This is a genomic window from Dethiosulfovibrio russensis (assembly GCF_021568855.1).
GTDB classification, from domain to species: domain Bacteria; phylum Synergistota; class Synergistia; order Synergistales; family Dethiosulfovibrionaceae; genus Dethiosulfovibrio; species Dethiosulfovibrio russensis.
On the sequence record NZ_JAKGUG010000007.1, the window covers coordinates 1 to 94,627 of the forward strand.

Here is a 94,627-nt window from a genome sequence, read left to right on the forward strand (position 1 = left end):
CGGGCCCCCGCGGCCGCTTTTCTATACGGCGGCTATCGGGAGACTATGGCTTTTTCCTCCCTCACCTTGAAACGGGCGATCCTGGCGGTCAGGTCCTCTCCCTGGAGGTCCAGCTCCTTCGCCATCTCGGCTACAGACTGGGCAACCTCCCTGGCCTCCCCGGCCGACTCGGTCATCTCCCTGACGGACTCGGCTATCTTCGTGGTCCCCATGGTTATCTGGTCCATGGCGGAGGCCATCTCCTGACTGGAGGCCGCCTGTTCCTGGGATATGGCCGCCACGTTGTCTATGGCCTCCACGAACGTGGAGATCTTTCCCAGAGAGTCCTTCAGGTCGGCCCCGGCCTCATTGGCCCTTGCCGCTATGTCGGTGATGACCTTGCCGGTCTCCTCCGTCACTGATATGGATTGTCTGGAGTTGGCCTCAAGGCCCTCCATAAGCTTGGCTACCTCTCCCGCGGCGGAATTGGACTCCTCCGCCAGCTTACGGACCTCCTCAGCCACGACGGCGAATCCCCTTCCGGCATCTCCCGCCCTGGCCGCCTCTATGGCAGCGTTCAGGGCCAGAAGGTTCGTCTGATCGGCTATGCCCGTTATAGTCTCGACGAATCCGGCGATGTCCCTGACGACCGCCCCAAGCTCCTCCATGGCCTCTACGCTCTCGGCCGATTGCCTCTCCACGTCCGAGAGATCCTTTACCACAGCCTCCACCTTGTCCACAGAGGACCTGGCCGTCTCGCCGGCCTCCCGTCCCGCAGCGGCTCCGTCCGCTGCGGACTTCGCCATGGTCTGGGCTCCGCTGGCGACCTCCTCTATCCCGGCGGTGGTCTCCTCTATGGAGGCACTGTTCGATTCGGAGAGCTCGGAGGTCTGATTCAGCCCGGTCTCAACCGTCTCCACCGACGAGTTGGTCCTGCCGGACAATTCCAGAAGCTCCTTCGATATACGGGACACCGCCCTGGCCGCCATATCGATCTGGGCCACCGATTCGGCCTGGGAGGCCACCATAGCGGACAGGCCATCCACGACGGTCCCGATCTCGTCCTCCGAGTCGACTCCGAAGTCCTCCCTGGTCATGGTGAGATCGCCCTCCTGAGCTCTAGCGGCCATCTCCGAGATTTTTCTGAGGGGACGGACGATCCTTCCCGCCACCAGCCACACGGCCAAAACGACTAAGGCGAGTCCCGCCGCCGCTATCACCAACGTAAGATAGAGCATCCGATCGGAGGCCGCCATAACCTCGCCCTTCCCGATGACGGCTCCGAAGCTCCAGGGCGTGCCGGTATCTCCTACGATCACCGGAGCGAACGCCTTATAGACCATGTCGTTCAATGAGACGGACAAGGCCTCGTCGAACCAGCTATCGCCGGAGGCGATTTTTTTCAGAAAATATGGTCCTCTCTCCCCTACCGTCTCGCCTATGGGCTTTCCTATCCTGTCGTGATCTGGATGGGCCACTACGATTCCCTTGGCGGACATAAGCCGTCCGAAGCCGGTGTCGTAGAGTCTCACCTCGTCGTTGATCCCGTTCAGAGAGTCTACCGAGATATCCACTCCTACCGCTCCTACCTTGGTCCCATCTATCTCCATAGGAACTACGAGGCTGGTCAAGGTCACGGTTCGGTCTCCCGTGTCGTACTGGAAGGGCTCCAGAATGGTCTCCCTTCCTCTCTCCATCGGCACCAGGTAGAAATCTCCCTCTCCGGGGATATCGTATCCCTCAAGAGGGACCAGTTTCGCCTCTCCTCCGTCCTTGAACCAATAGGGAATAAAGCGGCCGGTCTCGTCGTGTCCCTCTATGTAGGCGTAGGCGTAATCCTGGCCGTCGAATGCGTCCGGCTCCCAGCAGGTCCATACTCCAAAGAAATCGGGATTGGCCTTCAAGGTCTCGGAGAGGATGCTGTTAACCATCTCCCGGTTGCCCTCGTCGGTGCGAACCAGCCCCTCCAAAACGTGCCCCAGGGTCCGTGCCACCTCCAGCCCCGAGTCCAACCGGAGTTTCATCTGATTGGCGAACTCGGTCGAACGGCTCATGGCCAGCTCCCTGGCCTGCACCATGCTTTCCCTGCGATTCATGTAGGAGATGGTCCCGATCATTCCGGCGAACACCACGATCACCACCGTCAGTACCATCGCCACTATCTTGAGCTGTAGACTCCGCTTGAACCCCACTGGCAACACCTCTTCCAATCTATTAAGACTTTCTAATAAGGATCGAACCTTTACCATATGGTAACACATCGGGGCCTCTTAACGACCGTGGAGCGGATATAAGCCCGCTTCTTTATATATTAGAGCCACAAAAAGTAAAGGAATGTCAAGAGGATCGAGGGGAAAAACGTGTATAATACCCGGGATATCAAAATAAGAGGAGGGTTCTGCGATGAAGGACAGGACCGAGTTTTTAGGAAAAGAACCGGTCGGGAGACTCCTGGCCAAGCTGTCCATACCCGCCATGACGGGAATGCTGGTTATGGCGTCCTACAACGTGGCAGACACCATATTCGTGGGAAGAGGGGTAGGCCCTTTAGGCCTGGGGGCGATAGCTTCGGCCTTTCCAATACAGTTCATAGTCCACGCCCTGGCAATGATGGTCGGGGTCGGTGCGGCGTCGTTGGTATCCCGTTCCCTCGGAGCCGGAGACAGCGAACGAGCGGAGACCGCCCTGGGAAACGCCTTCTTCATGGCAATGGTGGCGGGGCTCTTCGTCTCCGCTGCAGGAAGGCTTTCTATGCCGACACTGGTGGCCCTGACCGGCGCTCCGTCGGAGCTGGCTCCGTTGATTCGAGACTACCTGGGAACCATATTTCTTGGGTCCTCCCTGTTGGTCTGCGGGATGACGATGAACTGCGTAATAAGATCCGAGGGCAGCGCCAAGGTCGCCATGATGTCACTGATCCTCTCGGCGGTCACGAACATCGCTCTGGACCCTATATTCATCTTCGTATTGAAAATGGGGGTGACGGGAGCGGCCATCGCCACGGTCATAGCCCAGGGGGTAACCTTCGTGTGGGCCATAGCCCACTATCTGGTTCCCGGCAGAAGCTCCGTCAGACTGCACACCTCCAATTTGAGACCTCGATGGTCCATACTGAAAGAGATCATGACAGTCGGGGGGTCCGAGTTCGCCAGGCTATCGGCCCAGTCTGTGGCGGGAGTTCTCATCCTGAACCGCCTCAGCTTCTACGGAGGCACCGACGCCATGGCGGCCCAGGGGATCGTCCAGAAGATGCTGAGCCTTAGCATAATGCCCATCTTCGGAATAGCCCAGGGCCTTCAGCCCATAGTCGGTTACGCCTACGGCGCGGGAGACAACTTGAGGGCCAAAAAAGCGGTGGAAATGGGGCTCATCTCGGCTTCGATAATATCCCTGGCAACCTCGGCTCTACTTCTGACCATACCGGGACCTCTGGTGAGGGTTTTCACCGACTCTCCCGCCCTGATAGACACCACTAAAAGTTTCATCAGGGTGGCTATATCGATGTACTTCGTCGTGGGCTTTCAGATAATAGGGACCGCCACCTTCCAGTCGCTGGGCTTCTCCAGACCGTCCATGGTGCTGTCCCTGAGTCGGCAGGTGCTCCTCCTGATCCCCCTTGCCCTGATACTGCCGCCCTATCTGGGGCTGTTGGGCGTATTCCTGGTTTACCCTACCGCCGACGTAGCCTCCGCAGCGTTGACCATGTGGCTTTTGGCCAGGTACAGAAAAAGATTGATCCCCTCGCAAGCAAATTGACGCGTATTTTATATACACGTTTGTTCGTTCACTATCCGGGTGTTATGATATCCTACATGCGTAGCACCTTTCTCGCGTCACCAGTTTTTCCGCAAACACGGAAGGGGAGGAAAGTTCATGGACAAATGCACTTGCACCACACACAAGGGATTCGACGAGCTTGGGGCGTTCGTAGATTCCCTGCCGAACAAGAAAGGCGAGCTGATAACGGTCCTTCACAAGGCTCAATCCATTTTCGGCTACCTGCCTAAGGAAGTTCAGGAATTCGTGGCTGACAGGCTGGACCTGCCTCTCGCCAAAGTCTACGGAGTTGTCAAATTCTACTCCTTCTTTTCGATGACCCCTAAGGGCAGATATCCCATATCGGTCTGTATGGGAACAGCCTGCTACGTCAGAGGAGCCGAGGAGGTCCTAACCGAACTCACCAGACAGCTGGGCATATCAGTAGGGGGAGTATCGGAGGACGGCAAGTTTTCTCTGGACACTCTCAGATGTGTAGGTGCCTGCGGGCTGGCCCCTGTTGTAATCGTAGGAGAAAAAGTCTACGGCAGAGTGGAGCCCGGCAAGATAGCCGGCATACTGGCGGAATACGCCGAGTAGGACGGGGGGGAACCGAATGAGCACCATAAAATCTCTGGACGAGCTCAAAAAAATCAGAGCACAGATGAAATCAGCCACGGAACTTAGAGAAAAGGGACAGGAGATAGAGAAACTCGTCCAGGTTAAGGTCAGCATGGGGACCTGCGGCATAGTCGCTGGAGCGAGAGAGACCCTCGACGGCCTCATGGAAGAGGTGACGTCCAGAGGAATAGATAACGTGGTATTCACCCAGACCGGATGCATGGGGTATTGCCACAGCGAGCCCACAGTGGAGATCACCCTCCCCGGACAGGATCCGGTTGTCTTCGGCGATGTCTCGGGGAACAGGATCTCCGAGATAGTCGAGCGCTACATAGTCGAGGGCGAACTGGTGGACGGGGTAATCCCCGTAGCATATAAGACGATTCACGAATAGCCGTTCCGGCGAGAGGGGGAGCATTTCATGACCGATGTCAAGATGCATGTCCTGGTCTGCGGAGGAACGGGCTGCATGTCGTCCAAGAGCCAGGAGATCATAGATAACTTTCGACGATGCCTCGAGGAACGCCGTATGGACCAGGAGGTCAAGGTAATCGTCTCCGGATGTTTCGGTTTCTGCGAAAAGGGACCTATCGTAAAGATAGCTCCGGACAACACTTTCTACGTGCAGGTGACGCCAGAAGACGTGGAGGAGATCGTGGAGGAACACATCGTCAAGGGACGCAAGGTTCCCAGGCTTCTATACGTAGATCCCAAAACGTCGGAGCACATCTCCGACTCTAAACACATGGACTTCTACAAAAAACAGATGAGGGTAGCCCTCAGAAACTGCGGTTTTATAGATCCGGAGAACATAGACGAATACATAGCCAGAGACGGATATATGGCACTCGGCACGATACTGGAGACGCTGACTCCCGCCGAGGTCATAGACAAGGTAAAAAGTTCGGGACTTCGGGGAAGAGGCGGCGGCGGTTTCCCGACGGGTCTTAAGTGGGAGTTCGCATCCCGATATTCTTCAGAACAGGGAAAGTACGTCATCTGCAACGCCGACGAGGGAGACCCAGGGGCCTTCATGGACCGATCAATACTGGAGGGAGACCCCCATTCGATAGTGGAGGCCATGTCCATATGCGGCTACGCCATAGGCGCCGACAAAGGACTTGTCTACATCAGAGCAGAGTATCCTCTGGCGGTAAAGAGACTTCGCGGGGCTATCGAGTCCGCCAGATCGACCGGACTGTTGGGCAAGAACATTTTGGGCAGCGAGTTCTCCTTCGACATCGACATTCGCTACGGAGCAGGTGCTTTCGTCTGCGGAGAGGAGACCGCCCTTATCCATTCCATGGAGGGAGAAAGAGGAGAACCAACCAGCAAGCCGCCGTTCCCCGCGGAAAAAGGCTTCTGGGGCAAACCTTCCAACGTGAACAACGTCGAAACCTTCGCCAACGTTCCGGCGATCTTCCTCAAGGGCCCCGATTGGTTCTCCTCCATAGGCACCGAGAAAAGCCCCGGGACCAAGGTCTTCGCGTTGGCCGGCAAGGTCAACAACGTCGGTCTCGTGGAGGTTCCCATGGGAACGACTCTGAGAGAGGTCATCTTCGACATAGGAGGAGGCATCAGGGGAGGCAAGAGATTCAAGGCCGTACAGACCGGAGGCCCCTCTGGCGGCTGCCTTACGGAGCAGGACCTGGACACGCCTATAGATTTCGACAACCTTCTGGCGGCGGGATCCATGATGGGCTCCGGAGGAATGATCGTCATGGACGAGACCGACTGCATGCCGGCTGTGGCCAAGTTTTATCTGGAATTCACAGTCGAGGAATCCTGTGGAAAGTGCACTCCCTGCCGTGTAGGTAATAAAAGGCTTCTCGAGATACTGGAGAAAATAACGGAGGGCAAGGGTACCCCCGAAGACCTCAAGACCTTGAAGGATCTTTCGGGAGTCATAAAGGACACGTCCCTTTGCGGCCTCGGGCAGACCGCCCCCAACCCCATTCTGTCCACGCTGGATAAGTTCTGGGACGAATACGTGGCTCACGTGGAGGAACGTCGCTGCCCGTCGGGGAAATGCCGCAAGCTGATCTCCTACCGGATAGACCCAGATCTCTGCAGGGGATGCACCATGTGCGCCAGGAAATGCCCCGCCGACGCCATCTCCGGGTCGATCAAGGAAATTCACGTTATAGACCAGGACAGATGCGTGAAATGCGGAGCCTGTATGGACACCTGCAAGTTCGGTGCCATCTCCAAGATATAACCGGGGGGAAGTGGACGATATGACCAAGATGATAGATCTCACCGTGGACGGACGTTCCGTTTCGGTCCCCGAGGGGAGCAACATACTGGACGCCGCCAAGAAACTGGACATAGACATACCTACTCTCTGCCATCTGGACCTGGAGGGAACACCTATGGTGAACAAGGGGGCCTCCTGCCGAATATGCGTGGTGGAGGTGGAAGGAAGACGGAACCTGGCCCCCTCGTGCGCGACGCCGGCCACCGACGGCATGGTGGTCCGCACCAACACAATCAGGGTCCTCCATGCCAGAAAGACCGTACTGGAGCTTCTTCTTTCCGATCATCCCAAGGACTGCCTGGTCTGTGCAAAAAGCGGAAACTGCGAGCTTCAAAAACTGGCCGAGCGGTTCGGACTCAGGGAGAACCGCTTCGAGGAAGGCTCCCAGAGCACCTACCGTAAGGACGTATCTCCCGCCATAGAGAGGGACATGAACAAGTGTATAATGTGCCGCCGCTGCGAGACCATGTGCAACGAGGTACAGACGGTCGGAGCCCTCTCGGGAATAAACAGGGGATTCGACGCCGTTGTGGCTCCGGCCTTCGAGATGCCTCTGGAAGAGTCGGTCTGCACCTTCTGCGGACAGTGCGTGGCCGTATGTCCCACAGGAGCCCTCGTGGAGAGAGACTATACCTGGAGGGTTATCGAAGCTCTGGCCGACCCGGAAAAAGTAGTGGTCGTCCAGACCGCTCCGGCGGTACGGGCCGCCCTCGGCGAGGAATTCGGATACGAACCGGGCACTCTGGTAACAGGCAAGATGGCAGCATCGCTTCGAAGGCTGGGATTCGACCACGTATTCGACACCGACTTCGCCGCGGATCTCACCATCATGGAGGAGGCCAGCGAGTTCCTGGACAGACTCACGAGACATCTTGAAGGCGACACATCCGTCCGGCTTCCCATACTGACATCCTGCTGCCCCGCGTGGGTCAAGTTCTTCGAGCATCAGTACCCCGATCTTCTGGACGTGCCTTCGACGGCTAAGTCGCCTCAGCAGATGTTCGGCGCAATAGCCAAGAGCTACTACGCCGAGAAGCTGGAGATCCCCAGGGAAAAGATGGTCGTGGTATCCATCATGCCCTGTCTAGCGAAAAAATACGAATGCGCCCGCGAGGAGTTCTCCGTAAACGGCAATCCCGACGTGGATATATCGATCACAACGAGGGAACTGGCACATCTCATAAAGAGGGCCAACATAGACTTCCGCAACCTGCCGGACGAGAACTTCGACGATCCGCTGGGAGCGTCCACGGGAGCCGCCGTAATCTTCGGCACCACCGGAGGCGTCATAGAGGCCGCGGTACGATCCGCCGCCGAATGGGCCACCGGGCATAGCCTGGACAGGGTCGAGTTCGAGGTCCTCAGAGGACTGGAAGGGTGCAGAGAGGCAAAAATCCCCGTGGGAGATCTGACCCTTCACATCGGTATAGCCCACGGACTCGGCAACGCTAGACGACTTCTGGACGCGGTGAAAAACAACGAGGTCGAACCGTTCCACGCCATAGAGATAATGGCATGCCCCGGAGGCTGCGTAGGCGGCGGAGGACAGCCCTACCATCACGGGAACATGGATATAATAGCTAAGAGGGCCGAGGCGCTCTACAGGGAGGACCAGGGCAAGCCGATACGTAAATCCCACGAAAATCCCTCCATCAAGGCGCTTTACGAGGAATATCTCGGCAAACCGCTGGGAGAGAAATCACATCACCTTCTCCACACGCACTACTTCAAACGTCATAAGATCTGACAAAATACACTCCGGCGGCCCAAAGGCCGCCGGATACATTATGCTCCTGCTCAACGAAAAGGAGGTATAAAGATGAACGCCACGGAAAAAACACTGCAAACCAGGACATCGCTGCGCCGTTATGCGGATCGTCCGATCTCCGAGGAGGAACGTCTCTCCATATTATCGGCGGCTATGGCGGCTCCCACGGCGGGAAACATGATGCTCTACTCCATAATCGAGATAACCGATCAAGCGCTAAAGGAAAGTCTGGTCGAGACCTGCGACGGTCAGTCCTTCATAGCCAAGGCGCCTCTGGTGCTGCTTTTTCTGGCCGATCAGCAGAGATGGCACGATTTCTTCGTCCACGGAGGGGTGCCGAAAATGTGCGACGAGCACGGACTGAACTGGCGGGAGCCCGAGGAGTCGGACCTTATGCTCGGCTGCTGCGACGCCCTTATAGCCGCACAGAACTCGGTAATAGCGGCCGAAAGCCTGGGAATAGGATCGTGCTATATAGGCGATATCATGGAAAACTACGAGAGACACAGGGACATCTTCGAGCTTCCCAGATGGACCTTTCCGATCGCTCTGGTATGTTACGGCCACTATCCCGACGGAGAACGGCCTGCACGAAGAGGGCGACTTCCGATGGAGATCGTCGTCCACAGAAACGTCTACCAAAAGGCGGACGAAAAAGTCTTCGACATAATGGAAGGGAACAGACAACTGTGGTCCATAACGAAGATCGGCGCCCCTGCGGAAAACGGAGCGCAGAAAATGTACCTTCGAAAAAACGGCGCACCCTTCTCCTTCGAGATGTCGAGATCGGTAAAGGCGGCCATCTCCCGGTGGCTCGGAGAGGAACCGAAGGGCCATGATTGACAACCTGATTATCGGGAGACGGAGCGTCAGAAAATACAGCCCCGACCCCGTCTCTGAGGAAATCCTCGAGGCCTGTCTGGACGCGGCCCGAATGGCCCCCAGCGCCTGCAACTCCCAGCCCTGGTTTTTTCACGTATGTCGATCGGAGAAGGCTAAAAACGCGGTTGCGGACGCCATGAATTCGGGGATATACGGCAGAGGGTTGAACCGTTTCGTCCAGGAGGCCCCGGTCATAGTGGCGGTGGAGACCCTGAAACGGGAGAAGACCGCCCCGTGGCTCGCCGGGATGGTCCGGAACGTGAGGTACGAGACCATGGACGTAGCCATAGCGGTGGACCACCTGACCCTCAAGGCGGCGGAGTTGGGACTCGGCACCTGCTGGATAGGCTGGTTCAACGAAAAGGCGGTCAAATCGGCCCTCGGACTTCCGAAAACCTCGCGGCTGGACGTCATGTTGACGGTCGGATGGCCCGACGACAGGCCGAGGCCGAAGAAGAGGAAGGACCGGGAAGATATCCGTCGCTACCTGTGAGAGGAGGGCTCCCATGCTGAACACCCCCAAGGCGGAGAGACTGACCCTGGTGATCTACGGACTTAGAAACAGCGGCAAGTCCTCCCTGACCAACAACCTGCTTCGCACCTCGGCGTCCATAGTGTCGGACCGGCCGGGAACCACCACCGATCCCGTGGTCCACGCCATGGAGATGGGGCCTCTGGGCCCGGTTTCGGTGGTCGACACCGCCGGATTCGACGACTTCGACGACGAGCTCGGATCCATGAGGGTCGAGAGAAGCGAACGCAAACTGGAAACGGCGGACATAGTCCTGTTCGTCACCAGGGGAGACGTCCCCCCTACGGCGAAAGAGGAGACCGCGGTCGAGAAATTGAGACGTCGGAACCTGCCCTGCCTGACGGTGCTTACCTTCGCCGACTCCGGCTTATGCGACGAAAAGCGGCGCTTCGCACCTGGTTTCAGGAGGATAGCCGTGGACAACCGATCGGGGTTCGGACTGGAGGACCTGGACAAGGCTCTTCAACGCTTTTCCGACCATATAGAGAGGGAGATAACCCCGTTGGAGGGACTGGTACAGGCGGGAGAGACCGTGCTGCTGGTCACCCCTATAGACGAATCCGCTCCGAAGGCCAGAATGATACTGCCTCAGGTGGAGACCATAAGGGATATTCTGGACAAGGACTGCACCATGGCGATCTGCACGGAGAAGAGACTGAACGATTGCTACTTGGGCCTCAAGGACCGCCCCGCCCTGGTGGTGACGGACAGTCAGGCATTCGCCGAGGTCGGAGCCACCCTTCCGAGCGACCAGCTGCTCACGTCGTTCTCAATAATTTTCGCCAGAAAAAAGGGAGACCTGGGTTTCTTCGTGGAGGGACTGACCAGGCTGGACGAGATACCTTCGGGAGGCAGGGTCCTGGTGTTGGAGGCCTGCAGACATCACAGGATGAACGACGACATAGGGACCGTGAAGATACCGAACATATTTAGAAAGAAGGTCCGCCCCGACGTATCCTTCGAGCTAAAACAGGACATCCCCTCCCCCCGGGAACTTAGCGGCTACGATTTCGTGATCAACTGCGCCGGCTGCATGGTCACCAGAAGAGACATGATGAGACGGATATCGCTGCTGAAGGAGGCGAACGTACCGGGGACGAACTACGGCCTGTTCCTCGCCTGGGGCAACGGACTCCTGCCGAGAGCACTCGAGCCTTTCCCGGTGGAACACGCTCTCTACAGAGGCGCGTCGTGCTGAAGAAAACGTACGAAACAACCCTGATAGGTCAGGCCGACCTCGTCAGGAAGAACCGCTACGGCGACGGAGTGTGGATCCGCGGTCTACTTGAATTCACAAACCGATGCCGCCAGAACTGTCTCTACTGCGGCCTCAGAAGGGACAACAGCCGGGTCCGTCGATACAGTTTGGACGAAGAGGAGATCTTCGCCTCGGTGAACCAGGGATACCGGGCCGGGATAAGGACCTTCGTCCTTCAGGGAGGAGAGGACCCGGCATGGCCCGCCTTGAGGCTCTGCCGTACCGTGGAGGACATAAAAAGACGGGCTCCGGAGGCGGCGGTAACTCTGAGCTGCGGCATCATGGAGAGAGAGGACTATCGAGCCCTCGCCTCCGCCGGAACGGACCGCTATCTTCTGCGGTTCGAGACCTGCGACGGCGAGCTCCACAGACTGCTCAGGGACGGGGTTTCCCTCTCGGAACGCCTAAAAGCCCTGATCGACCTGAGGGAGGCCGGTATCGAGCTGGGCTCGGGCTTCATGGTGGGACTGCCCGGCGAGACCGAGGAGATAAGCCGGGGGAATCTGACCCTGTGCAGGGACCTCGACCTGGACATGGTGGGGATAGGGCCCTTCATAGCCAACCCCGAGACCCCCTTGGCCCACTGTCCGTCCGGGTCCATGGAGGAGACGGTCAGGCTGACCGCTATGCTCAGGCTGATGCTGCCCGACACCAACATACCGGCAACCACCGCCGCCGGTTCCCTGTCTCCCGGAGGACGGGAGGCCATGCTTGCAGCCGGAGCTAACGTCCTCATGCCCAACATAACTCCGCCTCGCTATCGAGATCACTACAGGCTCTATCCGGGCAAGACCAGGTTGGAACTGGATCATCTTCCGGAGCTTGACTCCATATCCGAAGCCTTGATAAAAGCGGGAAGACGGATGGACATGGGCAAAGGGAACTCGATATCGTGGAAGAGGAGGGTGGAGTGGTCTAGACCGACTCCACCCTCCTCTTCACCGGCTTACTTGCCCGGTCCGAAGGCGGGAACGACCCCTCCTCCGTAGTTTTCGAGTATGAAATCCCGTACCTTGTCGCTCTGGAGAGCCTCCACCAGTGCCTTCACGTCTTTCCTGTCGGCATCGTCGGCCCTTACCGCCACTATATTGGCGTAGGGAGAATCGGCTCCCTCCAGCAAGAGAGCGTCCTCGGTGGGTTTAAGACCGGCCTCCATGGCGTAGTTTCCGTTTATGACCGCCCCGTCCACGTCGGGAAGGACCCGAGGAAGCTGAGCCGATTCGATGGGACGAAAACGGAGATTCTTGGGGTTGTCCTCCACGTCGAACTCGGTGGCCTCCAGCCCGGCGGAATCGGAGAGGGAGATCAACCCCTCGGACTGAAGCAGCAGCAGAGCGCGGCCTCCGTTGACGCTGTCGCTGGGGATCGCTATGACGGACCCGTCTGGAAGTTCGTTTACAGAGCCGTGCTTTTCCGAGTAGAGACCCAGAGGTTCCACGTGGACAGATCCGGCGGATACGAGATCCAGGCGGTGATCCCTGGCGAACCCCTCCAGATAGGGCAGATGCTGGAAGAAATTGGCGTCCAACGACCCTTCGTCCAGGGCCATGTTGGGCCTGACGTAATCGGTGAACTCAACTATTTTCAGATCGACGCCCTTTTCTGCGAGATCCCCCCTCACCAGCTCCAGAAGCTCCGAGTGCGGTAACGGAGTAGCCCCTACTACCAAGGTCCCGGCAACTGCCGGACCGGACAGGATCAGCCCGGCGATCAGGACCGAAGCCGCCAAAAACACGATTCTCTTCATGGTGAAAACGCCTCCTCAAGGATATTTTACGGTCCATGAAAAAAGGCCTTCCCGATGGGAAGGCCTTTTAAAGGACCGTCGCTCCTCATCGATGTCAGCAGGACCACCTTGCCGCAAAGCAGGTTGGTGCGGGATCTGCGAGCTGACTCTCTCCCCCGACTCTGGATAAACAGCTTATTTCATTGTTGGATGAGACGATACCACGGTTACCATTATACGACAAGGGGGGGATAAAAGACTCAAGATTCGAAACATTCGTCGCAGCTAGAGTCGATGACGGTCTATAAGGGCCTCCTGTCGTCCCGCCAGGTCGACGAGGGTTCGGTTTTCCCTGCCAAGCCCCGCCACTCCATCCAGGAGGGACGTCACGGAATCCTCCAGCTCTCCCGCTCTCAGAGCAGCCTTGGCGGCCATCTCGGAGAGACTGGACAGCATGGCGGAGACCTCGCCGTTGTGTCTCGTCTGGTTCTCCGACCGTTCCAGCACTCCTGCGGCCTTCTCGCTTACGTCCACCGCCTCCGCCTCTATGGCCTCCAACGCCAGATAGAGATTCTCCGACCTGCTCTGGTTCGCCTTAACCGCCTCGTCGCCCTCGGAGGCGATCCCTCCCAACTCCGTGACGTCGGAGACGACCGAATCGGAAAGAGCTCTTATTCTGGTCACAGCGGCTCGACTCTCCTCGGAGAGATCTCTGACCTCACGGGCGACCACGGCGAAACCTCTGCCGGACTCTCCGGCCCGGGCCGCCTCTATGGCCGCGTTCAGTGCCAGCAGGTTGGTCTGCTCCGCTATGTTCCCTATGGTGGTGACGAAGGACTCTATGCCGGAGGCTCCCTCTCTCAGCCTCCCCGCCACGGACGACACGGAGGCGAAATCCTCGGCCAGGGAGGCCATGCCTCCGCCGTTTTGGCGGGCCAGCTCCGTGGCCTTTCGGACCTCTCCCAGAGTCCTGTCCGAGCTTCTCTTTGCCTCCTCCACCAAAGAAGCCACATGGAGAGCTCCCTCGGTGACAGAGGCAGCCCCTTCCTCGGCGGCCTTGACCGCCTCGATGCTATCGTTCATGGCCTCGGTCAATATCGAGCTGGCCTCCTGCAACCCGGCGGAGACGTTCTCTATTCTGCCCGCCACCTGTCCCAACCCGGAAGAGCTGGACAGTATGCTGCCGTTTCCGTCCCTCAGGGTTTGGAGCACCGTCCTCTGAAAGTCCACCAGGCCATCCATAGCCATGCCGACCCGGGCCAGCTCGTCCCGTCCGGCCATGGCGCAGCAGACGGTGAGATCCCCTCCGATAGCCGCCTCGGCCACGGAAGTGAGCCTGGCGATGCGACTCATAAAGCTCCGACAGAACAGCCACATGACCAGAGACACCAGGACGAACGCTATGGCCACCAGAGCCGTCTGACCTCTCTCGATTCTCCTGAGAGGGGCCAGCAGAGAGGCCTCGTCCGAGGCCAGGGAGAGAAAGAGTCCCTTGGGAAGAGGGAAGGAGAGCACTCTGTAACGGCTATCTGCGATGTCCACGGTCCTGACCGGGACCTCGTCCAAACTTCCCTCCTCGATCGCGTCGAATACCGCCGCCATGGACTCCCTTTCGCCGTCGTCAAGGTTGTCCGCCAAGACCCCTCCGTCCAGCGCCGTCAGTATAACCGCCCCATCGGAGGAGAGAGAATCTATCTCCGAGACGAAGGAGGACACGGGAATATCCGCTCCCATCACCCCCAGCAGCCGCCCCTCCTGGTACAGAGAGTAGACCGGCAGAGAGAGCGTCATGACAGGCTCCTCCGATCTGGGGGAGATCCAGGGGGACGAGAGCACCATGGCTCCCTCTTCCTCGGCTCTTCTATACCACCCCTCCGCCCTGGGATCGTAATCGTCCTCCTCGGGGAACCACATGTTCCCGTCCATGAAACGACCGCTGGGAAGGGCCAGGTAGATGTCGGAAAGCCCCATGGAAAGAGAGGTCTCAGTCAGGTTTCTCATGTAGTTCCCGGCGGTTCCGGGAAGAAGCCCCAGGTCCTCTATCATGAAGGACAGGTTTCTGCTCCCGGTGGTCAGGACGTTCTCCATGGACCTCAGCCAGTTGGCCACCGCCGCGGCGGAGCTCCTGCTCTCCCTGTTCTGCCCTCCGTCCAGAAGGTCCGATACGGTCGCCCTGGCCCCTCTTGAGGAGAGCAGAGACAGACCGGCCATGGCGACGCATATGGCTATCACCAGAAAGACCAGCTTTTTTCTCAGGGACATATCGGAAAACCTACCCTTCGGAGGTGCTATAGGATCGCCTCTCCTGAACCCAGGCGCTCTTGCCCAGCTCGGAGGTGCGTCGTTTGGCCATGTGCTTCAGAGATGCGGCTATCTCGGCGATCCTCGCCGGATGGAGGGAGTCACCCAATCTGTCGCTGTCCAACACCGCCAGGCTGAGGGTTACCAGAGGGACCCGACAGACCTCCCCCTTTCTATCGGTGGAGCTATACCCTCCGGTCCGAACGTCCTCGTCCTTAAAGTGAACGAGTTTGCGGCGGTCGAACTCCCTGCAGATGGCATCGAGATAGTCCTCCGGCAGAGGCCCGGAGATAACCGCGACGAAATCGTCGCCTCCCACGTGCCCCACCATGGCCCGGCATCCCAGCTCCATAAGCCCCTCCTGAAGAACCGAGGCCGTGAGCTTTATCAGCTCGTCCCCCTCGACGAATCCGTAGGTATCGTTGTACTCCTTGAAGCGATCCAGGTCGGCGTAGATCAGAGAGAAGGCCCCTCCCCCCTGCTGGGCGCAGGATATCCAGCGCTGGATGTCCTGGTTTCCGGGAAGGCCGCTCAGGGGATTGCAGGTCAGGGCCTGACGAACCTCTATCTCGGCGGAACGGGCTATCACCTGCTTCATTGTGACCGTCCCGAGATAGCCGCCTCTGGCGTCCACCACTGCCACGGGATCGTAGATATCCTCGGGACACCTCTCCATGGCCAGCCGGGACAGAAGACGGACCGAACAACTGTGGCTCACCGACAAAAAGTTCCTCTTCGCCGCCTCCTCTATAGGTCGGTTCTGGAAGAGATGGAAACCGTAGGCCCCACCCATCTTTGCGGCGAAGTCGTTTCTAGTTATCAGTCCCACCGGCTTCGCCCCGTCCAGGACCACCACGTGGTCGAACTCGGCGGTGTTCTTCATCAGATACCAAAGTTCCTTGCAGGAACACTCGTTTTTCTGCATAGCCTTGGCCCTGGTGGTGAGAGAGAGCAGTCCGTCCAGGTTCTCTCCCTCCCTCTGCTGTAGCTCCTTCCATATGGACTGTACCCTTTCCCTGAATTCGTCGGACAGCTCCGCCGGTCCCTCCGAGGGCAAGGCGAACAGGAAGCCCTGGACGAACCTTATACCCAGTCTCATGAGAGTCTCCAGTTCCTCCCAGGTCTCCACCCCCTCGGCGACTATCCTAGACTCCACCTGTGATGCCAGGCCTATGAGGGAGCGGACTATATGCTGTTTTCTCGGCTCCTCGTGGATATCCCGGACCAGCCCCATGTCCAGCTTTATGTAGTCCGGTATGCAGGAGGCCAACATGAGAAGCCCGGAGTGACCCGACCCCATGTCGTCTATGGCTATCCGGAATCCCTGCTCCTTCATGCCCTCCACCCGACGGGAGAGTTTGCCGTAATCCGAGACCTCTTCCCGTTCGGTCAACTCTATTACCACTCTGGACGCGCTTATATCGCAACGCTCCACTACGAAACCGTTGAAGCTCTCGGGAAAACGATCGTCCAGAAACACCGTAGGGGTCACGTTTATGAAAAATCTCTTATCCTCCGAGTCTATCACGGAGGACATACGGTCCATCGCCCTGTCACGACACATCTGCTCCAGCTCCCAGAGCTTCCCGAACCGGTCGGCGGCATCGAAAAGCTCCGTCGGTGAATCCATCGGGGGAATACCCCTGGAAAGGGCCTCGTAGCCCCATATTTTGGCACCGAAAAGATCCACCACAGGCTGAAACACCGTCTTCACCCCGTCTCGACGGAGGATTTCCTCCAAAGCGTAAGACGGAAACACCTCCAATATAGTCGCTCCAGACACCGATACCACCTCCATTCAGAGGGTACAGGACTAGGATGTCGGGGATGTAACGACAAGATGACGGCAAAGTAAAAAAGGAGGCGGCTTTTCAGCCGTCTCCCTGGACAAAACTTTTACGAATCTTTTTAAGGATATCTCTAAGTGGAACTGCCGTCGTTGATCTCCTCGAGAATCTCCTCCAGAACCCTGTGGCGATCCTCGTAGGGAATCTGACAGGTGCCCACCCTGAAGTGACCTCCCCCTCCGAAACGGAGCATCAGTTTCCCCACGTCCACCGAGGAAGTCCTGTTCAAGATGGAGTGTCCCAACGATATCACGCAGAATTCGGCGTTCTTGCCGTCGAAGAGCCGGACGGAGATGTTCTGATCGGGGTAAAGGGCGTACTCTATATGACGATTGCCGACGTAGGCCTCGTCGTTACCGACGAAATCTATGACTATGGCGTCTCCCTCAGCTCTGCTCTTTTTGGTGAGCATCTCCCTGAAAAGAGGCTGATGTCTCCTGTAGCGGACGACCCTCTCTCTGACGTCCTCCAGGGACAGTATCTCGTCTATGTCGTGGTTTCTCAGATATTCGACCAAGTCGTCCATGAGCTGGTAATTCGATATTCTGTAGTCTCTGAAACGGCCCAGGCCGGTTCTGGGATCCATAACGAAGGACAGAAGGACCCACCCTTCCGGATTCAGTATCTCCTCCCTGGAGAAGTCCGCAGAATCCGCCTTGTCCGCCACGTCCACCAGATAGCTAAGCCTGGCGAGCGGGCCCTCCGCTCCACCGTAATAATCGAAGATGACCCTGGCGCAGCTCTTGGCACCCGGATCGCAGGCCCCCTCCCAGTGGTGGCGGAACATCTCCTCCCTCTCCACCTCGGAGGCGTGATGGTCGAACCACAGACCGCATCCCGGAAGATAGGGAACATTGGCCAGAACGTCGTTCTCGTCGGCCTCCACCAATCCATCCTGTATGTCCTTGGGATGGACGAACTTTCTCTCGTCCATAACCCCCATCTCCTTCAAAAGCACGGCACACATCAGGCCGTCGAAGTCGCTTCTGGTCAGAAGTCTCATTCTAGGAAGGCTCCTTTCCAAGTCTCAATCCGAGGGAGAACAAGGTCGCCCCGGTGAAGAGCAGGTTTATACCGACCAGAAGCCCGACTCCCCAGGCCGCGGCGAAAAGGTTATGCCAGATCAGCCCCGCCAGGAAGAGCGACAGGACACCGCTGACCAAGAGCCAGCCCCATCCTACGAGCCCTCTGAGCTTAAGGGCGGTGAAGACCTTAAAGACTCCCTCGAGGACAAAGTAGACGCTCAGGATCATGGTCAGGGTAACCACGCCGCTCAGGGGCTTGGCCAAAAGTATTATCCCTGTCATAGCGGCCAGCAGGGCCCACAGGAAATCCCCTGCTCCGCTACGGCCCTGCCGTCTCTCCCTGTATCCGCTGACGGCCTGGACGACACCAGCGGAGACCATGAGCCATCCCACCAACGTCTCCACCGCCAGCGAAGCCATGAAGGGCATGGACACAGCCAGAGCCCCCAACAGAAAGAGACAGACACCTACGATCATCACTCGGCCTCTTTTGGCCTTTATACTCTCGCTATCCATACCGACCAAAGTAATCATGCTCAATCCTCCATATCAAAAGCTCACGAACGCCGTTTTAGGAAACCTCGTTTATCCTTAACGAGAGTATATCATCGAGAGGGTAAGATAGAAAATCACAACTGTTCCTAGCAGGGTACATCTTCAAACTCACGTCCGAGTTTCCTCGGAGAGGTCGTTTCGGCTCCGCCCTGTCTCGCCCGGCCATACATTTTTTCCGTTAGCCACTTGACAGGTCCGAGAACCGGAGATAGAATAACCAAAACTTTTCAGACAATAATCGGAGAGGAGGAACCCGAGATGACAAGAAGAAGTTTTAACATATCAATAGTCGTCATGATAGTCGTCCTAATTATCGGCTGCGGGGCTCCTCCCGGTGCCGTTGTCGCCATGTGACGACGATCTGCCGAGAGCGGGGCCCTCTTAGAGGACCTCGCTCTTTTTTTATTACCGACGCACGAAAAGGAAGAAAAGCAAAAAACAGGAGAATCAAAACTAGAAAAGGAGTGTCGATCATGACCATAACCACGATGAGAAACAGCGCAACCTTCTACGTCGCCGAGGAATTCAAGGGCCCCTTCGTAGGCTACACCCTCTGTGACCCCATACCCCAGGAGCGACGGTTCGCGGCGAAATTCGAGGTCAACTCGGTTCGCTATCGCGGTCCTTTCGAGGGCATCCGCTAAAGACGGACTTTCCTCACCCCACTCGCGTGGCCTTCGATTGGCAGATCGAAGGCCTTTTTCATATCCAAAGGGATCGGTTCTGTTATACTTGGATGGATAAAACACTGCTAAAGGCTCATGCTCTAAGGACTTTAGACCCAAGGAGCTGGGGCTTAAGACGCCAAGAAAAGGAATGACGATCCATGGAAAATATCGCCGACGTACTATCCAACAGAATAGAAAGGATTTTCCAGGAGAAAGGGCTCAAGCCCTGTCTGACCCCGGACGGTAAGATCATCGTCATGGACGACGATTTCACCACCCGCTACAAGCTGGACATAGCCTTCAACAACAGCGACTTCAGCTGTATCGTGCTCGGAAGAAGGGATAACTCGCTCAGGGACGCCAAGAATTTCAACGTACCTTGGACGAGCGGGGAGGACATCAGGGAATTTCTGGAATACCTGGCATCGATGGACTGAGAGGCGGAATATGAGATTTTCCTCTAATACGATAAACCGAGCTCTCCTCCTCTCCTTCGTTCTGTCCATGCTCCTCTCCATGGGGCCTGCGAGAGCCGACATGAGACAGGCCGTAAAGGCCTACTCGGAGAAAAGATACAAGGACGCCTATACCCACCTCCTCCCAGAGGCGGAAAAAGGGGATCCTCTGGCTCAGTGTACCCTGGGATACCTATACGACCAGGGGAACGGAGTCTCCCAGGACAAGGGCAAGGCCATGAAGTGGTACAAAGAGGCGGCGAAGGGCGGATCCGCCGACGGACAGTACAACCTCGGTCTGATGTTCCGAGACGGAGAGGGAACGCCCAAGGACAGCTATAAGGCGACCTACTGGCTCGAGAAGGCGGCCTCCCAGGGACACCAGACAGCCCAGATAGCACTAGGAATGATGGCCATGGACCCCGACGAAGGGGAACCCCGCTACGAAGACGGAGTCAAGTGGTTCGCCATGGCGGCCGAAGAGGGCAACATATCGGGATGCTACAACCTGGGCAGACTTCTCTCCCTCGGCAGAGGAATCGAGAAAGACGAGGCCAAGGCTATCGATCTTCTGAGGAAGGCGGCAGAGGGAGACCACGTCTACGCCCAGCACGATCTGGGAGTCCTATTGGGAAAAAGCGACGATCCCAAGCTGGTCGAGGAAGCGAATAAATGGCTCGAAAAAGCGGCTAGCGAGGGATACGACGATTCCCAGCTATCCTACGGAGCGTTCCTCCTCCGAAACGGGAGAGAGGAGGAGGCCAAGGACTGGCTCAAGATGGCTTCCGACAGGGGCAACCCGGAGGCGCAGTACCTCCTGGGTCAGCTGTGTCGCCAACAGGGAGGCTCCTTCAAGGAAGCCGCGAACTGGTTCGGACTGGCGGCGAGACAGGGACACGGCCCGGCCCAGTACGCCCTAGCCACCCTTTACGAAAGGGGCATAGGGGTCGAGAAAGACCCCACTCTGTCGGCCCTCTGGTACAGAAGGGCGGCGGAACAGGGTATACCGGAGGCCCAATACAACCTATCGGTTATCTACAGAAAAGGCTCCTCTCTGCCTAAGGACCCGGAGAAATCGCTCCTATGGCTGAAAAAAGCGGCCGAGCTGGGACTCCCGGAGGCCCAATATTCCCTTGGAACACTTTACAGAGAGGGAGATGAAATTTCCAGAGACCTCTCGAAGGCGGCGGAACTGTTCCGAAAAGCATCGAACCGGGGAAACGCCGAATCACAATGCGCCCTGGGGCTGATGTACCTTCGGGGAGCCGGAGTTCCTAGAGACGAGAAAGAGGCCATCGAACATTTAATAGCCTCCGGAGAGACAGGCTATCCATCGGCCCAGTACAACCTGGGACTGCTCTACTCCCGGGGAGAGGCGGTTCCCAGGGATACAGCCGAGGCGGCCAGATGGTTCAGAAAAGCAGCTCTCCAGGGTCATCCGGGAGCTCAGTGTAATCTGGGAGTCCAATACGAACGGGGAGACGGAGTGGCTCTCGTGCCATCCGCCGCCGTTACCTGGCTGGGCAAGGCCGCAAAACAGGGGGAGCCCTACGCCCTTTACAATCTGGCCCTGCTCTATCAAAAAGGCAAAGGGGTCGAACGGAACAGAGAAAGGGCGGTAGAGCTGCTTGAAAAGGCGATCGAAGCCGGAAGCTGGGATGCCCCCTACTCTCTGGGGTGTCTCTTCGCCGGAGACGACGGAGGTCCTGTCAGAGAGATCTCGGCCCTCTACAGACTTTGCCAGGCCGCATCCATAGGAGACAGGCGGGCCATGTTGAGGCTGGGGCTAGCCTACGACGAGGGGAAGCTGGTGGCTCCGGACAAGATGGAAGCGGTGAAGTGGATAAGAAAAGCCGCCGAGCAGGGATCCGACAAGGCTCAGTTCACATTGGGAGCCATGTACCTCAAAGGGGACGGACTGGTAAAGAGCCATAACGCCGCCATGAGCTGGTTCTGTGAATCAGCGAAACAGGGAAACCTCCAGGCTCAGTACAACCTGGGGCTGTGCCTCTGGAACTCGGAGGACGAAGAGCTTAGATCGTCGGCGATCACCTGGATGGAGAGAGCGGCTCAGGGAGGATACGCCCCGGCCCAGTGCGAATTGGGTATCCGCTACATAACGGGGGAGGGGCTTCCTCAGTCCGACCCGGCGGCTCTGAGATGGTTCTCCCTTTCGGCGGAACAGGGCTACGTACCGGCCCAGTACAACCTGGCGGTCCTGTATCTCTACGGAGGCCCCTATCTATCTCCCGACGAGAGCTCGGCCTTCCACTGGTTCTCCAGAGCGGCCGAGGAAGGCTACAGGGACGCACAGTTCTATCTGGGATGCCTCTACGAGAGGGGAAACGCCGTCTCCAGGGACGTGAAAGCCGCCAAGACATGGCTTACCATGGCCATGGAGGGCGGAAGCTCCGAGGCCAGAGAGGTACTTAACGAGATGGAACGGGACGAGGACTTCGCCATAGGCAAGGAAGACATGCCCCGTCTCCCCTTCGGGAGCGACCTACCCACTGTCCCCTCGGTTAAAAACAATATGCACGAAAAAAAGGAGGCCTGAGGCCTCCTTTTCTCATGGACAAAGTTTTGCTTTACTCCGCGACGATATCCTGAGAGGACTCCCAGAAACCGTGGATATTGCAGTAGGATGTGGCTATGAGAGTACCCGAGGTCTTCAGGTTCAACCTCACCACACCATAGGGATCGGTGAACACCGGCCCCTCGTTGGCTCCCTTCACCGAGGCCCCGTGACCGTCGAAATCGACCTTGGCCACCTCGTAGCCGAACTTATCCCCTTCGGGCTTGAAGGAAAGCTTTATCCAGCAGATGTGATGTTCCGTCGTGTTGGGATGGGCTATCTCCTTGCCGACGCTCAAGGTTACGTCGAAAGGCTCTCCCGCCTTCACCTTCTCGGGAGCCTCGATCACCGGTACGTGTTTCTCGCCCTTCCAGTCCCCGCTCTGAAGCAGTTCTCCGAACTTCATGTCTAGAACCTCCTTCGTCTCAATGCTTGAGGTCTCGCAACCTCTTATGAAATTATGCCCTCTGGAGACAACAAAGTCAAGCGTTTTCGTAGGATATCCTCTATCTACCCCAGGGAGTTACCTTCACGACCGCCCTGTCGGTCCTGCCTTTTTCATCCACCGCCGATATCCTGTGCCGCCCCTCCGAGATGGACCAGAAAAGCCTTCTTCCCCCAGGGACCGTCCCCAGGTGAAGCCCGTCGACGAACCAGGATACCTTTCCCGACGCCCCCTCGCAGGAAAGGGGGATCCTCGGCGGCTCTCCCAGAGGGGGCATTAGATACTCCGCCCCGTCCAGAGGAGAGACGATGGCCAAGAAGGTCTCCCGAGCCTTTCCCCAGGCCGCCAGCTCCGGAGGGAGAACCGTGATCGATTTTCCGCCGGTCCAGCGGTGCAGGTCGCAGGGGCCTTCCGGCGAGACACCCGGGATATACCAGGCCTCCTCTCCGGATGGACAGGCCGAGTTGAGAGGCAGCCCGGAGAGGGAACAAACGGTCCGCCTGGACACCCCCGCTGGAGGGAGGGGCATGGTCCCTCCCAACCTGGACATCACCTCTACTACGACCGGGACAGAGGCGGAAAGGCCCACCAGCTCGGGATGAGGCGTCCCCTCGGGATCTCCGAACCACACTGCGAAGGTCCAGCTCTCGTTCCAGGCAACAGCCCAGGCATCCCTGAACCCGTAGGAGGTCCCGGTCTTGAAGGCCATCTCCGCTTTGCCGGACAGGAGAGATCTCAGATAAGGAGAGAGCCTGTCCGAATCCCTGAGTATCTCCCCCACTAGAAAGGAGCTCTCTTGGGAAAAAGGAGAATCCTCCCATCGATCCCCTCCCGTCCCCTCCAGAAAGGACAGAGGACGGCTTCGCCAGGTCGCCAGGGTCGAGAAAGCCCTCAGAAGCTCCAACAGGGTAACCTCGCACCCTCCGAGGATCAGGGAATCGCCGTAGTGGTCGCCGTCCTCCCTCAAAAGGGAGAATCCCAACGTCCTGAGACGGTGGAGGAAACGCTCCGATCCGACGGATCTAAGGACCCTCACGGCCGGTACGTTCAACGAATCCGCCAAGGCGTCGGAGGCGGAGACCGGGCCGCGATAGCGAAGATCGAAATTTCTAGGCGCCCTGCCGGACAAGGACAGAGGGGTATCCGCCATCAAGGACGACGGGGACAGCAGCCCCCCCTCGAAGGCCATGGCGTAGACGAAGGGCTTCAGGGTGGACCCGGGAGAACGGGGAGAATCGCAACAGTCCACCCAGCTCCAGGATCTGTCCTGGTCGAACCGACCGTTCCCCACGTAGCCTCTGACGGAACCGTCTCGGTTGTCGACCAGGGCCGCCGCCCCGGTCACCTTCCTGGGCATCCCTCTCAGCGCCGAGGAGACGGCCTTCTCCAAAAAAAGCTGGACCTGTCTATCCAGGGTGGACCGACCCCCTTCGGGGGATTCCTCCAACACCTTCGACACGAACAGAAAATCCCTATCAGGGATGGAGATACCGCCGGGCAGGGGCTCCTCCATGGCAAGGATAACCGCCTCTCCCGAGACGACACCTCTCTTGCCAAGATCCCTCAGTATCCGGTCTCTCCTGGCCCGAAGCCTCTCGGGATGGAGGTCGGGACGGTATCTGGTGGGGCCCTTCAACATGGCCACCAAGACGGCGGCCTCCGCCAGGGAGAGGTCCTTCGGAGATTTTCCCCACCACCCGAGGGAGGCGGCCCCGGCTCCTTGAAGGACTCCGCCGAAAGGAGCCCGATTCAGGTACATCTCCAGTATCCCGTCCTTGGATAGCCTACGCTCCAGGTCGATGGCCTGGAGGAACTCCCTGGCCTTGGCGGAGAAGGTCCTTTCCCTGGGCCTTGCCATCCTTATCAGCTGGCTGGTTATCGTGGACCCTCCCGAGACGATGCCGCCGCTTCGAAAGTTCTGGACCGCGGCCCGAACCAGACCGAGCCAGTCCACTCCGTGGTGATCCCGAAAACGTCGGTCCTCCACCTCTATCAAGACCAACGGCAGCCATCTCCCCATCTCGTCCAGGGAAAGGGGCAGACAGAGTTTGTCCTCCGAGGTGAGTCCCACCCACAAGACGTCTCCATCTCGATCGGTGACCCGGGGAGACCGATCCAGAGAGGCCACCTCCCGAACGGTAACCGGGCTTACGGCGAAAGAGGCGATCCAAACGGCCAGGGCCGCCGCTAAGGGCAGCCCCGGAATCGCGCACAACAGAAATTTTATTTTCATGACGGCCTATCGGACCGAGAGACGGCCTCCGCCGCTCACGCTCCTGATGGATGAATCGTACATTCCCTCCGCGTAGACTGGAGGCCACAGGAAATCCCCTCTGGCCGTGACGCGGCAACGATATTCCAGTTTCAAGGTCTTCTCCACCGACGAGGGGAAGAACAGCACCCGATCGAAACGCACGTCTCGCCTCACGGAGGAGCCTCCTGAGACGAATCCCGAGGGTGTCTTCCACACCTCCAGACATCCGGGAAGCATGTCCACGACGACCAGGTCCTTCACCTTTCCCGTGGGGGTAACCTCTATGGAAAGGACCACCTCGTCTCCCAACGAGAGGGGCTCGTCCCCGTCTATCGGCTCTCCGTCGGCGTTCCTCAAGGTACGGCGTACCGAGATCCCTTTGTCGAACGGCTCCACCGGATCGAGAGGAACGCCGGAAAGGCTCCAACCGCAGAACAGACGTCCCGGTCCGGCGTTATCCACCCTCCAGGACACGAAGGAATCGGAGGAAAGGGCCAGCTCGTCTCCGGCGGCCATCTTGAAGACATCGTCGCCACCGGTCACCTCGGCGAAGAATGGCTTGACGTCGCTCCTCCGGGAAAAACGGCCCAAGGTGAGGACCGCCATACCGGCCTCGTGGGTCGAGAGGTCACCGGCCTCTATCGCCTTGGAGAGCTGGGCGGCCAAAAACGCCTCGTCGGACGAACCGGGTGCCAGCTCCTCCATGGCCAGAAGCCGAAGGGCCATATCCCTGACGGCGGAACCGTAACGATCGGAACCGGACAGCTCCGCCCCTCCCAGCAGCTTGAGCCCCAGATCCCTCTTTCCCGCCAGGCCGTAGGCTCCTGCCAGAAGGTACCTACCGGCAGAATCCATCTCTCCTATACGCTCCGAGAGCCAGGCCATCCACCCTAGAGGGGGCTGATCGGAAAGGGACATGACATAGGCGGCATAGGCCTTTCGGGAAAGGTCGAAAGCCGACTCGGAGCTCTCGGAGAGAACCGACCGTAGATATCCCTCGGTCCTGTGCATCATCGACAGAGGCACCTCTTCCTCGGCCATCGAGGCCAGCAGATGGGCTGCGTAGAGGCTTCCCCACCGATCCACCTCTCCCTCCGGCCAGTAGGAGAAACTGCCGTCGTAGAGCTGCATGGTCTGCAGTCGAGCGATCCTGTCCGGCACGGAGGTAGACCGTCCCATCCTGTCGGCCATGTCCCCGAGGGTCACCGACGGCCACAGGGCCGACACGGTCTGCTCCAGGCACCCGTAGGGATAGCGGTCCAAAAACTGGATCAGAGGCATCAGGTCGGCGTTAGGCGCACCGGAGAGATACAGAGAGGCCCTCAGGGTTCCGGGGAACCATCTGCCCTTCTCCGGCATCTCGAAAACGCCCTTACCCAGAGCCTCGCTTCCGGAAACGGTTATCCTGGGCATGGGAGGTCGAACCACCGTGTCCCTGCGAACGGAGAAGTCCATTCCGTCTCCGAGAAGCCGTACCGATAGAGAGCCGGTTCCGGCCCGATCGGAACCGCGAACCTTCAGGTAGACCACCGAGCTCTCCCCTGCGGAAAGGACCAGGTCGTCGGAGACCGCTCCCTCCAGAGACAGAGATCCCTCTGCTTTCATATCCATGTGAAGCTTCAGGTCCTCCTTCGCCGTCGATATGAGCTGCACCGGCACCAGTACCATGTCTCCCGGAGCCAGAGCGTCCGGAACGGTCGGATCGACGGTGATCGGGCGGGATATGGACAGGTCCGTATGGGCCGACCCCACAGAGGAACCCGAGAAGACCGCCATGACCCTGGCCCCGCCGGAGAACTCCGGAAGGTCGAAGGAAAGATCGACCTTCCCTCCCTCGGAGGCCACCGTCTTCACCATAGAGAGAACCCTGAATCCCCTGGCCCTGACGGGAGACAGATTTACCCCGAAGGCGGCTCTGGCCTCGGCACCGTCACCTCCGGCGGGATGAAGCAGAGGAGTCTCCCTCGACTCTATGGGCATCAGCTCGTCGTAAAGGTCCGAGGCCCTGGACGCCAGAGCTCTTCTGGCGGTGAAGGCCTCCCATGGATCGGGGGTCTCGTGGCCGGTCAGCCTCAATATGCCCTTGTCCACCAGGGCTATCCAGAGATCTCCCGACAGGGGCTTCCCTTCGCCGTCTCTTACCTCTACGGACAGATTCAGGGTCCCGCCCGGTTCCGCCTTTTCCGGCACGTCCAGAGACACGGAGGCCCTGTAGCCGAGGTTCATCTTTACCGGCACGACCCCGAGAGCCCTGTGGGATCCCCATTCGTCCTTATCGGAGACGGGACGCACTACCTGGAAGGTACACCAGCCGTTCGGCCATGCCTCGGAGGACGGAACGAACTCGATCCGCCCCTCCGGCTCGGAAACTTCTACGACCTTCCGCTCTATAATCCCCTCGGCCTCGAAGGTGAACAGCCCCGTTCCGGTGAAGGGAGCGCTGTAGCTGAGGACGGCCCTGTCTCCGAAGTTATAGCTCTCTTTATCCAAGGTCAGCTCGACCTTTCCGGGAAGCACCGCCTTTCTGGACGTCCCTCCCCATGGGGTCCAGGCGTCGAATCTGATCGATCCGGTGGAACCTCCCTTTCCGGAGAAAGTCAGCAGATAGCGTCCGTCCCCTTCCGGCACCACTGTAAGATCGGCAAGGCCGTCCTTTAACTCGACCTTCCCGGAGGCCACCTCCGACCTCTCCTCCTCCCATCTCATCCTGGTCCTGCCGTCGTCCCGCACGAGAACAGGGCGATCCGCCAGGGAGAAGAGAGTCCAGGAGATCTCGCCGGAACGGATCGGATCGTCCTTAGAGGTCACTGCCGCTATTTTCAGTTGGACCGGCTCGTCAGGCATGACGTCGCCCTCGGGGAATCTAACCCCTATCTGCATCGGGTTCAAGGCGCATGAAACGATCTCCGTCCGGGTAACCCAGCGGCCGCCTGCCTCCATGACGTTTAAACTTACAGCCAGATCTATCATGGGAGGGGTTCTCCAGTCGTCCGGAACGGTCCAGGAAAGGCGCCCCTCTCCGGAACCGTCCAGATCGCCGCCTCCGAGGTAGATCTCTCCGCCCTCGTAGGAGACTTCGCCGTCGCCGAAGGAGAAATCGGGGAACCTATCGGAACGGTAGACCGATTCCCTGGAGAAGGCCTTCGCCTCCCAGGCAAGACCGCCCGCCGGCGCTCCGAAGAGATAATCGGCCCGGAAGGACAGGTCCATGGTTCTGCCGGAGGAAAGAGGTCCCTCCGGAACGTTCAACCCAAGCTCTATCTTGGGAGGAGTGAAGTCCTCCACCAGGAAAGAGGCATCGGCGAGGGGAGAGCCTTCGTCGCCCGGCACGAACAGCTCGAAGCGGTACTTTCCCGAGGGAGCCGCGTCTGGCAGATCGAAGGACCCCGTGGCGGTTCCGGAGGAGGACAGCTCGGTCCTGCCACGGAACATCTCGTATCCCAGGGAATCGACCAATCGCCACATCAGAGGGAAACGTCCCGGCATGGACATCTTGGGGCCTCTGACCACCGAGGTAATCTGAACCGACTCGCCCGGACGGAATATCCCACGGGGCAACAGACATTGTCCCTCGTAGGTCTCGTTCCAGGGAGCGCCGGACACGTCCAGACCGTTGTCTGCGAACAGGTTGCCCGACAGAGACAGAAAGGTCAGGTCCTCGTCTAGTCGAGCCACCACCACCGACGGGAGAAGCTGAGGATCCCAGTCGCAGTCGCGGACGACGGACCAGAGCCCGTCTCCGTCCGTGACTCCCTCCGCCAAAAGCTGGTTGCTGGAGGAGTACACCGATATCTCCGCCCCCTCGACCGGTTTGCCCGTGGACAGCCCGTCGAGCCATACCATCAGGCTGTCGTCGTAGACCCTGGCGGAAAGGCCGAGATCCGTCAGTGTAACCAGCTGTCTGGCTCTGGTCCATCCGGAGTCCTCGTCGGAGGCCTCCAGCATGAAGACCCCCCGGGACTGTCCAAGATAGGCCTCCAGATCCACAGCGCCTCGTATCGTCTCGTTAACCCTGTTATCGATCGGGAGCTCCCAGTCCTCCAGGCGTCTCGTCAGAGAAGTGGAAAGCTCCGACCCTCCGTCCAGGACCCCCATGGCGACCGGCACGTTGTTTGGGTAGAGCTTCCATCCCCGAAGCCTCAGCCTGTCGACGTTCACCGTCTCCACGGCTATCCTGGGATCGTCGAACGGAGTCAGGAATGTCCCGGCGACAGGAAAACGGATCGACCGGGGCACGTCGGGCATGATGAAGGTCCGCCTCTCGTCGGCCACGAGTCCATCCCCACCTCCCAAGCCCTTTTTAAGGGACAGGACTATCCTCTCTCTCGGGGGGAACTCGCCTACCAAGGCGAAACCGCCGTAGGTCGACTCCACCCGGAAGGACCTCTCGGGAGAGACGAAGACGTATCCCTTTACGTCTCTGGGATCCACCGGCCTGGAGGTATAGATCACTATCTTGCCTCTGTCGACCGTCTCCGTCTCGGTATAGGTTCCCGTTATCTTTACGGACGATGAGGGTTTCAAGGTGACCTTTTCGGTCTTCTCAAGTCCGAGAGGCCCCTCGTCGGAGGTAAGCCCTTTCTCGACCACCACAATAAGGTTGTCGCCGGGTATCCTTTCGGACGCTACGGTTATCCTATCCGAGGGAACCTCTCCCTGAGGACGGAGCCTCACGGACTTACCGTCTGACCTCCCGGAGAGAAAGCCTAGAAGCCTCTTGGGAGGCACCGGCATGGAAAACCGAAGCTCCAGTGACATCTCCCCGTAAGGCGTTATGGACACCTGTCTCGCCGACAGAAGTCTGAGAGGAGGGGTGTTGAAGGAAAAGGTCTGGGCTCCGGCCAGCAGCCGTCCGGACAGATCCCTGACCGGACCGACCGTCGCCCTGTAGGAGGTCGCTCGGGAGAGAGGTTCGTCCGGGGTAAACAGCAAGGTTTGAGGATCGTCCCAGAGGGCCCTGCCGGACAGAGACGGTGAAAAATCGAGAGGAATCTGGTCCACCGGCAGTATCTTCCCAAGCAAAGTATCGGGAACTACGGGAGAGGAAAAGACCACCTTGATCTCCGGTTTTCCCGAGACCTCCCCTCGAGGCGTAAAGCTACGGACCGTAAAGTCATCCGCTCCGAAAGCTACGGACGACGAAAAAACCAACATAAACAGGGAAAGAATCAGCACAGCCCTTCTCATTGCGGATCGTCACCTCCGAGACACATATTCATGCCAAATCTAGTTGTCCTCTTTCGGCATCCTAGGTTATTATTGTACTGTAAGACCCATCCCATCAGAGGAGCCTGAGAGAGTCGATGAAGAAAGCCAGATTGAACGAGTTGCTCACAGCCTTCGTTACCCTACTATACCTCAGAGCGGTCAATTTCCATACCGTCTCAAAGGGGGTTCTTTACCGATCGGCCCAGCTCAACCTCGATCGGCTGTCCCGCTACGTCGAGACCCATAGCATCAAGAGCATAGTGAATCTGAGAGGACCTCAGGCGGGAAGACGATGGTACCGCAGAGAAAAGGAGTTCTCCCGATCCAGAGGCATAGTCCACGCCGACTTCGACCTTTCCGCGATAAGGAAGATTCCGGTCCAGGAGCTAGACCGCATACTGGAGTTCATGAGAAACGCCCCCAAACCGATACTCATACACTGTTACGCCGGAGCGGACCGAACGGGTCTGATAGCCGCTCTGTGGCGCCTGGCCGAGGACAGAGACGCTCCCCTTCAGGCCCTTAGCCGTCAGCTATGTTGGATGAAGGGTCATTTTTCCACCCTCCACATAGGTACCAACGCCATGGTCCGATCGTTCTGGGATTATGTTAGACACATCCAAGGGGACGGCCCTCTGAGAGGTCGCCCTCTGGCAGATTGACATTCCAGCGAAAAAGAGAGCTTCTCGGCAACGCCCCGATAGGACGGGCGTTGCTGTCTTTGTCGCTGCCGTCGATAGCCGGGCTGGTGCTACAGACCGCCTACAACCTGGCGGACACCTTTTTCCTCTCTCTATGGGTGGGGCACCACGCGGTCGCGGCTCTGGCGGTGGTCTTCCCCATGCAGCTCATTATCATAGCACTGGCTCAGGGGATCGGAATAGGCGGATCGTCTCTGATCGCCACGGAACTTGGAGCGGAGAACGAAAAAGGAGCCGAGGAAATCCTCGGCACCATGACGATGCTGATATCCCTCGGCTCCGCCTTTATAGTCACACTCTCCCTCGCCTTTATCTCCCCCACACTTTCATTCCTGGGAGCCAGCGAACAGACCCTTCCCCTGGCAAAGGACTACGGCGTCATAGTCCTCCTGGGCAGTCCTATGCTTGCCTTCTCAATAATGGCCAACGGCATAGCCAGAGCGGAGGGAGAGGCTGTTATGGCCATGAAGACCCTGGCCATATCGGCCGCCACCAACCTGGTGCTCGACCCCATCATGATAAGATATCTCGACCTCGGAGTCGCAGGCGCCGCATGGGCCACAGTGATCGCTCAAGCGGGGTCGGCGTCTTGGATGGCCCTGTACCTCGGGGGAAAAAGCTCTATCAAGATCAGGACCAGACAGTTGAAGCTGAGAAGATCGGTGGCGACCTCCATAATATCGGTGGGGTCTTCTGCGTTCGTCAGACAGGGATCGGCCAGCATAACGGCGGTTGTACTAAACAGGGTCCTGCTGTCCATGGGAGGCGACCCCGCCGTAGCGGCCATGGGAATATTGAACAGGATATCCACCTTCGTGACCATGCCTCTGTACGGACTGGTACAGGGCATGATGCCTCTGATAAGCCACAATACCGGCTCGGGCAACCAATGTCGGGTTCTGCGGACCATGGACCTATCGGCCCTCTGGGCCACAGCCGTATGCCTGGCCGGAGCGATACCTCTTTGGACCTTCCCCCTTGCGACACTATCTCCTTTTTGCTCCGGCGAGACCCTTGAAATAGCCGTCGCAGCGGCCCCCTACGTTGCCTTGGGGATGCCTCTGGGGGGATTTCAGGTCGTTCTTTCCGGATCCTACCAGGCGCTGTCCAGAGGAAGAGACGCCTTCCTCCTGGACCTGCTCAGGAGGATCGTTCTAGTGGTCCCGGCGATATATATACTCTCCCGCATAGCCGGACTAAAGGGAGTATTCATGGCGATACCTATCTCCGAGGTGATATCCGGAGGAATCTCTATTCTGCTGTTCCGTGAGGTCCGCAGATGCTCGGAAAATAGATGTCTCGTGTCCTCTCAGGACAGTATGTAGGCGATCAAACCCAACAGGGCAGCACAACACCCTCCTACGAGAGCGATGAAAGCGGGAGACCCAACGGCGAAGAGCGACTTCTCCTCCTCGACCCTTACCGCCTTGATGCGAAGACTCTTCTGGGTCATGGCGACGGCCATAACCCCGTCTCCCAGCTCGAACTCCAGCAACAGCCTGTCCGAGTCGGATTCCTCTACCGACGACAGAGGAACGCTCAGAGAACCGTCGAAGGATTCGTTTTGGCTCTTCATGGTTCCGAAGAGGGGGCTGTCCTCCGGGATTGTTATGGACACTAGATCTCCCGGGGAGACCTCTGACGCCGCCACGCCGTTCACCGGGTCCAGACGGGTAAAGCAGGTGAAGATCAGCTTGGGCAGCTTTCTCTGTATAGGCATATCTCCCAGGGAAGCAGCCGCCTCAGGGGCGTCGTCGTCCCCCTGTCCCTCGCTTTCCTCCTCTTCGGGAAAACGGGACAGCAGCTCGTCGGCCTCGAGGGTGGTCATGCCCTCGATCTTTACGAAGGCGGAACACCCTTCCTCACGGACCTGGGCGGCCCAGGTTCCGAACATCTTCTCTATGTATCTAATCTTGGCCAGGTTCTCCTCCTTGACGTCATCCACTCCGGAATCCCGAAAAAGAGATCCTATTCCGGAGGACAGAGAGGAATCGACAGCTCCGTCGTCCACGAAAGACGAGAAGTCCCTCCAACCGGCCTTTATACCGCCCTTAGGCGGTTCCTCTCCGTCGTGGTTCATCTCTCTAGCATGGCACAGCTTGACCTTCCCCTTGCCGTAGAGAGCGTAAAAGAAAATTCGTCCGCTCTCTCCTCCGTGCCCGATGTCTACTCTACCCTTCAATATGCGATATACACCGTAGCCCCTCGATTCAGCCACCAGGGGTCACCTCCCGTAAAAGCTAATCGTTGCTCCGATAAATTATACATCATCGCAGGATCAACAATAACAATAGGACGACCAGGAAAAAAGCCACCCCCGCCAGAGCAAGTCCCTGCTCCTTGGTGAGCTCGGGAAAAGAGAAAGCCCTCTCGATCTCTTTATCCGCAGCCCTCTTGACCTTGAGGCTTTGCTGCACAATAGACACAGCCCTGAGCTCGTCGGATAGCTTGAAGAGTATCATTATACGCTCCGTATCGCTCTGCTCTACCGACATTACCTCCCCGACGATCTGCCCCTGAAAGGAAGCCCCCTGCTGAAACTTGGCGATGGAATAAAGTAGGCTATCTTCGGGTATATCGAGCCACACGTTCTGCCCCGGCTTCAATTCCGCTGCGGCCACTCCTGCCACCGGATCCAAGAGAACCGAACAGGAAAAAACCGCCTTTGGAAGGTCCTTGCCGTCCCCACCGGAAGAGCTGCCGGAAGAACCGGGACGCCAGGGCTCGTTTTTTTCCCTCTCCTCGGGAAAGGCGGACATAAGCTCCTCTCCTTCCAGATGGGAGAGGGTCTCTATCTTGAGAAACACGAAGCGATCTCCGGTGTAAATAAGTCCTGCGACCTTGTGAAATATCTTCTCGACGTATCTTATCTTGGCCAGATTCCCCTCGCTGAGGTCGTAGACTCCAGCCTCGTCAAGAGACTTGCGAAGTTCCTTTAACATGACGGAGAATTCCAGCTCCTCCGGCACTATCTCGTGGACTTCCGTGCCGTCCGCCCCATCCTCGCTCTTCTCGTCGTCTTCGGCCTCGATCTCACCCGACCAGGCTTCGTCCACAAAGGAGCAGAACTCCCTCCACTTGGACTTTATTCCGTGAGGCATATCCTCCTCGTCAGGTTCGGTCAGGCGACCGTGACAGAGACGTATCCCCTTATTGTCGAAGAGGACGTAGACCAGAATTCGGCCCTCCGATCCTCCATGTCCCATGTCTATCTTAACCTTGAGGAGCTTGTACATCACGTACGGTCTGTTTACGGCCATAAGGGGTTCCTCCATTCCGGACGATATCCATGTCGTTATCTTCCACCATTTTAGACCATGTGGCTTCTTAGGGAAACATAAAAAGGGCCCTCTAAAAGAGGGCCCTAAGGATGATCTTGGTTGCGGGGGCAGGACTTGAACCTGCGACCTTCGGGTTATGAGCCCGACGAGCTACCAACTGCTCCACCCCGCGATGCGGTCTTATGGAGCGGAAGACGGGATTTGAACCCGCGACCCCAACCTTGGCAAGGTTGTGCTCTACCCCTGAGCTACTTCCGCTTCTGTACAACGTATATGGCGGGGCCGACGAGACTTGAACTCGCGACCTCCGGCGTGACAGGCCGGCACTCTAACCAGCTGAGCTACGACCCCGCTCTACCGTTGCGTCGGAAAGTATATCAAAGCCTTCGACGGTTGTAAAGGGGCAAGATAAAAATTCGTACCGAGCAAATCACTCTATCAGGCCCAGGGCGGCCCAACCCGCGGCCATCCTGGCCACCGGGACCCTGAAGGGCGAACAGCTGACGTAGTTCAATCCGAGACTGTGACAGAACGCAACGCTCTTAGGATCCCCTCCGTGTTCACCACAGATGCCTATGGAAATATCCGGTCTGGCCTTCCTGCCTCTCTCGAAAGCAATCGCCATGAGCTCCCCTACTCCGTCTCTGTCCAGAACGTGAAAGGGACTGATAGGGAAGATCCCCTTGTCGACGTATTCCTTCATGAACTTGGACTCCACGTCGTCCCTGGAGAGACCCAGACAGGTCTGGGTCAGATCGTTGGTCCCGAAACTGAAGAACTCGGCGTCCTCCGCTAGCTCGGCAGCCCGAAGAGCCGCCCTAGGAAGCTCGATCATAGTGCCTACCAGATAACTTAGAGAGCCCTGAGGATACTCGGACGCTATTGACTCGACCATTTCCCTCAGCAACGCCATCTCTCCTTTGGTCTGGACCAGAGGCATCATTATCTCCACCTTGAGGTCCACGTCGGGGAGAGAGGACATGGCGTCGAATATCGCCCGAATCTGCATTCCGTAGATCTCGGGATAGACGATCCCCAACCGGCATCCCCGGAATCCCAACATGGGATTCACCTCTCGAAGGGACTCCGCCCGACTCTTCATCTTTCGAAGTTTCGACGTGTCCTCTCCAGCGGAGTCAGCCTCGAGTATCCGTTTATCCAACTCCGGTATCTTGGGCAGAAATTCGTGAAGAGGCGGATCGAGCAGCCGGACTATGACTGGAAGGCCATCCATCTCTCGGAATATGCCCACGAAATCCTCCACCTGCATGGCCCGAAGGTCGTCCAGCGCCTCCTGCCTCTCCTCCAGAGACTCCGCTACGACCATCCTCTGCATCACGGGAAAACGGTCCTCCGCCATGAACATATGCTCGGTTCGACAGAGACCTATTCCCTTGGCCCCGAAGGATCGAGCCCTCTTGGCGTCCTCCGGGGTATCTCCGTTGGCCCATACCTGAAGGTCCGCAGCTTCGTCGGCCCAGTCGAGCACCGTATTCAACTCGTCGGATATGGACGGCAGAGAGAGAGGGACCTCTCCCGCTATGACCCTTCCGGTGGAGCCGTCAACCGTGATGAAGTCGCCCTTTAAGAATTCCCTATCCTCGGTCAGAAGACGCCCTCCCTCCAGGTCGATCGAGATATCCTCCGCCCCGCTGACGCAGGGCTTGCCCAGTCCTCGAGCCACCACGGCGGCATGACTGGTCATTCCTCCCCGGGAGGTCAGTATACCCTTGGCGGCGTAGAGACCGTGTATATCGTCCGGAGTGGTCTCCGGCCGCACCAACACCACCGACTCCCCCTTCTCGGCCATAGCCACCGCCTCGTCGGGATCGAAGACTATACGCCCCACAGCAGCCCCCGGAGAGGCCGGAAGCCCTCGGGAGATTACCTCGGGAACGCAGTTCGGATCGATCTGACTGTGGAGAAGCCTCTCTACCTGTTCGGGAGAGATTCTGCCGAGTGCCTCGTTCCTATCGATCAACCCCTCTTTTTCCATCTCGACGGCGATTCTTACTGCGGCCTCGGCGGATCTTTTTCCCGTCCTGGTCTGCAATATGTACAGCTTACCTCGCTCTACGGTGAACTCTACGTCCTGCATGTCCTTGAAACGTACCTCCAGACGGTCCGCCGTCGCCTTCAATTCCTCGAAAATATCCGGCATCACCTTGGCCAACTCCCCGATCGGCTGAGGGGTTCTTATCCCGGCGACAACGTCCTCTCCCTGGGCGTTGACCAGGAACTCCCCGTAGAGCTTCTTCTCTCCGTCGGCGGGATTACGGCTGAAACAGACACCGGTTCCGCTGTCGCCGCCAAGATTTCCATACACCATTGCCACGACGTTGACGGCGGTCCCCATGGAATCGTCTATACCGTGAATTTTCCTGTAGGTCTTCGCCCTGGCGGTGTTCCAGCTGTCGAATACCGCCTCTACCGCCTCCCTCAGCTGGATCCATGGATCGGAGGGGAAGGTCTCTCCAGTAACCTCCTCGTAGAGGGACAGATAACGTTTAACCAACGAGGCCAGGGCCTCCGCGTCGAGCTGGTGATCGAAGGCCACTCCCTTGTTCCTTCGGACCTCCTCCAGGATCGACTCGAACCGCTCGGAGGGAACCCCCTTGACCACGTTCCCGAACATCTGGATGAAACGCCTGTAACTGTCCCAGGCAAAGCGGTCGTCTCCCACCATCTCTGCCAAGGCGGATCTGGTATCGTCGTTCAGCCCCAGGTTTAAGATCGTGTCCATCATGCCAGGCATAGAGATCGGGGCTCCGGACCGAACGGACACGAGAAGCGGCTCGGGACCGGAGCCGAAGGTCCTGCCTGTCTGTCTCTCCAACCTCTCCAGAGCGGTCTCGACGTCGATCCAAAGAGACTGAACGAACTCCCTTCCCTCCTCCAGATAACGAAGACAGGCCTCGGTGGTAACGGTGAAACCTGGCGGAACGGCCAGCCCCTCCTTGACCATTTGGGCCAGGTTGGCCCCTTTCCCCCCTAGAAGAGCTTTCATGTCGGACGAACCTTCGGAAAAGTCGTAGACGTACTTGATCATGCTCCACCTCCTGGATCTAGATTCTATGTTCCCAAAAATAAAAATACACCTTCATAATAACATTTTACCGGACCTTATAAAAATAGCTTGTCCCTACCATAGCTTGTGCTAAACTCGAGACGCAACGGTAAAATAGATAGAGGAGGAAGGTTTTTGAGACATAACAGGACCCTTAAGGGAATGCTTGCCGAAACGAGGAGATTCATAAGGGAAGAGGGCAGGTCCCTGGTGGCCATAACCCTGGGGGCTATGATCTACGCCATGGCCATACAGCTTTTCGTAATTCCCGCCAAGCTTCCCGGAACGGGAGTCAACGGCATAGCTTTGCTGCTCAACTATATGTGGGGAATACCTCTGGCAATACCGATATGGGGGCTAAATGCGATTCTTTTCATGTACGGATGGAAGGTCCTCCCTAAGAGATTCACCCTTTGGAGCATATACGGAACCGTGATCTTCACCGCCTTTCTGAAGGTGGCGGAAACTTCCCTACCCGTGCCGGTGATAGACGACAGATTCCTCCTGATAGTGGTCGCCGGACTTCTCCAGGGGATCCCCTATGCTATGATATTCACCGCCGGAGGATCCCTCGGGGGAACCGACATCATCTCCATGGCGGTCCGCAGAAAGACGGGCATGGAGGTAAGTCAGTTCACCATGATAGCCAACATGCTGGTGATAGGGCTGTTCCTGATGGCGGTCAGCTTCGAGAACGTCGTTTACGGCGTGGTGCTGTCCTACATTACCACCACCGTCATGGGAGGCTCCATGAGGTCCTTCGGATTGAGGAAGGAAGCCCTGATCGTGAGCAGCGACCCGGACCGGGTGCGCCATTTCATAACCCAGGAGCTGGGAAGAGGGGTAACGGTGTTCATAGGCAGGGGAGGCTTCTCCGACTCGCCGAGAGACATACTCATGACCCTTCTGACCGCCAGGCAGGCCATGCTGCTCAAACAATATCTTCAGAAGACCGACCCGAAGGCGTTCTTGCGACTCGCCGACGCCACGGAGGTCCTGGGACGGGGCTTCGGCAGCTGGAAGAAGGACGTCTGATTCACTCTACTACTATAATAAAGGGAGGGGCGACCTAGGTCCAAGGCGTTCGTTTAACGTGTTGAAAAACATGTCAAAAAAACAGGGCGAAGCACCGTTTTAAGATTAATGAACATGGTACTTTTCCCTGTTTTTTGTAGAATATTCTATTTCCCGGTTTCTATGTAACTTTCGTGAGGATTATGTTTTTAAGTCTATTTCTACCTGCTCTACGATTTTTGCAAGACTTCCAAATACCCAGTGCGGGATTGAACTTCTAGCGGGTATCTTCAAACCACCCAGTGTCCTGTTCGCTTGTCTGCCGTAGCTGTAACGGAAACGGTTCTCCCTGATACACGAAGCATAGTATAGAAGTTCTTCAGCACACATACTTTCTCTAGGAACAAGATAGAAAAGGTGAAACCCCGAATAGAACGGTTCAAGCTGCAAAAAAGTCTCCAAAACTGATCCACCCCCAGCGACAGTAAGAACTCCGCCTTGTATTGGAGATATGTCAGGCAATAGCTTGACCCGAGCACTTATCCCGTTGTTTTTTGAGGACCGGGAAACGAAATTGACACCGGTACCGTTTTCGGCAGGCTCAAGGGCGTTCAGTTCAAGGTTTGTACCATAAAAAACATTGAACAGATCGGAGACCGAAACAAATGTTTCTGTTTGATCGGTGGCTGTTATATCAATTGCTTCGGTTGACAAAGACATTAATCGGGATAGGGACGAAAAATTATTTTTGAAAATTTTTTCATTAACCCAATCTGGGACTGTAGGCAATTCTATTTGCTTTAGTCTATCCCCTTTAGGTTTTCGTCCATAAGAGAATTTATGTCGATTCATAGAGATGCAACGAGCATAGTAGAGTTTTTCGTTTACGCTCATATCACGTTTTGGAAGCAAGACGGCGACGTTGCTATTACATGCGAATCTAAATTTCGACACATAAGAGTAGCTGTGACTACCGGCCCCATCTGTTGACACAAAAAGTGTTCCCTCTGGGTAAATATTGTCGCTCCCTATTTCAGATTCGGGAACCCATCCAGCAATAGTCCTTTGTTGTGTTTTCGCTGGACGCAGATAAGGGACATGATTCGGCGCTGGATGGTGAGATATTGACAACCTGGAGCTAGCGACCCCATTTCGCACGTCGAACAACTCATCAAGCGTCATTACCGGATTCTCCTTCCTCATTTTTCACAGATGCTCCGCCCTGCACATCAAGCATTAGATTAAAAAGAATAAATCTTTTTAGGTCGGCTTCAAAGACTTCTTCTGTGAGGGACGAGTAGTCGGTCTCTATGTATGCCTCAGCACACCATTCGTCATCGGCGGTCACCATGTGTGTGGTGCTTTCCCCGAGATGGACCTCTCTGTTTCTGTACGTTTCCACCCAACGATCCCTTATTGTCGGCCAACTATCGTTTTGGTCAATCCGTCCCCTGTGCTTGGTTTTCACGAAACCGTCGTCGCGCCAGTACCCGAACCACGTCTTGAGGTTTGAGTCTGCATGAGGTACGCCAGCAGTCCATACCATGATACATGTCACTACTCCGACAGGATAGAATAGTTCTTGAGGCATCGACATAACAGCGTCCAGCGTGTGGTGTTTCATTAGCTCTTCCCGCACTGGGTTTGGAACGATTGCACAGGACATCGGTACGATAGCAATGCCTACCCCACCTGGTTTGAGACAATCGAGCATTTGCTTCACGAAATAAAGTTCATGGAGTTCTGCATCGCTTTTCGACTGTGAATAAGGCGGGTTGAGCATGCCGATACTTGGTTTTTTGCCTTTTATGAATTTAACGACTGATTCGTCAAAACAGCTTGCTTGGTGAAGATTCGCCTTGCCGTCACCACGAAGAAGCATGTTGCTGGCCGCAAGGGCGAACATTTTGGGGTTATTTTCAATGCCTATCAGACAATTTCTTTTAATTTCGACACGTTCTTCGTCGGTGACTGCCTTTTTGAGCATGTGCTGCATGGCCGAGATGAGAAACCCACCGGTTCCAGCACAGATATCTAAGACCTTAGATTCTGGGGTAACGTTCGCTAGCATTGAGAAAAGTTCGGTAATATGTCGCGGGGTAAGGACAATTCCGAGAGATTTCTTATCCCCAGCCGTATATTTCAAAAACTCCCCATAGAACTGTCCGACTACATCAAAATCATGATATACACTAATATACGGCCACACATTGTTGCAAATGCGTGAAATAATTTCCTTAAAAACTCCACCAGGATATTCCTTTGCGGTCTTACTATCCGGTCGCCCTAAATTTGGATGTACCGCAATAGTGGAATACGGTTGCAGCATCGTGTCTATTTTAGCTTTGGGGATGTCTGCCTTGTTGAGCTGTCTTTTGATAGCATCCAACCAGGCTTGCTGAAGATCTTCAGCAGGCAATGATTCAAATGTCTTAATGAAAGATTGATCCATAAATGCAATTAATGTCCCGCTTACAAGTAGGGGTTTGTCTTCCTCGGAAATTTTTGCCTTCGCCCAAATCAACTCATGAAGTTCCCTGGAAAAATCAAGAAGGTCGGAATGACGTTTTTTTGCCACCTCTGGATCAAAAGATGCGAGTCTATAGTAATCGTCGTAAGGAAGGATATCCGACACGACCACTTCGCTCTCATTTACTAACAATTTGACATCACTACTTTCCGCCGGGACTAGAAAGTTAGATATTTTCATGTTGCTCAACGTAGAACCACTTACAGCGACGGCCAAAACGGTGTAATGTTTAGACAGAAAACGGGCATAATGCAAAACCCCGTCCACAGCATATTCAATAGGCCTGTCACGGTTAGAGCTTTCGTGTTTTTTGACATCCGATTTACACTCAATGACGATCAGAAAAGCCGTATCTTTCAGGTTTGACACTATAAATTCAGGATAACCCGCGTTCCCTTTGGAGTTCTTGCTTGCCTTCGACAGCAAAGACTTAACTTTGGCTATTTCCGATTTTTGTTCCTCAATAGTGATTCCGTTGTCAGGTTTTGTGTATCCCAATGAGCGTAATTTATCTCTCACTAGATTTTCGGTTATACGTTCGTTCACTATTAACACCTCACCTCTACCTTAAAGCCTGATAGCATATGTATTTATATTTGTCCTGCTATGACTAACAAGACTATATATCGTGAAATAATATCAGTAATATAAAATCTCATCCAACCCGATAACGCTTTTAGCCATTCCTATCCTCATAGCAGGGGTCATTTTATCCTTCCCTGGACGAGTATAGTTGTAAAAGACTCTAAATATATCCAGTAACTTAACCACAACGGCAGGATTATAAGCACTATAGCCATACCACATCCTACCTGCATTGCTCGATGTTCCTATAGGACGTTCCAACAGAGATATTCGTCTTCTCACCTGCATAAAAAATCGGTCTATACCTCTAAGGCTAGCTTTATTATACAGATTCGCTAAATGATCTTCATCGTAGTCCCCATAATCTGTAAGGTAACATATAGCCTTCTCCGGCTCGTCCATGCTAGGTGACGGTGATAATACCCACTTGCCCTCTGTATGAGCCGACCCTTGTATAGCCTCTTTCATTAGCCCTTTTCGAAGGTTAGATTCGCTTTGGTTGGGGTATCTAGATTGCTTTACCTTTAAAACTGTTTTAGCCATGGTAAACCAATGTTTTCGCTCATCTATAGTCATGTCTTTATTGATGCGAACGTAAAACACGTCGCAAGTCCTTGCTTTAACACTGTCACAGAACGCGCCTAATGCACCGGCTTTCATACCGGAGTCTTGATCAAGAAAAAGACGCACCTTGTCCACATTTTGAAAAAAATGCCGGAGCAAAAAGAAATGGGCATATAACGTATACTCTGAGTGTACTTGCATTCCTTTGCTAGGGCATTTTTTGTTGGGGTCTTGTAACGCAGCGTCTATAGATCCATTATACCTATCGTTTTCTGCATTTAACAGGTCTTTTTCACTATTCGATTTAGGAATACTGTCCTCGTAGTCACAATCAAGCCACAGGTGAGCATACTTTCTAAAAGGAAGGGGGACCATCGCCTCTCCGCAATGAAGAGCGTCTTCATTTACCTGCGTCCTATCAAGGCTAGGATTATAGTTTAAGTGCATTCCAAAAACATAACCAGTCTCATTGTCAGCACTTCCGATAGCACTTAGGACCACATTTCGCCTGTCAGTTTTTTTCTTCCAATTTATCGTATAATCTTGCCTATCAAGAGAGACATAGACCCTTTGGCAACCTTTTTTTGCCCACTCGTTTTCTCTCTTTGCGACAAACCCCAGGCATTGTCTATGTATGAAGTCTATTTTTCTGTAAACTGTAGAAGGGGACAGAGAGAGAATTTCACAAATTCGTCGTATAGGTGATTTATTCATTAAGAGGGAAAATAATGTCTTGTTTATGTGGGATTTTCTTTGTCTAGAGATAGATGTTTTGGGGAACGGAGAAAAAACCTTGCCACACTTTTGACACTTGACTCGTGTCGTTCCTTGTGGGGTTTTTCCATATAAGACATAATCAAAGGTATCTCTTCTCTTGCTTTTCCATTTTACCAAGTCTATGAACATCTTATTGTTTGGACAACATATTTCAGGGCAGGAAAAAAGCTTTTTAGGAAGAGTTAAGTTAAGATAGGCGGATATTCTCTCAAACTCTTCAACTATACAAAAATTACTTTTGAGTGTCAGATATTCATTACACTTTTTGCATCGCAACATAGGGACGCGAATATTACGCCTTCTGTCCGGGCTTCCTGTTAAAATATACCCATCAGGAGCGGTGTTACCTCTTCCACGTTTTACAGTCTCTATCTGTGCTGGAACACCAAAGTTAGAACATGCTGGGTTTTTACAAAAATTAACGTTTATACCCTTGCAAGGAAATGGGACCCGAGGTAATTTTGTCATCTGCAGAAGATTTTTCCTTTGCACAACAATCCCCCCTAAGGTAGTCCTTAGAGGGGATTGTATCATTTTGATGCGTTAATATCAACACGTTAAACGAACGCTTTGGACCTAGGTCGTCCCTCCCTTTATTTCATTCCAATTTTTCGTTTGAATCCTCCAGTTTATCGGAGGGAGTCTCCAGTTTCAGTGGCTCAGACTGCTGATCGGCCGTCGAAACTTGTCTCTTGGCCGCCTTGAACTCCTCTCTCTGGGCTCTGTCCTTGACCTTCGACAGCAGGACCATCCAGAGCTGAAGAATCGACCGTTTCAGAGGGGTCATGGTCCTTCCGCGCCAGATATCGGCGGCCCTTCGAAAAACGGCCGCCTCGGTGGGATAGGGATGGGGAATCCAGGAAAGGTTACCTAATTTGATCCCTTCGTGCATCGCCAAGGCCAGCTCCGATATCATGTCGCCCGCTCTGGGGGCTACGAGAGTTGCCCCCAGCACGCGGCCCCTTCGGTTTACCACTATCTTGAGGAATCCCTCGGTAGCGCCGTCGATCCTGGAGCGATCCATGTCCTCCAGATTCACCTTTATCTCGCTGACCTTTTTACCCTCCGCCAGAGCCTGATCGAGGGTTACCCCGACATAGGCGACCTCAGGGGTGGTGTAGACGCAATGGGTCATACCCAACGGATCGTAGGTCCTCTTCACCGGAAGGAAGGCGTTTCTCAGGGAGATCTTGGCCGACAGTATCGCCCCGTGGGTGGAACAGGGAGTCAGACAGACGTCTCCGGCGCAGAAAACCCTTTGATTCTCGGTCCGGAGATGTTTATCGACCTTTATGCCGTCTCGCCACTCGATTCCGGCATTCTCAAGACCTAGTCCCTCAAGTCGAGGAACCCTTCCAGTCGCAAGGAGGAGCCGTTCTCCTCGAACCTGAAACTCACCGTCCCCGGAGGAGCATTTCAGTACCAGCTCTCCATCATCATCCTCGACCGACAGCACATCCACTCCCAGACGGAGGTCCACGCCGTCGGACTCCAGGGCACGACGGACCATCCCGGACGCCTCCGGCTCTCCATAGGGAAGCAGACAGCGACGATCCTGGATCAAGGTCACCGAGGATCCCAGACGTCGAAAGGCCTGGGCCAGCTCGCATCCCATGGCTCCGCCTCCCAGGACGACCATGGACCTCGGAAGCTCCTCGAGATCGAAGACGGTCTCGTCCGTGAGGTAGTCGACCTCATTCAGCCCCGGTATCGGGGGTATCATAGGAACGGATCCCGTAGCGATTATGGCCCTGGTGAACTCGAACACGCGCCCCTCCACCGTCACGGAACGGGGAGAATCGAAGACGGCCCTGCCGGGGAACACATCGACTCCCTCGCTCAACAGCCTCAGAGCCGAGTCCTCGCCGCCCAATAGGGCCCTCAGATCGGACATACGCTTCCTCACAGACTGAAAATCGACCGACACGTCTCCTACGGACACTCCCAGTGCGAAAGAGTCTTTAACGTCTTGGATCCTACGGCCCGACGCCACGAACGTCTTGGAGGGGACGCATCCAGAATGTAGTCTTTCCCCTCCCAGGAGGGAGCTCTCTATCAAAGCGACCCTGGCTCCCATCCGGGCCCCCTCGACGGCTGCGGTCAAACCGGCTGCTCCCGCTCCCACGACCAACAGATCGTACCTATCTATCCCGTCGGAACGGTTGCCCTCCTTGGGCCTCAACCCCTCGGGATAGACGATCCTTTCCCTCATGAAGACACCTCCAGTCATCTTACATAAATCCCGCTCCATCATAGCATCAGGAGGACGAAAGTGGAGGCTCGATAGCGCCTTCACTTGCGTCCTCCTGAAAAGCAAAGCTAAAACCTACGACCGAGAGCCTCTTCCTCCGTCGATCTTGCTCTCCGCCTCGTTCAACAGCAATCTAGGCGAAACTCCTCGGGTTATCCTGGCCGTTCCCATCGATACCGAGATAGGCCATCCGTATCTGTGGCCGAGGGCGACGAGCGATTTTCGAAGATCCTCCGCCCTGTCGGAGGCGTCGCTTTCGCTCATGGGAGGCACTAGGAAGAGAAATTCATCCCCTCCGCGGCGGGCGGCCAACTCCCCTTCCCTCAGAGTATCCCTGATGGTCTCCCCTATACGGGCAAGGACCTCGTCCCCTCCTCGGTAACCCAAGACATCGTTTATCCTGTTAAAATCGTCCAGGTCGAGCAGAAACAGCCATCCTCCGGAATCACACATTCTATCCAACACGGCCATACCGTGGGATCGATCGTAAAGGCCGGTCAGGGAGTCCGTGACCGAAAGATCGGCGATACGCTCCATGGCCTCGTCCAGCCTTTCGGACTTGTCGGCCAGACGGCCCTCCAGGTCGGAACCCTTTTCCTCGAGCTCTACAACCTTTTCGGCAAGTGCGTTGGAATACCGGCGATAGGCCAGAAGAAACGGCAGGGACATCAGAACGAAAAAGGCCGATACGGCGAGACTGGTGAGCCCTCTCCTGAAGATGGAATGCCACATGAACCCTATATCCATATCGGCACAGGCCAGATATTTCCTGCCCTCCTCGGACCTCATGGGATAGGCGATCGATCGATAGGTCCCCCATCTGTCGGTATAGGTAACCCAGACCGGCTTCTCCGATTCGTAAGCTTTTTGAAACTCCACAGGAGCCTCCGGATAGGGATAGTAATACCATCTGGCCCTCTCTGCCGCCTCCTCCTCCGTCACGGTGGGAGCGGAAAAGAAAAACCGTCCTCCATCCTCTATCAGGGTATAGACCCAGGCAAAACCGATCCTGGAGACGTAATCCCCGAAGACCCTGCGATTTCGCAGCTCCTCCTCCTTGGATATGGCATAGGCAGAGGTAGCCCTATCGTGAAAGTCGGGAGCCAGCATGGACGGAAGGGCCAGAGCGGCCAGCTCGAGCTGACGATCCACCTCTCTCACGACCTCCACCTTAGCATCATAAAGAGATACGGCCACGTAGGCCAGGACGATCAAGGCCAGGAAGACCAAACCCCTTTTCAAGGTGGTCCTTAAATTTAAGGTGTTATCTCGTTTCATCGGCGCCTCCTGTAAGACGATCGGCCGTCTTAAATATTTCCCCGAAGGGTTTTTACATAATAAGAGGAACCGTTTTAGAAGGCAAGAAAGAGATTACAGATAGACGATCCAGAGATAGAAAGAGCACACCACCATGGAGACCAACATAACCGGGAACCCCACCTTCAAAAAGCCTCCGAAAGTTATCGGATGTTCCGTCCTGGAGACCATTCCCGCCACTATGACGTTGGCGCTGGCTCCGACCAGGCTGCCGTTGCCTCCCAGACAGGCCCCTAGTGCCAGAGCCCACCAGAGAGGGGTCACGTTCATGGCGGTAAGGGTTCCGATACTCTTTATGAGAGGTATCATGGTCGCCACGAAGGGGATGTTGTCTATAAAAGCAGATGCGAAGGCCGACACCCATAGGACCGTAAAGGTTGTCAACATGAGATCTCCCGAGGTGAGCTTGACCACCTCTCCGGCCAGGAACTCTATAACACCCAGTCCCTCCAGCGTCCCCACCAGAATGAAGAGCCCCACGAAGAAAAAGATGGTCCCCCACTCGACCTCAAGAAGCAGGTCCTCCGGGTTGACGTCGGCTATAACCATCAGTATGGCCGCTCCCGCCATGGCCACCGTGGCGGACTCGTAACCCAGCATCTGATGGAATACGAACCCCGCCATGACCAGTCCCAGCACGGTCAGACATTTGACCAGCAGACGATGGTCCGATATCTCCAGGTCCGGATTCATCGACATTATCTCCGCCTTGGCCTCCTCCTTGACCGTCAGATGGCGACCGTAGACGAAACGGCAGAAAACCAGCACCACCGCCAGGATTATCAAAGCCGGAGGGGCCAGGTTCTCCATGAAATCCAGGAATCCCAGGTCGGTGGCTCCGCCTATCATTATGTTGGGCGGGTCTCCTATCAGGGTAGCGGTGCCTCCTACGTTAGAGGCCAGTATCTCCGGCATCAAGAAGTAGATCGGGTTCAAAGCCAGGACATCGCATATGACCATGGTCACCGGAGCCACAAGCAAAACGGTGGTCACGTTGTCCAGGAAAGCGGAGGAGACGGCGGTAAGCAGCACGAACAGCACCATTATCCTCCATGGGTCGCCCTTGGCTATCTGGGCCGCCTTTATGGCCACGTACTGAAAGACGCCGGTCCTCTTGGTAACTGTGACTATCAGCATCATTCCCACCAACAGGGTTATAGTGTTGAAATCCACCGAGGCTATAGCCTCCTCCTGAGAGATCGCTCTCATCAAGAGCATCGCCGAGGCACCGGCCAGGGCCACGGAGATGCGGTTCAACTTCTCCGCCACTATGAGACCATAGGCAACGAGGAAGACCGTCACGGCGGCGACGATATGGAGATCGAGTGTCATCTCAATCATCCTCGCGATCTAGAGGAGCTTCCCTCTCTCGATCCAGACAGAAGGGCTCGGTGTCGAAGTAGACCCTCTCACTGTGATCTCTTATGGCATCGAACACACCGTGAAGGTGCTCCAGAGAACCCTTTATGGTGGCGATATCCTCCGGCTTGACGTCGTAGTAGAGACAGATCGAGTCCAGACGCCGAGCGAGAAAACGGAGATCCGAGTTCATATCGATCAGCTCTTTGAAGTGGCTGGACCGTGCCAGCTGCTTTATCTGGGCTATATCGTTCCTTATCGACTCGACCACGCACTTCTCCGAATCGAAGGTCCCGGCTGGCTGAGGATAGGGAGTTACTCTCTCCAGGAAAAACTGTCCCTTCCTGTTCAAATTGTAGACGTACTTAACCTTGATCCCTTCGACCTCGAACCTTATGTAACACAGGAAGGAGTTTATAACCTCTATCTTTGCCCCCATCTGTTTGAGCCTCATCTCCTGGGTGCTTAGCTCGGCCTTGAGATAGGGCCTAGGCCCTCTTTCCACTCTTCTAGAATGTCTTTCCGGCATCTTTCTTACCTCCCGATAAATGTAATTTCTGCCGGAGGGCCTAAGAGGTCGCGGCATGGTAAAAATCGAAAATCTTGATCGTCGATTCGACTGACTTTAAACGAGATTTCCGAGAACGGCAGGCAAGATACCACTGTACGATGCAGATGTCAATATGGATCCGCTTTGAATCCGGGCCACCATGGCTTACAATTATCGGGAAGGAGGCGATCTGAGAGATGAGACGCTATATAGTCGCGGCAGCCCAGATGGACAGTGGACCGGAAAAAGAGATCAACTTGATTCATATGGAGGCAATGATCGAAGAGGCGGGGAAACTTGGCGCATCCCTCATCGTCTTCCCTGAGACGTCCACCTTGCTGCCATCGTCGGGCATCGAAAAGGAGGAGGGGGCCGAACCGGTCCCCGGTCCATCCACCGACAGGCTCTCCAAGGCGGCACGGGAAGCCGGAATATGGGTCCACAGCGGGAGCCTCCTGGAGAGGTTCGAGGGTAACGAAAAATGCTACAACACCTCGGTTCTCATCTCCCCGAAGGGAGAGGTCACGGCTAAGTATAGAAAGATACACCTCTTCGACGTAAACGTCCATGACGGCCCCTCCGTCAGGGAGTCGGCCAGCTACGCTTCGGGAAACGAGATAGTCATGGCCGAGACCCCCCTTGGCAATATCGGCATGTCCATATGCTACGACCTTAGATTCCCCGAGCTGTACAGAATACTGGCCTTGAGGGGCGCACAGTTGCTGGTCGTCCCGGCCTGTTTCACCTCCGACACCGGCAAAGAACACTGGGAACCTCTTCTTCGAGCCAGAGCCATAGAAAACCTGTGCTACGTAGTGGCCCCCGGACAGGTCGGTTCGAAGCCCCGATACAGGGCCCACGGCAAATCGATGGTGGTGGATCCCTGGGGAACCGTTACGGCATGCCGGGCCTCCGGAGAGGGATTGGTCCTGGCCGAGGTGGACCTGGACAGACTCGAATCGCTGAGACACTCGGTGCCATGCCTTCAGAACAGACGCCCCGACGCCTACGACTGGCGGTAAAGACGACGGAAGACATTTAAAAAGGTGGGACCCGTAGCTACGGGTCCCACCTTCTCTATCGACGGATTATGGATCGAGATATATTACTTGAGATCCGGAACGGAGATTCCCGCTTCCTTGTAGAACTTGGCTGCTCCGGGATGGACCGGAACGGAGGCGCCGGCGGTGGCGGTATCGAGGGTAAAGAGCTTGCACTTGGAGTGGACCTTATGCATCTCCTCGACGTTCTCCCAGAAGGTCTTGGTGATCCTGTAGATAAGATCCTCGGGAAGATCGGCATCGCAGACCCACATGGCCATGACGGCGGGGGTGGGGGTATCGTGGTCGACGCCGTTATAGGTGCCGGCGGGGATGGAGCTCTTGACGAAGTAACTGAAGGTTTCGGTCAGCTCGCCCATGAACTCGTCGCTGAAGGAGACGAGATCGATGTCGTGAAGAGTGGCCAGGTCCATGATGGACGAGGTGGGATAACCGGCGGTCACGAAACCGACGTCCAGCTGTCCGTCCTTGAAGCGCTGGGTGGTGTTGTTAAAATCGAGGAAATCGGTGTTCATGTCGGCATACTTGATACCGGCAACCTGAAGGATGGCGGAGACGTCGCCCTGGACTCCCGAACCGGGGGCTCCCACGGAGACCCTCTTGCCCTTGATATCCATTATGTCCTTGACACCGGAGCCCTTGAGGGTTATGCACTGGATGTGCTCGGGATAGAGGGAGGCCACGAGACGGATGTTCTTGTAAGGAGTCTTGAACATACGCTCTCCGTTATAGGCCCAATAGGCCACGTCATTCTGCACGAAGGCCATCTCTATCTCGTGGGTTCCGATGAGATTGAGGTTGGCCACAGACGCGTTGCCCGTCTCTCCCGTCATTTGCACGTCCGGAAGATGGCGAGAGATAAGGTCGGCCAGTCCACCCCCAACGGGATAATAGGTTCCACCGGTTCCACCGGTCGCCAGGGACACGAAGGTCTTGGCGGATGCGGCACCCGCCACGGACATTACCAAAACGCCCACGACCATTAACGCTGTTAAAAACTTGCGCATTACACAACCTCCTTTAGGATATTATTTCCCCTTGCCGATTTTCCATCGGCGCCTCACGAATAATGGTATTCAAACCGATCTTAGTATAGTAAGAATGTTCCATCGGGTCAAGAAACTCTCCCCTGTATACTTGAACGGATCCCTTAGAGACTACCTGGTATATAATCGAGGTAAAAAAATAGGAGGTTATGATATGGGAACCATATTTCAGTCATTGAGCCAGTTCACACCGCAACAGGCAATAATGATGACAGTAGGACTTATACTGATCTATCTCTCCGTGGTCAAAAAGTACGAGCCGAACCTGCTGCTTCCCATGGGGTTCGGCACCATATTGGTGAACATACCTCTTTCCTCCGCCATCACACACATGGCGGGAGGGCAGATACAGCACGGTGCCCTCAGCCTGCTCTTCGACATGGGCATAGCCACCGAGCTGTTCCCCCTGCTGATCTTCATAGCCGTAGGGGCCATGATCGACTTCACCCCGCTGTTTCAGAACCCCGTGACATTTCTCTTCGGACTGAGCGCCCAGGCGGGCATTTTTCTCACCATGGGACTGGCCCTTCTCATAGGCTTCGACCTCAAGGAGGCCGCTTCCATAGGGATAATCGGGGCCGCCGACGGCCCCACGTCCATATACGTATCCGCCCGGTTCGCGCCTCATCTGCTGGGGCCCATATCGGTGGCAGCCTATTCCTACATGGCTATGGTGCCGGTGATACAGCCTCCGGTTATAAAACTCCTCACCAGCGAGGAAGAGAGACAGCTTCCCATGACATACTCGGCAAAGAGGGTATCGAGAGCGAAGAAGATAATATTTCCCATAGCGGTAACCATCGTGGCGGGGATGATAGCCCCTCCCTCGGCGGCGCTGATCGGTTTTCTGATGTTCGGGAACCTGCTGAGAGAGAGCGGCGTGGTCGACCGCCTGGCCAAGGGAGCCCAGAACGAGCTGGCGAACATAGTCACTATCCTTCTGGGGCTTGGGATATCGGCATCCATGACGGGGGAGAGATTCATACAGCCTCAGACCCTGCTGATACTGGCCATGGGCTTCATGGCCTTCGTGCTGGACACGGCGGTGGGGGTGCTCTCCGCGAAGGGTCTGAACCTCTTCCTGAAAGAAAAGATCAATCCCATGATCGGTGCCGCCGGGATCTCGGCCTTTCCCATGTCGGCCAGGACGGTTCAACAGCTGGCGGCGGAATCTCAGAAAGGCAACTTCATACTGATGCAGGCGGTAGGAGCCAACGTGTCGGGTCAGATAGGATCGGTGCTGGCAGGAGGGCTGCTGCTTGCATTTCTGGGATAGAGTGGACAGAAAGGATCCAAAGGTATATCATTGCACCGGATTACATAGTTTGTAGAAAAAACGAATAAAAGAAAAAACCGTTTGGAAGCCGGTGAAAATCCGGCACAGCCCCGCTGCGGTGAGGATGACGAGACGAAAAAAACGCCACTGGGACCCCCTGGGAAGGCTTTCGTCGAGTATGAATCCAAGTCCGAATACTCTCGGTTTTTTCGTTGCTTTTGTGTCGTCCTCGAGGGCCAGGACGGCGCATTTTTCGTGGGGCGACGGCCTTGTGGTCGTCGCTCCACTGTGGAAAGGGGGAAAGCGTAAACCTTTGGAGAGGCCCTCATGAAAGCTAAAACGGCAAATACGAGGAGGTCTTTTCATTGCGTTTTAAGCGCGTCGCTCTGTTTTCAATGACCCTGGCAGCAGCTCTGTCGATCTATATAGCCGGATCGGCTTCGGCCTACTGCCCTTTCGCAACCGAGGTAACCTACAGCAACGGATACACCTCGATCAATCTCTACCAGGACCCATCCGCGGTGTTGGGGAAACCCCACGCTCTCAATCCTTCCTGGGGGCCCTGCCCGGCCGGACCGGTATCGATGGTAGAGCCCTCTTTCGGCACCGATCCCATCACCAAGGCGAACAAGATAACCACCATAAGAGACGGCCAGGAAATAGTCGTGACCTTCGACCATCCCGTGGTTGACGACCCGGCCAACCCCTACGGCATCGACTTCGTCGTCTTCGGTAATCCTATGTTCATCTACGGAGGATACGCCAACATACCCTACACCACTCCAATAAAGTATCCCACAAGCGTCTTCGCCGAACCGGTAACGGTCTCGGTGAGTCCTGACGGAGTCACTTGGTACACCTACGAGGGGGGTCCCTACGGCGACGACTTATTCCCGACCCAGGCCGTCAGGATGAGGGAGGATAATTCCTTCCGGGACGACGACGGAAGATTTTGGGAGAAGGACTTCACCAAACCGGTGGATCCATCCCTCACCGTGGACGATTTCGGCGGCATCACGGTCTACGAGGCCGACAATAAATACGGCGTGTCCGCCGGGGGAACCGGTTTCGACCTTGAGGAGAGCGGATTTACCGAGATAAAGTACGTAAGGCTTACGTCCAGCGGCGGAGAGATAGACGCCATAGCGGACGTCGATCCTGCTCTCGAGGAAACCTACGTGATCCCTGCCGGAACCGCCTCGGTCGATCTGGATCCCTCTTCTTTATCTCTGAAGTGGAACGCTCCGAAGGCCACCGGGGACGTCACCTATCACCTCAACCTGTACGGAAACGGCAGCCATCCGGATATCTCCACAGACATCGTCGGATCCGACTTCGTCGAAACCGTCTTCAAAAACCTCGACGGGCATCAGGGCTACAGGCTTTACATCGGGGCGGACTACACCGACGCCAGCGGAGAGAAGGTCAAGAAAGCGGGTCTTTGGCAGTTCTACACGAAGAACAGGACCCCCAGGATAATCGAGGTAATTCCCGGTGACGGCAAAAAATACGTCCCCATCGACTCCAGAATAGGGGTTAAAGCCGAGGATCCCGACGAAGACGTGATCAAATCCGTTCTGTTCTGCGTGTGGAAAGGAAGGGTCACCGACGATAGGGATCCCGACTTCACGTTCACAGAAGAGTCCTCCGCTACCGTAGATACGACTCTACCCCTGTCGAACGACATCGCAGAGGTCTTGCCGGATACTACATATACCTGGCGGATAGTTCTTTCCGACGATCAGGGGGGATCTATCTCCAGCCCCAGGTATACCTTCACCACCGCACCGAAAGGCTTCTCCAGAGAGGAGATAAAGGTCTCCGGAGACGTGGATGTTTTCAACGGAATAGACACGATATCCACACAGGAGTTGTCGCTGCTGAAAGAGGCTCTGTCCTGCGATATCAACCTCATGAAGGAAACTGTATCTGTCGACGCGACGGAGATAGATACGGCATCCACCGGCATCGAGAAACTCGTTTCCGCCGACGCGATTCTCGAAAATGCGCTCTCCTTCGAAATGCCTCTCAGCGGAGATGCCGACTCCGCCATACTGCCCCTGACGGTGACGTTCGACGAGGAGGACTTCACGGCCTTGAGCCTGGATGTTTCCGCCATATCGTCCGACGTCTTGCTGGAACATGTACACATAGTCAAATCGATCGGATCGAAAGCATTCGACCTGGTGAAACTGGCAGGAGACGACGTCAACAACATCTTCAACGTAACTCCGATTCCGAACTCGAACTCCTATTCGGTCGAGTTCTCCATGCTGATAATGGACAGCGAAACCTCTAAAGTAGAGATCGTAGACATGGACGACCACGGCTATATCGCCGTTTGGGACGGCAAGAAGGACGGCAAATTAAGCGACCCCATAACCGCTTACAGCCCAAAATCGTCCGAAACCCCTTCCGATCCCAGCGGAGGTTCCGGCGATAGCTCCGGAGGCTGTTCGGTCTCCAACGCTCCGATGGCACTGATGCTTCTCCTTCCCCTGTTGGGATTGATGAAGAGATAACGACGAGGGGGCCGGGAGTTTCCCGGTCCCCTTCTTCGAATAGAGGAGGAGTTATCTTGAAGAGACTTCGTTTTTTCGCGGCCTCCGTCCTGACATCGATCTTATTGCTTTCCGGTTCCGCATGGGGGGCCCTTCCCGATATCGTATACCACACGATGGACTTTCCCAACGGAGCCATGGGGGTACTGAGCGACATAGATTCGGAAGGACGAGGCGGCACGGGAGACATAGTGAGGGTAAACGTCTACGGCGACGCCGTTCTCTACGGATATCGTCACGACGAAGAGGACAAAATACTTCTTGTAGAACATTCGGGTTACGGCCTAGGTAAGGATATAACCTACATCTTCTCTCCGGGAAAATGGGATTCACCCAGAAGCCTGACCGAGGAGGAATCCTTTTCATGGGATATGAGAGGACTCGACTTCGACGACAGTTACTTCTACGTGGCCAATCTGATGCAGGGGAGGATAACGAAGGTCAGGATCGACGACCTGAAGGTCATGGATGTCAGTTTCGACATGGGCTCTTTCGACACGGGAGAGAGTTTCGACGACCAGTTCGGCCATCTGGCCGAGGACGTCATATTGGCCCCGGACGGTTTTCTATACGCCATGGATCAAACCTACGAAAGCTACCCGCTGGAACTGGGAAGCGGGACGGTTTTCAAGATAGACCCGACCACCATGAAGGCGGTGGACTGGGCCAAGGTAGGGGCCAGTCCGTGGGACATGGCCTATCACGACGGTTACGTCTACGTCTCCTGTTTCGGAGGCTCCATGTTCACAAACGGCTACAAGGAGACCGACCGTCCCCTGATTCAGAGGATCCCCGTATCATCGATGAGGGGAGCCACTCAGAACATAGCGGGGAAAGACATAATAAACTCGGAGAACGACATGAACGGCTATATGCTGTTGGAAATAGGAAGCGACGGAACCATATACATAACGAGCTACCAGATAAAGGACCCTTTCTCCTCCAGGGTCTATATAGGCAACGTCGACACACTGTCATCCGAGCCTACATTCGATTCCTCCACGCTGAAAAAGGTAGCCACCTTCGCCGGATGGAGTCGAGCCAGTCTAATGGACAGAACGAGGAACCTGTGCTGGATATCCGACTCCGGAACGAGCAGAAACGACGCTAAACTGGTGGCCTTCGACTCCACTGGAATCGTAGAATCCTACGAGGGGTCCTCTCTGGGAGGCTACCCGAACATGCTCGCCCTGACAGGCAAAAACGAGAAACCCGATTCATCGAGTAACGAACCTCCATCGGCTCCCCTGCTATCGACTCCTCCAAACTGCGCGGCAATGCCTCCGAACGAGACGGATCTATCTTGGGAGAGATCTACCGATCCCGACGGTGATTCACTACTATACCGGATATACCTCGCCCCCGACAGCGATGACCTGACGTACATAGCCACGGTCGCGGGAACTTCCTTCAAGCCCAAGCTTAAAAGTTCCTCCCCATATCGGTGGACCATAGTGGCGGACGACGAAAAGGGCGGTCGGACGAGCTCGAAAACAGGCAAATTCACCACAACCGGCTACTCCGATCCGCTATTTCCGTCCGTTCCGGAGGACCGTTACGAAGATTCCGGGATAGCCCTGCTCAGGACAAAGGGCGGTGTAATCGACGACGACCTGCTAGAAGATCACCGTACTCTATCGTCCTCGGATATAACGTCCTTGAAGGTCCTATCGCTGGATATACCTTCCATCTCCGGAAACGAACTCGTTATCGACACCACCACGACGGGAGGGTGCTACGGCATCGTGGAGATAGCCATCACAGCCGATTCGTCGGATCTATCGGCATGGGACGGCCTATTCGAAAAACTGACTGCCCCGGCGTCGGACCAGAACGCCATGAGGCATCGAATAGTCTCCCGTATGTCTCCAATAATTTCCATACAGGGAAAGACTATCGATCCGACCTCGAACATGTCCGAATCTCAGAAGGAACTGGCCATCGAAGCCTATCCCTGTGGAAACAGAATACTTATGTCCTTCTCGATAATAGTCGTCGACGATGACGACTTCGCCGAACCGAGAACCGCCGTCGACTCGTCGGGCAACAGATATTTCGTGATCTCCGACGGAGATCGCGACGGGAAACTCAAGCTCAGCCTGGGACTCGGGGTCCTGGAGGAAAAAGACGACGAGACGCCGTCGAACTATTCTTTCCCCAGTTCGACGGGATGCGAGGTAGGATCTATGGGAATAGGTTCCCTGTCCTTGTTGCTCCCGGTCCTGATAGGACTTTTAAGGAGATCGTCAAAACGATGAGACAGAAAACAGCGATCAGTCTCATCCCCATGCTGGCAGCGGCCGTTATAGCCTCATCTACCGAGACGAGCGCCATGGACATAGCACCCGTCACCGTCACAGCCTCCTATCTGGAGGACTTCCAGGAGCTCTCTCCCGGAACGATATCGGTGATACGTCCGGACGAGACCAAAGGGGAATTCAAGACCCTCCCGGACCTGCTGAGACAGTCGGTGGGGGTTCACATAACGGAAATACAGGGACACGGAGGCTACACTGTCGCGTCCATAAGAGGAAGCACATCCTCACAGGTGGCGGTCTACGTGGACAACGTGCTTATGAACAGCGCAAGCGAACCTACGGTAGACCTTTCCACCGTTCCGATAGAGAACGTCGAGAGGATAGAGATATACAGAGGACATATCCCCGCCAGATTCGGAGTCTCCGGCATGGGCGCCGTCATAAACATCGTCACGAAGGCCCCCTCCAAATCGGAGAACTCCGTGATGATCGGGGCCGGTTCTTTGGGGTTGGAGAAATGGTCCTCCAGAACAGTTTTTCCCACCGGATCTGGAACCTCTCTGTTCACCACGGAGCTGGAGGGCTACGACGGCGATTTTTCCTTTCACAATACCAGAGGGACCGCCAACGGAAAGGACGATTACGAGGCCAAGAGACAGTTCAACAGCTACACCTTCGAGGATCTGATGTATAAATGGGCCGACGACGACTGGACCTTTAAAACCCACTACTATCACAAAAACAGGGACGTTCCATACTCGGCCAGACTGAATAACGACGTCATCGAAAACGGGACCCTATACGGCAGGCGAAGACAGGACATATCGAAAAAGGAGATCTCCATCGCCAGAGACCTGCAGATGGGGAGTTTCGACGGAGACGTCTATCTTCTCTACATGGACGAATCCAAGGAATTCAAGGATCCTACCGGGACCAGAAGAGGAAACATGCCCAGCTGGAGCGACTTCGACTCCTCCAGAATAGAGGGAGGAATACAGCTCAACCGCTGGATAGGAGAATCTCAGCAGCTGAGTTTCTATGGAAACTGGGCCTTCGAGGACCACGATGTCGCCGGCGACGGGGGATACTCCATCTACAACATCGAGCACTACAGCCGACACAGTCTGAAACTGACACTGGAGGACACTATCTTCCCCTTCGAGGGAACGGATATTCAGATCGTGCCCATGATACGTTACAACAAAGTCGGCGAAGATGACGGTTGGAGCTGGTCTCTTGCCGGGTCCTATCCTCTATCGGGAGGATGGAATATCAAGTCCTCCATAGGACATTATTTCAGAAGTCCCAGCTTCTACGAGATCTTCGGAGACGGGGTCTATATCGTACCCAACGACTCAATAAAAGCCGAGGAAGGAGATCAGTGGGACCTGGGGCTCCGCTGGAACGGAAATATCGGATCGGTAAAAACCGAGGCCGGTATAACCTATTTCCACAGTAAAACCGAGGATCTGATAGTTTTCGTCGACAAGGGGCCGTTTCAGGGAAAATACGAGAACATAGACGACGCCGAGGTAGACGGGATAGAGGCGGAGATAAACGCGAAATGGGACAAGAGCTCCCTCTCCATCGGTTATACCTACATGGACAGCACCAACCTGGCGGTCAACGAGCAATACAGAGACAATCCTTTGCCGAACAGGCCGGAGCATGCCTGGCACCTTCGGTTTCAGCAGGGATTCGGCGAAAGTTTAACAGGATTTGCCGAGGTCTCCTATATCTCGGATAACTATCTCGACCAGCTCGGAGAGGTGGTCTGGAGCGATTACAGCAAGGTAGACCTCGGAGGTAAGTGGCGTATCGAAGAGGACCTATTGCTTTCCATGGGAGTTAACGACGTTTTCGACACTACGAAGAATATCCATTCCTACGGAGTCTCTCTGCCGGGGACCACCCTGACGCCGCAATATCCTCTGGAAGGAAGGACCTTCTATCTGTCGATCATATGGGATATTTAGATAAAGTAGGCCTCGTCTACATAGACGAGGCCTACTTTATAAGCTGTTTACACGGCTATTACGTTAAAGTCAAAACCCGGCTTCGGCCTTGAGGGCCGCCGCCCGATCCAGTCTCTCCCAGGCGGGAACGGGGGTAAGATCGATACGCCCCATATGGCCGTAGGCGGCCAGGCGACGGTACTGAGGCTTTCTGAGCTCCAGGTCCCTTATCATGGCGGCGGGACGGAAGTCGAAATACTTTCGGACCAACGACACCAGGAGATCGTTCGAGACCTTTCCGGTACCGAAGGTCTCCACGAAAACCGACACGGGGTGGGCCACCCCTATGGCGTAGGCAACCTGTATCTGACACTTGGAGGCCAGACCGGCCGCCACGACGTTCTTGGCAGCGTACCTAGCCATGTAGGCTCCGGAACGGTCCACCTTGGTCGGGTCCTTTCCGGAGAAAGCCCCTCCGCCGTGGGGGACCATGCCGCCGTAGGTATCCACGATGATCTTACGTCCAGTCAGTCCCGAATCGGCCATGGGGCCGCCCTTGACGAAACGTCCCGTCGGGTTGACCAGAATCCGCAGGTCTCCCTTGAGGAGTTCCTTCGGAAGGATCGGATCTATGACCTTCTCGGTGAGGTCCTCACGGATATCCCTGAGGGAGACGTCCGGGCTATGCTGGGCCGACACAACGACGGTATCCACCCTCACCGCCCTGTCCCCATCGTATTCCAGTGTGACCTGGGTCTTGCCGTCGGGACGAAGGTATTCGACGGAACCGTCCTTCCTTACCTTGGAGAGCCTTCTGGAGAGCCTCTGAGCCAAGGCGAAGGGCATGGGCAGGAACTCGTCGGTCTCGTCGGTGGCGTAGCCTATCATCATGCCCTGATCTCCGGCTCCTATGCCATTGATCTGCTCCTCCGTCATGTCTCCCTCGCGGAGCTCCAGGGCCCTGTCCACTCCCATGGCTATATCGGCGGACTGTTCGTCTATGGCGGTCAAAACCGCGCAGGTCTCGCCGTCGAAACCGTACTTGGCCCTGGTATAGCCTATCTCCTTGACTATCTCCCTGGCTATCCTGGGAATGTCCACGTAGGTGCTGGTGGTTATCTCTCCTGCCACCTGGACCAGGCCGGTGGTCACAAGGGTCTCGCAGGCAACCCTCCCCATGGGATCCTCCGAAAGGATGGCGTCCAGTATTCCATCGGATATCTGGTCCGCCACCTTGTCGGGATGGCCTTCGGTGACTGACTCGGAAGAGATTAAAAGTTTTTCGCTCATGCAATGATACCTCCACAGGGTATAGTATTCCGGGCCGAAAAAAACGGGACCCGTCCGTAGAGGAAGGGTCCCGCCTTAATCCTTAGGTGTCCTTCCTCTTATCACTCGACCTGTCGGTCGCTGGTGTTGGCACCTCACACCCTTACGGGCAGGTTGCCGGGCTTCATCGGGCCAGTCCCTCCGCCTCTCTCGATAAGAGTTCGATTGTACGATCCGAGATTATACCCTATGGGAACCGTATGTCAAGAAATCCTTTAAGGAGAATCGCTTCATCCTCTGACCATCGTCAACACCATTATCGACGGCTCCATCGCTTCCACCGAGTGGGGAACGTCGGCCGGCATCATAAGCCATTCCCCTGCCTTCACACTGTGGGGAACGCCTCCGACCTTTATCTCCATCGCTCCCTGGATCATCTGGACCAAGGCATCGTAGGGAGCGGAGTGCTCGCTGAGAGCCTGCCCTCCGTCGAAAGCGAAGGCCGTCACGGTCCCCTCCGGTCTATCTATCACGGTTCGGCTCACCACCGAACCGTCCTGAACCTTCACCAGATCTTCCATGCGAAAAGGACCTTTATCTCCTCCGTAGCTTTCGTAAGACATAGAGATCTCCTCCTTCCGTCAACTGGAGAATCTGTAGCGGGTGCTCTCCCGCTCCAGCTCTCCTCCCTCTATGGCGATCTTGACCCTTGTGTAGTCCAGGTCCGCCTTGGCCTCCTCTATGGCCGACTCGACCAGCCTCACCATGCCGCCGCAACATGGAACCTCCATGTGGATAACCGTCACGGCCTTGGGACTATGGGCCGCCATGATCCTGGCGAGCTTGTCCCTGTACGCCCCGGCGTCGTCCAGCTTGGGACAGCCCATGAGGCACACCTTTCCGTCACCCAGGAAGGAACGGTGAAAGTCGGGATGGGCCATAGCGCTACAGTCGGCGGCTATAACCAGATGGGAACCCGACAGATAGGGCGCGTTCTCCGGTATGAGACTTAGCTGCACCGGCCAGTTTCGTAAGGCCGATTCTCTCTTTACCGCTCCCTCCGGTTTTCCGAGAGGGGGCTCTTTTCGATCGGCGGCATCTCCCCCCATGGATCGAGCCATTGTCCCCGGGCACCCGGAGGAACAGGCCGAGGCCATGTTCTTCTTGACGGCCTCCTCGTCGTAGGGAGAGGCCTCACGCTCCTCGAAGGTAATCGCCCCTCTGGGACACTCGCCTATGCAGTCTCCCAGGCCGTCGCAGTAGCTCTCGCTGACCAGTTCGGCCTTGCCGTCGATCATCCTTATGGCTCCCTCGTGGCAAGCCTCGACGCAAAGCCCGCAGCCGTCGCACTTATCCTTGTCTATGGTTATTATCCTGCGCATTATCTTGGCTTCCATCTATCCAACCCCTCCCGGACGTTTCGTCTTCAAATCCAACCAGGTCCCCCAGGCTCCTGGATTTCAGGTGATCGGTGAATTCCTCGTAGACCCTGTCGGGGAAGTCCCCGAACATACATTCCCTGAATGGACATCTGCTGAGCCCCAAAACGCAACTTTTAGGCCTTAGATCCCCCTCTATGGCACGATAGACGGCGTATAGCGGTATTTCCGAAGGTTTCTTCAACAGCTCGAACCCTCCGGCGGGACCTCGAACAGACTCAACCAAACCGGCTCTCACCAGCCTCTGAAAAACCTTTGCCATATGGGCTTCGGACGCCTCGACCGCCTCGGCCATCTCCCTTACCCTCATGCGCTTTCCCGCCAGAGCGAGGATCCCCATCCCATGAAGGGCAAGGGAGACCGCCTCCGAAACCTGAAAGATGCCGCTCATCCCATCTCCTCCCACTATTTCGGAAAAAGAATACCTGAATACCCGAATATCCGCAAGGGAAGATACCCGCGTAAAAAAGCATGGATATCCGTCCAGTCAAAAGACAAGCGGGAGGATATTAAATCCTCCCGCTCTATAAAGGTCAGTGACAACCGCAATCTCCACCACCGCCGCCGCTACCTCCGCCTTCACCGCCGCCCCCTCCTGTATCGGTGGGCTCGTGATAGGTCGGCTTGGCGCCTAGATGTTCTAGGAAATCCTTTCTCTTGTCTTCATCCAGATAACCGGCGAGTTCCTCAGGGGTCATATGACCTATATCGGTTGTCCCGATAATCTCGTTGCCCGTGACGCCTATGACGTTCACCACGACCTCGGGACCGCTCCCGGAGGTAACTATGCCTATGACGGCAGTCCCCTGGTTTATCCTGGTCAGTCCCTGATCGAGTCCCGACGCTCCGGAGCCGCCGTTTATCGTCGCCATATCGTTGGCGAAGGAGACCGCCGCTCCTACGTTTCCTACCGTGTAGATGGCCACAGCACCGAGAGCTCCGGCAGTTGTCGCAGGAGCGGCCACAACTAGACCTACTCCGACTCCTACGATCGTAGCGGTGAACTTGGTCCCGGCCATTATAGTGGCCCAGTTCTTCTGCCCCACCACGTTACCTATCCGATGATGGGCGTAGCCGACGGCTCCGGTGACCTTGCCGACGCCGCTCTTGATAGCCCCTCCTACCTTAGAGGCGAAGTCGCTTATGGCCCGACCTCCAGCCTGAAGCTTACCCATAGCGTCGCTGAAGGCCTGCTCCATTCCTCTGCCTATTTTTCCCAATTCCTGGTTCACGACGTCCTGAGGAGTAACGCCCTGCCATGCCAGGGCGGGCATCGCTCCCAGAAACTCCTCCATGGCGGCCAGACGATCCTCCGGCCCGAAGCGGCCCTCCCAGGTCATCATGACGAGCTTAGCCGAATCCTCCAGCTTCTTGCCCGCCTTCTCCATGGACTCCATACACTCCTGGGCGTAGATGAGTTTGGCTCGAATCTCCGCTCCCGAAACGTCCCGTCCCTCGAGATCGACGAGCTTGTTAAGGGCATCCTTGGCCTGGAGACCGGTGAGCCTGGCCAACTCGGCTGCATCGGCCAGGCGGTTCTTCTCCGCCGCCGGAAGATCCAGCAGTGCGGGACCATTCGTACCATTAGCGGACGCATTGGGAGCGGTGACGCCACCTCCAGTGGCTGGACGGCTGACGGAGGCACCGCTCCCACCGGATGTGGTTATGGTAACCGCATCGAGGGCCGGGGCAACCACTAAAATCAGGGCGAACAAGATCAAGAGTAAAAGGCACCTTTTCATTAAAAAACACCTCCCTCTAAAATAGGGGTTTATCGATCAGGATCCGGTCAGGGCGATCTTTACGTCCTCGGCCAGATAGGAGGCCGCCTCGGGCAGGCCCTCCTGGCCGGTATCGGAGGAGGCTGAAAAGCTCTCTATTACCTCGCCGGACTCGACGTCCACCAACCTGGAATCCAGCGATATTTCCCCTCCCAGCGAGTTGACCGACCCGACCAGGACGTACCTGGCACCGACGATCCTGCCTACCTTCGCCGCCGTTTCCGGGTCCACCAGGCCGGACATACCTATCCTCTGTTCCCCCGCCGCCTTGACGATGTGGTTTCGATCCACCACCACCAGGGTTATCTCCGGAACGGTGGAAAGCTCGTTTCTCACTATGTCGCTGACGGCGGCTCCTAGGTGTAATGGGACCCCGTTCGTGTCGAAATCCGCCACCGCCATGGCGAATTCGGCAAAGACGGGAGACGATATGGCGGCGGCTGCGATAAGGGCCGCCGCCGCGGATCTCCATCTCACTAGGCAAAAAGCCTCTTAAACCAGATCATTGCGGTGGCGGTGATCTCGGCGGTCATATTCTCCACCGCCTCTCTGAGACCCTCTATCTTTCCGTCGACCATGATCTTCCCAGAGGAGAACGAAAGTTCCTTGAGTATGGACAGTGCCTGTTCGGCCCTGTCGCTGTTCTTGTAGGCCTGAGCCTCGTGAAATTTAAGAACATAGGAAAGCTTGGTCCTGCTGACCAGGGTTCCCTCGGAATCTCTCACCAACAGACGATCCAGTGTAGAGTCCTTCTCCACAGCCGCCTGAACCTCCTTAACGTCCTCGGCCTTTCCCCTCTTGCCTGCCTCTCCGGCGAAAAGGGCGGCCGCCAGGGTGCGGACCTTCTCCCTGTCTCCTAACAGATCCGTCACCGCATCGTAACGGGTCTTTAATATATCCATTATGACGGCCTTGCCCTTATCGTAGTCGCCGTCCTTGAAGTAACAACGACACATGAGGTACATCACGCCGCCCTTCTCGGCCTCGTCCATACCGTCCAGATCCCTCTTCGCGACCGCCATAAAACGACCACAGTCGCCGTCCTTGAGATACTGCACCGCCGCAGCCATAACTCTCTTGGTAGCGACGGACGAGCGGGAGGATCCACCCTCTCCTCCACCGGAGGAGCCTCCTCCTTCGCTTCAGCCGAAGGCGCAGCTTACTATGAACAACGCCGACAACAGAGCCAAAATCACCGAAAACGTCCTCTTCATAACGATCTCCCCTCTCCATATCCACTCATCTCAAGAGTTCCTCCAACTTTTCAGCCAACCTTCGGTCCAGAACCCTCAGGGTCTCCAACTGGCCCCGGGCCCCTTTATCGTCTCCATCCAGAGCCATGGTAGTTCCCAGTAGAAAACGGGCCCCCGGATCGGTGCCGTCCAGCTCCACCGCCCTGGCCAGGACCTTGCGGGCCAGGTCCAGCTGGGCAGCCTCGAGCAACATCTGCCCCATGGCGACGTAGGCCCCCTGATAACCGGGGTCTTTGCCTATGGCGATGGAAAAATACTCCATCGCGTCCTCCAGGCGGCCTCTGTTCTTGTATGCCTGACCTATTAGAAAATAGGGTTCGGCCAACTCCGGCCGGAGCTCTACCGCCTTCTCCAGATAATCGGTGGCCTCGTAGTCCTTCCCCCTCATGAAGAGGCTCTTCCCCGCCAACAGCCAGGCCTCGGCGAAACCGGGATCGAAAACCACCGCCTCCTTCGCCGACAGTTCAGCGTCTCTAAATCTCTCGCGGCTGTAGTACATCGCCGCCACTATAAAACGCAGCGTCGGATTCTTGGGACTCATTTCCACCATCTTGTCCCAGTACCTTATGGACCGACCGTAGTCCCCCTGGTTATAGAAAGCCATCGCCTCGTACAGATAGCTCCTGTAGTCGTCCATGGCGCTTCCGGTAGGGGCCGGTCCCGTAAGGGAGGACAACACGTCGGCTGCGAGGGTGCGAACCGCCAGGGTCACGCCCTTTTCTCCCTCGTCGGTCATGGATTGATAGGCCGCCACGACAGTGCGGCGTTCGACGTCCATCAGCCTGGCCGTCAATATGGTGAGCACCCCGAAGTGACTCACTGCCCCCTGCACGTAGTACTTGGCCCCGACTATCCGTCCGATCTCGACCGTGCTCTCCTGGCTCACCATTCCGGACATGGCGATTTTCTGCTGTCTGGCCACCTGATCCAGCTGGCCCCTCTCAACCAATCGAAAGGCCCTGTTACCGGCCAGCCTGGAATAGAGCATCTCCACCACCGACTGACCTACGGAGTAGCTGGCTCCCCTGGCGTTGAAATCCCCTATCGCCACCGTCATAGGGGCGGAAAAGGCAGCAGTTTCGAACAATCCGACCGTGACGGCTACCGCAGCGAGACGGACGAAAAAGCCCATGCCCTAGCGATCCCTCTCGAACCAACGATGTTTCATGGCATCGTAGGTATGGATCTTATAGGCCGTCACGACCCGAACCTCCCTATCCAGGACGACTGCGGCCTGAACCCCCTGGATCGGACGGACGTCCCAACGGTGCATGGTCATGTCGTAGACGCAGACCTCCTGCGAATCCCAGCATACAGCCAGGTTGTCGCCGAGAGTTCCGTCGAAGACGGCCTCGGCGTTGTCCATGGCGGCGGTCTGCCAGTTGCCCAGCACCGAGTCGTAGACCATGAACTCGTTGCTCGTCATGGCCAAGGCCATCTTTCTCGACAAAAGGGCGGTCCTGATGGCGTTCTGGGTTGGCGGACCGACCACCCAGCCTGGCTTGGACGAGTCGAATACGGCGACGCCTCCAGGCTGCCAGACCACCGCGAAACCGTCGGTCAGGAGGGCGGAGGTAGCGGAAAAGCCGTCCAGCGGTATCCACTGATGGATCTTTACGTCGTAGGCCAGAACCTCCCTATCGCTCCAGACTACCGCCAGATCGTTGTGGGTCTTCCAGCCCGCCACGGAAAAATCGTTCAACACCGAGTGCTCTCCCAGCCCAGGATCGTACAGTTTAACGGTGTTCTTGGTGACGAAAAGCTGAACCTCCCCAAAAGCCGAGACTGCCAGGGACAAAAACAACGCTACGGCCAAAGCCAAGACAGATATTCTTCTCATTGAAATCCCTCCTGTTCCTCACTCGAAATGTAACCTCAGGGAACCGGGGGTCTTGGAATCCACCACCAGTCCTTGAAATGACGATACCAATCTGTCCGCCAAAGATCCGACGTCTCCGGCGTACTCCACCGTGAAGGACGCCGTCCCGATTCCCGATCCCAGGGAGGCCGATAGCACTCCGGGGATCTTTTCCAGATCCTGCCTGAACGACTCGGCTCCGACCAGACCGGCCAATCCCGATACGAACAGAGAGAACCTTTTTCCCTTTACCTCCGGCTTGACCTCCGTGACGGGCTCTCCGTCTCCTAGAGCGGCGGCCATCCTTCCGGAAGCAACTATTAGGGCCTTGGAGGACGCTTCCTGAGCGGTATAGCCGACCTCCTTTCCCACTATGCTGTCGGAGAAAAGATACTTGCCGTCCCTGGCCCTGTAGGCCTGGAGGGATATGGTCACCGTGCCGGTGTACAGGCCGAACTCGTTCACCACAGGCTTGTGTCCCTCGGCAGTACCTCTGACGTAATAGCTGACACCGTACTTTCTCGCCAGGGCCATGATGGCCTCCACGTCTCCCTCCAGGGCCAGTCTCGCCGCCTCGCTGCGCTCCAGGGCATCCAGACGATCCTTGTCCACCACGGGATATCCTCGGCGGACCAGCTCCCTTATCACCGCCGCTCCTGCCGCGGTAAGATCGGCCTTACCCAGATCTCCTTTTCCCCTTAAGACCACGGCGACCCTCCCGTTTTTGGGAAGGGCCGCATGGACGAAAGAGGTGCACGTCAGAGAGAGGATAAAGGCGACCAGGACAACTGAAAACCTACGTCCCCATGTTCTGGCCATGAAACCACCTCCCGTGAAAAAAAACGGTTTTCTTTCAGCATATCACAGAGCGAAAAAAGGGCAAGGGAGGAAGAGATACTTGCCTCTATCTTCAGACGAGTCTACACTTATAATGAGGGGTATCGGAGAAAATCGAGAACGATAAGGGAAAGGGAGGTATCTGTCATGATCAGAAAGATGATGCTGGTCGCCATGGTCCTAGCCACCATAGCCTCGTCTGCGGCGGCGCGGGAACCGATAGTTCAACAGGGACAAAACGCGACGCTTGACTGGAGCGGAGACTACGTGGAGGCCATCGGACAGGCCGTGGCACCTACCGGCAAGGAAGGGTCGGCACAGGGCAAGCTCCTCGCCAAGAGGGGCGCGGTTGTGGACCTTCAGAGGAACCTGCTCGAATTCGTGAAAGGAGTCAGGATAAGTTCGGAGACCACCATGGAGAACTTCATGGCCGACGACAGGGTCGTATCCTCAGTGACAGGGTTTATAAAGAACGTTGCTGTCACCGACTCGGAATGGGACGGCGAGATATACACCGTCACGGGCAGGCTCCCTTTGAAGGAGATACGGACCGCCGCCCTGCCGGTGATACAGGAGAAGGCGGCGGAGGAGAAGAGACAGAAGAAGGTCCCCAAGCCTCAGCCCCGCCCCAAGGTCAGAAGCGGAGGGACCGGCCTGGTGCTGGACTGCCGAAACCTGCCTTTGATCCCCTCCGTGACGTTCAGGATACTGTCGCCGTCGGGCAAGGAGGTGTACGGATTCGACCTGGTGGACATGGAGCGCTTTCTGGCCTCGGGGCTCTGCGACTATCAGAGCAACATGAACTGGGCCAAGGGGCAACCCAGGGTCTCGGACAGTCCGATAACGATAAAACCCCTAAGGACAGAGGGGCCCGAAAACGTGGACATAGTGGTCAGCGAGGCCGACGCCGCCAGGATTGCCGCCCTGCCGGACCACGTCATAAAGAGGTGTCGTGTTTCCGTGGTCAAGAGGTAGGACGACGGTCGGTGGTCCTATCCGTCGTCGGGCTCCACGTGGACCGATATCATCGTGTCCCGGCCCATCCTCTCTCTTATAGCGTCCTCCACCGCCGTGGCGATGTCGTGGCCCTCTCGAACCGTTATTTCCGGATCCACCAGCAGGTGGAAATCCATGGCGACGGCGGCACCGACCCTCCTGGTCCTGAGGCGGTGGAGGTCTCTGACCCCCGGGACGGACTCTCCGCAAAGCACGATATCCCGGGAGACATCCTCGGGAAGGGCGGCCTCGGTCAGTTCGTTGATCGCGTCGTAGGCTATGGAGAGCCCCACCTTGACGACTATCAGGCTAACCGCAACACCTGCGACGGGATCGAGAAGCCTTCCCCATCCTCCCAGGGCCATGGCTCCGCCTATTCCGAGGAAGGCTCCCACGGACGACAGGGCATCGGACCTGTGGTGCCAGGCGTTGGCCTTCAGAGCCGGGCTGTTCAGACGAAGGGCTACCGCCACGGTATACCGATACAGTATCTCCTTCGCTATCACGGAAAGCCCCGCCGCCCATAGGGCTATCTCGCCCGGGGCCTCCGGCATGACTCCGTCGAAGGCCTCGGCTATGCGGCAACCGGCGCCCCACAGAATCCCCAGTCCGGCCCCTATCAGGGCCACCCCTACGAAAGCGGAACAGAGGGTCTCGAATTTACCGTGGCCGTAGCGGTGGGACGAGTCCGCCGGCTGCGCCACCATCCGAAAGCCCAGGATGGCCACGACGTCGGTAACCACATCGGAAAGAGAGTGGGCTCCGTCGGCGACCATGGCGGCGCTGTTTCCCAGAATCCCGGCCGATATCTTGCCTATGGTGAGGACGCAGTCAACCGTCAGGCCTACCCAGGAAGCCACGGCAGCCTGACGGCATCTGCTATTATCGACCATCTTTCCGGAACACGACCTCTCCATCTATGACGGTTACGTCGGGAGAACGGGTTCCGTCGAAGGGATCGCCGTCCCAGATCACGAGGTCGCCTATCTTGCCCTCCTCTATGGATCCCAACTCGTCGGCCAGACCGAGATGCTCCGCCGGATTCATCGTCACGAAACGGAAGACCTCCTCCCTGGACAGCCCCTCCCTGACGATCTGTGCGGCCTGTACCATCAGGCAGCTGACCGGAATCATGGGATAGTCGGTTATGAGGGAGACGTGGGCCCCCGCCCTGTGAAGTGAGACCACGTTGGATGCGGCGCAGTCCTTCAGCTCGAGCTTCGACTTGAATATCATGAAGGGGCCGAAGGCCGCCATCACCCTCTTCTTTCCGAGAACAGAGGCCACTTTGTGCCCCTCGGTGCAGTGCTCTATAGAGTAGTCCAGATTGAACTCCTCGGCCACCCTGACGGCGGACATTATGTCGTCCGCCCTGTGGGCGTGGATCCTGAGAGGGATTTCTCTTCTAAGCACCGACAGCAGTCCCTCGAGGCGGAGATCCCTCGGGGAATCGGGGTCCTTCTCCAGCTTCCTGCCGTAGTTCAGCCCGTCGACCAGTGCTGATCGGAGCATGGCAGCCACAGCCATCCTTGTAGTGGGCATACCGCCTCTGTCTTTGTGAAGATTCTTGGGGTTCTCGCCGAAGGCGGCCTTCATCCCCGACGGATGAAGCCTCACCATCTCGTCGGCGTAGCTGCCCCAGGTCTTCAGGACCGACCCGACCCCTCCTACCACGTTGGCGCTGCCCGGAAGGATCTGTACGGTGGTTATGCCCGCCCTTCTGGCGTCCAGAAAGGACGTGTCCTCCGGGTCGAAGCCGTCCAGGGCCCTAAGGTGAGGGGTGAGGGAGTCGGTCTTCTCGTTGCCGCCCGCCTCCTCCGGCGGATATCCCTCCTCCCACAGCCCAAGATGGCAGTGGCAGTCTATCAGTCCGGGAGTGACTATTCTGCCCCGGGCCTCCAGCACATCGGCCCCTTCGGGAACGTCTATGTCCGGAGAGACCCGAGCGATCCGCCCCTTCGAAACCAGGACGTCACAGTTATCCTTTACGCCGTCCGTAACGGTCCAGACCGTTCCGCCCCGGACCAGCAGATCTCCTATCATGGTAAGATCCCCTTTCTGAAGCTTCTTCTCGAAGCCCTGTCATGCCACGATTCTAACACTTCAGGACACTCCTTGAGACATCTTTAAAATCACGTCAAAGTCTCCTCGGAGAGGTCGTTCCAACTCCGCCCTGTCTCGCCCAAACGTATTTCCGACCAGCCTGTTTCGTACGGACCGCCTCGGAGGGCACGTCCTGTGCCCCCTCGGCTTGGGGCGACGTCCTGTCGCCCCATCCGAACTACACGACGGCCGGTCGGAAATACGGGCTCGAACGGGCTCCGTCGGAACGACCTCTCCGAGGACCGGCGTTTTTAGAGGTGTCCTTTCGAGTACCCCAGCACCTCGAGGTAGGTGTCCCGGTCGGGACAGAACAGATAGGCTACGGTCCAGCCGCCTCTTATCAAAACCACAGTGTTCATGTCCTCCAGCCCCTTCGCGGAGGACAGTTCGGACCAATTTATCAGCCTGGACGAACTCCGTATCTCCCGACAGGAATCGGGGGCCTCGAAAGGGCGGAAGGACATACGAGAGGATCGCCAGTCGCCCCTTTTTATCCTGACGGTATCGCAACGAACCCCCTCCGGGCCTATCCTGTACCTCATCAGGAGCCTGTTGTTCAGGACCCCGAAGACCACCAGAGCCCACAACAAGGCGACCAGGCCAACGGACCTCATCCCCAGGTCCAGCGCAGCCACGAGATGTTCCGCCTCGAGAGACGATCCGAAAAAGGCCTGTGTCGCCAGGGTCACCCCGACGACGCAGGCCATGAGGACCGCGGAAAATACGGCGGCCTTTCTTAAATACAGGCGGTTGGTGCCCAGAGGGACCCCTACGGACCAGGAGAACGGCCCTGAAGCACCGTTATCCACGGCTCCGGCCTTCCTCGTGCCACCTCAGGGCCAGCTCCGCCATCATGGCGGCTCCCACGGGCAGGCACCCCTCGTCCACGTCGAAATCGGAGGTGTGGGCGGGATGTACGATGCCCCTCTCTTCGTTGCCCGAACCGAGACGGAAGAAGGCTCCAGGCACGGCCTCGGAAAGATAGGAGAAATCCTCCCCTCCCATGGTGGGGCGGTCCAGAAAAGAGGCGGACTCGAACCCCAGAAAATCCCTCCCGACGGACAGCACCATCTCCGCCATGGCGGGGTCGTTGACCACGGCGGGGGACCCCCTCCTCACCGCGACCTCCGCCGACCCTCCTCCGGCGGAGGCTACGGAGGTCGTTATCTCCTTCACCCGGTCGGTCAGATATCCTCTCTGCTCCGGAAGATAGGAACGGACCGTTCCCTCCATGACCACCTCGTCGGCTATTATGTTGGGCGCCGTTCCCCCGTGGACCGATCCGACGGTCACCACCGCACCCTCCAGAGGATCGATCTCCCTGGAGACCAGCGACTGAAGCTGTACCAACGCCTGACCTGCCATCACCACGGCGTCCCTTCCCAGATGGGGATAGGCTCCGTGAGCCTTCTTTCCCCGGATCACCGCCCGGAAGTTGTCCACGGAGGCGCAGCACCTTTCCCTGTTCACCCCTATGGTCCCTACCTCCAGGGGAACTGTGACGTGGAGGCCGAAGACGGCCTTCACCTCGTTTCGCTCCAAAACCCCGGACCGGACCACCGCCGCCCCGCCTCCTGCGACCTCCTCGGCGGGCTGGAAGATCAGGACGATCGGACCGGGAAGCTCCATCCCGGACAGCAGTCTGGCCACCCCGAGGAGAATGGCGGTGTGGGCATCGTGACCGCAGCCGTGCATCACTCCATCCACGGTGGAACGGTACTCCCGCCCTTCGCACTCGGTCAGGGGAAGGGCATCCATGTCCGCCCTCAGAGCCACCGAGGGTCCGGCCCCTCCGAGCCTGGCCACCACACCGGTCTCGGCTATACCGGTCTCGAAGGGAACGTCCAGCGACTTAAGCACCTCGGCCACCTTGGCGGACGTCCTGAACTCCTGAAAGGCCAGCTCGGGATGACGGTGAAAATCCCTGCGGAGCTCCACCAACCAGGGGCTAAGCCCAACCGCTCGGTTAAGGAGATCCCCCCTCAAGACGCCGCCTCCTCGATATCCAGCTCTCCAGCGAAATGACAGGCCACCGAATGTCCCGGCGATATCTCCCTCAGCTCCGGGGTCGCCTCGGTGCAGAGGTCCCTGCGGTAGGGACACCTTCCAGCGAAGCGACAGCCCTCGGGAGGATCGATCGGACTGGGGACGTCTCCCTCCAGAATTATCCTGTTTCTCTCGACGCCCCTCTTGGCTATCGGTATGGCCGACAGCAGCGCTTTGGTGTAGGGGTGAAGCGGATCGGAGAAAACCCTCTCCGAGTCGGTGAGCTCCACCATCTTGCCCAGATACATGACGGCTATGCGATCCGACACATGCTTGACCACCGACAGATCGTGAGAGATGAACAGATAGGTATATCCCGCCTCCCTCTGAAGATCGTCCAACAGGTTCAGTATCTGGGCCTGGATACACACGTCCAGCGCCGACACCGGCTCGTCCAGAACTATGAACTCCGGCTCCAGCGCCAGGGCTCGGGCTATGCCTATCCTCTGACGTCTACCTCCGTCCAGCTCGTGGGGATAGGAATCGGTCAGCCTCTCCGCCAGACCTACGGTGTCCATCAGCTCGGACACCCTGGCCCTCCTGGCCCTGCCGCCCATCCCGGCTCCGTTGACCACCAGGGGCTCGGCAATGAGCTCCGACACGGTCATCCGAGGGTTCAGCGACGAATAGGGATCCTGAAACACTATCTGCATCTGTCTTCTCAAGGCCTTCATCCTGGATCCTCCGGCGGAAAGCACGTCCTCCCCCCGATACAGGACCTCGCCTCCCGTGGCCTCCAGAAGCCTTATCAGGACCCTCCCCGTGGTGGACTTGCCGCATCCCGACTCTCCCACCAATCCCAGGGTCTCTCCCGAAGCTATGGAAAATCCCAGTCCGTCCACCGCGTGAAGCTTTCCCCGAGGGGTATCGAAATACTTGGTCAGACCCTCGACCTCTATCAGGGCCTCTCTCTCTTTTACCATCTGTCAGACCTCCTCAGGACAGGCCGCCGCAACGGACGGGACAGGCCACGAAATGGCCGGGACGCCACTCCACCATCTCCGGCCGAGCCTCCGAACAGGACGGCAGGGCGTAGGGACAACGGGGGTGGAACCGGCATCCCCTGGGCAGGTCGGTAGGATCCGGGGTAAGTCCCTGTATGACCTGCAACCGGGAACGGGGGGCGTCCACGTCCGGAATGGAGTTGAAAAGTCCCTCCGTATAGGGATGCATCCTGTGTTCGTAGAGGGAGTCGGTGTCGCCGTACTCCACCACGGACCCGGCGTACATTATGGCGACCTTGTCGCAGATCTCGGCGACCACGCCGAGGTCGTGGGTTATCAGCATCAGGGCCGTGTTGAACTTCCTCTTCAGGTCCTTCATCAGCTCCAGTACCTGGGCCTGAATGGTGACGTCCAGGGCCGTGGTGGGCTCGTCGGCTATCAGAAGAGCCGGATCGCAGGCCAGGGCGATGGCTATTACGACCCTCTGCCTCATGCCACCGGAAAACTGATGGGGGTAGTCTCCCGCCCTCTCCGGACGGATACCGACCAGCTCCAGCATCTCCAGGGCCCTTTCGTGAGCCCTCTTCTCGTCCATGTCGCCGTGAAGTTGGACCATCTCCATTATCTGACGGTCCACCGGCATGACCGGGTTCAGAGACGTCATGGGATCCTGGAATATCATGGCTATCCTGCCGCCTCGGACGATCCTCTTCTCCGACTCGCTCAGAGACAGCATATCCCTTCCCTGAAAGGAAATGGACCCCTCCACGATCTCCCCCGGAGGGCTCTGTATCAGCTGCATCACCGACAGGGCCGTGGTGGTCTTTCCGGCGCCGGTCTCCCCCACGAAGCCCAGCGACTCGCCCGGAGCCAGCTTCAGATCGAGCTTATCGACCGCCTGGACCACTCCGCTATCGGTATGGTAGCGGACGGTCAGCCCCTTTATGTCGAGCAGAAGATCCTGCTTCATATCCATCTCCCCCTACCTCTTCAGCTTAGGATCAAGTGCGTCCCGGAGGCCGTCGCCCAGGAAATTGAGCGCCAATATGGTTATCATGATAGCCAGACCAGGAAAGAAGGTCATGTAGGAATGATCCCTTATATAGACCCGTCCTCCGGAAAGCATGGCGCCCCACTCGGGGGAGGGAGGCTGTATGCCCAGACCTATGAAGCTCAGCCCAGCGGCGGTGAGGATGGCGAAGGCTACCCCCAGGGTGGCTTGGACTATTACAGGGGCCATACAGTTGGGCAGTATGTGCCTCAGTATTATCCTGAGATCCCCGGACCCCATGGCCCTGGCGGCCTCTACGAACTCCTGGTTTCTTATGGAGAGGACCGAGCCTCGAACTATCCTGGCGTAGCCCGGTATGGACGATATTCCCACCGCTATCATGAGGTTGAACAAGCCCGGGCCGAGAGACGCCGCTATGGCGATGGCCAGGAGTATCTGGGGGATCGACAGAAGCACGTCCATCACCCTCATTATCAGGTTGTCCAGCTTCCCGCCGTAATATCCCGAGACGGCCCCCAGCAGCCCGCCGGTCACCATGGCGATGGAGACGGCTATGAAGCCCACCTTCAGGGAGATACGGCTTCCGTAGATTATCCGGCTGAATATATCCCTGCCGAACTGATCGGTTCCGCACAGGTGTTTCATGGACGGAGACTGAAGGGTCTCACGGATATTCTGCTTGGCGTAGCCGTAGGGAGCTATGAAATCGGCGAAAACCGCCACCAGTATCAGTATCACCACTATGGCCAGGCCTATCATGGCCAGCCTGTTTCTCCTGAGTCGGAGGAAGACGTCTCCGCCCTTGCCCTTTTTTCTCGAATTCATAGACGGTCCCTCCTAACGATACTGGGCCTTTATCCTGGGGTCGATCCAGCCGTAGACGAGATCCACCAGGAGATTGACCAGACTGTAGGCTATGGCTATATAGAGGACCCCCCCCTGGACTATAGGGTAGTCTCTCATCTTTATGGCCTCCACCATCAGCCGCCCCACACCGGGAATCGAGAAGACCGACTCGGTAAGAACCGCTCCACCCAGCAGATAGCCGAAGTGTATGCCTATCACCGTGACCACAGGGATGAGGGCGTTGGGGAGGGCGTGACGCCATATGACCAGGGACTCCTTCTGCCCCTTGGCCCGAGCGGTCCTTATGTAGTCCTGGCGGACCACCTCGAGCATGCTGGAACGGGTCATCCTGGTGATTATGGCCACCCCCTGGGCCGACAGGGACAGAGAGGGCAGCACCATGGCGGCGAAGGAGCCCATCCCGGACGAGGGGAACCATCCCAGATGGACGGAGAAAAGCAGTATCAGCAGCAGCCCCAGCCAGAACACCGGCATGGAGATGCCCACCAGAGCCAGGACCATCGTGATCGAATCGAAAATGGAATACTGTTTTATAGCGGATATGATGCCGAAGGGAATGCCCAGCACGATGGATATTGCCATGGAGAACACCGCCAGCCTGAGGGTCACCTTGAAGGTATCCATTATCTCCGAGCTGACCGGCCTCTTCGTAACGTAGGAACGGCCGATGTCTCCCCGAAACACAGCGTTCGATATATACCGCCCGAACTGCACCAGAAAGGGATCGTCCAGACCGTTACGATCCCTGAACTCCTGAAGAGCCTCGTCCGTGGCCTGCTGTCCCAAGGCCAGCTTGGCCGGATCGCCCGGAGTCGTGTAGAGCAAAGTGAAAACAATGAAGGCCACCCCGAAAAGGACGGGAACCAGGGCCAACACCCTTCTCGCCACGTATTTGATCATCCTTTAACCCCTCTCTCTAAGAGGACCTGCCGACGGCTGAGCCTCCGGCAGGTCCCGAATCGTAGCTATTTACTCCTCGAAGGCGACCTCGTAGAGGTGATGCACCCCGTTGGACGAGGGCTCGAAATCCTTGACCGATTTTCCCGTTCCTATCAGGAACTCGTTGTTCTGGGTGTAGACCCAGGGAAGGTAGTCGTTGATCTTGGACTGAAGCTCGCCGTAGACCGACGCACGCTCCTCCCCGTTGGGGATCGTCTTGCCCTTCTTGAGCAGTTCGTCGATTGAGGGGTCGGAAACCCTGGAGAAGTTCCACACCGAGCCGGTGGTGAAGCAGGCGTCAAGCGCGAACGAGGGATCGGGAACCGAGGGGATCCACCCCAGGACGAAGAGATCGTGCTGCCCCGCCTTGAGTCCCTCCAGGAAAGCTCCCCACTCGAGGACCTTTATCTCAGCCTCTATTCCGACCTCGAGGAGCATCGCCTGGGCGAAGGTGGCGGTGTCGACTCTGTCCTTCCTGTCGCTGGTCCAGATCTGTATCTTCATCCCAGTGGCTCCGGCCTCCTCGAGAAGCTTCTTGGCCGCCTCCACGTCGTAACCCTGAGCCTTCTGACCGTCGTCGTAATACATCACTCCGGGAGACATAGGGCTCTTGGGAAGACTGCCGACCCCCCGGAAGACCACGTCGCAGATTCCCTCCGCGTCTATCGCCAGGCTTATGGCCCTACGAACCCTGATATCGTCGAAGGGAGCCTTGGCGGTGTTGATCCCGATGTAGCTGGTCATGTTGCCGACCTTGCGGAGAAGCCGGAGGTCGTCGTTCTCCTCCACCCTCTTCATGTCATTGGGGGTTATATCCAGGGCGATGTCCACCGCTCCGGTCTCCAGCTCGATGGTCCTGGTGGTGGCCTCGGTTATGGGGCGAATCACCATCGTCTCCGCCACAGGGGCGGGACCGGAGAACTTGTCGAACCTCTCCAGAACGATCCGATCTCCCTTGGCCCAGCTGACGAAACGATAGGGACCGGTACCCACCGGACGCTGGCCGTAGTCGTCGCCGGCCTCCTCCGTGGCCTTCTCGTTTATGATGCAGCCGAATCCCACGTGGGACAGGGACGCTACGAAGGGGGTGTTCTCCTCCTTGGTGCGTATGATCACCGTGTAGTCGTCGGGGGTCTCGAATCCCTCGGGGTCTATGGCAGACGCGTAGGTGCTGACCGCCGAGCCCTTGGGAGAGATGGCCCTCCTGAAGGAATAGACCACGTCGGAAGCCTTGAGCTCCTCGCCGTTGTGAAACAGCACACCCTTTCTCAGCTTGAACCGGTAGGTCTTGCCGTCGAGCTGCTCGTAGCTCTCCGCCAGCTGGGGAACCAACTTGCCCTCGGAATCGAGCATGAGAAGATTCTGATAGATCTGGTTCATCACGGTGTTGGAGGCCAGGTCGTTGGATCCGTGAGGATCGAGCGTCTTGGCGTCCTGAGCCATAGCCACCGTAAGGGTATCCTGGGCGATCGCCACGGACGCCGTGGCGATCATCAGAAGCCCCGCCAGGGCCAAAACCGAAAAAGCACTGCGTTTCATCGTCAAATCCCTCCTGTAAGTTGTCTTTTAGCCCATCCCTCGCGATACTCGAGATCCATAGTCCATAACCGTAATTGACAGTTTTTAGGCAGTTTTTCCTCAAGTCAGACCGTAGACGAAGGGCTCAACCGGATTATATCATCAGTTACAGCTAAAGAATGGATTCAATTATTTTCCTGTATTTGGATACCGACAATAAAATGAGAGCGATAATCGTTAGATCGGTCTATACTAGGGTGGAAAAGAAAAAACATAGTCTTACGGGGAGGAAGAAGAGATGTTCACTATCAAGGAGTTTCTGCATCAAGAGGTAAAGCCTGCATTAGGGTGTACCGAGCCCGGAGCCGTGGCCTTGGCCGTGGCCCGGGCGACCGAGGCCCTGGGAGCCCCGGTGGAGTCGGTGTCCGTTACGGTCAGCGACAGCATATTCAAGAACGGGGTGGCTGTGGGGATCCCCGGAACCGGAGGTCTCAGGGGTAACGTGATAGCGGCAGCTCTGGCGGTCGTCTGCGGCAGATCGGACTACGGCCTGGAGGTGTTGAAGGACCTCACCGAAGAGGACATCCGATCGGCGAAGACAATGGTGTCGGAAAATCGGGTATCCCTGGAGGCCGACATGGCCAGACACGGAGTCTACGTCAGGGCGGTCGTATCCGGAGAGGGACACGAGTCGACCTGCGTCATAGAGGACAGCCACACCGGTATAGTCTCGGTGGATAAAGACGGAGAGACGGTATTCAAAGAGGAAAAAGGGAACACCTCCGCCTCGAAGGCCCGCTCCGTATCCTCCCAGGTGGCGGAGATGGACTACTCCGATCTGGTGAAGCTGGCCGAAAAGCTGGACGACGAGGACGTGGATACCGTCATGGCCGGGGTGGACATGAACCTTAAGATAGCCGACTACGGCCTCGGCCACGACGTAGGGCTCAACCTGGGAAGTACGGTCAGATCCATGGCGGGAGACCTCTTCGACCGGGACCTGGCTGCCAGGATAAGGAGCTACGCGGCGGCGGCGGCCGACGCCAGAATGGACGGCGCCTCCCTCCCCGTAATGAGCAGCGCCGGAAGCGGCAACCACGGTATAACCGCGATCCTCCCCGTGTACGTGGCAGCCGACTTTCACGGAAAGAGCAGGAGGGAAACGGCGGAAGCCATAGCCTTCAGCCACCTCAGCACGAGCTACATAAAGAGCCGGATGGGACGACTCAGCCCCGTATGCGGCTGCGCCGTAGCGGCCGGGGCGGGAGCGGCCTCGGGAATAGTCAGGCTCCTTGGCGGATCGGTGGAGCTATCTATAAAGGCTATGGAGATAGTCCTGGGAAACCTGGTGGGGATGGTCTGCGATGGAGCCAAGGAGACCTGCGCCCTCAAGGTGTCAACCGGAGCCGCCGAGGCCTATCTTGCAGCCATGACCGTCCTCGGAGGGAACCACCTTCAGGGCGCCCAGGGCGTGGTGGACCCCTCCGACATCGCCAAGACGGTCGAAAACGCGGTGGCCCTGAACGTCAAGGGAATGAAGGACGTCGACTCGGTCATCATCGACGTCATATCCAACTGGACCTGTTGATCTAAAACAGTATCTCTATCCACACCGCCGTGGTGACTATACCCACCACAGTCGCGGTCGCCACGTACTCGGCGGCGTAGTCCGAATCGAGTCCCATGCCGTTGGCCAGGATATAGGTGTTGAAGGCCGGAGACAGAGAGGCTATCAGCACGGTGGTCCTGGCCAACAGCGGGTCTCTGGGGGGCAGAAGATGGAAACCGACGTACATCGCTGCGGGAAACAGCACCAGCTTCACCAAGAGATCGCCCCATGAACGGGCCAGACCGGCGGCCAGCTTCTCCAGACGAAGCGACGCCCCTATGACCAGCAGTGCCATACCGCTGCCGCAATCGGTCAGAAGCTCCAGCCCCTCGAAGAACCATTGGGGAAAGGTTTCTTTTATCCCCGTGACCGACAGCATTATCCCGGTGAAACCCGCCAGGATGAGAGGGGTTCGCAAGGCCTTGACGAGGGCCTGCTTGACCGACGCCGGGGAAAAACGGCCCTCCATCGCCATCTGAGCGCAGGCGACGGGAAAGGTGTTGTAGAAGATCATGCCTATGGACAGATAGATCGTCAGGGCGCTGACTCCCACATCTCCCATGAGAGTCGATACCAGAGGCAGCCCGACGAACACGACGTTGCTCCTCACAGCCCCCAGCACGGACACGGCAGCCCTCTCTTTCGGCAACCCCAAACGGGACACCACTGCGAAGACCGACAGTACCACCACCGCGAAGGTGCCGTACAGCACCGATATATAGCCCCAGTCTGAAAAGACCGAGACGTCTATGTCCATCCCGGCCTCCAGCAAAATGGCAGGCATTATCAGCCAGAACAGGACCGAGTTGATCTGGTCCGCTCCCCTCTGGTCCATTCTATCGAGCCTCTTCAGCCCCCATCCGGCAGCCATGACCAAAACCACCGGAAGAATGGTGACAAATCCCTTCATTCGACGTACCCCCCGATAAATCTTCAGTACTATAAAACCTTATGATAGTCCCCTCATCTTCGACGCACAAGAGAGCTTTCCACTTTTTTCTTAGTCCTTACCTATGGTAGGATCGTATGAAAGGGACCATCGAACCGGTCCCGAACGAAAGGGGGAATGGGAATGGCTTCCGGAAAAGACCTCTCCGTCGTCATCTGCGGCGGAGCCGGATACGGAGTTCAGACCGTGGAGGACATACTGGCCAAGGTCCTCAAGAGATCGGGATACCACGTCTTCGCCACCAGGGAGTACATGTCCCGGGTCAGAGGAGGCAACAACTCGACGGAGATAAGGATATCCTCTACCCCGGTGGACGGGATGGTGGACGAAATCGACCTGCTCGTCGTGCTCAGCCCCGGAGTTAGGGAGAACATAAGGAACAGAATAACCAAAAACACCGTCATAGCGGCGGACCGATCGTCCGTAGGGGAAGAATTCGAGAAGACAGACGGCGCCCTTTTCGACGTTGCCCTCGGCGAGATGGCCAAGGAAGCGGGAGGAGCCGTCTATGCCAACGTAATCGCCGCCGGGCTTGTCCTGGGGATTACGGACGCCTCGACCGACCAGGCGGAGGAATACTTCCGCTCCCGTTTCGGCAAAAAGGGAGACAAGGTAGTGGACGAAAACCGGTCCGCCTGCGGGAAAGGGCTGGAGCTGGGTAGAGACATGGCGGAGAAATTCCCCGATCTGGCCCCTCCGGAAAAGGACGACACCTCCAGCAGAAGGGTCATGAACGGCGTGCAGGCCGTTTCCCTGGGGGCGATAGCCGGAGGATGCGACTTCGTTACCGCCTATCCCATGTCACCCGCCACGGGGGTCCTTGCCTTTGCAGCTCAGAACGCCTCCGAGTTCGGCCTGGCGGTAGAGCAGGTGGAGGACGAGATATCCGCGATAAACATGGCGGTAGGAGCGTCCTACGCCGGGGCAAGCCCAATGGTGACTACCTCAGGAGGAGGGTTTTCCCTGATGTACGAGGGCTTCAGCCTGGCCGGAGTAGCGGAGACCCCACTGGTGGCGCACCTGGCACAGAGGCCCGGCCCCGCAACGGGAATGGCCACCAGAACCGAGCAGGGAGACCTGAACCTCGCCGTCCACGCCGGACACGGCGAATTTCCCAGGCTCGTGCTGGCGCCGGGAACCATAGAGGAGGCCTACAGTCTTACGGCCAGAGCCTTCGAGATCGCCCACCGGTATCAGGTCCAGTCCATCGTCATGACAGACCAGTACCTTCTCAACACATTCAGAGACGTGGACCCCGACGACCTGACGGCAGCGAAACCGGACAAGTGCCTTGTGACCTCCGGGCCGGGATACAGAAGATACGAGGACGTCCCGAACGGGGTATCCCCCAGAAGCGTACCGGGATTGGGCAAAGAAATCGTTGGGTGCGACAGCCACGAACACGACGAGGAAGGCCACGTCTTCGAGGACTTCGATCTGAGGGTTAGGATGTCGGACAAACGGTTCAGAAAAGGGGAGCTCCTCAAGGAAGACTTCGTCCCCGCCGATATCCGGGGCCCGGAAAACTGGACCAGGCTCGTACTATGCTGGGGCTCTACGGGACCGATAGTCTCGGAGGCCCTGAAAGATCTGGAACTTTCCGACACCGCCCTCATGAGGATCCGGCAGATCTGGCCCGTGGCGGAGGACGTCGTAGCCGCGGTGGAGAGAGCCGACGAGCTGATATTCGTGGAGGGAAACCACGACGGCCAGCTGGAGAACCTGATCAGATCGGTTACGGGACGTTCAGCTCAGGGACATCTCAGGAACTACTGCGGCCTTCAGTTCTCTGTGGAGCAGGTCCGAATGGGTCTCTCCGAAATACTCGGTTAGGAGGTGTAATAAGATGACCGATCCCAGAATATTCGACCTCCCCGAAGCCGACATGGCCTGGTGTCCCGGATGCGGGGACTTCAAGATACTGGAGGCCCTCAAGAAGGCCCTGGCCGACATGGACATGGCCCCGGAGGACGTTGTGGTGGTGTCCGGAATAGGACAGGCGGCCAAGACCCCCCACTTCATGAAATGCAACTTCCTAAACGGCCTACACGGCAGGGCCCTGAGCCACGCCACGGGGGTAAAGGCAGCCAATCCCAAACTGACCGTGGTGGCGATAGGAGGCGACGGCGACATGTACGGCGAGGGAGGAAACCACTTCCTCCACACGGTGAGGAGAAATCCCGACATAGCCAACTTCGTCTATAACAACATGGTGTACGGACTGACGAAGGGACAGGCCTCTCCGACCTCTCCCAGGGGGATGGTGACGCCGGTCCAGACCAGAGGGGTATCCAGCGAACCGGTCAACCCTCTGGCCCTGGCGATAGTGCAGGGAGCCACCTTCGTGGCCCGAGCCTTCTCCGGCGACGTGGACCACACTGCGGAGACGATGAAGGCAGCCATAAAGCACAGAGGCTACGCCCTGGTGGACGTCTTCCAGCCCTGCGTTTCCTTCAACAAAATAAACACCTTCAAGTGGTTCAAGGACCACACCTACAGGCTCGGAGACGAACACGACAGCTCGAACAGATCGGCGGCCCTGGCCCTGGCGATGGAGACGGAGCGTTTCCCATTGGGGATCCTCTACCGCGAGGAGGGACGTCCCACCTTCGAGGACTCTCTGGGGATCTACGAAAAGGACGACACCCCTCTCCACCGTCGCAGCCCCGACGTCGACAAGGTGAGAGAGACCATAGACTCCATGGCCTAGACCATGAGATGGTTCATAGCGGCTTTCATAACGGTCTACCTGGGGCTCAGTTCCTACGGGGCTCTGAGATGGGCCGGCACGATTCCACTCGACTCTGTCAGACGGACGGTCCTTGGGCTGGCCGCCCTGGGAGCTCTCGCCCTGCCGATAGGTAGAGCGGCCTCGGGAGTAATTCCCGAGGCCGCTCGGCACGGTCTCGTCCAGATAGGCGAGATCTGGATGGCGCTGCTTCCCGCTCTCGTCGTACCGGCCCTGATATGGGACCTGTTCCGCCTGATAACCTATATCCTCGGCAAGAGCCCGGGCCCCAGGGCGAACGGAAGGATATTCCTCGTCTGGACCGTCGCCTCGATCCTGATGGTGACGGTCGGAGCGGTCAACGCCCGTTTCCCCGCAGTGAGACATCTGAAGCTCGAGATACCGGAACTGTCGGGCCCCCCGATCAGGGCGGTCCTCCTGACCGACCTCCATGTGGACTCGGAGACCCCCCCGCCCTGGTTGAAACGGGTGATCGACTCGGTCCGAGAGCTGTCGCCGGACGTAATCCTGATGGCAGGCGACATATTGGACGGCTCGGACGGCCCCGCCCTGGAGAAAGCCGCCGCGGGCCTGGCGAAGCTGAAGGCCCCTATGGGAACATACGCCTGTCCGGGCAACCACGAGTACTACCTCGGCATAGACAGGGCCAGGGCCATAATGGAGAGCAACGGCATAACGGTGCTGATGGACGACCGGAGCCAGCTGGACCACCGGCTTTGGATAATCGGCCGGGAGGACGTGCAGTCCGCCAGGATGGGACGACCCAGGGCACCACTGGCCTCCCTGATCCCCGACGACGGCCTGCCTACGGTCGTCCTGGACCACACCCCGTCGTCCATAGAGGAATCGAGAGAGGCCGGGGCGTCGCTGGTTCTGTCGGGTCACACCCATCACGGCCAGATCTTCCCCTTCCAGTTCGTCACCTCCGCACTGTTCGACCTGGACTGGGGGCTGAAACGATACGGAGACACGTGGGTCTACGTGTCCTGCGGAGTCGGGGTCTGGGGGCCGCCGATAAGGACGAGCTCCCGACCGGAGATAGTGCTGCTGGAGCTCTCCGAAAGGTAGAAGACGTCGTCCGCCACGCCTGTGAGGGCCAGAAAGCCCCCGGCAGTAACGGACAGAGGGGCACTGTCCACCAGGCTATCGTAGACACAGTCCCCCAGGCGGTCGAAGAAGAGGCACCGCCCTTCCGGGGGCAGCTCCACCAGCAGGGCCCCGTCCCGGGAGACCGCCATCCACCGGCAGGTCTCGCCCTCCTCCAGCCTTACGGACGTTCCCTCCGAAGGGAGGGACGAGGCCCGGTCCGAGGGCATGTAGACGGCGCCGTAGAGCCAGGCAGACCTTCCGGTCTCGTCCAGGATCAGTTCGGTGCGATCCCTCAAGGTCTCGGTGGCGGCGGCTCCCCTAAAGGGATCGATCATCGCCATCGGCTGTCCGAAGACTAGATACCCCGGAAGGTCGGACAGCACGAAGGGACGGACCATGGCGCTACCGTAGTAGGCAGACGAATCCGACCGGGACATATCCCGCCTCAGCCACAGTCTTCCCGCTACCCCTTGCAGCGGAGATACCGGATCTTCCGGTATCGGCAAGCCCTCTAGAGCCACTATCTCCGTCTCGAAAAGGGGCATTTCGGCCAAGAGATAGCGTTTTCCGTCGTCGGACACCAGCCTGTAGTCGGTCCCGTTTTCGTCGACGAAGGTGAGCCCGGAACGGAAGGTCCCGACTACTTCCCTGGAACGGTCGGCCTCTCCGGGACCGTCTATCTTCCACAGCTCCATAGTTTCCGACTCCCTGTCGAAGACGAGTCGGACCAGACCTCCACCGGAGGAACCGTAATAACCCTGAAAATCCTCCACCCGGTCCGGCATGGAGGGGCCGTTCTCCCTGGATACGGAGGCGGACCGAACGGGCGACACCACCCCCCTGTCGGACAGGATCCGTCTCAGTATCTCCCCTCCCAGCTCCGGGGCGTCCGAGTTGCCGGAGGAGAGCACCGCCACGGACAGCTCCATGGACGGAACCACGAAAAGCACCGATGAGTAGTGCCCTGTCCCTCCGGTCTTCACCAGAACCTGAATCCCCGCCTCCCGGTAGGAGCTGATCGACGTGGCGTCCCAGCCGAGACCGAAGGTCAGATTGGGCAGAGAGCTCCGGCCCCGACCTTCAGGAGGCTGAGGCGACAGCATCTCAGTCCTGGCGGTCTCGCTCAGCACCGAAGACCCCGAGGGATAGAACATCGCGGAAAATCGACAGAGGTCCAAGGCGGTGCAGGACAGCCCTCCGGCCCCGAGCAGGTTGACCGCCTCCAGAGGCTCCATCCTGCCGTCTGGTCTGTAGTAGCGGGCCGCTTGGCGAGACGGATCGGACCGGGCCCCTACGCTGATCCCGGCGGACGAAAGTTTCAATGGCCCGAAGACCCTTCGTCTCAGGAAATCGGCGTAATCCATGGCTCCCACCCTCTCCGCCAGAAACTCCGCCAGGGTAAAGCCGTCGTTGCAGTAGGGAGCGGCCCCGCCGGGATCGTGAACCAGGGAGGACCTAGCCAGGGTATCCATGAAAAAATCCTCGTATCCGTCTTCGGGAGAGTAGGAAAAGGCTCCGGGAAACACGGTTCCCGGCAGCCCGGACGAGTGGTTCAGCAACATCCTGACAGTTAAGTTTTCCAGACGGCCGTCGTCCATCCGAAACTCAGGAAGGAGGTCGACCACCCTGTCGTCGAGATCCAAGACCCCGTCGTCCTCCATAACCATGATTGCCACGGCGCAGAACACCTTGCTTATGGAGCCTATGTTGTAAAGGGTGTCCTCGTCGGCCAGGACGGCCCCGCCTCTGTCGGCGGCGGCGAATCCCTCGGAAAAGACGATCCCACCCCCCTCCGTCACGGCCACAGAGGCGCTGTTCATGCCACCTCCCGCTATCCTTTTCCATACGGACTCGCGGATGAAAGACGCCAGCCCTCCGTCGTCGGCTCCGGCCGATCCCGCCAGAGAGACCCAGACCGCCAGGGCGAACAGAAACGGTCGCATCCTGCGAAACACCTAAAACCCTCCCCTCTCATTCCTCCATGGAAACCCTTTTACGGTATCTCTCCCTCTCGCACCCCTCCCATAGGGGGCGGTATAAGGATCTTATCGCCTTTCCGTAATCGTCCAATCCCTCCGCCACCGAGCCGGACAGCATCCTCTCCAGCCCGGGATGACAGGGCTCGGCGTCGAAACGATCTATCAGTTCCCTCAAAACGCGGGGATGGTCCAGTATCATGCAGGGACACAGGAGGTCGTCGTCGCCTTCATAGGGCTGGGCAGACCTTATGGCCGAGAAGAACGGGCTCCTGGCTATATCCACCAGGCTCTTCTCCCTTATGCTGTCTGCCGCGAAGGGGACGAACACGCAGGGCTCGACCCTGCCGTCGGAGATGACGTGCCAATAGCGACTCCCACCTGCCATGCACCCGTCCACGTAGGGGCCGTCGTTCCAGAAATCGCCGGTGAAGATGGGGTAATCGCCGCTGGAACGCCAGCGTAAGATGCTATCGTGCAGTCCGGCCCTCTGTTCGGGGCTGGCCATGTAGGTCAGATCGGGGCTCACCCCTATGGGAACATACTGAAAGAACCACCCCACCATGCAGCCCCGCTCCACCATGGAGCCTATGAACTCGTCGCTCGCCAGATAGTCCGAGTTCAGGGACGTACAGGTGGCGCTGAAGCCGAAGAGCATCCCCCGCTCCCTCATCCTGGGGAAGGCCTCCAGGACCTTGCGATAGGTTCCCCTGCCCCTCCTGGCGTCGGTCTGCTCCTCCGTTCCCTCCACCGACACCATGGGAGCGACGTTCCCCAGGGCGGCCAGACGATCTACCGTATCGTCGTCCAGCAGGGTGCCGTTGGTGTAGAACTGGAAGTAGCAGTCGTCGTGTTTTTTCCACAGATCGAATATACGGGGATAAAGCAGGACCTCCCCTCCGGAGAGAGTATAGAAATACATCCCGAGCTCCTTCCCCTGCCTCAGAAGGTCGTCCAGCTCATCGAAGGTGAGCTCTCCCTCTCTGTCGTACTCTCCGGCATAACATCCGGTGCAATGAAGGTTGCATTTCATGGTAGGACTTATCACCATGAAATTTGGCAGATGGACCCCCAGTTCGGCCTCCTTCTCCTCCCTGACTCCTCGGCCCAGCACCATGAAGTTGACTATCAGGTTTCGGATCATATTCTCCAGGGCCAGAGGCGACAGCTCCCGGACGGCCCGGACCAGAAAGGCCACAGACGGATCCTCGGAACGGACCATCTTCGCCATCCTGCCCAAGGCCTCCCTGTGATACCGGGCCGGGGCCAATTTTCCTATGGACTCCAGCATATCGGCCAGATCGCCCATCTCTCCCTTTCGAACCTTCTCGACGGCCCGATCCAAAACTGAACGGGTCACGAAACCCTTCGCCTTCCGGAACAACGAAACCGCCATAATCGATCCCTCCTCGATCGTCCTTATGCTCGGCCCCATTGTAGCCCTTTTTATTGCTTTTTCAAAACAAACGGAGAGTCCCTTTCGGGGCTCCCCGTAGATACGGATAAGATATGGAAGTCTCAGTCTTTGAAAAACGATGGATCCTTCGAGGCTAAACCGGACCTCCAGGCCCAAGCCACAGCCTGGGTTCGGTCGGACACCCCCAGCTTGGCTAGGATATGGCTTATGTGGTTCTTCACCGTCTTGTCAGACAGGGACAGCCGTTCCGCTATGTCCTGGCCGTTCAGTCCCTGAGCCAGCCAGTAAAGCACCTCCAGTTCCCTTTCGGAGAGTCTGGACATGCCCCTCTCCCGAGAGGAGTCCTCGGAGAAACAGTTCAGGAGCTTGCCGGCAGCCCGGGAATCGACGTAATTATCCCCTCCGGATACCGTCCTTATAGCAGAGATCAGTTCGTCGAAGCCGGAGGTTTTAAGGACGAAGCCCTTGACCCCCGCCTTGGACAAAAACACCATGTCCCTGTCGTCCTCCAAGGCGGTCAAGGCTATCACCGATCGGGCAAATCCAGCCTCCTCCATTTTGCCCATCAGCTCCACCCCGCCCATCCTCGGCATGGTCACGTCCACCAGAGCGACGTCGAAGTTCACCTTCCTCATGAGCTCCAGCGCCTCCAGCCCGTCGCCAGCCTCTCCGACCACCTCTATATCGTCCTCCAGGGAAAGGGTGTTTATCACGCCGGTCCTGAATATGGCGTGGTCGTCCACAACTAGGACACGGATGGTTTTTTCCATCAGCTATCACTCCTTATCGGCACCTTTAAAGAGACTATCGTCCCCTGCCCCGGGACGCTGTCGACGTTGAACTCCCCTCCGAGTATTCTGGACCTCTCCTCCATGGAGACCATCCCGTAAGAGCCCCTCTCCTTGGCCTTCTCCATGGCGGTCTCGACATCGAAGCCGAAGCCGTCGTCCATTATCTTGACGAACAGAATATCGTCCCTCACGGAGAACAAAACCGTCACCCTCTTAGGCTCTCCCTTGGTGACGGCGTTGGCCACGGCCTGACGAACGATCTTGTAGAGATGGGGTGCCATGCCCCCGGGAATCTCCTCTACCGGGCCCATAGTCTTGAGCTTGACCGACACACCGTAGCGGCTGGACGTGGCCTCGACCCATCTGTCCAGGGCGACCATCAGACCGTCCTCCAGGTCTCTAGGGTAGAGAAGGTGCAGAAACGACCTTATCTCGTCCATCGTCTCCACCATCTGCTCCCTTACCTTGTCCAGTTCCTCGGAGGCTTTCTCCACCTGATCCTTTCTAAGAAGGCGCCTCACGAAATCCATGGACATCAGTGCGCCGGAGAATTTCTGGGCCGGGCCGTCGTGAAGCTCCCGGGCCAGACTCATGCTCTCCCTCTCCACCAGAGAATAGGCCTGAGCCAACCGTCTGGCCCCGCCCTTTTCCTCGTTTACCTCTATGGTCTCGATCCTATCGTTGACGACGTTGAGGGCAACACGGAGCCTTCCGACGGCAGAGTCGCTTTTCTCCACCCTGGAGGCCACCCTGCGCTCGTCCCTCTCGAGATAGTCCCTAAGCTGTCTAAGACCCTTTTCCCTCTCGGCCAAGGCAGCCTTACGAAACAGGAACTCCTCCGCCTTCTCGTAGGCCTTCCTCTGCTCTATCTCTGTTCCACCTCTGACAGACTGGGACAGAACGCTCCTGGCAGCAAAGTAAAGAGACGTCATCTCGTCCATCTCGGATATCACCTGTTCCAGCTCGGAACGGGTAGCGCTCAGCTCGGATCTTATGGTGCTAAGCCGGTCGTCTTCGTCCTTTCGAAAATCCGACACGGTGACCATGCTGTCCGCAAGGTCCTTTCGGATTTTCTCCATAACCTGATGCAGTGTGTCGGACGAATCACGAGCCATGGTTAAACCTCCTCCAGAATTCGTTCTCAATTATAGCGTATACATCCGTATCGCCCAAATTTCGTGGCGACCGAAACGAAAATAGGATATCATACGTGGTTACCCGGCCGTAGGACAACGGTCTGACATTCGAGATAAAGAAAGGGAATGATCGAGATGGAACGAGCGAGGGGAAACGAGAACGTCCGCAGAATGGTGTGGGGTGCCCTGCTTTCCGGGCTGGCCACCGTACTCATGTACGTGGACACGGCGGTGCCTATTTTCCCGTCCTTTCTGAAGATGGACCTGTCCGACGTTCCGGCACTGATAGGGGCCTTCGCCTGGGGCCCAGGCAACGGCGTCGCCATAGAGGCGGTGAAGAACCTGCTGCACTGCGCGGCGTCCTCCTCGGCAGGAGTCGGGGAGATGGCCAACTTCGTCATGGGGTCGGCTCTGGTCCTCCCGGCGGGACTGATCTATCGGGCGAATAAGACCAAAACCGGGGCCCTGATCGGTATGGCGGCGGGGGTGGCTACCATGACAGCCACGGCGGCGATCCTAAACGGCACGGTATTGATTCCCCTGTACTCCAAATTCGTCCCGATCGACACTCTCATATCCATGGCCGGTGCGGCGATCCCTGCGATAGAGGACGTTCCGTCTCTGGTGATATACGGAATAGTCCCCTTCAACCTTCTGAAGGGGACTATCGTATCCATATCGACTTTCTGGCTCTACAAGAGGATAAGCCCTCTTCTGGGAAACTAGCCGAACCCCAGAGGAAGTCTGATCCTGACAGACAGCCCCCCTCCGTCCCTGTTGGCCGCCTCCACGATTCCTCCGTGCCTCTCCACAGCCCTGCGGGCTATGGCCAAGCCGAGGCCGACTCCGCCGGAGTCCCTGTCCCTGGCCTCTCCTTCTCGGAAGAAGGGCCTGAATATGGCCTCCAGATTTTCCTCCGCAACGCCGGGCCCGCGGTCCTCCACTATTATCGCGAGGGGAAGCTCCTCTTCAGGCACGTATTCGGCCCTCAGCTCCACCACCGTGCCGGGGGCGGTGTACCTGACGCCGTTTCTCACGATGTTCTCCAGGGCGCTTTCCATGGCCTCTCTGTCGACCGATACGGCAACGTCCGGGACATCCTCTGAAACGACGTCCTTTCCGGAGGCGAGCGCCTCGAAACGACCGTCCTTCGCCACAGAGGCCAGTAGATCCCTCAGGGAAACCGACTCCCTCCGCTCCCCTCCGAAACGAGACTCCTCCCTGGCGAGGCCGAGAAGATCGCCGATCATATGGTTCATCCTCTCCGACTCCCGCTCTATCCTGTTCATAAGGCCGTCCAGGTCATCGGGAAGCCTGTTTCGAAGCAGCTCCAGCGACAGGTTGAGCCTCGTAAGAGGAGACCTGAGCTCGTGGGAGATGTCCCCGAGAAGCCTGCTCTGACCCGTGATGTTTCTCTCGACGTGATCGGCCATGGAATCGAAATTTCTGGCCAGCTGGCCTATCTCGTCGTCGCCGAAGGGGCCCTCCCTCTCGGCCCTTACGGACAGATCCCCCGAGGCCAGAGCCAGAGAGGCCCTGCTCAACGCCTCGACCGGATAGCATATATGTCGGGCGAGAAAGTAACTCACCGCCCCTCCCACCGCCATCAGGACGGCGAAATACAGGACCAGAGACAGGTAAAAACCGTCCTCGGGAGGAAGGGCTCCGGGAAGGGCGAACAGGGTGACCACGTATGTCGCGCCGCCGGGCGAGACCACCGGTTCGGTGGCGGCTGGAAGATCCTTCATCCAGGAGGTGCGGGGGGGACCGGAGAGACCGTGATGACGCCTGACGTCGGGCATCATCCTCTCTCCCCGGGAGGGGACCATACCCGACAGAGGAGCTCCCCTATCGTCCAGAATGACGAACAGCAGCCGCCTCTCCTCCCTCAGACGACCGAGCTCGTCCTTCAGGGCGTCGGCCCCTTTCTCTTCGTAAAGGGCCACGAGAGACGGAGCCTCCCTATTCAGCTCCTTTCTGAGCTTGGCCTCCAGGGACAGATCCAGAAGCCCCAACCGGACGATAAGCCCCGTAACAGCGACGTGGAGCACCGACGCCACTGCGATCGCCAGCAAAAAGCCTAAAAAGATCTTTCTGAACAGGGTGGCGGACCTAAGCCAGGACATCTCAGCTCACCGGAAGGGTATAGAGATAGCCCTCGCCCCGGACGGTCCTTATTCGGTCCGTTCCGTCCTCGTGGGGGCCGAGCTTCTTTCTGAGGTTGCTGACGTGCATATCCAGGCTCCGGTCGAAAGGGGCCGCCGATCTCTCTAGTACCTTACGAAACAGCTTGTCCCTGGACACGACCTGACCGGCCGAACGGAGCAACACCTCCAACAGCCGAAACTCCATGGAGGTCAGATCCACTATGATGCCGTCCAGCATCACCTGTCTGGAACGGACGAACATCTCCAGATCGTCCACCGTCAGGCGTTCCGGATCGGATGGACCGTTTCGCCTCCTCATGACCGCCCGAACCCTGGCCAAAAGCTCCCTGGGGCTGAAGGGCTTGGGAAGATAGTCGTCGGCTCCCATCTCCAGCCCCAAGACCCGGTCCACCTCGTCTCCCTTGGCGGTCAGCATGATCACCGGAATGGACGACGTCCTCCTGATCTCCTTCAGGGCCTCGAAACCGCTCTGACCCGGCAGCATGACGTCCAACACGACCAGATCGTGCTTTCCCGCAGCGGCCTCAAATGCCCCGTTTTTACCGTCGTAGCTGAGGCTTACCTGAAAACCCTCTCCTCCGAGATACTCCATCAGGAGCTCGCCCAACTCCCTGTCGTCGTCTACGACTAAAATTTTATCCATACGGAAAAACCTCCCTCGAATCACAGCTTTTCACGACACTCTACGACAATTTATTATATCGTGCTGAAACACGAAGGAGGAAATCCCCTTACCATTCTTTACGATTTTCTCGCCAGGGGTTGACCTCGTCGGAAAAAGGTATATAATGACCTTCGTAATCAATCGAGTTCAGGTGACAGGGAAGACCGGTGAGAATCCGGCGCGGACCCGCCACTGTATACCCGACGTCGTCGAAAACGCCACTGGAGAGTTTCTCCGGGAAGGCTCGGCGACGGATGAGGGAAGCCAGGATACCGGCCTGAACACGCGACCCATCCACCCTGCGAGGACTCGGGGTAATCGGCGAGAAACCCGTCGGCCATCGGTCGATCGGTTTTATTTCGTTGCGATTCAGAGACGTCCCTCAGGGGGCGTCTCTTTTTTTTCGTGAGAGGAGAACCTAATATGACCGATCTTTTCGGCCATGCAAAGGACAGAATCAGAAACACCGCCCTACGATCGAGACTGATGACGCCGGAGGAGGCCTCTATGTACGTCCAGGACGGAGCCACGGTAGGATGCAGCGGCTTCACCCCGGCGGGATATCCCAAGGTGATACCGTCGGCGATGGCCGACAGAGCCCTGAACGGAGGTCCGAAAAACTTCACATTATGGACGGGAGCATCGGTAGCCCCCGAGCTGGACGGCAGATTGGCCGAGGCGGGAGCCATATCCTATCGGTTTCCCTACCAGACGGGCAAGGCGATCAGAGACGCCATAAACGGCGGCGAGGTCGGTTTTCAGGACATGCATCTTTCCATGACCCCTCAGAACCTTCGCTACGGCTTCTACGGACCGATGGACGTGGCGATAATAGAGGTCTGCGCCATAACGGAGGAAGGCAACTTGGTGCCTACGACGTCGGTGGGAAACTCTCCCAGTTTCGTCGAATCGGCGGAACGGGTGATAGTAGAGGTGAACACCTCCCAGCCGGAGGGGCTGGAGGGCATCCACGACATATTCATCCCGGAGGAGCCGCCTTATAGAAAGCCGTTTCACGTGTTGAAGGTTAACGACAGGATAGGCACTCCCTATATAACCTGTCCTATGGAGAAGATAGTGGCGATCGTTCCATCGAACGTACCGGACCACCTCACTCCGATGAAAGAGCCGGATCCCGTCTCCCGGGCTATGGCCAGAAACCTCATGGACCTCCTGTCGGTCGAGGTCTCCTCCGGGAGACTCCCGCCGGGTCTCCTGCCGATACAGGCCGGAGTCGGCAACGTCGCCAACGCCGTAATAGGGGAATTGGTCGACTGGCCCACCGACGACCTCAGAATATACTCCGAGGTAATCCAGGATTCCATGTTGACCCTGTTGGAGACGGGCAAAGTCCAGCAGATGTCCGGAACAGCCTTCACCAACTCGCCGGAAGGAGCCAAGAAACTGCTCCGCCGACTAGAGGAAATAAGGAAAAAAGCGGTATTGAGGCCACAGGAGATAAGCAACCACCCGGAGATAATACGCAGGCTAGGATTGATAGCGATAAACACGGCCCTGGAGGTGGACATCTACGGTCACGTGAACTCCACCGTAGCCATGGGCAGCAAGATGATAAACGGCATAGGAGGATCGGGCGATTTCGCCAGAAACGCCTTTTTGAGCGTATTCCTGTCCCCCTCGACGGCGAACGGAGGAAAAATTTCCAGGATAGTTCCCTTCTGTTCACACGTGGACCACACCGAGCACGACGTGGACGTGGTAATCACCGAATACGGCGTAGCGGACCTCCGTGGGCTCGTCCCCAGGGAGAGAAGCCGTCTCATGATAGAAAAATGCGCCCATCCCGATTATCGGGCACCTCTCATGGAATACCTGAGACTCGGCGAGGCCAAGGGAGGACACGAACCTCATGATCTGGCCTCCGCCCTGGGCTGGCACCTGAACTACATCGAAAAGGGGACCATGGTCCCCGATCAATAAGACCCTTCCTGAGACATCCCCATAGGGATGCAAACTCTTTCCCCATCCCCCCTGCCACCCCCAAATGGCAGGGGGTCCCCTTTTTTTACCGACGGGGCGACCTCCCTTACATTCCTTTACCGTTCCTATAAGGCACCTTGACCTGCCCCGGGCTAGAATGGGGTCACAGCGAAAGAGAGAGCCCCCGAGAGGGAAGCTTATATCGACAAGAGGAGGAATTCAGAGATGAAAAACGGAAAGAGAACACTGGCTATTTTGGCGGCGGTAGCGGCGGTTACGATCGGTTCGATGTCGGCAAGCGCCGAGGCTTGGAACGGATGCGGCGGACGGGACCGAGGACATAGGACGCACCACGACGGACAAACGAAGAGAGGTTTCGGCCAGGGAATGAACCGCTGGGGCGACGATCTGAGCCTGTCGGCGAGGCAGAAACTCGAGATGGGAGAGATAGAGCGCAAGTGGTTCGCCGACAACTCGGAACTCGCCAGGAAAACAGCCTGGGCCCTGAGGAACTATCGCTACGACCTGTCGGCGGGGAGAAATATAGACGAGGGCAAAGTCGCCGAGATGAAGAAGGACATGGTGGCCCTGGAGACCAAGAGGATGGAGCTTCATCGCGACCTCTACGGCCTTCTCGACGGGGACCAGAAAAAGCTGGCGGAGAAAAGGCACCAGGAAGGCCCCTTCCGTAGAGGCGACGACGACAGAGGGAGAGGGCCCGGCAGATCCGGCAGGAACGAAGCCGTTGAAAAGGCCAGAGCCGACAACTGGAAGGCAATGGACGCCCTCAGGGACGAGATCCACGCCGTAATGACAGGCAACGCATCACCGGAGGACCTGGCAACCCTGGCGGAGAAAAAGGTTGAGATCCGGCTTCAGATGATCGAAAACTTCACCCCCGGAGACCGGGACGGATTCGGAGCCGGAAAAGGCGGCGCCAGATTCGACTCGAGGAAACGCAACGGCTAGAGAATAGATAACAAAAAGTAGCGGGCGCCGGGAATCCGGCGC

74 protein-coding genes, 3 tRNA genes and 3 riboswitches are annotated in these 94,627 nt (G+C 57.3%); of the genes, 28 read left to right on the forward strand and 49 right to left on the reverse strand.

Annotated elements, in window-relative coordinates:
- Window positions 1–32 precede the first annotated feature (32 nt).
- On the reverse strand, window positions 33–2,171 hold the full coding sequence (locus tag L2W48_RS08755) for a methyl-accepting chemotaxis protein (RefSeq protein WP_236099820.1): 2,139 nt from the start codon (window positions 2,169–2,171) through the stop codon (window positions 33–35).
- A gap of 211 nt (window positions 2,172–2,382) precedes the next feature.
- Here L2W48_RS08755 and L2W48_RS08760 point away from each other — a divergent pair, with 211 nt between their 5' ends.
- The 9 genes from L2W48_RS08760 to hydE all read left to right on the forward strand — a co-directional run bounded on the left by L2W48_RS08760 (window position 2,383) and on the right by hydE (window position 12,042).
- Window positions 2,383–3,735, forward strand: a complete 1,353-nt coding sequence (locus tag L2W48_RS08760; RefSeq protein WP_236099821.1) for an MATE family efflux transporter — start codon at window positions 2,383–2,385, stop codon at window positions 3,733–3,735.
- A 117-nt stretch (window positions 3,736–3,852) separates the two neighbouring features.
- Window positions 3,853–4,335 carry an NADH-quinone oxidoreductase subunit NuoE family protein gene (locus L2W48_RS08765; protein WP_236099822.1) on the forward strand — a complete coding sequence of 161 codons (483 nt, stop codon included), beginning with the start codon at window positions 3,853–3,855 and terminating at the stop codon, window positions 4,333–4,335.
- 16 nt (window positions 4,336–4,351) lie between these two features.
- On the forward strand, window positions 4,352–4,750 hold the full coding sequence (locus L2W48_RS08770) for a (2Fe-2S) ferredoxin domain-containing protein (RefSeq protein WP_236099823.1): 399 nt from the start codon (window positions 4,352–4,354) through the stop codon (window positions 4,748–4,750).
- Between the two features lie 27 nt (window positions 4,751–4,777).
- Window positions 4,778–6,574: an NADH-quinone oxidoreductase subunit NuoF gene (locus L2W48_RS08775; RefSeq protein ID WP_236099824.1), complete on the forward strand. Its 1,797-nt coding sequence runs from the start codon at window positions 4,778–4,780 to the stop codon at window positions 6,572–6,574.
- Window positions 6,575–6,593: 19 nt separating this feature from the next.
- Complete coding sequence (locus tag L2W48_RS08780; RefSeq protein WP_236099825.1) at window positions 6,594–8,360, forward strand: NADH-dependent [FeFe] hydrogenase, group A6; 1,767 nt, start codon at window positions 6,594–6,596, stop codon at window positions 8,358–8,360.
- Between the two features lie 72 nt (window positions 8,361–8,432).
- On the forward strand, window positions 8,433–9,224 hold the full coding sequence (locus L2W48_RS08785; protein WP_236099826.1) for a nitroreductase family protein: 792 nt from the start codon (window positions 8,433–8,435) through the stop codon (window positions 9,222–9,224).
- Entirely contained in the window at window positions 9,217–9,756 is a 540-nt protein-coding gene (locus L2W48_RS08790) for a nitroreductase family protein (RefSeq protein ID WP_236099827.1), read from the forward strand. Before L2W48_RS08785 ends, L2W48_RS08790 begins: the two co-directional genes overlap by 8 nt.
- A 13-nt stretch (window positions 9,757–9,769) precedes the next feature.
- Window positions 9,770–10,993 carry a [FeFe] hydrogenase H-cluster maturation GTPase HydF gene (gene hydF / locus L2W48_RS08795; protein WP_236099828.1) on the forward strand — a complete coding sequence of 408 codons (1,224 nt, stop codon included), beginning with the start codon at window positions 9,770–9,772 and terminating at the stop codon, window positions 10,991–10,993.
- Complete coding sequence (hydE, locus tag L2W48_RS08800) at window positions 10,987–12,042, forward strand: [FeFe] hydrogenase H-cluster radical SAM maturase HydE (RefSeq protein WP_236116538.1); 1,056 nt, start codon at window positions 10,987–10,989, stop codon at window positions 12,040–12,042. Before hydF ends, hydE begins: the two co-directional genes overlap by 7 nt.
- On the opposite strand, the gene L2W48_RS08805 is transcribed toward hydE, so the two are convergent.
- The 5 genes from L2W48_RS08805 to L2W48_RS08825 form a co-directional block, all read right to left on the reverse strand.
- Window positions 12,000–12,800 carry a MetQ/NlpA family ABC transporter substrate-binding protein gene (locus tag L2W48_RS08805; protein WP_236099830.1) on the reverse strand — a complete coding sequence of 267 codons (801 nt, stop codon included), beginning with the start codon at window positions 12,798–12,800 and terminating at the stop codon, window positions 12,000–12,002. The genes hydE and L2W48_RS08805 overlap by 43 nt on opposite strands.
- Window positions 12,801–13,064: 264 nt before the next feature.
- A complete protein-coding gene (locus tag L2W48_RS08810) occupies window positions 13,065–15,041 on the reverse strand; it encodes a methyl-accepting chemotaxis protein (RefSeq protein WP_236099831.1) in 1,977 nt (658 codons plus the stop codon).
- Between the two features lie 10 nt (window positions 15,042–15,051).
- On the reverse strand, window positions 15,052–16,863 hold the full coding sequence (locus L2W48_RS08815) for a bifunctional diguanylate cyclase/phosphodiesterase (RefSeq protein WP_236099832.1): 1,812 nt from the start codon (window positions 16,861–16,863) through the stop codon (window positions 15,052–15,054).
- A 137-nt stretch (window positions 16,864–17,000) separates the two neighbouring features.
- Window positions 17,001–17,930, reverse strand: a complete 930-nt coding sequence (locus tag L2W48_RS08820) for a DHH family phosphoesterase (protein ID WP_236099833.1) — start codon at window positions 17,928–17,930, stop codon at window positions 17,001–17,003.
- 1 nt (window position 17,931) lies between these two features.
- Window positions 17,932–18,486 carry an HdeD family acid-resistance protein gene (locus L2W48_RS08825; RefSeq protein ID WP_236099834.1) on the reverse strand — a complete coding sequence of 185 codons (555 nt, stop codon included), beginning with the start codon at window positions 18,484–18,486 and terminating at the stop codon, window positions 17,932–17,934.
- Between the two features lie 494 nt (window positions 18,487–18,980).
- On the opposite strand from L2W48_RS08825, the gene L2W48_RS08830 reads away from it, so the two are divergent.
- The 3 genes from L2W48_RS08830 to L2W48_RS08840 all read left to right on the forward strand — a co-directional run bounded on the left by L2W48_RS08830 (window position 18,981) and on the right by L2W48_RS08840 (window position 22,187).
- Entirely contained in the window at window positions 18,981–19,151 is a 171-nt protein-coding gene (locus L2W48_RS08830; RefSeq protein ID WP_236099835.1) for a hypothetical protein, read from the forward strand.
- A gap of 182 nt (window positions 19,152–19,333) precedes the next feature.
- A complete protein-coding gene (locus tag L2W48_RS08835) occupies window positions 19,334–19,612 on the forward strand; it encodes a hypothetical protein (RefSeq protein WP_236099836.1) in 279 nt (92 codons plus the stop codon).
- 10 nt (window positions 19,613–19,622) lie between these two features.
- Window positions 19,623–22,187, forward strand: coding sequence for an SEL1-like repeat protein (locus tag L2W48_RS08840; protein ID WP_236099837.1), 2,565 nt, complete (start codon window positions 19,623–19,625; stop codon window positions 22,185–22,187).
- A 31-nt stretch (window positions 22,188–22,218) separates the two neighbouring features.
- Here L2W48_RS08840 and L2W48_RS08845 read toward each other — a convergent pair whose 3' ends face one another.
- The 3 genes from L2W48_RS08845 to L2W48_RS08855 form a co-directional block, all read right to left on the reverse strand.
- Window positions 22,219–22,611, reverse strand: coding sequence for a class II SORL domain-containing protein (locus L2W48_RS08845; protein WP_236099838.1), 393 nt, complete (start codon window positions 22,609–22,611; stop codon window positions 22,219–22,221).
- Between the two features lie 100 nt (window positions 22,612–22,711).
- Window positions 22,712–24,883 (reverse strand): penicillin-binding protein 1C, encoded by a 2,172-nt coding sequence (gene pbpC / locus L2W48_RS08850; RefSeq protein WP_236099839.1) that lies wholly within the window; start codon window positions 24,881–24,883, stop codon window positions 22,712–22,714.
- Window positions 24,884–24,889: 6 nt separating this feature from the next.
- Window positions 24,890–30,058, reverse strand: coding sequence for an Ig-like domain-containing alpha-2-macroglobulin family protein (locus L2W48_RS08855; RefSeq protein ID WP_236099840.1), 5,169 nt, complete (start codon window positions 30,056–30,058; stop codon window positions 24,890–24,892).
- Between the two features lie 149 nt (window positions 30,059–30,207).
- On the opposite strand from L2W48_RS08855, the gene L2W48_RS08860 reads away from it, so the two are divergent.
- Complete coding sequence (locus L2W48_RS08860) at window positions 30,208–30,774, forward strand: tyrosine-protein phosphatase (protein ID WP_236099841.1); 567 nt, start codon at window positions 30,208–30,210, stop codon at window positions 30,772–30,774.
- Window positions 30,771–32,138, forward strand: coding sequence for an MATE family efflux transporter (locus tag L2W48_RS08865; RefSeq protein ID WP_236099842.1), 1,368 nt, complete (start codon window positions 30,771–30,773; stop codon window positions 32,136–32,138). The genes L2W48_RS08860 and L2W48_RS08865 overlap by 4 nt, the downstream gene beginning before the upstream one ends.
- Here L2W48_RS08865 and L2W48_RS08870 read toward each other — a convergent pair.
- The 6 genes from L2W48_RS08870 to ppdK form a co-directional block, all read right to left on the reverse strand.
- Entirely contained in the window at window positions 32,123–33,031 is a 909-nt protein-coding gene (locus L2W48_RS08870; RefSeq protein ID WP_236099843.1) for a hypothetical protein, read from the reverse strand. The genes L2W48_RS08865 and L2W48_RS08870 overlap by 16 nt on opposite strands.
- Before the next feature lie 49 nt (window positions 33,032–33,080).
- On the reverse strand, window positions 33,081–34,088 hold the full coding sequence (locus L2W48_RS08875) for a hypothetical protein (protein WP_236116539.1): 1,008 nt from the start codon (window positions 34,086–34,088) through the stop codon (window positions 33,081–33,083).
- A gap of 102 nt (window positions 34,089–34,190) precedes the next feature.
- Window positions 34,191–34,266: transfer RNA gene (locus tag L2W48_RS08880), tRNA-Met, on the reverse strand.
- Between the two features lie 11 nt (window positions 34,267–34,277).
- A tRNA-Gly gene (locus L2W48_RS08885) sits at window positions 34,278–34,352 on the reverse strand.
- Window positions 34,353–34,368: 16 nt separating this feature from the next.
- A tRNA-Asp gene (locus tag L2W48_RS08890) sits at window positions 34,369–34,445 on the reverse strand.
- Window positions 34,446–34,524: 79 nt separating this feature from the next.
- Window positions 34,525–37,143 (reverse strand): pyruvate, phosphate dikinase, encoded by a 2,619-nt coding sequence (ppdK, locus tag L2W48_RS08895; protein ID WP_236099845.1) that lies wholly within the window; start codon window positions 37,141–37,143, stop codon window positions 34,525–34,527.
- Window positions 37,144–37,296: 153 nt separating this feature from the next.
- Between ppdK and L2W48_RS08900 the strand changes: the two genes are divergently transcribed.
- Window positions 37,297–38,196, forward strand: a complete 900-nt coding sequence (locus L2W48_RS08900) for a YitT family protein (RefSeq protein ID WP_236099846.1) — start codon at window positions 37,297–37,299, stop codon at window positions 38,194–38,196.
- A gap of 180 nt (window positions 38,197–38,376) precedes the next feature.
- On the opposite strand, the gene L2W48_RS08905 is transcribed toward L2W48_RS08900, so the two are convergent.
- From L2W48_RS08905 to L2W48_RS08935, 7 genes are all read right to left on the reverse strand, one after another.
- A complete protein-coding gene (locus L2W48_RS08905; protein WP_329606903.1) occupies window positions 38,377–39,378 on the reverse strand; it encodes a restriction endonuclease subunit S in 1,002 nt (333 codons plus the stop codon).
- A complete protein-coding gene (locus L2W48_RS13115) occupies window positions 39,347–41,251 on the reverse strand; it encodes an HsdM family class I SAM-dependent methyltransferase (RefSeq protein WP_236099848.1) in 1,905 nt (634 codons plus the stop codon). The genes L2W48_RS08905 and L2W48_RS13115 overlap by 32 nt, the downstream gene beginning before the upstream one ends.
- A gap of 93 nt (window positions 41,252–41,344) precedes the next feature.
- Complete coding sequence (locus tag L2W48_RS08915) at window positions 41,345–43,123, reverse strand: helix-turn-helix domain-containing protein (RefSeq protein WP_236099849.1); 1,779 nt, start codon at window positions 43,121–43,123, stop codon at window positions 41,345–41,347.
- Between the two features lie 106 nt (window positions 43,124–43,229).
- Window positions 43,230–44,843, reverse strand: coding sequence for a dihydrolipoyl dehydrogenase family protein (locus tag L2W48_RS08920; RefSeq protein ID WP_236099850.1), 1,614 nt, complete (start codon window positions 44,841–44,843; stop codon window positions 43,230–43,232).
- 114 nt (window positions 44,844–44,957) lie between these two features.
- The gene (locus tag L2W48_RS08925) at window positions 44,958–46,160 is read right to left on the reverse strand and encodes a sensor domain-containing diguanylate cyclase (RefSeq protein ID WP_236099851.1); all 1,203 of its coding nucleotides are present in this window, start codon (window positions 46,158–46,160) and stop codon (window positions 44,958–44,960) included.
- A 93-nt stretch (window positions 46,161–46,253) separates the two neighbouring features.
- On the reverse strand, window positions 46,254–47,531 hold the full coding sequence (locus tag L2W48_RS08930) for an ArsB/NhaD family transporter (RefSeq protein ID WP_236114981.1): 1,278 nt from the start codon (window positions 47,529–47,531) through the stop codon (window positions 46,254–46,256).
- Between the two features lies 1 nt (window position 47,532).
- On the reverse strand, window positions 47,533–48,087 hold the full coding sequence (locus L2W48_RS08935; protein ID WP_236099853.1) for a hypothetical protein: 555 nt from the start codon (window positions 48,085–48,087) through the stop codon (window positions 47,533–47,535).
- A gap of 218 nt (window positions 48,088–48,305) precedes the next feature.
- Here L2W48_RS08935 and L2W48_RS08940 point away from each other — a divergent pair, with 218 nt between their 5' ends.
- A complete protein-coding gene (locus L2W48_RS08940; RefSeq protein ID WP_236099854.1) occupies window positions 48,306–49,130 on the forward strand; it encodes a carbon-nitrogen hydrolase family protein in 825 nt (274 codons plus the stop codon).
- A gap of 83 nt (window positions 49,131–49,213) precedes the next feature.
- Here the strand turns inward: L2W48_RS08940 and L2W48_RS08945 are convergent, their stop codons facing one another.
- Complete coding sequence (locus tag L2W48_RS08945) at window positions 49,214–50,176, reverse strand: TAXI family TRAP transporter solute-binding subunit (RefSeq protein WP_236099855.1); 963 nt, start codon at window positions 50,174–50,176, stop codon at window positions 49,214–49,216.
- A gap of 193 nt (window positions 50,177–50,369) precedes the next feature.
- On the opposite strand from L2W48_RS08945, the gene L2W48_RS08950 reads away from it, so the two are divergent.
- The 4 genes from L2W48_RS08950 to L2W48_RS08965 all read left to right on the forward strand — a co-directional run bounded on the left by L2W48_RS08950 (window position 50,370) and on the right by L2W48_RS08965 (window position 58,286).
- Window positions 50,370–51,491 carry a sodium ion-translocating decarboxylase subunit beta gene (locus L2W48_RS08950; protein WP_236099856.1) on the forward strand — a complete coding sequence of 374 codons (1,122 nt, stop codon included), beginning with the start codon at window positions 50,370–50,372 and terminating at the stop codon, window positions 51,489–51,491.
- 60 nt (window positions 51,492–51,551) lie between these two features.
- Window positions 51,552–51,711, forward strand: a riboswitch (cobalamin riboswitch).
- A 145-nt stretch (window positions 51,712–51,856) separates the two neighbouring features.
- Entirely contained in the window at window positions 51,857–54,013 is a 2,157-nt protein-coding gene (locus tag L2W48_RS08955; RefSeq protein WP_236099857.1) for a hypothetical protein, read from the forward strand.
- A 56-nt stretch (window positions 54,014–54,069) separates the two neighbouring features.
- Window positions 54,070–56,310, forward strand: a complete 2,241-nt coding sequence (locus L2W48_RS08960; RefSeq protein WP_236099858.1) for a hypothetical protein — start codon at window positions 54,070–54,072, stop codon at window positions 56,308–56,310.
- On the forward strand, window positions 56,307–58,286 hold the full coding sequence (locus L2W48_RS08965) for a TonB-dependent receptor plug domain-containing protein (RefSeq protein ID WP_236099859.1): 1,980 nt from the start codon (window positions 56,307–56,309) through the stop codon (window positions 58,284–58,286). Before L2W48_RS08960 ends, L2W48_RS08965 begins: the two co-directional genes overlap by 4 nt.
- Window positions 58,287–58,355: 69 nt before the next feature.
- Here L2W48_RS08965 and metK read toward each other — a convergent pair whose 3' ends face one another.
- The 10 genes from metK to L2W48_RS09015 form a co-directional block, all read right to left on the reverse strand.
- A complete protein-coding gene (metK, locus tag L2W48_RS08970; protein ID WP_236099860.1) occupies window positions 58,356–59,555 on the reverse strand; it encodes a methionine adenosyltransferase in 1,200 nt (399 codons plus the stop codon).
- Between the two features lie 95 nt (window positions 59,556–59,650).
- Window positions 59,651–59,754: riboswitch (SAM riboswitch) on the reverse strand.
- A gap of 70 nt (window positions 59,755–59,824) precedes the next feature.
- A complete protein-coding gene (locus tag L2W48_RS08975; protein ID WP_005660407.1) occupies window positions 59,825–60,157 on the reverse strand; it encodes a cupin domain-containing protein in 333 nt (110 codons plus the stop codon).
- Between the two features lie 18 nt (window positions 60,158–60,175).
- A complete protein-coding gene (locus L2W48_RS08980; RefSeq protein WP_236099861.1) occupies window positions 60,176–60,931 on the reverse strand; it encodes an ATP-binding protein in 756 nt (251 codons plus the stop codon).
- Complete coding sequence (locus L2W48_RS08985; protein ID WP_236099862.1) at window positions 60,885–61,364, reverse strand: RrF2 family transcriptional regulator; 480 nt, start codon at window positions 61,362–61,364, stop codon at window positions 60,885–60,887. The genes L2W48_RS08980 and L2W48_RS08985 overlap by 47 nt, the downstream gene beginning before the upstream one ends.
- A 142-nt stretch (window positions 61,365–61,506) precedes the next feature.
- Entirely contained in the window at window positions 61,507–62,715 is a 1,209-nt protein-coding gene (locus L2W48_RS08990; protein WP_236099863.1) for a hypothetical protein, read from the reverse strand.
- A gap of 36 nt (window positions 62,716–62,751) precedes the next feature.
- Window positions 62,752–63,231, reverse strand: coding sequence for a CsgG/HfaB family protein (locus L2W48_RS08995; protein WP_236099864.1), 480 nt, complete (start codon window positions 63,229–63,231; stop codon window positions 62,752–62,754).
- Window positions 63,231–63,824 (reverse strand): hypothetical protein, encoded by a 594-nt coding sequence (locus L2W48_RS09000; protein ID WP_236099865.1) that lies wholly within the window; start codon window positions 63,822–63,824, stop codon window positions 63,231–63,233. The genes L2W48_RS08995 and L2W48_RS09000 overlap by 1 nt, the downstream gene beginning before the upstream one ends.
- A gap of 169 nt (window positions 63,825–63,993) precedes the next feature.
- Entirely contained in the window at window positions 63,994–65,139 is a 1,146-nt protein-coding gene (locus L2W48_RS09005) for a tetratricopeptide repeat protein (RefSeq protein WP_236099866.1), read from the reverse strand.
- A 3-nt stretch (window positions 65,140–65,142) separates the two neighbouring features.
- Window positions 65,143–65,847, reverse strand: a complete 705-nt coding sequence (locus L2W48_RS09010; RefSeq protein WP_236099867.1) for a hypothetical protein — start codon at window positions 65,845–65,847, stop codon at window positions 65,143–65,145.
- Window positions 65,848–65,865: 18 nt separating this feature from the next.
- Window positions 65,866–66,684: a hypothetical protein gene (locus L2W48_RS09015; RefSeq protein WP_236099868.1), complete on the reverse strand. Its 819-nt coding sequence runs from the start codon at window positions 66,682–66,684 to the stop codon at window positions 65,866–65,868.
- Window positions 66,685–66,849: 165 nt separating this feature from the next.
- On the opposite strand from L2W48_RS09015, the gene L2W48_RS09020 reads away from it, so the two are divergent.
- Window positions 66,850–67,677: a TP0624 family protein gene (locus tag L2W48_RS09020; protein WP_236099869.1), complete on the forward strand. Its 828-nt coding sequence runs from the start codon at window positions 66,850–66,852 to the stop codon at window positions 67,675–67,677.
- 17 nt (window positions 67,678–67,694) lie between these two features.
- Here the strand turns inward: L2W48_RS09020 and L2W48_RS09025 are convergent, their stop codons facing one another.
- The 9 genes from L2W48_RS09025 to L2W48_RS09065 all read right to left on the reverse strand — a co-directional run bounded on the left by L2W48_RS09025 (window position 67,695) and on the right by L2W48_RS09065 (window position 77,148).
- Window positions 67,695–68,615 carry a cation diffusion facilitator family transporter gene (locus L2W48_RS09025; RefSeq protein ID WP_236116540.1) on the reverse strand — a complete coding sequence of 307 codons (921 nt, stop codon included), beginning with the start codon at window positions 68,613–68,615 and terminating at the stop codon, window positions 67,695–67,697.
- Window positions 68,581–69,741: an amidohydrolase gene (locus L2W48_RS09030; protein WP_236099871.1), complete on the reverse strand. Its 1,161-nt coding sequence runs from the start codon at window positions 69,739–69,741 to the stop codon at window positions 68,581–68,583. The genes L2W48_RS09025 and L2W48_RS09030 overlap by 35 nt, the downstream gene beginning before the upstream one ends.
- 311 nt (window positions 69,742–70,052) lie before the next feature.
- A complete protein-coding gene (locus L2W48_RS09035; RefSeq protein WP_236099872.1) occupies window positions 70,053–70,610 on the reverse strand; it encodes a hypothetical protein in 558 nt (185 codons plus the stop codon).
- A complete protein-coding gene (locus L2W48_RS09040) occupies window positions 70,603–71,787 on the reverse strand; it encodes a M20 metallopeptidase family protein (protein WP_236099873.1) in 1,185 nt (394 codons plus the stop codon). The genes L2W48_RS09035 and L2W48_RS09040 overlap by 8 nt, the downstream gene beginning before the upstream one ends.
- Entirely contained in the window at window positions 71,784–72,770 is a 987-nt protein-coding gene (locus L2W48_RS09045) for an ABC transporter ATP-binding protein (RefSeq protein WP_236099874.1), read from the reverse strand. Before L2W48_RS09045 ends, L2W48_RS09040 begins: the two co-directional genes overlap by 4 nt.
- Before the next feature lie 13 nt (window positions 72,771–72,783).
- Window positions 72,784–73,761: an ABC transporter ATP-binding protein gene (locus L2W48_RS09050; protein WP_236099875.1), complete on the reverse strand. Its 978-nt coding sequence runs from the start codon at window positions 73,759–73,761 to the stop codon at window positions 72,784–72,786.
- 12 nt (window positions 73,762–73,773) lie between these two features.
- Window positions 73,774–74,628, reverse strand: coding sequence for an ABC transporter permease (locus L2W48_RS09055; RefSeq protein ID WP_236099876.1), 855 nt, complete (start codon window positions 74,626–74,628; stop codon window positions 73,774–73,776).
- A gap of 12 nt (window positions 74,629–74,640) precedes the next feature.
- The gene (gene nikB / locus L2W48_RS09060) at window positions 74,641–75,570 is read right to left on the reverse strand and encodes a nickel ABC transporter permease (protein ID WP_236099877.1); all 930 of its coding nucleotides are present in this window, start codon (window positions 75,568–75,570) and stop codon (window positions 74,641–74,643) included.
- Window positions 75,571–75,639: 69 nt separating this feature from the next.
- A complete protein-coding gene (locus tag L2W48_RS09065) occupies window positions 75,640–77,148 on the reverse strand; it encodes an ABC transporter substrate-binding protein (RefSeq protein WP_236099878.1) in 1,509 nt (502 codons plus the stop codon).
- A 277-nt stretch (window positions 77,149–77,425) separates the two neighbouring features.
- Here L2W48_RS09065 and L2W48_RS09070 point away from each other — a divergent pair, with 277 nt between their 5' ends.
- A complete protein-coding gene (locus L2W48_RS09070) occupies window positions 77,426–78,715 on the forward strand; it encodes an L-cysteine desulfidase family protein (RefSeq protein WP_236099879.1) in 1,290 nt (429 codons plus the stop codon).
- Between the two features lies 1 nt (window position 78,716).
- Here the strand turns inward: L2W48_RS09070 and L2W48_RS09075 are convergent, their stop codons facing one another.
- Window positions 78,717–79,646 (reverse strand): AEC family transporter, encoded by a 930-nt coding sequence (locus L2W48_RS09075; protein ID WP_236099880.1) that lies wholly within the window; start codon window positions 79,644–79,646, stop codon window positions 78,717–78,719.
- A gap of 162 nt (window positions 79,647–79,808) precedes the next feature.
- Between L2W48_RS09075 and L2W48_RS09080 the strand changes: the two genes are divergently transcribed.
- Genes L2W48_RS09080 through L2W48_RS09090 form a run of 3 tightly spaced genes read left to right on the forward strand, consistent with a single transcriptional unit; the run spans window position 79,809 to window position 83,502 of the window.
- Window positions 79,809–81,518: a 2-oxoacid:acceptor oxidoreductase subunit alpha gene (locus L2W48_RS09080; RefSeq protein ID WP_236099881.1), complete on the forward strand. Its 1,710-nt coding sequence runs from the start codon at window positions 79,809–79,811 to the stop codon at window positions 81,516–81,518.
- Window positions 81,519–81,531: 13 nt separating this feature from the next.
- The gene (locus tag L2W48_RS09085; protein WP_236099882.1) at window positions 81,532–82,395 is read left to right on the forward strand and encodes a thiamine pyrophosphate-dependent enzyme; all 864 of its coding nucleotides are present in this window, start codon (window positions 81,532–81,534) and stop codon (window positions 82,393–82,395) included.
- 3 nt (window positions 82,396–82,398) lie between these two features.
- A complete protein-coding gene (locus tag L2W48_RS09090) occupies window positions 82,399–83,502 on the forward strand; it encodes a metallophosphoesterase (RefSeq protein WP_236099883.1) in 1,104 nt (367 codons plus the stop codon).
- Here L2W48_RS09090 and L2W48_RS09095 read toward each other — a convergent pair.
- The 4 genes from L2W48_RS09095 to L2W48_RS09110 form a co-directional block, all read right to left on the reverse strand.
- Window positions 83,412–85,478, reverse strand: coding sequence for a serine hydrolase domain-containing protein (locus tag L2W48_RS09095; RefSeq protein ID WP_236099884.1), 2,067 nt, complete (start codon window positions 85,476–85,478; stop codon window positions 83,412–83,414). The genes L2W48_RS09090 and L2W48_RS09095 overlap by 91 nt on opposite strands.
- A 16-nt stretch (window positions 85,479–85,494) precedes the next feature.
- On the reverse strand, window positions 85,495–86,895 hold the full coding sequence (locus L2W48_RS09100) for a radical SAM/SPASM domain-containing protein (RefSeq protein WP_236099885.1): 1,401 nt from the start codon (window positions 86,893–86,895) through the stop codon (window positions 85,495–85,497).
- Between the two features lie 122 nt (window positions 86,896–87,017).
- The gene (locus L2W48_RS09105; protein ID WP_236099886.1) at window positions 87,018–87,686 is read right to left on the reverse strand and encodes a response regulator transcription factor; all 669 of its coding nucleotides are present in this window, start codon (window positions 87,684–87,686) and stop codon (window positions 87,018–87,020) included.
- The gene (locus L2W48_RS09110) at window positions 87,686–88,822 is read right to left on the reverse strand and encodes a sensor histidine kinase (protein WP_236099887.1); all 1,137 of its coding nucleotides are present in this window, start codon (window positions 88,820–88,822) and stop codon (window positions 87,686–87,688) included. Before L2W48_RS09110 ends, L2W48_RS09105 begins: the two co-directional genes overlap by 1 nt.
- Window positions 88,823–88,978: 156 nt before the next feature.
- Between L2W48_RS09110 and L2W48_RS09115 the strand changes: the two genes are divergently transcribed.
- The gene (locus L2W48_RS09115; protein WP_236099888.1) at window positions 88,979–89,569 is read left to right on the forward strand and encodes an ECF transporter S component; all 591 of its coding nucleotides are present in this window, start codon (window positions 88,979–88,981) and stop codon (window positions 89,567–89,569) included.
- Here L2W48_RS09115 and L2W48_RS09120 read toward each other — a convergent pair.
- Window positions 89,566–90,969: an ATP-binding protein gene (locus L2W48_RS09120; protein WP_236099889.1), complete on the reverse strand. Its 1,404-nt coding sequence runs from the start codon at window positions 90,967–90,969 to the stop codon at window positions 89,566–89,568. The two genes, L2W48_RS09115 and L2W48_RS09120, sit on opposite strands and share 4 nt — an antisense overlap.
- A 1-nt stretch (window position 90,970) precedes the next feature.
- Window positions 90,971–91,654, reverse strand: coding sequence for a response regulator transcription factor (locus L2W48_RS09125; RefSeq protein WP_236099890.1), 684 nt, complete (start codon window positions 91,652–91,654; stop codon window positions 90,971–90,973).
- A 153-nt stretch (window positions 91,655–91,807) separates the two neighbouring features.
- A riboswitch (cobalamin riboswitch) is annotated at window positions 91,808–91,970 on the forward strand.
- A 128-nt stretch (window positions 91,971–92,098) separates the two neighbouring features.
- Here L2W48_RS09125 and scpC point away from each other — a divergent pair.
- Together scpC and L2W48_RS09135 are read left to right on the forward strand one after the other, a co-directional pair.
- On the forward strand, window positions 92,099–93,616 hold the full coding sequence (gene scpC, locus L2W48_RS09130; protein WP_236099891.1) for a succinyl-CoA:acetate CoA-transferase ScpC: 1,518 nt from the start codon (window positions 92,099–92,101) through the stop codon (window positions 93,614–93,616).
- Window positions 93,617–93,841: 225 nt separating this feature from the next.
- On the forward strand, window positions 93,842–94,585 hold the full coding sequence (locus L2W48_RS09135; RefSeq protein WP_236099892.1) for a hypothetical protein: 744 nt from the start codon (window positions 93,842–93,844) through the stop codon (window positions 94,583–94,585).
- Window positions 94,586–94,627 lie beyond the last annotated feature (42 nt).

Coding starts and splice junctions, on each gene's coding strand:
- L2W48_RS08760 (WP_236099821.1), top strand. CDS start 2,383: ATGAAGGACAGGACCGAGTTTTTAGGAAAAGAACCGGTCGGGAGACTC.
- L2W48_RS08765 (WP_236099822.1), top strand. CDS start 3,853: ATGGACAAATGCACTTGCACCACACACAAGGGATTCGACGAGCTTGGG.
- L2W48_RS08770 (WP_236099823.1), top strand. CDS start 4,352: ATGAGCACCATAAAATCTCTGGACGAGCTCAAAAAAATCAGAGCACAG.
- L2W48_RS08775 (WP_236099824.1), top strand. CDS start 4,778: ATGACCGATGTCAAGATGCATGTCCTGGTCTGCGGAGGAACGGGCTGC.
- L2W48_RS08780 (WP_236099825.1), top strand. CDS start 6,594: ATGACCAAGATGATAGATCTCACCGTGGACGGACGTTCCGTTTCGGTC.
- L2W48_RS08785 (WP_236099826.1), top strand. CDS start 8,433: ATGAACGCCACGGAAAAAACACTGCAAACCAGGACATCGCTGCGCCGT.
- L2W48_RS08790 (WP_236099827.1), top strand. CDS start 9,217: ATGATTGACAACCTGATTATCGGGAGACGGAGCGTCAGAAAATACAGC.
- hydF (WP_236099828.1), top strand. CDS start 9,770: ATGCTGAACACCCCCAAGGCGGAGAGACTGACCCTGGTGATCTACGGA.
- L2W48_RS08805 (WP_236099830.1), bottom strand. CDS start 12,800: ATGAAGAGAATCGTGTTTTTGGCGGCTTCGGTCCTGATCGCCGGGCTG.
- L2W48_RS08810 (WP_236099831.1), bottom strand. CDS start 15,041: ATGTCCCTGAGAAAAAAGCTGGTCTTTCTGGTGATAGCCATATGCGTC.
- L2W48_RS08820 (WP_236099833.1), bottom strand. CDS start 17,930: ATGAGACTTCTGACCAGAAGCGACTTCGACGGCCTGATGTGTGCCGTG.
- L2W48_RS08825 (WP_236099834.1), bottom strand. CDS start 18,486: ATGATTACTTTGGTCGGTATGGATAGCGAGAGTATAAAGGCCAAAAGA.
- L2W48_RS08830 (WP_236099835.1), top strand. CDS start 18,981: ATGACCATAACCACGATGAGAAACAGCGCAACCTTCTACGTCGCCGAG.
- L2W48_RS08835 (WP_236099836.1), top strand. CDS start 19,334: ATGGAAAATATCGCCGACGTACTATCCAACAGAATAGAAAGGATTTTC.
- L2W48_RS08840 (WP_236099837.1), top strand. CDS start 19,623: ATGAGATTTTCCTCTAATACGATAAACCGAGCTCTCCTCCTCTCCTTC.
- L2W48_RS08845 (WP_236099838.1), bottom strand. CDS start 22,611: ATGAAGTTCGGAGAACTGCTTCAGAGCGGGGACTGGAAGGGCGAGAAA.
- pbpC (WP_236099839.1), bottom strand. CDS start 24,883: ATGAAAATAAAATTTCTGTTGTGCGCGATTCCGGGGCTGCCCTTAGCG.
- L2W48_RS08855 (WP_236099840.1), bottom strand. CDS start 30,058: ATGTTGGTTTTTTCGTCGTCCGTAGCTTTCGGAGCGGATGACTTTACG.
- L2W48_RS08860 (WP_236099841.1), top strand. CDS start 30,208: ATGAAGAAAGCCAGATTGAACGAGTTGCTCACAGCCTTCGTTACCCTA.
- L2W48_RS08875 (WP_236116539.1), bottom strand. CDS start 34,088: ATGGAGGAACCCCTTATGGCCGTAAACAGACCGTACGTGATGTACAAG.
- ppdK (WP_236099845.1), bottom strand. CDS start 37,143: ATGATCAAGTACGTCTACGACTTTTCCGAAGGTTCGTCCGACATGAAA.
- L2W48_RS08905 (WP_329606903.1), bottom strand. CDS start 39,378: ATGAGGAAGGAGAATCCGGTAATGACGCTTGATGAGTTGTTCGACGTG.
- L2W48_RS08920 (WP_236099850.1), bottom strand. CDS start 44,843: ATGAGGGAAAGGATCGTCTATCCCGAGGGGTTGAGGCCCAAGGAGGGC.
- L2W48_RS08925 (WP_236099851.1), bottom strand. CDS start 46,160: ATGAAACGAGATAACACCTTAAATTTAAGGACCACCTTGAAAAGGGGT.
- L2W48_RS08930 (WP_236114981.1), bottom strand. CDS start 47,531: ATGACACTCGATCTCCATATCGTCGCCGCCGTGACGGTCTTCCTCGTT.
- L2W48_RS08935 (WP_236099853.1), bottom strand. CDS start 48,087: ATGCCGGAAAGACATTCTAGAAGAGTGGAAAGAGGGCCTAGGCCCTAT.
- L2W48_RS08940 (WP_236099854.1), top strand. CDS start 48,306: ATGAGACGCTATATAGTCGCGGCAGCCCAGATGGACAGTGGACCGGAA.
- L2W48_RS08945 (WP_236099855.1), bottom strand. CDS start 50,176: ATGCGCAAGTTTTTAACAGCGTTAATGGTCGTGGGCGTTTTGGTAATG.
- L2W48_RS08950 (WP_236099856.1), top strand. CDS start 50,370: ATGGGAACCATATTTCAGTCATTGAGCCAGTTCACACCGCAACAGGCA.
- L2W48_RS08965 (WP_236099859.1), top strand. CDS start 56,307: ATGAGACAGAAAACAGCGATCAGTCTCATCCCCATGCTGGCAGCGGCC.
- metK (WP_236099860.1), bottom strand. CDS start 59,555: ATGAGCGAAAAACTTTTAATCTCTTCCGAGTCAGTCACCGAAGGCCAT.
- L2W48_RS08975 (WP_005660407.1), bottom strand. CDS start 60,157: ATGTCTTACGAAAGCTACGGAGGAGATAAAGGTCCTTTTCGCATGGAA.
- L2W48_RS08980 (WP_236099861.1), bottom strand. CDS start 60,931: ATGGAAGCCAAGATAATGCGCAGGATAATAACCATAGACAAGGATAAG.
- L2W48_RS08985 (WP_236099862.1), bottom strand. CDS start 61,364: ATGAGCGGCATCTTTCAGGTTTCGGAGGCGGTCTCCCTTGCCCTTCAT.
- L2W48_RS08990 (WP_236099863.1), bottom strand. CDS start 62,715: ATGAAAAGGTGCCTTTTACTCTTGATCTTGTTCGCCCTGATTTTAGTG.
- L2W48_RS09000 (WP_236099865.1), bottom strand. CDS start 63,824: ATGGCTGCGGCGGTGCAGTATCTCAAGGACGGCGACTGTGGTCGTTTT.
- L2W48_RS09005 (WP_236099866.1), bottom strand. CDS start 65,139: ATGGGCTTTTTCGTCCGTCTCGCTGCGGTAGCCGTCACGGTCGGATTG.
- L2W48_RS09010 (WP_236099867.1), bottom strand. CDS start 65,847: ATGAGAAGAATATCTGTCTTGGCTTTGGCCGTAGCGTTGTTTTTGTCC.
- L2W48_RS09015 (WP_236099868.1), bottom strand. CDS start 66,684: ATGGCCAGAACATGGGGACGTAGGTTTTCAGTTGTCCTGGTCGCCTTT.
- L2W48_RS09020 (WP_236099869.1), top strand. CDS start 66,850: ATGATCAGAAAGATGATGCTGGTCGCCATGGTCCTAGCCACCATAGCC.
- L2W48_RS09025 (WP_236116540.1), bottom strand. CDS start 68,615: ATGGAGAGGTCGTGTTCCGGAAAGATGGTCGATAATAGCAGATGCCGT.
- L2W48_RS09030 (WP_236099871.1), bottom strand. CDS start 69,741: ATGATAGGAGATCTGCTGGTCCGGGGCGGAACGGTCTGGACCGTTACG.
- L2W48_RS09045 (WP_236099874.1), bottom strand. CDS start 72,770: ATGGTAAAAGAGAGAGAGGCCCTGATAGAGGTCGAGGGTCTGACCAAG.
- L2W48_RS09050 (WP_236099875.1), bottom strand. CDS start 73,761: ATGAAGCAGGATCTTCTGCTCGACATAAAGGGGCTGACCGTCCGCTAC.
- L2W48_RS09055 (WP_236099876.1), bottom strand. CDS start 74,628: ATGAATTCGAGAAAAAAGGGCAAGGGCGGAGACGTCTTCCTCCGACTC.
- nikB (WP_236099877.1), bottom strand. CDS start 75,570: ATGATCAAATACGTGGCGAGAAGGGTGTTGGCCCTGGTTCCCGTCCTT.
- L2W48_RS09065 (WP_236099878.1), bottom strand. CDS start 77,148: ATGAAACGCAGTGCTTTTTCGGTTTTGGCCCTGGCGGGGCTTCTGATG.
- L2W48_RS09070 (WP_236099879.1), top strand. CDS start 77,426: ATGTTCACTATCAAGGAGTTTCTGCATCAAGAGGTAAAGCCTGCATTA.
- L2W48_RS09075 (WP_236099880.1), bottom strand. CDS start 79,646: ATGAAGGGATTTGTCACCATTCTTCCGGTGGTTTTGGTCATGGCTGCC.
- L2W48_RS09080 (WP_236099881.1), top strand. CDS start 79,809: ATGGCTTCCGGAAAAGACCTCTCCGTCGTCATCTGCGGCGGAGCCGGA.
- L2W48_RS09085 (WP_236099882.1), top strand. CDS start 81,532: ATGACCGATCCCAGAATATTCGACCTCCCCGAAGCCGACATGGCCTGG.
- L2W48_RS09090 (WP_236099883.1), top strand. CDS start 82,399: ATGAGATGGTTCATAGCGGCTTTCATAACGGTCTACCTGGGGCTCAGT.
- L2W48_RS09100 (WP_236099885.1), bottom strand. CDS start 86,895: ATGGCGGTTTCGTTGTTCCGGAAGGCGAAGGGTTTCGTGACCCGTTCA.
- L2W48_RS09105 (WP_236099886.1), bottom strand. CDS start 87,686: ATGGAAAAAACCATCCGTGTCCTAGTTGTGGACGACCACGCCATATTC.
- L2W48_RS09110 (WP_236099887.1), bottom strand. CDS start 88,822: ATGGCTCGTGATTCGTCCGACACACTGCATCAGGTTATGGAGAAAATC.
- L2W48_RS09115 (WP_236099888.1), top strand. CDS start 88,979: ATGGAACGAGCGAGGGGAAACGAGAACGTCCGCAGAATGGTGTGGGGT.
- L2W48_RS09120 (WP_236099889.1), bottom strand. CDS start 90,969: ATGTCCTGGCTTAGGTCCGCCACCCTGTTCAGAAAGATCTTTTTAGGC.
- L2W48_RS09125 (WP_236099890.1), bottom strand. CDS start 91,654: ATGGATAAAATTTTAGTCGTAGACGACGACAGGGAGTTGGGCGAGCTC.
- scpC (WP_236099891.1), top strand. CDS start 92,099: ATGACCGATCTTTTCGGCCATGCAAAGGACAGAATCAGAAACACCGCC.
- L2W48_RS09135 (WP_236099892.1), top strand. CDS start 93,842: ATGAAAAACGGAAAGAGAACACTGGCTATTTTGGCGGCGGTAGCGGCG.